The organism is Salipaludibacillus sp. CUR1, assembly GCF_021028955.1.
GTDB lineage: Bacteria > Bacillota > Bacilli > Bacillales > Salisediminibacteriaceae > Salipaludibacillus.
In genome coordinates this window covers 1-115,343 of record NZ_JAIWPE010000069.1, presented here as the reverse complement: position 1 = coordinate 115,343, position 115,343 = coordinate 1, and the positions used below count along the sequence as shown (strand labels likewise).

Annotated in this window: 105 protein-coding genes, 1 pseudogene and 2 riboswitches (1 of these 108 running past the window's edge); of the genes and pseudogenes, 42 read left to right on the top strand and 64 right to left on the bottom strand. The window is 41.8% G+C overall.

Features of this window, described 5'->3' with window-relative positions:
• Together K8O68_RS14785 and K8O68_RS14780 are read left to right on the top strand one after the other, a co-directional pair.
• Nucleotides 1–484, top strand: partial view of an IscS subfamily cysteine desulfurase gene (locus K8O68_RS14785; protein WP_230897629.1) — the 3' portion only. The gene continues 647 nt to the left of window position 1, outside the view; the window shows 484 of its 1,131 coding nt (coding positions 648–1,131); the start codon falls outside the window, past its left edge; the stop codon is at nucleotides 482–484.
• A 12-nt stretch (nucleotides 485–496) separates the two neighbouring features.
• Nucleotides 497–1,048: a transcription repressor NadR gene (locus tag K8O68_RS14780; protein WP_230897628.1), complete on the top strand. Its 552-nt coding sequence runs from the start codon at nucleotides 497–499 to the stop codon at nucleotides 1,046–1,048.
• A gap of 6 nt (nucleotides 1,049–1,054) precedes the next feature.
• On the opposite strand, the gene K8O68_RS14775 is transcribed toward K8O68_RS14780, so the two are convergent.
• Entirely contained in the window at nucleotides 1,055–1,783 is a 729-nt protein-coding gene (locus K8O68_RS14775; RefSeq protein ID WP_230897627.1) for an urease accessory protein UreH domain-containing protein, read from the bottom strand.
• A 183-nt stretch (nucleotides 1,784–1,966) separates the two neighbouring features.
• On the opposite strand from K8O68_RS14775, the gene K8O68_RS14770 reads away from it, so the two are divergent.
• Nucleotides 1,967–2,605, top strand: a complete 639-nt coding sequence (locus tag K8O68_RS14770) for an NAD(P)-dependent oxidoreductase (protein WP_230897626.1) — start codon at nucleotides 1,967–1,969, stop codon at nucleotides 2,603–2,605.
• Between the two features lie 235 nt (nucleotides 2,606–2,840).
• Here the strand turns inward: K8O68_RS14770 and K8O68_RS14765 are convergent, their stop codons facing one another.
• From K8O68_RS14765 to K8O68_RS14755, 3 genes are all read right to left on the bottom strand, one after another.
• Entirely contained in the window at nucleotides 2,841–4,856 is a 2,016-nt protein-coding gene (locus K8O68_RS14765; protein WP_230897625.1) for an ABC transporter ATP-binding protein, read from the bottom strand.
• Complete coding sequence (locus tag K8O68_RS14760) at nucleotides 4,853–6,619, bottom strand: ABC transporter ATP-binding protein (protein WP_230897624.1); 1,767 nt, start codon at nucleotides 6,617–6,619, stop codon at nucleotides 4,853–4,855. Before K8O68_RS14760 ends, K8O68_RS14765 begins: the two co-directional genes overlap by 4 nt.
• 580 nt (nucleotides 6,620–7,199) lie before the next feature.
• Nucleotides 7,200–7,811, bottom strand: coding sequence for a response regulator transcription factor (locus tag K8O68_RS14755; protein WP_230897623.1), 612 nt, complete (start codon nucleotides 7,809–7,811; stop codon nucleotides 7,200–7,202).
• Nucleotides 7,812–8,131: 320 nt separating this feature from the next.
• On the opposite strand from K8O68_RS14755, the gene K8O68_RS14750 reads away from it, so the two are divergent.
• Genes K8O68_RS14750 through cydS form a run of 3 tightly spaced genes read left to right on the top strand, consistent with a single transcriptional unit; the run spans nucleotide 8,132 to nucleotide 10,695 of the window.
• The gene (locus K8O68_RS14750; protein ID WP_230897622.1) at nucleotides 8,132–9,478 is read left to right on the top strand and encodes a cytochrome ubiquinol oxidase subunit I; all 1,347 of its coding nucleotides are present in this window, start codon (nucleotides 8,132–8,134) and stop codon (nucleotides 9,476–9,478) included.
• A gap of 22 nt (nucleotides 9,479–9,500) precedes the next feature.
• Nucleotides 9,501–10,514, top strand: a complete 1,014-nt coding sequence (locus tag K8O68_RS14745) for a cytochrome d ubiquinol oxidase subunit II (protein ID WP_230897621.1) — start codon at nucleotides 9,501–9,503, stop codon at nucleotides 10,512–10,514.
• A 22-nt stretch (nucleotides 10,515–10,536) separates the two neighbouring features.
• Nucleotides 10,537–10,695, top strand: a complete 159-nt coding sequence (gene cydS / locus K8O68_RS14740) for a cytochrome bd oxidase small subunit CydS family protein (RefSeq protein ID WP_230897620.1) — start codon at nucleotides 10,537–10,539, stop codon at nucleotides 10,693–10,695.
• A 492-nt stretch (nucleotides 10,696–11,187) separates the two neighbouring features.
• Here cydS and K8O68_RS14735 read toward each other — a convergent pair whose 3' ends face one another.
• The 3 genes from K8O68_RS14735 to K8O68_RS14725 form a co-directional block, all read right to left on the bottom strand.
• The gene (locus K8O68_RS14735) at nucleotides 11,188–12,141 is read right to left on the bottom strand and encodes an aldo/keto reductase family protein (RefSeq protein WP_230897619.1); all 954 of its coding nucleotides are present in this window, start codon (nucleotides 12,139–12,141) and stop codon (nucleotides 11,188–11,190) included.
• A gap of 33 nt (nucleotides 12,142–12,174) precedes the next feature.
• Nucleotides 12,175–13,872, bottom strand: coding sequence for a glycoside hydrolase family 13 protein (locus K8O68_RS14730; RefSeq protein WP_230897618.1), 1,698 nt, complete (start codon nucleotides 13,870–13,872; stop codon nucleotides 12,175–12,177).
• A gap of 212 nt (nucleotides 13,873–14,084) precedes the next feature.
• Nucleotides 14,085–14,975, bottom strand: coding sequence for an NAD-dependent epimerase/dehydratase family protein (locus K8O68_RS14725; RefSeq protein WP_230897617.1), 891 nt, complete (start codon nucleotides 14,973–14,975; stop codon nucleotides 14,085–14,087).
• Nucleotides 14,976–15,230: 255 nt separating this feature from the next.
• Here K8O68_RS14725 and K8O68_RS14720 point away from each other — a divergent pair, with 255 nt between their 5' ends.
• The 11 genes from K8O68_RS14720 to splB all read left to right on the top strand — a co-directional run bounded on the left by K8O68_RS14720 (nucleotide 15,231) and on the right by splB (nucleotide 25,235).
• Nucleotides 15,231–16,079: an ABC transporter substrate-binding protein gene (locus tag K8O68_RS14720; RefSeq protein ID WP_230897616.1), complete on the top strand. Its 849-nt coding sequence runs from the start codon at nucleotides 15,231–15,233 to the stop codon at nucleotides 16,077–16,079.
• A 21-nt stretch (nucleotides 16,080–16,100) separates the two neighbouring features.
• Entirely contained in the window at nucleotides 16,101–16,799 is a 699-nt protein-coding gene (locus K8O68_RS14715) for an ABC transporter permease (protein ID WP_230897615.1), read from the top strand.
• Complete coding sequence (locus K8O68_RS14710) at nucleotides 16,796–17,551, top strand: ATP-binding cassette domain-containing protein (protein ID WP_230897614.1); 756 nt, start codon at nucleotides 16,796–16,798, stop codon at nucleotides 17,549–17,551. Before K8O68_RS14715 ends, K8O68_RS14710 begins: the two co-directional genes overlap by 4 nt.
• Before the next feature lie 222 nt (nucleotides 17,552–17,773).
• Complete coding sequence (locus tag K8O68_RS14705) at nucleotides 17,774–18,169, top strand: GntR family transcriptional regulator (protein WP_230897613.1); 396 nt, start codon at nucleotides 17,774–17,776, stop codon at nucleotides 18,167–18,169.
• On the top strand, nucleotides 18,159–19,034 hold the full coding sequence (locus K8O68_RS14700) for an ABC transporter ATP-binding protein (protein WP_230897612.1): 876 nt from the start codon (nucleotides 18,159–18,161) through the stop codon (nucleotides 19,032–19,034). The genes K8O68_RS14705 and K8O68_RS14700 overlap by 11 nt, the downstream gene beginning before the upstream one ends.
• A complete protein-coding gene (locus tag K8O68_RS14695) occupies nucleotides 19,024–20,034 on the top strand; it encodes an ABC transporter permease subunit (protein WP_230897611.1) in 1,011 nt (336 codons plus the stop codon). Before K8O68_RS14700 ends, K8O68_RS14695 begins: the two co-directional genes overlap by 11 nt.
• Before the next feature lie 168 nt (nucleotides 20,035–20,202).
• Complete coding sequence (gene treP, locus K8O68_RS14690; RefSeq protein ID WP_230897610.1) at nucleotides 20,203–21,618, top strand: PTS system trehalose-specific EIIBC component; 1,416 nt, start codon at nucleotides 20,203–20,205, stop codon at nucleotides 21,616–21,618.
• Nucleotides 21,619–21,787: 169 nt separating this feature from the next.
• Entirely contained in the window at nucleotides 21,788–23,425 is a 1,638-nt protein-coding gene (locus K8O68_RS14685) for an ABC1 kinase family protein (RefSeq protein ID WP_230897609.1), read from the top strand.
• Nucleotides 23,426–23,455: 30 nt separating this feature from the next.
• Nucleotides 23,456–23,800, top strand: a complete 345-nt coding sequence (locus tag K8O68_RS14680) for a phasin family protein (protein WP_093048296.1) — start codon at nucleotides 23,456–23,458, stop codon at nucleotides 23,798–23,800.
• A 131-nt stretch (nucleotides 23,801–23,931) separates the two neighbouring features.
• Nucleotides 23,932–24,210, top strand: a complete 279-nt coding sequence (locus K8O68_RS14675) for a transcriptional regulator SplA domain-containing protein (protein WP_230897608.1) — start codon at nucleotides 23,932–23,934, stop codon at nucleotides 24,208–24,210.
• A complete protein-coding gene (splB, locus tag K8O68_RS14670) occupies nucleotides 24,207–25,235 on the top strand; it encodes a spore photoproduct lyase (protein WP_230897607.1) in 1,029 nt (342 codons plus the stop codon). The genes K8O68_RS14675 and splB overlap by 4 nt, the downstream gene beginning before the upstream one ends.
• Before the next feature lie 853 nt (nucleotides 25,236–26,088).
• On the opposite strand, the gene K8O68_RS14665 is transcribed toward splB, so the two are convergent.
• The 7 genes from K8O68_RS14665 to map all read right to left on the bottom strand — a co-directional run bounded on the left by K8O68_RS14665 (nucleotide 26,089) and on the right by map (nucleotide 31,628).
• Nucleotides 26,089–26,409: a hypothetical protein gene (locus K8O68_RS14665; RefSeq protein WP_230897606.1), complete on the bottom strand. Its 321-nt coding sequence runs from the start codon at nucleotides 26,407–26,409 to the stop codon at nucleotides 26,089–26,091.
• A gap of 165 nt (nucleotides 26,410–26,574) precedes the next feature.
• Nucleotides 26,575–27,432 carry a GNAT family N-acetyltransferase gene (locus K8O68_RS14660; RefSeq protein ID WP_230897605.1) on the bottom strand — a complete coding sequence of 286 codons (858 nt, stop codon included), beginning with the start codon at nucleotides 27,430–27,432 and terminating at the stop codon, nucleotides 26,575–26,577.
• Between the two features lie 83 nt (nucleotides 27,433–27,515).
• Complete coding sequence (locus tag K8O68_RS14655) at nucleotides 27,516–27,974, bottom strand: GNAT family N-acetyltransferase (RefSeq protein ID WP_230897604.1); 459 nt, start codon at nucleotides 27,972–27,974, stop codon at nucleotides 27,516–27,518.
• A 290-nt stretch (nucleotides 27,975–28,264) separates the two neighbouring features.
• Nucleotides 28,265–28,930, bottom strand: a complete 666-nt coding sequence (locus tag K8O68_RS14650; protein ID WP_230897603.1) for a CAP domain-containing protein — start codon at nucleotides 28,928–28,930, stop codon at nucleotides 28,265–28,267.
• A 107-nt stretch (nucleotides 28,931–29,037) separates the two neighbouring features.
• A complete protein-coding gene (locus K8O68_RS14645; RefSeq protein WP_230897602.1) occupies nucleotides 29,038–29,898 on the bottom strand; it encodes an STAS domain-containing protein in 861 nt (286 codons plus the stop codon).
• A 190-nt stretch (nucleotides 29,899–30,088) separates the two neighbouring features.
• Nucleotides 30,089–30,538: a hypothetical protein gene (locus K8O68_RS14640; RefSeq protein WP_230897601.1), complete on the bottom strand. Its 450-nt coding sequence runs from the start codon at nucleotides 30,536–30,538 to the stop codon at nucleotides 30,089–30,091.
• A gap of 319 nt (nucleotides 30,539–30,857) precedes the next feature.
• Nucleotides 30,858–31,628: a type I methionyl aminopeptidase gene (gene map, locus K8O68_RS14635; protein ID WP_230897600.1), complete on the bottom strand. Its 771-nt coding sequence runs from the start codon at nucleotides 31,626–31,628 to the stop codon at nucleotides 30,858–30,860.
• A 356-nt stretch (nucleotides 31,629–31,984) separates the two neighbouring features.
• On the opposite strand from map, the gene K8O68_RS14630 reads away from it, so the two are divergent.
• Both K8O68_RS14630 and K8O68_RS14625 read left to right on the top strand, forming a co-directional pair.
• Nucleotides 31,985–32,560: a GNAT family N-acetyltransferase gene (locus K8O68_RS14630; RefSeq protein ID WP_230897599.1), complete on the top strand. Its 576-nt coding sequence runs from the start codon at nucleotides 31,985–31,987 to the stop codon at nucleotides 32,558–32,560.
• A gap of 135 nt (nucleotides 32,561–32,695) precedes the next feature.
• Nucleotides 32,696–33,991: a peptidoglycan-binding protein gene (locus tag K8O68_RS14625; RefSeq protein WP_230897598.1), complete on the top strand. Its 1,296-nt coding sequence runs from the start codon at nucleotides 32,696–32,698 to the stop codon at nucleotides 33,989–33,991.
• Nucleotides 33,992–34,097: 106 nt separating this feature from the next.
• Here K8O68_RS14625 and K8O68_RS14620 read toward each other — a convergent pair whose 3' ends face one another.
• Together K8O68_RS14620 and K8O68_RS14615 are read right to left on the bottom strand one after the other, a co-directional pair.
• A complete protein-coding gene (locus K8O68_RS14620; protein WP_230897597.1) occupies nucleotides 34,098–35,012 on the bottom strand; it encodes a ketopantoate reductase family protein in 915 nt (304 codons plus the stop codon).
• 103 nt (nucleotides 35,013–35,115) lie between these two features.
• Complete coding sequence (locus tag K8O68_RS14615; RefSeq protein WP_230897596.1) at nucleotides 35,116–36,288, bottom strand: MFS transporter; 1,173 nt, start codon at nucleotides 36,286–36,288, stop codon at nucleotides 35,116–35,118.
• Between the two features lie 185 nt (nucleotides 36,289–36,473).
• Between K8O68_RS14615 and K8O68_RS14610 the strand changes: the two genes are divergently transcribed.
• On the top strand, nucleotides 36,474–38,168 hold the full coding sequence (locus K8O68_RS14610) for a M3 family oligoendopeptidase (RefSeq protein WP_230897595.1): 1,695 nt from the start codon (nucleotides 36,474–36,476) through the stop codon (nucleotides 38,166–38,168).
• A gap of 45 nt (nucleotides 38,169–38,213) precedes the next feature.
• On the opposite strand, the gene K8O68_RS14605 is transcribed toward K8O68_RS14610, so the two are convergent.
• Nucleotides 38,214–38,528 (bottom strand): hypothetical protein, encoded by a 315-nt coding sequence (locus K8O68_RS14605; protein ID WP_370640534.1) that lies wholly within the window; start codon nucleotides 38,526–38,528, stop codon nucleotides 38,214–38,216.
• Between the two features lie 688 nt (nucleotides 38,529–39,216).
• On the opposite strand from K8O68_RS14605, the gene K8O68_RS14600 reads away from it, so the two are divergent.
• From K8O68_RS14600 to tenA, 3 genes are all read left to right on the top strand, one after another.
• Nucleotides 39,217–39,402: a hypothetical protein gene (locus K8O68_RS14600; RefSeq protein WP_230897594.1), complete on the top strand. Its 186-nt coding sequence runs from the start codon at nucleotides 39,217–39,219 to the stop codon at nucleotides 39,400–39,402.
• A gap of 93 nt (nucleotides 39,403–39,495) precedes the next feature.
• A complete protein-coding gene (pgeF, locus tag K8O68_RS14595; RefSeq protein WP_230897593.1) occupies nucleotides 39,496–40,332 on the top strand; it encodes a peptidoglycan editing factor PgeF in 837 nt (278 codons plus the stop codon).
• Nucleotides 40,333–40,488: 156 nt separating this feature from the next.
• Nucleotides 40,489–40,593: riboswitch (TPP riboswitch) on the top strand.
• Nucleotides 40,594–40,737: 144 nt separating this feature from the next.
• On the top strand, nucleotides 40,738–41,403 hold the full coding sequence (tenA, locus tag K8O68_RS14590; protein ID WP_230897592.1) for a thiaminase II: 666 nt from the start codon (nucleotides 40,738–40,740) through the stop codon (nucleotides 41,401–41,403).
• A 57-nt stretch (nucleotides 41,404–41,460) separates the two neighbouring features.
• On the opposite strand, the gene K8O68_RS14585 is transcribed toward tenA, so the two are convergent.
• The 5 genes from K8O68_RS14585 to K8O68_RS14565 form a co-directional block, all read right to left on the bottom strand.
• Nucleotides 41,461–42,888: a dihydrolipoyl dehydrogenase family protein gene (locus tag K8O68_RS14585; RefSeq protein ID WP_230897591.1), complete on the bottom strand. Its 1,428-nt coding sequence runs from the start codon at nucleotides 42,886–42,888 to the stop codon at nucleotides 41,461–41,463.
• A gap of 117 nt (nucleotides 42,889–43,005) precedes the next feature.
• Nucleotides 43,006–43,650 (bottom strand): TVP38/TMEM64 family protein, encoded by a 645-nt coding sequence (locus K8O68_RS14580; protein ID WP_230897590.1) that lies wholly within the window; start codon nucleotides 43,648–43,650, stop codon nucleotides 43,006–43,008.
• 120 nt (nucleotides 43,651–43,770) lie between these two features.
• Complete coding sequence (locus K8O68_RS14575) at nucleotides 43,771–43,980, bottom strand: hypothetical protein (protein WP_230897589.1); 210 nt, start codon at nucleotides 43,978–43,980, stop codon at nucleotides 43,771–43,773.
• Nucleotides 43,981–44,237: 257 nt separating this feature from the next.
• The gene (locus K8O68_RS14570; protein WP_230897588.1) at nucleotides 44,238–45,662 is read right to left on the bottom strand and encodes a SpoVR family protein; all 1,425 of its coding nucleotides are present in this window, start codon (nucleotides 45,660–45,662) and stop codon (nucleotides 44,238–44,240) included.
• Between the two features lie 230 nt (nucleotides 45,663–45,892).
• Nucleotides 45,893–47,143, bottom strand: coding sequence for a two-component system sensor histidine kinase NtrB (locus K8O68_RS14565; protein WP_230897587.1), 1,251 nt, complete (start codon nucleotides 47,141–47,143; stop codon nucleotides 45,893–45,895).
• A 513-nt stretch (nucleotides 47,144–47,656) separates the two neighbouring features.
• Here K8O68_RS14565 and ilvE point away from each other — a divergent pair.
• The 8 genes from ilvE to leuD all read left to right on the top strand — a co-directional run bounded on the left by ilvE (nucleotide 47,657) and on the right by leuD (nucleotide 57,056).
• Nucleotides 47,657–48,568, top strand: a complete 912-nt coding sequence (gene ilvE / locus K8O68_RS14560; protein ID WP_230897586.1) for a branched-chain-amino-acid transaminase — start codon at nucleotides 47,657–47,659, stop codon at nucleotides 48,566–48,568.
• 413 nt (nucleotides 48,569–48,981) lie between these two features.
• Complete coding sequence (gene ilvB / locus K8O68_RS14555; RefSeq protein WP_230897585.1) at nucleotides 48,982–50,703, top strand: acetolactate synthase large subunit; 1,722 nt, start codon at nucleotides 48,982–48,984, stop codon at nucleotides 50,701–50,703.
• Nucleotides 50,700–51,221, top strand: a complete 522-nt coding sequence (ilvN, locus tag K8O68_RS14550; RefSeq protein WP_230897584.1) for an acetolactate synthase small subunit — start codon at nucleotides 50,700–50,702, stop codon at nucleotides 51,219–51,221. Before ilvB ends, ilvN begins: the two co-directional genes overlap by 4 nt.
• 87 nt (nucleotides 51,222–51,308) lie before the next feature.
• The gene (gene ilvC / locus K8O68_RS14545; protein WP_230897583.1) at nucleotides 51,309–52,340 is read left to right on the top strand and encodes a ketol-acid reductoisomerase; all 1,032 of its coding nucleotides are present in this window, start codon (nucleotides 51,309–51,311) and stop codon (nucleotides 52,338–52,340) included.
• Nucleotides 52,327–53,880, top strand: a complete 1,554-nt coding sequence (locus tag K8O68_RS14540; protein WP_230897582.1) for a 2-isopropylmalate synthase — start codon at nucleotides 52,327–52,329, stop codon at nucleotides 53,878–53,880. The genes ilvC and K8O68_RS14540 overlap by 14 nt, the downstream gene beginning before the upstream one ends.
• 12 nt (nucleotides 53,881–53,892) lie before the next feature.
• A complete protein-coding gene (gene leuB, locus K8O68_RS14535) occupies nucleotides 53,893–54,999 on the top strand; it encodes a 3-isopropylmalate dehydrogenase (protein ID WP_230897581.1) in 1,107 nt (368 codons plus the stop codon).
• A gap of 13 nt (nucleotides 55,000–55,012) precedes the next feature.
• Entirely contained in the window at nucleotides 55,013–56,428 is a 1,416-nt protein-coding gene (gene leuC, locus K8O68_RS14530) for a 3-isopropylmalate dehydratase large subunit (protein WP_230897580.1), read from the top strand.
• Nucleotides 56,429–56,456: 28 nt separating this feature from the next.
• A complete protein-coding gene (leuD, locus tag K8O68_RS14525) occupies nucleotides 56,457–57,056 on the top strand; it encodes a 3-isopropylmalate dehydratase small subunit (RefSeq protein WP_230897579.1) in 600 nt (199 codons plus the stop codon).
• Between the two features lie 20 nt (nucleotides 57,057–57,076).
• On the opposite strand, the gene K8O68_RS14520 is transcribed toward leuD, so the two are convergent.
• Nucleotides 57,077–57,181 (bottom strand): YjcZ family sporulation protein, encoded by a 105-nt coding sequence (locus K8O68_RS14520; protein WP_304619543.1) that lies wholly within the window; start codon nucleotides 57,179–57,181, stop codon nucleotides 57,077–57,079.
• A gap of 183 nt (nucleotides 57,182–57,364) precedes the next feature.
• Between K8O68_RS14520 and K8O68_RS14515 the strand changes: the two genes are divergently transcribed.
• The 5 genes from K8O68_RS14515 to K8O68_RS14495 all read left to right on the top strand — a co-directional run bounded on the left by K8O68_RS14515 (nucleotide 57,365) and on the right by K8O68_RS14495 (nucleotide 61,852).
• Complete coding sequence (locus K8O68_RS14515; protein ID WP_230897578.1) at nucleotides 57,365–58,909, top strand: peptide chain release factor 3; 1,545 nt, start codon at nucleotides 57,365–57,367, stop codon at nucleotides 58,907–58,909.
• A 353-nt stretch (nucleotides 58,910–59,262) separates the two neighbouring features.
• Entirely contained in the window at nucleotides 59,263–59,955 is a 693-nt protein-coding gene (locus tag K8O68_RS14510; protein WP_230897577.1) for a DUF1538 domain-containing protein, read from the top strand.
• A complete protein-coding gene (locus tag K8O68_RS14505) occupies nucleotides 59,952–60,683 on the top strand; it encodes a DUF1538 domain-containing protein (RefSeq protein WP_230897576.1) in 732 nt (243 codons plus the stop codon). The genes K8O68_RS14510 and K8O68_RS14505 overlap by 4 nt, the downstream gene beginning before the upstream one ends.
• A complete protein-coding gene (locus K8O68_RS14500) occupies nucleotides 60,680–61,381 on the top strand; it encodes a P-II family nitrogen regulator (RefSeq protein ID WP_230897575.1) in 702 nt (233 codons plus the stop codon). Before K8O68_RS14505 ends, K8O68_RS14500 begins: the two co-directional genes overlap by 4 nt.
• Nucleotides 61,382–61,414: 33 nt before the next feature.
• A complete protein-coding gene (locus K8O68_RS14495) occupies nucleotides 61,415–61,852 on the top strand; it encodes a CBS domain-containing protein (RefSeq protein WP_230897574.1) in 438 nt (145 codons plus the stop codon).
• A 35-nt stretch (nucleotides 61,853–61,887) separates the two neighbouring features.
• Here the strand turns inward: K8O68_RS14495 and K8O68_RS14490 are convergent, their stop codons facing one another.
• From K8O68_RS14490 to K8O68_RS14415, 16 genes are all read right to left on the bottom strand, one after another.
• Nucleotides 61,888–63,057, bottom strand: coding sequence for a cation:proton antiporter (locus K8O68_RS14490; protein WP_230897573.1), 1,170 nt, complete (start codon nucleotides 63,055–63,057; stop codon nucleotides 61,888–61,890).
• Nucleotides 63,058–63,552, bottom strand: a complete 495-nt coding sequence (locus tag K8O68_RS14485) for a cation:proton antiporter regulatory subunit (protein WP_230897572.1) — start codon at nucleotides 63,550–63,552, stop codon at nucleotides 63,058–63,060.
• A 494-nt stretch (nucleotides 63,553–64,046) separates the two neighbouring features.
• Nucleotides 64,047–64,232 (bottom strand): aspartyl-phosphate phosphatase Spo0E family protein, encoded by a 186-nt coding sequence (locus K8O68_RS14480; RefSeq protein WP_230897571.1) that lies wholly within the window; start codon nucleotides 64,230–64,232, stop codon nucleotides 64,047–64,049.
• Nucleotides 64,233–64,526: 294 nt separating this feature from the next.
• Nucleotides 64,527–66,260 carry a phospho-sugar mutase gene (locus K8O68_RS14475; RefSeq protein ID WP_230897570.1) on the bottom strand — a complete coding sequence of 578 codons (1,734 nt, stop codon included), beginning with the start codon at nucleotides 66,258–66,260 and terminating at the stop codon, nucleotides 64,527–64,529.
• An 83-nt stretch (nucleotides 66,261–66,343) separates the two neighbouring features.
• A complete protein-coding gene (locus K8O68_RS14470) occupies nucleotides 66,344–68,008 on the bottom strand; it encodes a glycerol-3-phosphate dehydrogenase/oxidase (RefSeq protein ID WP_230897569.1) in 1,665 nt (554 codons plus the stop codon).
• A 165-nt stretch (nucleotides 68,009–68,173) separates the two neighbouring features.
• The gene (gene glpK, locus K8O68_RS14465; protein ID WP_230897568.1) at nucleotides 68,174–69,688 is read right to left on the bottom strand and encodes a glycerol kinase GlpK; all 1,515 of its coding nucleotides are present in this window, start codon (nucleotides 69,686–69,688) and stop codon (nucleotides 68,174–68,176) included.
• Nucleotides 69,689–69,700: 12 nt separating this feature from the next.
• A complete protein-coding gene (locus tag K8O68_RS14460) occupies nucleotides 69,701–70,543 on the bottom strand; it encodes an MIP/aquaporin family protein (RefSeq protein WP_230897567.1) in 843 nt (280 codons plus the stop codon).
• Nucleotides 70,544–70,742: 199 nt separating this feature from the next.
• The gene (locus tag K8O68_RS14455) at nucleotides 70,743–71,303 is read right to left on the bottom strand and encodes a glycerol-3-phosphate responsive antiterminator (protein ID WP_230897566.1); all 561 of its coding nucleotides are present in this window, start codon (nucleotides 71,301–71,303) and stop codon (nucleotides 70,743–70,745) included.
• A gap of 67 nt (nucleotides 71,304–71,370) precedes the next feature.
• Complete coding sequence (locus K8O68_RS14450; RefSeq protein WP_230897565.1) at nucleotides 71,371–72,393, bottom strand: aldose epimerase family protein; 1,023 nt, start codon at nucleotides 72,391–72,393, stop codon at nucleotides 71,371–71,373.
• On the bottom strand, nucleotides 72,390–73,244 hold the full coding sequence (locus tag K8O68_RS14445) for an AraC family transcriptional regulator (RefSeq protein WP_230897564.1): 855 nt from the start codon (nucleotides 73,242–73,244) through the stop codon (nucleotides 72,390–72,392). The genes K8O68_RS14450 and K8O68_RS14445 overlap by 4 nt, the downstream gene beginning before the upstream one ends.
• 68 nt (nucleotides 73,245–73,312) lie before the next feature.
• On the bottom strand, nucleotides 73,313–75,391 hold the full coding sequence (locus K8O68_RS14440) for a beta-galactosidase (RefSeq protein ID WP_230897563.1): 2,079 nt from the start codon (nucleotides 75,389–75,391) through the stop codon (nucleotides 73,313–73,315).
• 284 nt (nucleotides 75,392–75,675) lie between these two features.
• Complete coding sequence (locus tag K8O68_RS14435; RefSeq protein WP_230897562.1) at nucleotides 75,676–77,211, bottom strand: GNAT family N-acetyltransferase; 1,536 nt, start codon at nucleotides 77,209–77,211, stop codon at nucleotides 75,676–75,678.
• Between the two features lie 151 nt (nucleotides 77,212–77,362).
• The gene (locus K8O68_RS14430) at nucleotides 77,363–78,328 is read right to left on the bottom strand and encodes an ABC transporter permease (protein WP_230897561.1); all 966 of its coding nucleotides are present in this window, start codon (nucleotides 78,326–78,328) and stop codon (nucleotides 77,363–77,365) included.
• On the bottom strand, nucleotides 78,329–79,393 hold the full coding sequence (locus K8O68_RS14425; protein ID WP_230897560.1) for an ABC transporter permease: 1,065 nt from the start codon (nucleotides 79,391–79,393) through the stop codon (nucleotides 78,329–78,331).
• Nucleotides 79,390–80,916, bottom strand: a complete 1,527-nt coding sequence (locus K8O68_RS14420) for an ABC transporter ATP-binding protein (RefSeq protein WP_230897559.1) — start codon at nucleotides 80,914–80,916, stop codon at nucleotides 79,390–79,392. Before K8O68_RS14420 ends, K8O68_RS14425 begins: the two co-directional genes overlap by 4 nt.
• 207 nt (nucleotides 80,917–81,123) lie before the next feature.
• On the bottom strand, nucleotides 81,124–82,260 hold the full coding sequence (locus tag K8O68_RS14415) for a BMP family lipoprotein (RefSeq protein ID WP_230897558.1): 1,137 nt from the start codon (nucleotides 82,258–82,260) through the stop codon (nucleotides 81,124–81,126).
• 379 nt (nucleotides 82,261–82,639) lie between these two features.
• Between K8O68_RS14415 and K8O68_RS14410 the strand changes: the two genes are divergently transcribed.
• Nucleotides 82,640–83,032: a response regulator gene (locus K8O68_RS14410; protein WP_370640533.1), complete on the top strand. Its 393-nt coding sequence runs from the start codon at nucleotides 82,640–82,642 to the stop codon at nucleotides 83,030–83,032.
• A gap of 44 nt (nucleotides 83,033–83,076) precedes the next feature.
• Here K8O68_RS14410 and K8O68_RS14405 read toward each other — a convergent pair whose 3' ends face one another.
• Nucleotides 83,077–84,792 carry a methyl-accepting chemotaxis protein gene (locus K8O68_RS14405; protein ID WP_230897556.1) on the bottom strand — a complete coding sequence of 572 codons (1,716 nt, stop codon included), beginning with the start codon at nucleotides 84,790–84,792 and terminating at the stop codon, nucleotides 83,077–83,079.
• A gap of 208 nt (nucleotides 84,793–85,000) precedes the next feature.
• Between K8O68_RS14405 and K8O68_RS14400 the strand changes: the two genes are divergently transcribed.
• Nucleotides 85,001–85,264, top strand: coding sequence for a hypothetical protein (locus K8O68_RS14400; protein WP_230897555.1), 264 nt, complete (start codon nucleotides 85,001–85,003; stop codon nucleotides 85,262–85,264).
• Here the strand turns inward: K8O68_RS14400 and K8O68_RS14395 are convergent.
• From K8O68_RS14395 to K8O68_RS14360, 8 genes are all read right to left on the bottom strand, one after another.
• Complete coding sequence (locus tag K8O68_RS14395) at nucleotides 85,253–86,332, bottom strand: ethanolamine utilization protein EutH (RefSeq protein ID WP_230897554.1); 1,080 nt, start codon at nucleotides 86,330–86,332, stop codon at nucleotides 85,253–85,255. The two genes, K8O68_RS14400 and K8O68_RS14395, sit on opposite strands and share 12 nt — an antisense overlap.
• A gap of 145 nt (nucleotides 86,333–86,477) precedes the next feature.
• Nucleotides 86,478–88,310: a PAS domain-containing protein gene (locus K8O68_RS14390; RefSeq protein WP_230897553.1), complete on the bottom strand. Its 1,833-nt coding sequence runs from the start codon at nucleotides 88,308–88,310 to the stop codon at nucleotides 86,478–86,480.
• Nucleotides 88,311–88,579: 269 nt separating this feature from the next.
• On the bottom strand, nucleotides 88,580–89,473 hold the full coding sequence (locus tag K8O68_RS14385) for a manganese catalase family protein (RefSeq protein WP_230897552.1): 894 nt from the start codon (nucleotides 89,471–89,473) through the stop codon (nucleotides 88,580–88,582).
• Nucleotides 89,474–89,578: 105 nt separating this feature from the next.
• Nucleotides 89,579–90,325, bottom strand: coding sequence for a DNA/RNA nuclease SfsA (gene sfsA / locus K8O68_RS14380; protein ID WP_230897551.1), 747 nt, complete (start codon nucleotides 90,323–90,325; stop codon nucleotides 89,579–89,581).
• 15 nt (nucleotides 90,326–90,340) lie between these two features.
• Nucleotides 90,341–90,973 carry a hypothetical protein gene (locus tag K8O68_RS14375; RefSeq protein ID WP_230897550.1) on the bottom strand — a complete coding sequence of 211 codons (633 nt, stop codon included), beginning with the start codon at nucleotides 90,971–90,973 and terminating at the stop codon, nucleotides 90,341–90,343.
• Between the two features lie 406 nt (nucleotides 90,974–91,379).
• The gene (locus K8O68_RS14370; RefSeq protein ID WP_230897549.1) at nucleotides 91,380–91,556 is read right to left on the bottom strand and encodes a hypothetical protein; all 177 of its coding nucleotides are present in this window, start codon (nucleotides 91,554–91,556) and stop codon (nucleotides 91,380–91,382) included.
• 67 nt (nucleotides 91,557–91,623) lie between these two features.
• On the bottom strand, nucleotides 91,624–91,941 hold the full coding sequence (locus tag K8O68_RS14365) for a YbjQ family protein (protein ID WP_230897548.1): 318 nt from the start codon (nucleotides 91,939–91,941) through the stop codon (nucleotides 91,624–91,626).
• Nucleotides 91,942–91,989: 48 nt separating this feature from the next.
• Entirely contained in the window at nucleotides 91,990–92,880 is an 891-nt protein-coding gene (locus K8O68_RS14360; RefSeq protein ID WP_230897547.1) for a DUF1028 domain-containing protein, read from the bottom strand.
• 134 nt (nucleotides 92,881–93,014) lie between these two features.
• Between K8O68_RS14360 and K8O68_RS14355 the strand changes: the two genes are divergently transcribed.
• Nucleotides 93,015–93,662, top strand: a complete 648-nt coding sequence (locus K8O68_RS14355) for an SDR family oxidoreductase (protein ID WP_230897546.1) — start codon at nucleotides 93,015–93,017, stop codon at nucleotides 93,660–93,662.
• A gap of 128 nt (nucleotides 93,663–93,790) precedes the next feature.
• Complete coding sequence (locus K8O68_RS14350) at nucleotides 93,791–94,036, top strand: hypothetical protein (protein WP_230897545.1); 246 nt, start codon at nucleotides 93,791–93,793, stop codon at nucleotides 94,034–94,036.
• A gap of 46 nt (nucleotides 94,037–94,082) precedes the next feature.
• Here K8O68_RS14350 and K8O68_RS14345 read toward each other — a convergent pair whose 3' ends face one another.
• The 5 genes from K8O68_RS14345 to K8O68_RS14325 all read right to left on the bottom strand — a co-directional run bounded on the left by K8O68_RS14345 (nucleotide 94,083) and on the right by K8O68_RS14325 (nucleotide 101,919).
• A complete protein-coding gene (locus tag K8O68_RS14345; RefSeq protein ID WP_230897544.1) occupies nucleotides 94,083–94,817 on the bottom strand; it encodes a peptidoglycan recognition protein family protein in 735 nt (244 codons plus the stop codon).
• 192 nt (nucleotides 94,818–95,009) lie between these two features.
• Nucleotides 95,010–96,623 (bottom strand): L-lactate permease, encoded by a 1,614-nt coding sequence (locus K8O68_RS14340; protein ID WP_230897543.1) that lies wholly within the window; start codon nucleotides 96,621–96,623, stop codon nucleotides 95,010–95,012.
• A 33-nt stretch (nucleotides 96,624–96,656) separates the two neighbouring features.
• A complete protein-coding gene (gene ggt / locus K8O68_RS14335) occupies nucleotides 96,657–98,306 on the bottom strand; it encodes a gamma-glutamyltransferase (protein WP_230897542.1) in 1,650 nt (549 codons plus the stop codon).
• A 561-nt stretch (nucleotides 98,307–98,867) separates the two neighbouring features.
• The gene (locus K8O68_RS14330; protein WP_230897541.1) at nucleotides 98,868–100,460 is read right to left on the bottom strand and encodes a PTS transporter subunit EIIC; all 1,593 of its coding nucleotides are present in this window, start codon (nucleotides 100,458–100,460) and stop codon (nucleotides 98,868–98,870) included.
• Nucleotides 100,461–100,572: 112 nt separating this feature from the next.
• Nucleotides 100,573–101,919 (bottom strand): 6-phospho-alpha-glucosidase, encoded by a 1,347-nt coding sequence (locus K8O68_RS14325; protein ID WP_230897540.1) that lies wholly within the window; start codon nucleotides 101,917–101,919, stop codon nucleotides 100,573–100,575.
• Nucleotides 101,920–102,177: 258 nt separating this feature from the next.
• On the opposite strand from K8O68_RS14325, the gene K8O68_RS14320 reads away from it, so the two are divergent.
• Complete coding sequence (locus K8O68_RS14320; protein ID WP_230897539.1) at nucleotides 102,178–102,897, top strand: GntR family transcriptional regulator; 720 nt, start codon at nucleotides 102,178–102,180, stop codon at nucleotides 102,895–102,897.
• A 158-nt stretch (nucleotides 102,898–103,055) separates the two neighbouring features.
• Here K8O68_RS14320 and sinI read toward each other — a convergent pair whose 3' ends face one another.
• The 4 genes from sinI to K8O68_RS14300 all read right to left on the bottom strand — a co-directional run bounded on the left by sinI (nucleotide 103,056) and on the right by K8O68_RS14300 (nucleotide 107,654).
• Nucleotides 103,056–103,178: a DNA-binding anti-repressor SinI gene (gene sinI / locus K8O68_RS14315; protein WP_230897538.1), complete on the bottom strand. Its 123-nt coding sequence runs from the start codon at nucleotides 103,176–103,178 to the stop codon at nucleotides 103,056–103,058.
• Between the two features lie 27 nt (nucleotides 103,179–103,205).
• Nucleotides 103,206–103,296, bottom strand: a riboswitch (cyclic di-GMP riboswitch).
• Between the two features lie 347 nt (nucleotides 103,297–103,643).
• Nucleotides 103,644–104,807, bottom strand: coding sequence for a sporulation protein YhbH (gene yhbH / locus K8O68_RS14310; RefSeq protein ID WP_093056171.1), 1,164 nt, complete (start codon nucleotides 104,805–104,807; stop codon nucleotides 103,644–103,646).
• A 169-nt stretch (nucleotides 104,808–104,976) separates the two neighbouring features.
• Entirely contained in the window at nucleotides 104,977–105,573 is a 597-nt protein-coding gene (gene lepB, locus K8O68_RS14305; RefSeq protein WP_304619530.1) for a signal peptidase I, read from the bottom strand.
• A 185-nt stretch (nucleotides 105,574–105,758) separates the two neighbouring features.
• Nucleotides 105,759–107,654: a PrkA family serine protein kinase gene (locus K8O68_RS14300; RefSeq protein WP_230897537.1), complete on the bottom strand. Its 1,896-nt coding sequence runs from the start codon at nucleotides 107,652–107,654 to the stop codon at nucleotides 105,759–105,761.
• Nucleotides 107,655–107,901: 247 nt separating this feature from the next.
• Between K8O68_RS14300 and K8O68_RS14295 the strand changes: the two genes are divergently transcribed.
• Nucleotides 107,902–109,770 (top strand): transglycosylase domain-containing protein, encoded by a 1,869-nt coding sequence (locus K8O68_RS14295; RefSeq protein ID WP_230897703.1) that lies wholly within the window; start codon nucleotides 107,902–107,904, stop codon nucleotides 109,768–109,770.
• Nucleotides 109,771–109,857: 87 nt separating this feature from the next.
• Here the strand turns inward: K8O68_RS14295 and K8O68_RS14290 are convergent, their stop codons facing one another.
• The 7 genes and pseudogenes from K8O68_RS14290 to queG form a co-directional block, all read right to left on the bottom strand.
• Entirely contained in the window at nucleotides 109,858–110,415 is a 558-nt protein-coding gene (locus tag K8O68_RS14290) for a DUF5366 family protein (protein WP_230897536.1), read from the bottom strand.
• Between the two features lie 91 nt (nucleotides 110,416–110,506).
• Complete coding sequence (locus K8O68_RS14285; RefSeq protein ID WP_230897535.1) at nucleotides 110,507–110,812, bottom strand: antibiotic biosynthesis monooxygenase family protein; 306 nt, start codon at nucleotides 110,810–110,812, stop codon at nucleotides 110,507–110,509.
• Nucleotides 110,813–111,149: 337 nt separating this feature from the next.
• A complete protein-coding gene (trmL, locus tag K8O68_RS14280) occupies nucleotides 111,150–111,623 on the bottom strand; it encodes a tRNA (uridine(34)/cytosine(34)/5-carboxymethylaminomethyluridine(34)-2'-O)-methyltransferase TrmL (protein ID WP_230897534.1) in 474 nt (157 codons plus the stop codon).
• A gap of 80 nt (nucleotides 111,624–111,703) precedes the next feature.
• The gene (locus K8O68_RS14275) at nucleotides 111,704–112,228 is read right to left on the bottom strand and encodes a hypothetical protein (protein WP_230897533.1); all 525 of its coding nucleotides are present in this window, start codon (nucleotides 112,226–112,228) and stop codon (nucleotides 111,704–111,706) included.
• A 174-nt stretch (nucleotides 112,229–112,402) separates the two neighbouring features.
• Nucleotides 112,403–112,879, bottom strand: a pseudogene (locus K8O68_RS21640) (amidase domain-containing protein); the annotation flags it as partial.
• 573 nt (nucleotides 112,880–113,452) lie between these two features.
• Nucleotides 113,453–113,986, bottom strand: coding sequence for a methylated-DNA--[protein]-cysteine S-methyltransferase (locus K8O68_RS14265; protein WP_230897531.1), 534 nt, complete (start codon nucleotides 113,984–113,986; stop codon nucleotides 113,453–113,455).
• Between the two features lie 31 nt (nucleotides 113,987–114,017).
• The gene (gene queG, locus K8O68_RS14260) at nucleotides 114,018–115,193 is read right to left on the bottom strand and encodes a tRNA epoxyqueuosine(34) reductase QueG (RefSeq protein ID WP_230897530.1); all 1,176 of its coding nucleotides are present in this window, start codon (nucleotides 115,191–115,193) and stop codon (nucleotides 114,018–114,020) included.
• Between the last annotated feature and the right edge of the window lie 150 nt (nucleotides 115,194–115,343).

Below are 115,343 nucleotides of genomic sequence, written 5' to 3'. Positions count from 1 at the left end.
TGAATGGGAATCCGTTTATCCCTTAACGACCCATCAGCATGGTTTTCGTCCTGGCACTCTGAATACTCCCGGAATAGCCGCTTTTACACATGCAGCAGCCGAACATTATGATCGTTTACAGGAAGAATGGGCTGCGGCTTGGCACAAGAGAGAACTATTTATTCAGGCGCTGTCTTCTTTAGGCGCCCGTTTAACCGTTGAAGGCTCTCCCAGTAAAGAAGAGCAGTCCCCGTGGATTGCCGGTTTAGCCATTCACGGGGTGCAGGGACAATACATGCTCCTTTCCCTGGACAGGTTTCAAATCTGTATTTCTACCGGAAGTGCCTGCCAGTCAGGAAAACTGGATTCATCTTCTGTCATGCAGGCCATTTATCAATCAGAACAGGAAAGACTGCGCTTTTTTCGTGTCTCTTTTGGGAAAAATACCACTATGGAAGAACTTCTGCTTGCTGCGGATAAAATTCTGCAGATTGCAGAGGAATAGGAGGGAATTGCTATGTTGAAAAATAGAAAATGGCTTGGAGATGAGCGCCGAAATGAAATACTTACACTCCTGAAAAATACAGGCACACCTATAACCGGAGGTGAACTCGCTGACCGCATGAATGTCAGCCGGCAAGTCATTGTCCAGGATATTTCATTATTAAAAGCCAAAAATTACCCTGTGATGGCAACAAGCCAAGGGTACATTCTTACCGAAAATAATGACACTGGAGAAGGAATAAAGCGGATTGTCGCTTGTTACCATGGCCCGGAACAAACAGAGGAAGAGCTGCTTCTGCTCGTGGATCAAGGTGTACGGGTAAATGACGTGAAAGTTGAACACCCGATTTACGGAGATATAACAGCCAGTATTATGGTAAGCAACCGGAAAGAAGTCTACCAATTTCTGAAAAAGATGGAACGAACAAAGGCCAGCTACTTATCTGAGCTGACCGGCGGGGTGCACTTGCATACAATTGAAGCAAATTCAGAAAAAGATTTAGATGATGCGGTGGATGCATTAAACGAAGCAGGCTTTTTATTAACGGGCGAACCCCGCCATTAGCCCAGCTTACCAGAAAGTAAGGATATCCAATATCCCAATCGCAATCATAAACGTGCCAGCTGTCCTTTGAACATAAAGGCCGATCCTACGGCCTTTTTTCATGACCTTACCGCTTAAACCCAAGTACCAGATGGCAAAAATAACAAACAGAAACGGGATGGAAGTTCCAATTGCAAATAGACTCGGCAGGACAGCGCCATACCCTGTTGCTAAAGTCAGGGGCATTAATAAGACGAAGAACAGGATAAACATCGTTGGACAAAAGCCCAGGGAAAAACTGAAACCAAGCATAAAAGCTCCCCATTTGCCTTTCCGTTTTTTATTGCCGGACGGTTTCCACAACTGCAGATTCCAGCGCATCGTAAAAACGCCAAGCATATAAATACCAATAAGGATAAGGACTGGTCCCAGTATTTTTCTCATCGGCTCAAAAAATAACGGCAATTGCTGCTGGAATTCCTGTCCAAGCAGAAAGACAATCAAACCTAACCCTGAAAAAGCAACGATTTTTCCAAAGACATAGAAAAAGGTGTCTGACCAGGAAATACCTTCTTTCAGTGAATTCGTACCGTATAAAGTAATGGCACTTATGTTCCCCGAAAACTGGCAGGGGGCTAAGGCACCGACTAATCCAAGCAGCAAAGCAAACAGCAGCGGTATGGACTCCATGCTGTTTGCAGCATTCATAAACGGCTCCCGCAGAAACTGGCTGATTCCTTCTATAAATTCAAACATGGAGGACACTCCTTCCGGGAGGTATCATTCAATGTGATTTTAGCATATTCCAATCTGTATGATAGGATATAAATGTGAACTTTTTGCAAGGTTTCTCAATAGCTATAAAATCCGTTGGAAACCGAAACAGGCAAGATAACGTCTTTAATAGTTTATCAGAATGGACTTAAAAGGAGAATTTATATGCGGCTCGTTTTATTTGGTGCAACTGGAAGAGTAGGAAAAGACGTTTTAAAATTGGCTTTGGCAGATGGACATGAGGTTACAGCTTTCGTCCGTTCAGCTGATCGGCTGCCACAAAGCCTTTCCGAAAACAGAATGTTAAAAATCCACCAAGGGGACGTATTAAACAAGTCAGATGTGGACGAGGTGATGGCGGGCGGCTATGATCTCGTGTTCAGTGCCTTATCTACTGATAAATCATCTACCCTTTCCAAGGGAGTCCCTCATATTATAAACGCCATGAATAAACACGGCGTTAACAGGTTCATATCCATTGGCACTGCAGGAATACTGCAAGCCCGTTCTGCTCCCGCCCTTTACCGCTTTCAATCAAGCGAATCCAAGCGGAAAAGCACAGCTGCGGCTGAAGAACACCTTGCTGTTTATAAGTCTTTGGAAAAAAGTACGCTGGACTGGATAATATTCTGCCCTACTTATTTGCCAGACGGTGAAGCCACTGGAAATGTAATATATGAATTGAATCGACTTCCGGAAAAGGTCAGAAAAATTTCGGTCGGAAATACGGCTAAGTTTTCTTATACTCAAATGTTTAATGACTCATTTACAGGGCATCGGATCGGTATTGGCGAGGCCGAATAGGGGGAAACCCTCAAGGCAGTTAACAGGCGTTTGAGGGTTGGATGAGCCTCATTGCGAGTATGGGTGCGGACTGGCCTCGTGGGCAGGATAGCGGGATTTGGTCTGTCTGGGCAAGCGTCCGACTGGCGGACTGAAATCACCTTTTTCTCAAAAAGAACAGCCGAACAAAATTCGAAAATTTTATTCGGCTTTCTTTATGATTACTATTCTTTTGTCCCAGCCTCTTCCCTCACTTTTAACCTGCCGATTCTCTTATGGCCCCTTTTTGGAGCTGGTACATGTTGTAATAACGCCCCTTCACGTCCATCAGTTCATCATGGCTTCCCCGCTCGACTATTTCCCCGCGGTTTAAGACCATAATCTGATTGGCCTGCCTGATTGTTGACAGACGGTGGGCAATCACAAACGTGGTTCGGCCTTCTTTTACCACTTCAAGTGCTTTTTGAATAACTTCTTCTGTTTCAGTGTCAATATTAGCTGTGGCTTCATCCAATATCAATATAGGCGGATTAAACACGAGTGCCCTCGCAAATGATATCAATTGGCGTTGGCCAGCGGATAACGTACTTCCTTTCTCTTTTACTTCTTCATCAATTCCACCAGGCAGCGAGTCAATCATATCTCCTGCCCCTACCTTGCGTAGAGCGTCTGTGATTTGCCCGCGTGAAATAGAAGTGTCGTTCATACTCACATTTGAGGCAATGGTGCCTGTAAACAGGAAAGGGTCCTGAAGCACAATAGCCATATGTTCCCTTAATTCCTGCTTTGTCATTGAATGAATGTCAACACCATCCACTGTAATTTTACCTGACTGGTGATCATAGAACCGGAAAAGAATATTCATAATTGAACTCTTACCGGAGCCCGTATGCCCCACAAAAGCCGTGGTCTCACCTTGACTGGCCGAAAAAGAAATATTTTTCAGGACATACTGATCTTTCTCATAAGCAAAAGAGACATCTTTAAACTCTACCCCTCCTTTAAAACGGGGCCGCCTTTCTTCTGTTAATGGTATTCCTGTTTCATCCATTAAATTAAATACCCGCTCTCCGGCAATTCTCGCTTCTTCCAGTTGGGCGAGCTGATTGACAATGCCGTTCAACGGTTCAAAAAGCCGGTTTATATAGTCTACAAAAGCGTAGACGACTCCAAGGCTGAAAACCATCCCCACACCTATAGAGCCACCGCCGAAATACCAGATTAATGCAACAAACCCCGCATTTCTAAAAAAATTCAATAAATTAAAAGACGTCATGGCATTTAACGTAAGAAGTTTATTGTTATATTTAAAGTGTTCCTGATTCAGTTTTTCAAACTCGCAGGTAATTTCTTTTTCCCGGCCAAATGCCTGAATGAGCGGCATGCCTTGAATGTTCTCGTTTATTTTTCCATTAATATCGCTTAGCTTTTCACGGATAACGCTATTATATTTTCCGGCATACTGGCGGTATAAAATCATCCAGACAATCAATACAGGAATGATCGTCAAAGTAGCCAAGGCCAGCCTGGAGTCGAGTATAAACAGGGCTGTAAAGATACCCGCCATATAAACCAGACTTGTAAAGAAGGTAGCTAATACACGGACATAAAGCTCTCTGATCGCCTCAGTGTCATTAGTAATTCTTGAAACAATCTTCCCTGTCGGCATACTGTCGAAGTACTGAACCGGCAGTTCATGGACTTTCGCAAAAACGTCTTCTCTCATTTTCTTGATAATCCTGTTGGCAGATGTCTGCAGCCAGAAACTTTGATAGTAATGGAACACTGAGGAAATTAAAATCAGAAGAAGGTAACCTCCCATTAACAGCAGCAAATACGGTATTTCCTGCTGGAAAAATGAATAAATTTCTGCCTGTGTCATAGGAACAGCCTCATAGACTGCCGAATCGTCCCCTCTTGTAATAGTCATTTCGCCATTTTCATAGTTTCGCTCTCCGGCAATTTCTACAGGACTGTCAATAAAATAATAGGTAAGGCCCACTTGAAGCAGGTTAACTTCCCGATCCGCCGGCCAGTCTGTTTCCATACGGTCGGACCGAACAAACTCCCTGCCATTATAGCTGACATCTCCTTCCTCCACTTCCACCCAAGGCTGTTCAATACCGATAATATGATTATCAATCATCGTTTTTGCAATGAACGGCCCCGTTAATTCCGCAGCAGCAGCAATCGCCAGAAAGAAGAGCGCCAGTAAAATCGTTCGTTTGAATTGAACGGCGTATTTTATGAGCCTTTTATCTGCATCTTTCATGAGGCAGGCACCTCCTCTTCTTCTGTCTCTGCATTGGCGGATTGCTGTTTTGCATATTGTTCAGCGTACCAGCCTTTTAATTCTATCAGGTCTTCGTGTGTTCCTGCTTCAGCGACTCTGCCGTGGTCCATAACAAGGATGAGATCGGCATGCCTGACAGCCGACATCCGGTGGGCAGCAATAAATGTCGTTTTACCAGCTCTTTCAGAACGAATATTTTTAACAATAACCGATTCGGTCTTAGCATCCACTGCAGATAAAGCATCATCAAGCAGCAGCAGTTCAGGATCTTTAATTAACGCCCGTGCAATCGCAATTCTCTGCTTTTGCCCTCCGGACAGTGAGACGCCTTTTTCACCAACCAGGGTCTCAAGGCCATGTGCAAACGTTTCTATATCTGCAGTAATGGATGCCTGGTCCATGACCCTCTGAAGGGCGTCCCCGTCAGCCTGCGGATTTCCGAAGAGGATGTTTTCCCTGATGGTCTTTGAAAACAAAAATTGGTCCTGCGGGACATATCCGATCCATTTTTTCAATTCCCTTAATGCAATTTTTTCTATAGGTACACCCGAAACGAATAACTGGTTTTTTTCAATCGGGTACTCCCTGAGCAACTGTTTAAATAAGGTTGTTTTTCCGCTCCCTGTCTTTCCTGTAATGCCTACATTATATCCTTTCGGAATGTGCACATTTATATTTTTAAGCACTTCCCCGCCGGACGAAGGATAGTGAAAGGAGAGATTCTTAATATCTATAGATTCAGGAACCAATTCTCTCAGTCCCTGCCCTTCGCTTATCACGTCTTCTGTATAGCTTAATGTCTCATTTAAACGATCCATTGATGCATTTCCGCGCTGCATCACATTCATTAATTCACCAAAAGCAAACATCGGCCAGATAAGCATTCCTAAATAAATGTTAAATGAGACAAGCTGGCCGAGAGTAATTTCATTTCTGAAAACGAGAAACGCCCCGTAACCGAGTCCAATCATATAGCTCATACCGACTAATATTTTTATCGTCGGTTCAAAAAGCGCGTCAATTTTTGCTACTTTAATATTTTTATCCAGCACATCCTGTGTCTTATTATTAAACCGGTTCTGATCATCTTTTTCCTTCACAAATGCTCTGATAACTCTTATCCCTGAGATGGATTCCAGCACTTGATCGTTAAGATCACCAAAGGCTTCCTGCGCTCCCATGAAGCGTTCATGGATTATTTTTCCGTATTTTTTCATAAGCCATGCCATAAGAGGCAAAGGTAAAAAGGCGGCAATAGTGAGCTTCCAGCTGACAAGGAAACCCATCATAAATAAGATAATAATCAAAAACACGGTGGCATCCACGAGCGTTAATACCCCAAACCCTGTCGTGAGGGAAATCGCTTTTAAGTCATTGGTAGCTTTAGCCATTAAGTCCCCTGTTTTATTTTTCTCGTAAAAGGTCGGTGTCATTTTCATTAAATGGTTCATATATCTTGATCTCATCGTTCTTTCAATAATGAAGGCCCCTCCAAAAAGCTGGCGCATCCACGTGAACGTAATGACATAGATTACCGCCATAAGAACCATAAACAGGAGAATGTAATTTCTCAGACTCTCTTCTGTCAACCTCCCCTGGTGTACGTCATCAATAACGAGACCAATCAGCCTCGGCGGGAGGACCTCTAAAAAACTTGCGAAAATTAACAACCCGATTGCTGTGATGTAGCGCTTTTTATGCTTTTTAAAAAACCAAGTCAATTTCTTTAATACTGAAAACATAGATTGTCACTTCCTATTCAATTTAACTCAGTAAACTAACCTCCGCCTGTCGTTTCCTCCTCTGTTTTTCTAATTCTTCTAACCATTCTCACTTGCAGCATGTTCATCCCTCCAAAATAAATTTTATGTGAACGGACAAAGCCGTTAACACCTGTGATAAATAGACGCGGTTAAAAAGAGGAGAGATGCCTGCGCTTAAATGTCAAGGAGTCTCCCGGATGGCAGGCAACTCAAAAAGTTCTATTTTAATAATTACGTCTACCAGGGTTTGATTAGTAATAAAAAAAGCATGAGATTAGTTAATCCCATGCATTAATTACATTTTTTTACAGTTTTAGGTCATAAAAAAACACATGGTTTTCCTATCCATGTGAACAGCTAAAAAACTTCTGTTAACAGATCTGCCGTTTTTTAAGAAGGAGACCGGTCAGCCGCAGCATGGACAAGCCATTCGTATTCAGTTAGATGAATGTCCATTACTCTCTTTTTCATGCTGCTCTCCTCCTTTCGAAATTTTTAGATAACTTTCATTTTTTATCTTACACCGGGGGAAAGCCCCCAGTCAATACAGTTTTCCAATTTATATGTTGCCTAATCTTTTTCCCCATTCATACCATTCATGGTTCTTTTTTATGTTTAATTTTTTCTTAATATTGCGGCGGTGGTTTTCTACTGTTTTTACAGAAATATTTAAAAGTTTAGCCGAGTCGAGGACAGAGTACCCGCGGACTTTCAGCGTAAATATTTCTTCTTCCCTGGGTGATAAATCACTTGGAATTTCTTCTCCGTGGATGTTTTCATCACCGAACACTTTCAGTATACTTTTTTCCCCGCTGATCACTTTTTCAAAAAAGACCATTAACTCATTTAAGGAGGATTGTTCATAAAAAAGACCATCCAGCTTATTTGTCTCTAACATGTCTTCCAGTTCCCTGACTGGTTCTGTATACATAAATACTTTTTTGCACCCGGGAGCCTGGGTTTCGAGAAGCGACACAATATTTCTTAACCCGCCTGGCCCTGCCAGACGGACATCAATGACAATTAAATCGAATGCATACTGTTTTAAAGCGTAGACAAGCTCTTCAGCAGATTCGCTCATCACCATTGATTCGATTGGATGAACATCTTTAATCAGCTGGATCAGTCCATACCGGAGAAGTTCATGCTTCATTGCTGTCAAAACCCTCATGTCTCATCCTCCTGTACATATAAGTATGTATTTATGCTGTTAACTTAGCATCTTCACGCGGCTTATTCAAGCTTGAACGGATTAAACACACACTTCACAATTAAATCACTCCCCGTTCAAAAAACGCTCACAAATTCACAATAATATAAGGGAAAACACCTATCAACGAAAGCTGTAATATTTATTACTATTTAAACAGTGTTAAACGACGAACAAAATAACACATAAAATTATCAATAAAGGGTAAAGAGTGGGCGTACTTATTTTAGCTTTAGATCCCTTTGCTCTCTCACACATATACAAAGAAAGGAATGTCATCTATGTTTTTTGAAAACGATCCGGTCTTATTAAGCCGAATTTTGACCTATGTTACCCTTGGTTTCCATGCTATCTTTGCCACCATAGGTGTCGGAATTCCGTTAATGATCGCCATTGCTGAATGGATTGGAATTAAACGGAATGACCCTCATTATACACTCCTTGCAAGACGGTGGGCCCGCGGCTTTGTTGTGACAGTGGCTGTAGGGGTGGTCACCGGTACAGCTATCGGTCTTCAGCTCAGTCTGCTGTGGCCTAATTTTATGCAGGCCGCCGGCCACACGATCGGCCTTCCTATGTTTATGGAAGTATTCGCTTTTTTCTTTGAAGCTATTTTCCTTGGAATATACTTATATACCTGGGACCGGTTTAAAAGCAAGATGAAACACTTTTTACTTATTATACCAGTAGCCCTCGGTGCTACCGCGAGTGCTTTCTTTATTACCACCGTAAATGCGTTTATGAATGTGCCGCAGGGATTTGAATTTGTAAACGGCGTATTAACAGATGTCAATCCGCTTGCAGCTATGTTTAACCCGGCTACACCGACAAAAGTATCCCATGTGATCCTGGCATCTTATTTAACATCTGCTTTTATTTTAGGGGCTATTGCAGCGATCCACCTCATCAGAGGAAACAAGCATGTGTATCACAAGAAAGCCCTTCATCTGACAATGGTTTCGGCAGCTATTTTTGCAATTGGGACAGCGTTAGTAGGAGATTTTTCAGGGAAGTATCTCCACGAATACCAGCCTGAAAAATTAGCAGCTGCTGAATGGCATTTTGAAACCGAATCAGAAGCGCCTCTCATTCTGGGCGGTATTTTAACTGAAGATAACGAGGTTAAGTATGCATTGGAAATTCCATATGCCCTTAGTATTCTCTCGGGGGGGACTCCCGACACTGAAGTGAAAGGTCTGAATGAGTTCGATCCCGAAGTGCTTCCGCCTTTATGGATTCATTATTTCTTTGACCTTATGGTCTTTATCGGCATGTTCCTGGCGGCAGTTTCAATTTTATTCGTAGTATTAAGCCGTAAGAAAGGCTGGAACCCGTTTAACAGACCTCTTGCGTGGATGATAGTAGCAGGCGGGCCTCTGTCGATGCTGGCAATCCAGTCCGGATGGGTCTTTACAGAAGTCGGCCGCCAGCCTTGGATATTAAGAGGTTTAATGACTACAGCGGAAGGAGCGACTACTTCTCCGCATGTCGGTTTAATGCTGATCCTGTTCTCGCTCTTATATTTGGTTCTTGGAGTAACGTGCGCCGTGGTGTTAAGGAAAATGTTTAAAGGAAACCCAGTGGAACACGAACTGGAAGAGCGCGGAATCAGCCAGCCTACAGCCTAATAAAGAGAGAAGGTGATTTAAATTGACTTATGAAGTAATTGGAATTACAGTACTGTGGATATTTCTTTACGGCTATTTAATAGTGGCGTCGGTTGATTTCGGCGCCGGATTCTATAGTTATTACACGAAACGCACCAATAAAAACCATATTATTCACGACATCATTCAGCGGTATTTATCGCCCGTATGGGAAGTTACAAACGTGTTTCTCGTATTCTTCTTTATAGGTATTGTAGGCTTCTTCCCTGCCACCGCCTTTTATTACGGGACGGCATTGTTAATCCCAGGGAGTGTGGCGATAATTTTGCTTGCGATTCGGGGCTCCTACTATGCCTTTGCCACGTATGGGGCACATGAAAGCAAAGTGTACACCTTTTTATACGGAGCGACGGGGCTTTTAATCCCTGCATCCTTAACGACTGTTTTAACTATCTCCGAAGGCGGGTACATTTCCTATGAAAACGGGAATGTTGAGCTTCTTTACGGAGAATTGTTTGGAAGCCTTTATTCCTGGGGCGTGGTTATTCTGGCGATTGTCAGTGTCTTGTTTATCTCAGCCTCTTTCTTAACTTATTACGCCTCAAGGGCAAAAGACAGCAACGCACTGGCCTTGCTTAGAAAGTACGCTCTTATTTGGTCATTTCCCTCTATAGGAATGGGGGTCGTTGTCTTTTTATTGTTAAGCCAAAGAAACGCCGAACATTTTCAGAACATGGTAGATATCTGGTGGGTTTTCGCCCTGTCACTAGCAGCGTTTGCCGCAGCCACTTATTTAATCTGGCAGAAAAGAGCATACGGGATAGCCTTTATTATGGTGATGCTTCAGTATTTCCTGGCTTTCTTCGGCTACGGTGCATCACACCTTCCTTACTTGCTGTATCCGTATTTAACCATTTATGACGGATTTACAAATGAAACGATGGCGATTGCTCTCATTGTGGCATTTATTGGCGGTCTTGCGATGCTCATCCCTTCATTATATTTATTGATGAAACTGTTCTTATTCGATGCCGATTATATTGAAGGTAAAAAATAACTGAAGTTAAGGAGGTAATCTTATGGATCTGAACTGGTTTTTGATTATGGTAGCCCCGCCGGCAATGGTTATTGTCACAATTATAGGTCTGTTCTGGTGGGGCGCTAAAGGAAACCCTCCTTCATTTATTGCTGAAGAGGAAAACAACACCCGAAAGGGAAACAGTCAGCGGGACAACTGACCTTTCCTTCACCCTTTTCAGAAAAGAAATAAGAGGCCGGGACAAAAGAATAGTAACCATAAAGAAAGCCGAACAAATCTTATGATTTTTGTTCGGCTTTTCGCTTTTACTGCAAAAGAAGAGGAACTAAGAATAAAGGCAGTGATTTCAGGCCGCCAGGCGGACGCTTGCCCAGGGGCTTGTCTTCAGCTAAATTCAACTCAGCCTAAAGCTTCGTTGAATTGGATCTTCAGACTGCGCTTAATCCCTGTGGCGTCGCCGCCTTCTGTCCTTCAATCAAAAAAAGTTAAAAAATGATGAGGTTCAAAAATCACGAGACGCCTGCAGGAAAAGCATCTTCTGAAGATCCCGCAGGCGCTTTTGCCGAGGAGCTGAAGAGATGCCTGCGGCAAGCGAGTGCATTTATGAACCTCATCTCAACTTATGGTCTATTGTGAATTCATTGTTCGGTTATACTGGATTTAATTTAGTTATGTCCCGGCCTCTTTTTGGTTAATCCTCTGACAAAATATTGCTGATATCTTCAAGTGTCTCATTTGTTAAATTAATATCAATCGCTCTTATGTTTTCTTCCACTTGTTCAGGCCGGCTTGCACCAATAAGGGCGCTTGCTATATTTTCCTGTCTGAGAATCCAGGCCAGAGCAAGCTGTGACAATTTAATATTATAATCAGCCGCTATCCCGCTCAGTTTCTCGACTTTATCCAGTTTTTCATCTGTCAGGAAGCGGTCAATAAACTTTTTTTGTTCCGGATTTGAAGCTCTGCTGCCTTCAGGTATTTTTCCGCCTTTTCTATATTTTCCAGTTAGTACCCCCTGGGCCAGAGGTGAAAAAACAACTTGTCCAATGCCGTGCTTCTCACCGACTGGTATGACCTCTTTTTCTATATACCTGTTCAGCATATTATAGACCGGCTGATTGACAATAATCCGGTCGAGAAGATTCCGGTCAGCAACTCTCACAGCCTCTTCGAGTTGTGCCGCTGACCATTCACTGACCCCGGCATAAAGTATTTTACCTTGGCGGATGAGGTCATCAATAGCTTTGAGCGTCTCTTCCACCGGCGTTTCAGGGTCATACCGGTGACAATAATAGATATCCACATAGTCGAGTCTTAACCTCTTCAAGCTCGCATGCAGCTGTTCAAATATATGTTTCCTGGACAGCCCTTTATCATTCGGCCCTTCTCCCATGGGCCCAAAAACCTTGGTGGCGAGCACATACGATTCTCTTGGATATTTTCTTAAAGCTTCACCAACTACTTTTTCTGCTTCTCCCCGGTTATAGACATTGGCTGTATCAAAAAAGTTCACTCCTGCTTCATAAGCAAAATCAATGGTTTTTACAGCCCCGTCCCTTTCAACGCTGTCTCCGTATGTCAGCCAGCTTCCCAGGCTGATTTCACTCACTTTTAAGCCTGACTTTCCCAATCGACGATAATTCATTTTAATCCTCCTTCACTTCAACAAGCATAATAGTTAGTTCAATTTGTAAACACGTGCTTCATATGGCCGAAGCGTGAAGCTGGAAATATTTTCACTATCTTTCACCTCATAGTTACTGATAAGCAATGTTTTATGGTTAAACACAATGTCTTCAGGTAACTGGAATGCCGGCTCCCCTGCAAAGAAATTTAAAATAACTAACAACTTTTCTCCGTTTACAGACCTCGTATAAACATAAAGTTCTTCGTGGTCTGCCATGTACAACTCATAAGAGCCATAAACGATCACATCTTCCTGCTTACGAAGTTCGATTAATCGTTTGTAATAGTTAAAGATAGAATCCGGATCGGACATTTGCTGTTTTGCATTAATTTCCCTGTAATTAGGATTCACTTTGATCCATGGTGTACCTGTCGTGAACCCTCCGTTTTCTGAATCATCCCATTGCACAGGAGTTCTCGCATTGTCACGACCGGTGGTCCATATTTTCTTCATTACTTCTTCATGTGAAAAGCCCCGCTCTTTCGTATATTCTTTATACATATTGTGAATCTCCACATCACGGTAATCCTCTATTGAAGGAAAGCGGACATTCGTCATTCCGAGTTCTTCTCCCTGGTAAATATACGGCGTCCCTCTCATCGTATGAAGGTAAGTCGCTAACAGCTTCGCAGAAGGTTTATGGTATTGCTTATCATCTCCAAACCTTGATACTTGGCGCGGCTGGTCATGATTATTAAAATACAGGCTGTTCCACCCTCCGCCTTCCATTTCTTTATCCCACTTTGTCATAATACGTTTCAATTCCGGCAGTTCCCACTGCCGCGTCTCCCATTTCCCTGCATGCGTGCCTGGCTGGGCATCCACTGCCATATGTTCGAACTGAAAGACCATATTTAAAAATCCATCGTTTTCATCTGTCATCTTTCGAGCAGAGTCGATAGGCAAAAATGCTGTTTCACCGACAGTCATAATATCATAATGTTTTAAAACACGCTCTTTCATTTCCCCTAAAAACTCCATCAGTCTCGGTCCATTTGCAAAATGTTCAGCAGCAAATTGATAGTCGGAGTCCGGGTCCTTGACTGAGGCATCCGGCAGCCCAGGAGACTTGGAAATATTATTTATGACATCCATCCGGAATCCGTCAACCCCCCTGTCAAGCCACCATGTCATCATTTTATATACATCGTTTCTCACTTCAGTGTTTTCCCAGTTCAGATCCGGCTGGCGTTTTGTAAACAAATGGAGAAAATACTGGTTTGTCCGGTCGTCGTATTCCCAGGCTGAGCCGCTGAAGAAAGACACCCAGTTATTTGGTTCACTTCCATCTGGTTTAGGATCTCTCCAAATGTAATAATCCCTGTATGGATTATCTTTCGATTGCCTTGATTCCACGAACCACGGATGTTCATCGGAAGTATGATTGACCACAAGATCCATAATCAGTTTGATTCCTCTGTCATGCAGAGCATCGAGCAGTTCATCCCAATCGTCCATTGTGCCGAATTCGTCCATAATTTGCTGATAATCGCTGATGTCATACCCATTATCATCGTTAGGAGACTTGTAAACTGGAGACAGCCATATCACATCCACACCTAACTCCTGTAAATAATCAGCTTTTTCAATGATTCCTTGCAGATCGCCAATACCGTCTCCGTTAGAGTCATTAAAGCTTCTCGGATAAACCTGGTAAACTACTGCCTCTTTCCACCATTGCCTTTTCATGAAAACGCCTCCATTTTAAGTTGTTAAGTAACGTCCTATGTATGCCTTTATAGCTCTTATTCTCCCATACCTGAACGCTTCCGTAAAGTAAACGTTTACGTAAAAAGTGTGAACATTTTGTACCTGTCATAGGAAATTAGCAGAACAATACTTCATAGAAAAAACGTATAAGAAAGAACCTCACCTACAAAGGCGAGGCCTATTATCTGAAACTAGTTTTTAGATTCTTCCTTTACAATCTGCCGGACAAGCGGCTCAAACCATTCAGAAAGGGGTTTAAAGCTGTAGCCATTTGCTTCGGCTATAGAGACATCCTGATAAACAGAAACCGGAAAATTTAAAGGTGAACTTTCTGCCCCGCTGCTGGTTGGCTCTATAACTGCTTTCTTTTCTGACGCTGTTTCGATTAATTCAATCATTTTGCCGAGTGTAATCTGATCCGGCGAAGACGAATTTACCGGTCCTGTAAATTCCTGAAAGCCCGTCCAGTAAAGAAATTCTGCTAAATCGTCTGAGTCTGCAAATGATACGGCTGCTTCCGGATGATCCATTCCGATTCTTTGCCCGGCTAATACTTTCCGCGCATGGTAATGAAGTCTTTCAGTATAATCATCCGCACCAAAGACTACTGGCGGGCGCGGTGATGCTACCGGAAACTTTGCTTTCTGGAAAAAAACTGCTTCAGCCTGGCGTTTCCCTTCACCGTAATCAAATTGCTCTTTTCTCCCTGAACGCCATTCATAGGAATAAGGGTCAAAATCTGTTTCACTTTTTTCTGGTTTTTCATTAAACTCATAAACAGATAAGGTTGAGGTTAATACATACCGGTCTGTTCTCCCTTCAAAAATTTCACAGGCATCCAGAGCATCATCCGGGGAAAAGCAGATTTGATCATAAATGACGTCCCATTCTCCATCCTGAAACGCTTTTTCCATTGACCCGCGGTCAAATCTGTCCACCTTGATATGATGAACCCGTTCCCCAAACGGGTGCGGTGTTTCTCCCCTTGTAGCTACAGCTACTTCATCTCCATTGTTTAATAGTTTATGAACCAGCCTTTTTCCAAAAAACTTTGTTCCGCCTAAAACAAGTATTTTTCTCATTTTATCACTCCGATCATTAGTAGTCAGACAATTCTTACTGGTCTATTTTAGTATAACAGGAGTGAAAATAACAGCGTTCCGTTAATTCGCTAACTTAAGTACAGATATTAGCTGAATTGTCAAAGATTTGATGGAAAGGCCGCTTTATTTATGAGAAAATTTAATAGATCTCACGCTTTACTCCTGGCCCGGACGTGGCCTTATTACGGCTGTGGAAGTGTGAAGTGTTAAATTTCGAAGAGCGGGGGACAACTGATGAAACAAGTTTCAAAGTGTATGATAGGCATGGTTGCCTTATCAGTTTTGGCAGGCTGTGCGAACAGTGAAGAAAATGCAAGCGGGGAATCTGATGACATTGGCGGTCAGATGATTTTAGCTACTACTACCAGTACATATGACAGTGGGTTGCTGGATGAACTTGTTCCTGTATTTGAAGAAGAAACGGGCACGGATGTTAAAATTATTTCAGTCGGCTCAGGCCAGGCGTTAGCGATGGGCGAAAATGGAGAAGCTGATGTACTGCTCGTTCATGCCCCTGCTCAGGAAGAAGTCCTGGAGGAGGAAGGAGCAGTAATTAACCGTCATAGAGTCATGCATAACGACTTTGTGATATTAGGACCTGAGGATGATCCGGCGAATATAAACAGTTTACCTGTTGATGAGGCCTTGTCATCTATTGCAGACAATAACCACTCTTTCTATTCCAGAGGTGACGATTCAGGAACGCATTTTAAAGAACTGGATTTATGGGAGAGTGCGCAGGTAGAACCTGATTTTGAGGCTTATGAGGAAACAGGACAAGGTATGGGAGATACACTCAGAATAACTGCGGAAAAAGATGGTTACACCCTGTCAGATCGCGGGACATTCCTTTATTTAAAAGATGTGCTGGATCCTCTTTCTTTTTTAGTGGAAGGCGACCAGTCACTGGAAAACATTTACCATGTGATGCAGGTAAACCCTGACTTGTCAGATCAGATTAATGCTCAGGCTGGCGAAGCATTTGTATCATTCTTTGTACGGGACGATACTCAGATGATAATAAAAAATTACGGAATAGACGAATGGGGAGAGCCTTTATTCTTCCCACATTTAATAGACTGACAGACGCAGGAGGTGCCGAGAGTGGAATTAATCTGGAGAGGTATTATTGAAGCTGTTCACATGATTTTATCAGCTGATCGTGAGGTGCTCCAGATAACCTGGCTCACGCTGCAAGTGTGCCTTTTTTCAACTCTGATCAGTACAATTCTAGGTGTACCTGTCGGCATGCTTTTAGCTTTTAAATCTTTTCCCGGGAAAAAAGCCGTTCTGCTGTTAAGCCATGCAGGCATGGGTCTTCCCCCTGTAGTGGCCGGATTATGGGTGACCATGTTTCTGTGGAGATCCGGCCCCCTCGGTGAATGGCAATGGCTGTTTACAACAAATGCCATCGTACTCGCTCAAATTGTCGTTTCACTCCCAATCCTAATTTCTTTATCTTACTCATCTTTTAAAAAAATTGACAAAGGGACAAGGCTGCAACTGAAAGCCCTGGCTCCTACGAAAATTCAAAGTTTACAGCTCTATTTGAAGCAGGCTCAATTCGGTTTATGGGCCGCAGTAATGGCTGGTCTTGGCAGAGTATTAGCTGAAGTAGGGGCGGCTATGATGGTCGGCGGCAATTTGCAGGGGCAGACAAGGATTCTTACCACTGCTATGGTGATGGAGGTATCGCGGGGCAACTTTGAGATTGCCCTTGCTCTTTCTTTCATTCTAATGACTATTGCGCTTGCCCTTACCTTTATATTGTTAAGACTTCAGCAAAAGGAGGCCTCTGTATGACCCCGCTAATGGAATTCAGAAATATTGTATGTAAGAAATCCGGTAAAACAATTATCTCTCTTGAAGCTCTTGATGTCCAAAAAGGCGAAGTTATTGGCATCATGGGTGAAAACGGAGCCGGAAAATCTACACTCTTAAACGCTCTCAGCCTGCTTGAACTTCCATCAGACGGCAGTATCACATACCAGGGAAATGAAATTAACCTGAAAAAACCGCAGCTTCATATAAGAAGGCAATGGGCGTGTGTGTTTCAGCACTCTTACCGGTTCGTCGGTACAGTTTATGATAACGTGGCAATCGGTTTGAAACTCCGGAAAGTTTCCCCAAAAGAACAACGCCTTCGGGTGATGGAGTGGCTTGCCCGGTTTAACCTTTCCCACCTTTCGCAGGAGAAAGCCCATAACCTTTCCGGAGGAGAAGCACAGAGGATGAACCTTGCCCGTGCTTTTGTACTGGAGCCAGAAGTATTATTTTTAGATGAACCATTCTCTGCCCTCGATGTGCCTGCAAAAATGCATATGCTGGACACCTTACGCGACGTATTAACCGAAACTAAGACTACGGCCTTTATGATTAGCCATGATTTAACCGAAATAGAATTTCTCGCCAGTTATTTTATGTTTATACATAAAGGAAAAGTAGCTGATCAAGGTCATGCAAAAACTGTATTCCAGAACCCTTCCTCTGACTTAAATAAATTCCTTTTTCCTTGGAAAAAAGCCCGTCAAAACCAGGCCTTTACTTTTTACTAATCCGTTTCCTGTCCCCTTCTACTGCTGCTTACAGGGCGGATAGGCCCCTATCCTTTCAAGCAACCCTCACATTATTATCGCCCTTCAGATACTCTCCTCCCCTCATTAAATTTTTCTTGACGCCGTTATTTGTCCCTCTTTAGACTGAAAGTGTACTAATCTCCATAATACACTTTCAGGTGTTTCTGTTAAGGCACCTGTTAATTAAAGGCGGTGACAGTAATGTTTTTTCATATAGACACAAAAAGTAATGCTCCTTTATATGAACAAATCATTCAACAAGTTAAAGAGATGTGCGCCAAAGGGTTGCTTATCCCTGATGAAAGGCTGCCCTCTGTAAGAGAACTATCTTCACATATGGTTATAAACCCGAATACGGTCAGTAAAGCTTACCAGGAACTGGAACGGCAAGGGATCATCGTTACCGTCCGCGGCCGTGGAACATTTATTTCCAAAGAAACAGACCGTACAATCGACCCGGGCAGATTAAAGGCGATCAGAGAGTTTTTAAAGGAAGCAGTCATTGAAAATTATTACGCAGGCTATTCCAAAAAAGAGCTTATTGAATTATTGGAAGAGGTATATGAAGAAATGGAGGGAAAAACAGATGAAAATTAGCCGCGTGTCGAAAACCATTCATGGCAAATACATTTTGTCAGATATTAATTTCTCAATTGAAACAGGAAGTATTATAGGCGTAATCGGAAGAAATGGGGCAGGAAAAACAACTCTTTTACGCACCATGACCGGAATCCTAGACCCAACTAAAGGCGATGTGACAATTGATGGTTACAGTATATTTAAAAAACCGCAAATAAAAGAACAAGTTATATTCGTGCCGGATTCTTCGGAAGCTTTTAAAAATTACAGCACAAAGGAAATTTTAACCCTTTACAAAAATATTTATCCAAAGTTTGATGAAGAGTATTTTTATGGATTAATGGAACGCTTTTCCCTTCCCTCTGTCAAAAAAACAGGTGCTTATTCTAAGGGTATGAAGGCACTTTTCTCCCTTATCATTGCTTTCTCGACAGGCGCCAGGTATATATTGCTTGATGAACCGACTGACGGGCTGGATGTCATTGTTAAAAAACAGGTGCTGCAAATTCTGATCGAAGAAGTAGCCGCAAAAGACGTGTCAATCATTATATCCTCACACAGACTGGATGAGTTGGAATTCATGGCAAATAAAATAATTATGATTAAAGACGGAAAAGTAGACAGCCTATATGAAATTGAAGAAATGAAAGAAATGTATAAAAAGGTTCAGCTTGTTTTCAAAGAAACGATGCCTCAAAACCTGAAAAAAGAGGTTACTATATTGGATCAGACAGGAAGAGTTTACACAGTAATAATGGATAGAAATGATCCAAAGATACAACATATGATTGAAGAAACAGAACCCCTTCTCTTTGAAGAGCTGCCATTATTACTTGAGGACATTTTTGTGGCTAAATTAGGCGGTGTCAGCCATGTTTCATAAAGCTCTCTGGTATCAGAATTATAAACAAACCAGGATGATTATATGGATTATTCTTACTTTATTCATTATTCATATGCCTTTTCAGTCAGTTCTTTCACTCGAAACGTGGAAAGAGAGAGAGGAACAAGCCAATCAAGCAGAAGGATATGTGTATGAAGTTCAAAAATGGGATGTATTGCAAATATTTTCCCAAGGCACTCTCCCTGTCTTTTTATCTTTTTCTATTATTGCTTTAGCATGTTTGCTCATTGGATTAGAAAGGAATACAAGAAGAAACGATTTCACTTTTTCACTGCCTTTTTCGAGAAAAGATTTATTTTTAGCTAAGTGGCTTTATGGGATTTCAGCCATTTTTTTCTTTCATGTTATTAATTTTTTTACAGCTTTTTTTATTATTTATCAGTCGGATTATTCGACTGCCCTTTATCTCGTTTCCTGGATTGAAATTTTCTGGGGCCCGCTTTTAGGATTTATAATGTTTTTTACTTTCGCTCTATTGATTGGAACCTTTACAGGGGAAATGATCTCCCAGGTCGGACTGACCTTCCTGTTGGGTTTCTTGCCTCAAGGGGTGTTTGCATTAATTCAATCTTTTACAGAAGTTCATTTCCGATATATTTTCAGCTTGCCGGACTGGATTAATTATTTAACCCCGTTCCACTATGTTTTTAATCAGTCAGGAGAGATACAGTCGGTCGTGCTTCCGTTAATTTTTACCGGGCTTTTTCTTTGGCTGAGTACTTACCTTTACGAAAAAAATAAAATTGAACATAATGGAGAATTTTTAATTTTTAAAGTGCTGAATCCTGTATTTCTTACAGGTATAACAATAGGTATTTCTTTGGCAGGCGGAATGATTGTCTCTGCGCTGGCCCCATGGAGCGCGGATGCTTTAAGGGTAATTGCGTATTGGATCGGGTTTACTACATTTTTATTGTTTGCTTTACTGATTGGAAGGCGGATTGTCACAATGAATATTCAATTTTATGGAAAACCTTAATTATTTCATCTCCAAGTGCCTGCGGCAGCCAGGGGTTTTTCCAGTAAATTTCATATAAATAAAACGGTTGCAAAACATGTATATACAAATTATAATGGAGATAGTTAAGATATTTGTATATACATGTTCTTGTTATTAATGTAAACGATTTATTTAGGAGGGTAATTTATGCAAAAATACGAACGGCAAGTTCGTGAACTCCTGGAAGCTATTGGAGGAGAAGAAAACGTTGATAAAGCCACTCATTGTGTGACAAGACTTCGATTTGCTTTAAAAGACGAATCTAAAGTTGATTCTGAAAAGCTCGAATCTATTGATATCGTTAAAGGGTCTTTTTCCACAAACGGACAGTTTCAGGTGATTATTGGACAAGGAACTGTTGATCAGGTTTACCGGGAACTGGTTGCAATGACTGATATCGGTGAATCTTCCAAAGATGATGTGAAGTCCGCAGGTTCCAAAAAAATGAATCCTTTTCAAAAAGCGGTCAAAACATTAGCTGATATTTTTATACCTATTTTACCTGCCATTGTAACTGCTGGTTTATTACTTGGTTTAAATAATATTTTAACCGGTGAAGGTATTTTCTTTGACGAAGCACTTATCGAAGTGTATCCGCAATGGGCGGATATGGCTGAAATTATTAATATCATTGCAAGCGCAGCCTTTGCTTTCCTCCCCGCTTTGATCGGCTGGTCAGCAGTGAGGCGTTTCGGGGGCAGCGACCTGCTCGGTATTGTTCTTGGTTTAATTATGGTTCACCCTGACTTGTTGAATGCCTGGGCTTATGCAGATGCGCAGGCTGCCGGCGACGTGCCAATGTGGAATCTGTTTGGCCTGGAAGTTGAAGCAATAGGCTATCAAGGACAAGTATTACCTGTTTTATTCGCTTCTTATATTTTATCTAAGATCGAACTTTTCCTTCGAAAACGGGTTCCTGATTCTATCCAGCTCCTTGTTGTAGCTCCAGTGGCACTTTTAGCTACCGGATTTATCACTTTTGTCGCTATTGGTCCACTGACATTTGCGTTAGGTAACGGGATTACCGGCGGATTTGTATGGTTGTTTGATGTTCTTCCTGCTTTAGGCGGTTTAGTTTACGGTATCATGTACGCACCTTTAGTTATCACTGGAATGCACCACGCCTTTCTTGCTGTCGACCTGCAGCTCACAGGAACTGGCGACGGAACGTTCTTATGGCCGATCCTTGCTTTATCCAATATCGCTCAGGGTTCTGCCGCATTAGCAATGATGTTTGTGTCTCGAAGTGAAAATCTCAAAGGGCTTTCAGGTACATCAGCTGTATCAGCTTATTTAGGTGTTACGGAACCTGCTATGTTCGGGGTTAATATCCGGTACAGGTATCCGTTCGTCTGTGCCATCATTGGTTCAGCAATTGCCGGAACGTTTATTTCAATCAGTGGGGTATTAGCCTCAGCCATTGGCGTTGGCGGAATCCCTGCCTTCTTATCTATCTTCCCTCAAGACTGGGTGCCATTTTTCATAGGTATGTTTATTGTGCTTATTGTGCCTTTCACTTTAACTTACCTCTATGGAAAATTTGTTTCTAAAGAAGAAGTTTAAGTCATTATGTGCGGCTCTGCTTTCAGGCAGAGCCGCTTTTTATTGGCCCTTTCCTGAAGGGCCTTTCTTTTTTTGACATACATTCTTTCTTAAAGGGGTATACAAAGTTTAAAAGAGAGCGTTATTATTTAGTTACAGATCCAGTTTATGTCTGACAGGGAGGATCATTGTGAAAAACTTCTCATTATATCGTATAATTGTTATTGTAGGAATGTTTATAAAATTTGTCGTTCAACTTTATTTTTTTAACAAAAGAAATAAAACATGGGATGCCCAAACTCAGGAAAAATGGGAAGAGCTTCTAAAAAAACAAGCTGAAGAATATAGGGAAAAAGCGATTAAACTGGAAGGCTTGATGATTAAAGTCGGGCAGTTTCTGAGTACAAGAGCGGATATTATGCCGGAAGTATTTTTAAAAGAGCTTTCCGGGCTCATCGACCAGGTCCCCCCTGTTCCTGCTGACATATCCAAAAAGATTCTGGAAGACGAATGGGGTCAGCCCATCGAAAATTATTTATCGGAGCTAAGCGATAAACCCGTAGCTTCCGCTTCAATTGGAGAAGTGTACAAAGGCAGATTGACTAACGGCCAGGAAGTAGCCATTAAAATTCAGCGCCATAATATTAAAAAAATTATTCATACGGATTTTAAGGCGTTACGCATTGTTTTATGGATAACAAGTACCTTTACAAAATTCGGAAAAGAGATAGATGGGAAAGCCCTCTATAAAGAAGTCGTTACCATTATCGGCAATGAGCTCAATTACGCTAAAGAATTAAAAAACGGCCAGTATTTCCAGAAAAGGTTTCATGACAGTAATGATTATTATATCCCCCAGTTTTATGAAGAATACTCTACACGTAAAGTGCTGGTCATGGAGTGGATGGAAGGAAGAAAAGTGACTGATATCTCCTTTTTAAAAGAGAATCAGCTTGACCGGAAAGAAGCTGCCCGCAGAGTATTTCAGTTTTTCGTCGACCAGCTGCTGGATTACGGAATGTTTCATGCAGATCCCCATCAGGGAAATATTCTTATAACAAAAGATGGTATGATTGTTATTATAGATTTTGGCATGGTGGGTGAAATTTCAAGGGAAGAAACACAGCAAATCAGAAAAATGATCCAAGGGTTTGTTCTTGATGACTATGAACTGGTAATAAGCCAGTTGCAGGAGCTTGGCTTCCTCCTTCCCCATGCAAATAAATACAAGCTTCAGTCATTACTGAGAACTTACGTGGATATGTATTTGGAACAGGATATTAAACAGCTCGATGAAGAAGTGGTTCAGGAAATTTTCAGGGACCTTCAGGAAATTGTCCACGAACAGCCTATCCAGCTTCCTGCCGAATTTGCTTTTCTCGGCCGGGCCGCTTCAATAGGACTGGGTGTCTTGACGATTATCGATCCTGACATAGATTTTATGGCTTTGGGAAAACCTGTTGTCACACAGTGGCTTGAAGAAAACAATGAAGATCCGGGAAGCCTTAAAATGCAGGTTATTAAGGATTCAGCGAAACCTTTACTATCGCTTCCCCGTAATATAAATGAGTGGCTTGAAGCTCCAACTTATCAGAGAAGATCGGAAGAACGCCGGCAATGGAGACAATTTGACCATCAGCGCCAGTTGATGATGGCCGGTATTTCAGCTTTAACTTTTCTGCTGTCTTTAGTATTTTTATTGGTTTCTATTATAATGGCGCATTCTTATCTTCTGCTCGTCACGTCAGTTCTGACAATTATTTCATTTACAATAAGTATCTTAACGTTTATCTTGCATAAACGCTGGGTGGATAAATTCCGAAGATAAGCGGGAAATTATTTTAAGGAGGGCTATCAAATGAGCAATTTACTGAAAACAGGTTTTTTATTAGGATTAGGTGCTGCCGTATCAAGCAAGGAAAAAGTGGAAAAGTATATTGACGATCTTTTATCGAAAGGGAAAGTGACTCCTAAAGAGGCAGATGAATTATATCAATCCCTCTTGAAAAAAGGAGAGGAAACGGAAGAACAATGGTCTACCCGCTCTAAAGAGAGAATGCGTTCAGTCATGGAAGATTTAAACATTGTCTCAAGAGACGAGCATTTACAGCTCAAACAAAAAGTAGAAGTACTTGAGCAGAAAATCATGCAGCTGGAACACGATAACAAACAAACGAATGATGACAATCAAAGCGAATTTTAATTAAGCAGCAGTCTCCCGGACTGCTGCTTTTTTTTATGATGACAAGAAGGTGAAATTTTTCCTTGAATATTCCCGTACCTTTGCTGTCAAGCTATATTTATAAAGACTGCTTAAAGTAAAGGAGGGTGAAAATGACTATTGAAAAACTCCACGCCGGAGACACGGTTTATATTATTCAACGTAACCCCCATACACAATCTGTTGCTCATATCCAGGAAGCTTATATTGTAGATAATCCTTTCCAACCGGGGGAGCTTTCACTTTTTTTTAGAGATGAATATTATCCTCTGACTGACGATTTCGCAATGTTCACAAGTTATGAAGAAGCTGAAGAAGTCTACAGGGATATTTTTAATCCAAATGATGAGGAGCTGGATTTCCACCCTATTCATGAGGTATACAGATTATGATAAAACCTTTCGTCCCTCAGCTTGTTTATATAGAGCCTGGCGCACTTGAATATCCAGCCGGGGTTCAACTGAAGAAAAAATTTACTGAGATGGGAATTGAAATAAGAAAAACCACTTCCCATAATCAGGTAAGAGATATCCCGGGCAAAAATGATTTACAAAAATACAGGAATGCAAAGTCCACACTGGTTGTCGGTGTGAGAAAAACACTTAAATTTGACACATCCAAGCCGTCAGCCGAATATGCTATTCCTCTGGCAACCGGGTGTATGGGCCACTGTCAGTATTGTTATCTTCAAACGACTATGGGAAGCAAGCCTTATATAAGGACATATGTAAATACAGACGAAATTTTTGAGGCGGCTGAACAATATATGAAAGAGCGTGCGCCGGAAGAAACCCGTTTCGAAGCAGCATGTACGTCTGATATCGTAGGAATTGACCATTTAACACACTCTTTAAAACATGCCATCGAATACTTTGGTAAGTCCAAATATGGAAAACTGCGGTTTGTGACAAAGTATCATCATATTGATCACTTACTGGACGCGGACCATCAAGGAAAAACGCGTTTTCGTTTCAGCATCAATGCAGATTATGTCATAAAAAGCTTTGAACAAGGAACCTCTCCTCTTAATGAAAGAATTGGCGCAGCAGCTAAAGCAGCCAAAGCCGGCTATCCTCTTGGTTTTATCATTGCACCTATTTATTTGCACGAAGGGTGGAAAAAAGGGTATAAGGAGATGTTTGAAAAGCTTTATGACGAGCTCCCTGCTTATGCCCTGGATGATCTGACATTCGAACTGATCCAGCACCGTTTTACAAAGCCGGCCAAGCGGGTCATTCAAAAAAATTACCCTATGACAAAACTGGAGCTTGACGAGGAAAAAAGAAAGTACAAGTGGGGAAAGTACGGAATTGGAAAGTACGTATACCAAAATGACGAGCAGGAAGATATTCAAAAAACACTGTATGAGTATCAACAGCAATTTTTCCCTGAAGCCACCATTGAATATTTTACCTAATAGATGCTTTAACACAGGAAACCGTGAAGCAAAGGCAGGCTGTCTCACGGTTTCCTGTTTTTTTTGTTGGTGCCTCTGCGCCGCTTCGCTTGCTCGTCGCAGGTGATAGGTGCTACACCGGTAGCACCTACTTCTCTGTTACTCTTTTATTACTTGCTTATACGGCCGTTTTCTCCTGATTTCTCCCTGATACATTTGTAGGTGCTACACCAGTAGCACCTACCTCCCTGTTACTCTTTTTGCGCTTGCTTATGCTTCCGTTTCCTCCTGATTTCTTCCTGCTACGTTTGTAGGTGCTACACCAGTAGCACCTACCTCCCTGTTACTCTTTTTGCGCTTGCTTATGCTTCCGTTTCCTTCTGATTTCTTCCTGATACGTTTGTAGGTGCTCCTGCGCCGCTTTCACTTGCTCGTCGCAGGTGATAAGTGCTACACCAGTAGCACCTACTTCTCTGTTACTCTTTTGTTACTTGCTTATGCTTCCGTTTCCTCCTGATTCCTCCCTGATACGTTTGTAGGTGCTCCTGCGCCGCTTCGCTTGCTCGTCGCAGGTGATAGGTGCTACACCGGTAGCACCTACTTCTCTGTTACTCTTTTTTAGCTTGCTTATGCTTCCGTTTCCTCCTGATTTCTCCCTGCTACGTTTGTTGGTGCTCCTGCGCCGCTTTCGCTTACTCGTCGCAGGTGATAGGTGCTACGCCGGTAGCACCTACCTCCCTGTTACTCTTTTTTTAGCCCTTCTCTGCTCCCCTTTGAAAAAATAAACTGCTTTAGCCTCAAGAGCTAAAGCAGTTTAACAGAGCTTTACAAGTTTTCCTGTCTCTTTGACAGGAACGGTCTAAGAGAGAGTCGTTCAGTTGCTTTTTCTTTTTTTCTTGCCTGTTTTTTCTTTTTTAAGCTCTTCTTCTCTCTTTTGTTCAGATGTATGTACTTGAAACCAGATGAATCCCCAATAAGCTCCAATAGCGAGAAAAACAAGGAGGTATATTGTGCTTCTTATCAGCTCGGGAGTTGAAAGCATGACAGAAAAATCAAACTGATAAGATATGATCAAACTTACAAGCATATACAATAACCACAATTTTATTCCGAAGTGGTAAAGACCTTCTTTCACAATAAAAGATGTTCTTCCTTCTTTAATTCTTTCTCTCATTCGGTTCTTTCGTTTACTCAAAGATTTATTCCTCCTGATGCTGCAGAAACTGTAATTCCATTCACAGTATACTTTATAAACAGCCAGTTTGCCACTTTGCATCCAGCTTGTGCTATAAAGGAAATTACTGGGGGGACAGACCCCCCAGTAATTTACAAATAAGTAACTTCACTGGCGTGAAGTTACCTAATTATAAACAAATTTGTATTCAGCAGCATCGCCTACTGATTCATAGCCTATTTTCATATATATGGAATTAGAAGCAGGATTTTCAGCGTCTGTGTTTAAACTGCAGAAGCGGAAGCCTTCATTTAATAAACGCTCACTCAGGGCACCTACGCAACTGGTCGCATAACCTTTCCGCTGGTATTCCTCAGGAGTGTAAACGAAATTAACAACCACTCCGTTTTTTAATTCTCTGCCTTTTTTAGCCATTGAAACGGGCGTGCAGTGTTCATCTCTCCAGAAATAAACCTGATTGTTCCTTATTTCCCTCCGAACCGTTTCTTCAAGGTTAGGGTGCTCTGTTATCCCTAATGCTTCTTCTTCAAATTCTTTTGTCCATGCCAAAACTAATGCGATATCATCTTCAGTTGCGTAAGTTAACCTCCCGGGATTTCTTTGGAAACTTTTAAGTTCCTGGAGCTGGTAAATCTTTTGTTTCATAGCCTGCTCCACTCGGCAGGATGTTAATTTAGCCCATGCCTCAGAGAAAGCTTTAGCTGTATTTGAGCAGCCTACCACTCCTGGCAGCTCCGTTCCTTCCTCAGCTAACCAGCGGGCTGCCTTTTCCACTCCTGAGCCCGTTCCACAAATAATCAGGTTTCTCGGAGGAGTTCTTACCATCACCACTTCCACTTCTCCTTTATCATTTTCCCCTGCTGCCATGAAAATGCCTTTGGAATAGTCCGGTGATCTCTCTTCTTCTTTAGAAAATTGCCGGAGTATACCGAGAGGAAGATTATGGGTCACTTCTTTTTTCAAAAGGAAATCCTCAGCTCTATTTAAAATATGAGAGGCAGAATTATACCGGGTGAATTTCATAATTAGCCCTCCTTCCAGCTTAATTTACCTGTTAAATACTTCAAGAACAACAAAAGAATATCCTTCTAATCTTCCATGTCGTTTTATAAAACCTTTTTTTCCATACGTACAAACGGGACATCTTCTCCGTTTGTATGCTGCATAAAGTGGTCAGTCTTTTGAAAGCCTGCCTTCTCATAGACTGCCATGGCTCTCTTATTAAATTTTGCCACCTTTACTACCAGTTTTTTAGGCTCGTACCATTTTACTGCCACCGTAAGGGCATAATCCACAAACGGCCCTCCCTTTCCCTTCCCTGTTAAATCCGGGCGTAATCCTAAGCCAATCTCAACTTCTTCAAGGTTTAGAGGGTTAAATGTATAGAAACCAACCAGCTCATTTTTTTCATAAATTGCAGCATAATGGTTCCACCTGAACGGATTTAAAAACTCATCTAAATCATCTACATCATTTTGCAGATTATAAAATGAATACGGTTCTTCGTATTCCCACTCTGCTATCTCCAAAGCTGCATCATTCGTCATCCATTTCCATTCGTACATGGATTCTTCCACCCTTTCTATCACGACAGTTTCTCTTATTCTATTATACCTTTTTCCACTTCTTCCTCCATTATTTTTAAATTTTTTAGGTAAATCCAGCAAATATTCAATCCTGTATGTATGTGAAAACAGATATTTTTTGAAAAAATGTTCGGCCGGGACACTGGAGAGGTTTATTAAAGAACTTTCGAAACGACAGGAGATTGTACTTACTTTTTCTGTAAAACTTGCAAGCGCCAAACATGCAAAAAACCGGCTCATACATTATAAGCCGGTTCTTTAAAAGTTATTTATTTACTTATAAACATTTGCGTCCAGTAATGACCGTATGGGCCGCCTTGGACATGGCCCACACCTATGTGTGTATAATTGCTGTTCAATATGTTTTGTCTGTGGCCCTGGGAGTTCATCCAGGCTTGAACCACTTGCTGAGGTGTTCTTTGGCCTGCTGCAATATTTTCTCCAGCCGCCCTGTAAGACACTCCGTAGTTCCTTAACATATCAAACGGGCTTCCGTATGTCGGGCTCTGGTGGGAAAAATATCCCCGGTCCCTCATATCCTGAGACTTTATTCTGGCAACCTTTGAAACTTCCTCGTCAATTTGCAAAGGAGCTAATCCTCTATTTTGTCTTTCTGCATTTGTTAAACGGATCACTTCCCTTTCAAACTGAGAAAGTTGACTGGACACTTGCTCTGCAGAAGTTTGCTGTGGTGCAGCCTGGCTGTTATTATTTGTTGGAATGGCCACCTGCTGTCCTGGGTAAATCACATTTGGATTGGAAATTTGACGATTAGCCGACAACAGATCTGAGAATGAAAGATCATATTGAAGGGAAATCAGCCATAAAGTATCTCCAGATCTGACTTGATGAGTTGTGTTTGCTTCAGCATTTGAAACAAACAGAGGAAACACTAAACCTAAAACCAAAAATGATGTCATGATTTTTTTTAACATCTGTGAAACACCTCCATGGCGATTATTATTACATAAAAAAAACCCCTTTTGGCAAAGGGGAAAAAATTTCCATAAAGCAAATTATGGGGGCTGCAGATATACTTTCTTTAAATAGTTAAATTTGGATTGTTTTCTTTAATTTTAAGCCCAGTTACTGTTAAAGCTTGTTCAAGGTCACTGACCACTCTCATATTCTCAAATGAAATACCTAAATTAACGATCGTTTGAGCAAGCTCCGGTCTCAACCCTGAGAAAATAGCTGTCACACCAATTACACGCAAGGCGTCATTTAACTGAAATAAATTATGAGCAATAGCTGTATCAATAATATCAACCCCGGATAAATCAACAATTAAATACGCCAACTCCAGTTCGCGTCCCCGGTTAAGTGATTTATCCAGTAATTCTTTAGACCGGTGAGTATCAATCGTCCCAATAATCGGTAAAATGGCAACTTCTTTAGTTAAAGGAACAACCGGAACAGATAATTCCGTTAATTCTTCCTTAGCCTTCTTAAAAGTATCTTCATTATATTCAACATATGCGTGGCTAAAAGAATAAATTGTCCGGTCCACTATGGGATTTATATAATCTACCGCTTGAAAATAATCCTCCACCGGTCTGTCAGTTTTTTTAAATTCTGAACGAATTAATTCTTCCATAACTTTCCTGAAAAATGGGAGCCCCAGCATCGCTTTATCAATTGCTACACCTGATTGCACCGCTGTTTTTCCAAATTTTGCTCCCCATTCTTCAATGGAAGTATTTGTCTCCTGTTCATTGTGCTCTGATAGAGCTTTCCCTATCCTATGTAATAATCCCACCATATAGTCCTGAGACTCTTTTTCGTTTAAATCTCTGGCGTCTTTCTCATATTCTTCATAATAAAGGTCCCTAATGCGGTAGGCCAGGTTTTCCTCATTTTCTAGAATTTTGTGACCAAGTGTTGCAATAAAATCCCCCGCCATTTTGAATGCCTCCCATTTTGTTGAATTCTCTATCATATTAATTTACCACAGCTGACTCACTTTAAAACCTGTTTTTTAAAAAGAAAACATTGTAATGTTTTCTTTTACTGTAAGTTAACATCCTGTCTTACAATTCTAAAGAATATTTCCCAAAAAATGGGGGGACAGTCCCCCCATTTTTTGGATCGTCCTACGTACATTGAAAGGATCTGATCTGGTTTGCATCAATGCCAAAATACACCCATCTGAATTGCCTTGGTCTCCAGCGGTAGCCTGCCACAGAAGTGCGGCCTATAAAGGTAGGCCAGAACCAGAAACGCCGGCCGTCAACTAAGACGACGTAGGTGTACCGGTACAAACACCTTCGAAAAGCTCCCGGGTCTACTGCGAACACTCCTATTCCCTCTGGGCCTGTCGGTGGCGGTGTCGCAGGTGGCGGGCCTGGAGGCGGTCCCGGCGGTGGACCTCCTGGCGGGCCAAATCCCGGTCCCGGCGGAGGGCCTCCCGGAGGGCCAAACCCCGGCCCTGGCGGCGGGCCCGGAGGCCCAAATCCAAATAAAGAACCTAAACCTCCAAATCCCGTACCAAATTGGCCTGGTTGAGAGGGGAATAGCCAGTTGAAAATTTGTCGATTGTACACAATAGCCTCTCCTTTCCTATCTTTCAATACAGACTATGAAAGACTGAAAACCATGGTGCTTGCCTATATAGCAAAAACCTTAAGTAAAGATAAGAAATGGAGTATAATAATAATCGCTCGCTCCTTTTTTAAAACAACACAAAAGAAGACACTCATTTAAAAGGAGTGACTTCTTTATTCTTTTGTGTGGTTCAAAGTGTGAAAAGGATCATAAAGTACAAGAACCCGCCCCTGGCTAATAAAATCTTCTGTATTCCCGGCAAGTAATAAAGAAGCTTATCTGTGAACTGGCCGGCCAAGCCGCTTTATATCTTCTTTTTTACAAATCAAACAGACCCGGCTGACTTTGGTCTGTAGTAATGATCGGTTTGTCATTCGTTATAACCAGCGTGTGTTCATATTGGGTGGATATCGAACCGTCCTGAGTTCTGGCTGTCCAACCGTTATCATCCATTTTTGATTGCCATACTCCCATGTTAATCATCGGTTCAATCGTAATAGCCATTCCTTCTTTCAGTCTTTTCCCCCTCCCAGGCTGTCCGAAATGCGGAATATTTGGTTCTTCATGAATGGTCGGCCCGATCCCGTGGCCTGCAAAATCCCTGACAATTCCATAGCCATAAGGTTCCACATATGACTGGATAGCAGCTCCAATATCCCCAACCCGGTTTCCTGACTTGGCCGCTTCAATTCCTTTATACAGCGCTTCTTTGGTCACGCGGTTTAATTGTTTAATATCTTCAGATACTTCCCCAACAGGATAGGTCCAGGCTGAATCAGCTAACCCCCCATTCAAGTCAACTACAAAATCCATCGTGAGAAGATCCCCTTCTTTTAGCGGCTTTTTACGGGGAAAGCCGTGGCATATTTCATCATTAACAGAGGCGCATGTGGCGTATTCATAACCATGATAACCCTTCTGTGCAGCTGTTGCCCCGAATTTTTTTAAAGTCTTCTCCACAAACTCATCCAGTTCCATGGTGGTTATTCCAGGCTGAACCATGGTCGCCAGCTTCCGATGCAGGCTCGCCACAAGTTTGCCAGCTTCTTTCATTAGTTCAATTTCACGTTCGGATTTACGTTGAATCATTACAAGGTCTCCTTTTTATAAAGTTATGTTTTTACTGTTTATTCCTAATAAGCATCCTAATTTCTCACAGAATAAACTATTCTTGAACAGACCGTCCTGTGAACCTCAGTCAGTTGATAAACTGCTTTACCAAGACTTATCATACCAATATCGGCTTACCCACTTCAACACTTAGATGTACACTTAAAAAATGCTGACATTCACCCAGTTGATAACATTTGGGAATTAATGGGGGGACAGACCCCCCATTATTTGGTTTATAATTAATTGGACACGCTTCGGTTTTGAAAATTAAGTTTACCGGAAAATTATATGTTGTTATTGTTATATTACTTTTACTTAAAACAGGGGGACCTATGATCAAGCTTATACCATTTACTGAAAATCATTTTCCTTTACTAAAAAATTGGCTCAACTGTACATCGCCCGAGTTTCTTCTGAAATGGGGAGGGGTGACTTTTGAGTTTCCTATAACGGATGAACAATTAAAGCAATATATACAAAAAGCTAACTTCCCGGGGAGCCCAGACTTTATTTTTACGGTAGAAGATCTGAACTCCGGACGGGCTATTGGCCACATTGCGTTAAGAAAAACAGATTATTATCACAGGTCTGCCCGTCTGGGAAAAGTCCTCATTGGAGAAACGGCCTCCCGTAATAAAGGCTTTACACCTTATATCCTTCACGAGCTGCTCCGGTTTGCTTTTGAAGAGCTTCTATTACACCGTGTGTCATTAGGTGTCTTTGACAATAACCTTCATGCTAAAAAAATTTATTCAAAATACGGATTTAAAACAGAAGGATACTTTAGAGATTACAGAAGAATAGGGGATAATTACTGGGGTATGTACGAAATGAGCATACTCGACAAGGAGTGGCATCAGATTAACGAAGAATTGTTGGTGAATAATGAGAAATTCTCTAATAAATGACAGAGAGATTGCAGACATTGACAAGTGTTTTGCAAAAGATTAAATAACATGGAAAACCCTTGAACCTTCATGTGCGTGTTGATACGATAGGCATCGTTGAAGAAGAAAGAATCACATGAAGGAGGTTTTCTTTCGATGAAAACGAATAAGACAATCCGGTCTTTTCAAAGACTGGGAATTTCTGCAGTAGCAGCAGGCGCCGTTTTATTTTCAGGTGCCCAGGTTGATGCCGCTGGAGGAGATGGGAAAGAGTTTGGCGAAAAGTTACTATATACTGGTCAATCCAACGAGCATGTTCTGGAACTTAAAGATTTACTCTCTGAGAATGGCATATTTGGAGAACCGGAAACAGGCGCATGGAGCAGCGTTTATACTTCCGCTACAGAAAATGCCGTTAGACAATTCCAGCAAAAATACGGCCTGTTAGTCGATGGAGTTGCTGGTAATCAGACAGTTGGAGCGCTTTCCGGTCTTGAAAAAGGAGATGAAGGTGAACTTGTTACAAACCTTCAGGAAGACCTTGAAGCACTTGGGTATTATAACTTTGGTGTAGACGGAATTTTTGGTCCGGTAACTGAACAAGCAGTTATTGACTTGCAGAACGATGAAGGTGTTCAAGACGAAGAAGGTGTAGCAGGACCTTATACTTACGCTGCTTTATATGAACAACTTGGAAAATATGGCTCTGCCAGTCAAGGAACTGATTCTGCAGAAGCCACAGAATCTACAGAAGAAGCAACTGAAGAGGCTACTGAAGAAGTAACTGAAGAAGCAACAGAAGAGGCTACTGAAGAAGTAACTGAAGAAGCAACAGAAGAAGCTACTGAAGAAACAACTGAAGAAGCTACTGAAGAAGCTACTGAAGAAACAACTGAGGAAGCTACTGAAGAAGCAACAGAAGAAACAACTGAGGAAGCTACAGAGGAATCTGCAGAAGAAGCAACTGAAGAATCTTCTGATGTAACTGAAACTGAAGCTGCTGAAGAGGCTGCTGAAGAATCCGCCGAAGCATCAACTGAAACAGCTGATGCAGGATCAACTGAAGAAGCCACAGAAGAGACTTCTGAAGAAGCAATTGAAGAAGCTGAACAGACTGAACAGTCCACAGAAGAAACTGCTTCTGAAGGAGCTGACGGAGAAACACTAACAATGGAAGCAACTGCTTACACTGCTTTCTGTGAAGGCTGCACAGGCATCACTTATACAGGCCAGGACTTAAGAAATAATCCTGATAAAAAAGTAGTAGCAGTAGACCCTAATGTTATTCCTTTAGGATCTATCGTAGAAGTTGAAGGATATGGACAGGCTGTAGCCGGCGACATTGGAGGAGCTATCCAGGGTAACCGTATTGACCTCCACGTGGCTACTAAAGAAGAAGCACTTGAATTTGGCCGTCGTGACGTAGAAGTAACTGTTGTAGAAACACCATAAATCTAACATTAAACAAAAAGAGTATCCCGTTGTTTGACGGGATACTCTTTTTTATATCTGCACTTCCAATTTTCAAGGTCTCTCTTTATAATAGCCCGCTTGTTTATTAAAGGTTTTTTTCATATACTTTTAAATGCTGATAGATTAAACGCAACAAAGGCGTTTCCACTCCCGTCCGTTCGGCCAGCAACAATAAATAACCTTGTAAATGGTCAGCTTCAATATGTAAGCCTTTTTCAATATCTCTCAGCATAGAAGATTTCATATTGTAACCTAACTTTTCTGTTAATGCCATTTGTTTTTCAACAATTCCTTCCGCTAAAGGAGCCCCGTTTTCAGCCATAGTCAGACGTACTTCTTCAAACAGCTGCTGAAAATACGTTCTTCCCTCCAAAGTATCCAGGACAGGGCCAATTGAAGAGCGCATAAGTGAAGTCATTCCGGAAAGAGTGGTGATAAATAAATATTTTTGCCACATATCCTGTTCAATAGTGTCACTAAGCCGGAAAGACGCTTTCGTGCCTGAAAAAGTCTCAGATAATTTTTTAACCCGATCCGTTTCCCTGCCGGACCATTCTCCATAAGCAAGTTCGTGCGTCTCACTCGTCTGTATAATATGGCCTTTCTCGTTTAAAGTTGATTCTATAAAACATAATCCCCCTATTACCTGATCCTTTGAAAAGAATCGCCTCATTTCATCTAAGTGTTCAATCCCATTTAATAAAGGAATGACCGTAGTATATTCCCTTACAAAAGGTTCCACTGCTTCTAATGCTTCTTTTAAATGGTAGGCTTTTGTGGCAATGAATACAACATCAAATGGGTCATCTCCGCTTCCTGCTCTAATTGTGCGGGGCCTTAACTGGGCATCTCCGTGTTTACTCTTTATTACAAGACCTTCTTCTTTCAGCTGCTGCTCTCTTTTTTCTCTTACCAGAAAAGTAACGTCTTCTCCTTTTTCAAGAAGCCTTCCTCCAAAATAGCCTCCTGTAGCACCTGCACCTAATACTAAAACTCTCATTCTACTCCTCCTCATCAATTCTGTTTTACACTCATTCCACAAAGAAAGAGAAAACTCCTTTTTTGAGTTTCCTCTTCTTCAACTCCTCTTTTAAACATAGGATCTAGTCCTTTAAGACAGCAGAGGCTACTTTGAGCCGCTCTCTTTTCAACACAATAAACAAGACAACCATAAATGAAAAACCGGCGGCTATGTAAAACAGGCTGCCGCCCTGCAAATCGTAAAGGAAGGCAAACAGGAGAGGTCCAAGTATTCTTCCCATGCTGTCTGCTGAAAACTGAAGACCGGACGCATAGCCTGACCGCTCGCCGCTCGCCCTTGTGATTAAGGACAGAGACAAGGTTCTGATTACGGCATTTCCTACTACAAATAAAATTAAATAAACCGCTGCGAGCACAAGGTTAAAGACAAGAGCCATAAGGAGGAAAGCTAAGCCTGAAGCCGCCTGCCCCAGAATAATCCATCTGTATTCTGTACCTGTCTTTACTTTCCGCAATAAACCTCCCTGAACCCCTGCCAGAATAATTCCGCTGATAAGAAAGAGCATTCCCATTTCTGCAGGAGTCATGTTGATCATATCAATCCCATAAATCTGAAAGACACTTTCCAGTCCGGCCAATAAAAAGGAAGCACTAAAACTCATGAGCAGTAAAAGTTTAAGCAGATTGGCGGAAGGCAGTTTTAGAGAAGGAAGCCATTTCTGCTCCGGCTCTGCTTCAACCTTCACCCAGCTGGCATCATCTAAATTTGTCCAGGCCACCGGTATTAGAACAAGCAGGATCCCCCCTGCTAAAAAGAAAGGCACTCCATACCCGAATACACTGAGAAGCCCCCCTGAGGCAGGTCCGATAATAAACCCCACTCCAATAGCCATTCCTACTAAACCGAGATTACGGTTTCTGGTTTTATCATCAGATATATCTGAAATAGTCGACATAGCTGCTGCATAAAGAGCTCCGGCAAACACCCCGCTCAGGACACGCGAAAGATACATCATCAGCAGAGAATCGAGGTATAAGCCAAACAGAAAAAAACCGGCTGAATAACCTGCCAGACCTGTGATGAGAATCCGCCGCCTGCCATGGCGGTCAGCCAAATGGCCCCATGCTGGGGATGTTAAAAATGAAGCCAGGGAATACACAGCCAGCACTCCCCCAATATGTCCGGCCCTCCCGCTCACCCCGGCAACCACTTCAGGCAAAACCGGAATGACCATTCCGAAGCCGGCATATACTAGAAATTGAATAATCAGGACCATTACTAATGTTTTCTTCATCTTCTTCCCTGTCTCCCCCTAAAATAATAAAAGTTATTACTATTACCACAGTTGAATCATATCATACTCTGTTTTTTTAACGTACGATGAATTATCTTTAAGTGATTGTGTAATTTATTTAGACCTTTCAAAAAATATATATTATCCTTAAAGATATGGATATTTATTTTCTAAGGAGGAGAAATATGACAAAATTCTATGAAGAGAAGCTGGATTTTCAGGACGTTGAATCTATCGAATCCTCTTTTCAGCAGCTGTTGAATGAGAAGGCAGACTCAGCGGAAGCAATGGAAGATTGGCTTAAAAGACAGTCTTTTTTATTTGATGCTCTGGAGGAAGGTTTGACAGGCCATTACATAGACTTCCAATGCCACAGTAACTCTGAGAAAGCTAAACAGGCATTTGAACATGACCAGCAAGTAATTGAACCTTTAGTCAAGCGGTATGAAGCCCTTCTTGATGAAAAAATTCTCTCACAACCAACATTAGAAGCTCTTGACAAGCGCTATTACGAACAGTTTATTAAGAGTAAGAAGAACGCTAAGGAATTATTCCGGGAAGAAAATATTAAACTGGAAGTGGAAGAGGACCGCCTTGCTACCAGTTATTTTGAACATACCGGAAACCTGACGGTAAACTGGGACGGCGAAGAAAAAACGCTGAGCGAAATTTCACCTTTCACCCAGGTTTCTGACAGACCGACGAGAAAAAAAGCAGTTAAAAAGGCTGCTGAAGCATTTATTTCCATCGAACCGGAATTACAAAAAATAATGGATGAGTTAGTTCAACTCCGTCAGAAAAAAGCGGAAAACGCAAACCTTGAAAATTATAGAGATTACATGTTTAAGAAATATGAGCGCTTCGATTATACGCCTGACGACTGCAAAAAGTTGGCTGAAGCAGTGAGAAAACATGTCACTCCTCTGAAAGAAAAAATTCAGAAAGACCACCAGCAGGAATTAGGCACAGACATATACAGACCATGGGATACGAAAGGCGTTCCTGAAGGACTCGATCCGCTGAAGCCATTTGAGAAAAGAGATGAACTGGTGAAAAAAACCGCTTCTATCTTTTCCAATATGGATAAACGGTTTGAGGAGCTGCTGACTGAAATGGATAGCCGGGGCATGCTTGATTTAACGACACGTAAAGGAAAATCACCAGGTGGTTTTTGCGCTCCTTTACCAGTTTCAGAACTCTCTTTTATCTTTATGAATGCGTCGCGGACCCACGATGATATGATTACTCTTCTTCATGAGATGGGACATTGCATCCATAACGATTTTAAGAAAGACATTCCACTTAGCAAATACAGGGACACCCCTATGGAATCATCAGAGCTGGCAAGTATGACGATGGAACTTTTAACGATGGATCAGTGGGACGTGTTTTATAATAATAAAGAAGACCTCATAAGGGCGAAAGAGGAACAATTGAAAGGAATAATTGAATTTTTGCCTATGGGAATGGTAGTCGACCAGTTCCAGCACTGGATGTACGAAAACCCTTCCCACACAGCAGAAGAACGCAACAAAAAATTCTTTGAACTCCAGCAGAGCCTGAATTCATCTGTCGTTGACTGGAGCGGTTATGAAAAGTGGGCGGAAACTTCCTGGCTTCGTATTCTTCATATCTTTGAAGTGCCTTTTTACTTCATTGAATATGTGATCGCCCAGCTCGGAGCAGTCCAGATGTATAAACAATATCGTGAAAACCCTGAACAGACTCTGAACAATTATAAGAATGCTTTATCTCTTGGGGCTTCAAAATCTTTAATTGATGTTTATAAAGAAGCAGGCATCCGCTTCGATTTTTCGGAAGAAATGATTAAAGAACTAATGGGTTTTGTCGAAAAAGAATTACATGACCTGCGTCCATAAATTAAATAAACCGGTCAGCCTGCTTTGGCGACCGGTTTAACTTTGTCAGTTTTCCTCTCTTTTTTTCTTTAAAATTTCCTTCTCAAGCGATTTAAAAGCTTGAATAAACTCCTCCGGATCTTTTTTTACCGTATAAGAAAACACACCCTGGCTCGTATGAATAAATAATATTCCTTCCCCTTTCGGAAGTTTACGGAAAGACATATCAAATATTTTATCCGCAGGAAATTCACGGTGCTTTGTCATTAATTTATCTTCATACAAATATAATGTCCGGTCATCTTCTACATTCTTTTGTTCTATACTGTTTACTTCTCTTTGAACCTTAAAATAAGGCTGAGTCGCGATCAATTTCATCATTAACCTCCTTTTTAGCTTGATCTGTTAATCAATATACGAACAGGTATAAGTTGAGTTTCAAATTTGTGTGTGAGGGAAAACTAATAGTGCGAAAATAATCGAAATTTTTTCTATAAAAAAATGTTAAAAACCTCTTCACAAATCTCGTTATATATATTAAAATTCCGATATATTGAGATATACAACGATATAACAGTTTAATCTTACTAAACGCAATTATACGAGGTTTATTCCTGCTTTTCGGCTGTTTATCGCATTACACCCATTCCCTAAGGAGGTCTTCAAAATGAGACAGACATTTTTTGGCATGAGCGTCGTCTTTTTCTTCGCAGTGGTGGGCCATTTCTTCAGTTAATTTGCCCTCCCTCCCCTTTCAGCACCCTTAATCGGGTGCTTTTTTTTGGTTTGTTGGCAGTTTATTGTAATGCCGGGATAATAAACAGCAGACATAAGTCACCTACCCGGCAATCGGGAAAATGACACTTAAAAGGAGCAGAATTTATGCACCGTGTGAGATGAGTGTCTCCTTTACAGGTCGTGATTAATAATATTTTCCCGGCAACCAAAAGTCTTGCCAGTCTCCTAAGCCTGTAAAACTTGAAATTTGAGCGTAAGTAGAGAAAACCTCCCGTAAACTTGTTATAATATTTGTGTACAGCAAGACTCTTAGGAAAGGCTGTGATTCTGTATGGATATATTTACAGTGCCTGATCCATCAGACAGCGGAATGGGCTATGCCTATATTATTATGATCTTTGTCTTTCTCGCTGCATCTTTTACAGTATATAAATTAAAAAAATCTGCACAAAAAAATAAAAAGCAGGAAGTGCCAAAAATATACGAAATGTATGAATCGGAAGACAAAAAACAGTAACTCCGAATATAGCTGAAGCACGGGGAGTTTATTTAAACCCGTGCTTATTTTTTTATGCGTGCAGAGTTTTAATATGAAAGGAGCAGGACAGTGATGAACGAACCTTTTAAACACCACAGCGATTCCCGCTTAATTTTAAAAGAATGGGCAGAACTTTCGCCAGGTCTGATAGCAGGATTCACGACAAAGAACGGAGGGATAAGCAACGGCCCCTTCCGTACTAACAATTTAGGTTTACATGTAAGTGATAATACTGAAGACGTGGCAGCTAACCGGATGCAGTTAGCTGAAGAATTAGGATTCCCCCTTTCTAAATGGGCCTGTGCTGACCAGGTGCACCAGGACCAGATCGTTAAAATTACAGAAAAACTTACAGGATTCGGTACGACAAATTATGATGAGAGCATAAAAGGAACGGACGCCTTTTATACGAATAAAAAAAATATATTACTGACGTTGTGTTACGCTGACTGTGTGCCTGTATATTTTTATGCTCCCGAGCAGGGTTTTGCAGGGATTGCCCATGCCGGATGGAAAGGGACAGTCAAAAATATTTCAGGTAAAATGGTGCAGCTATGGGAAATGACTGAGAATATCCCTGCCTCTTCCATTCACGCAGCAATCGGCCCTTCCATTGACAGCTGCTGCTACATCGTTGATGACCGGGTGGTCACTCAAGTTGATGAAGCGCTTGAAAACTGTCCAGCCAAAAGTACGGCTCCATACGAAAAAGTCAGTGAAGGGCAGTACCGCCTTGATTTAAAAACTGTAAACAAGTTGCTCCTTCTTCAGGCCGGGGTACGTGAAGAAAATATTCATGTATCAACTTACTGCACCAGCTGCCAGGATGATCTTTTCTTTTCACACCGGAGAGACAAAGGAAAGACAGGCAGAATGCTTAGTTTTATTGGTGTAAAAGATGAGCAGTAGTGCCCGGTACTCCCGTCTGCTTGATGAGGATTAGCCTGTAACCTTACGACCGCCAGTCAGGGCGGTCACTTTACAGCAATGTTACTTTACTCTTAACTATTAAGAAGCTAGTTGATTTTCTTCCTGACCAATGGTAATCTGAAAATAATTCCATATAAGATCCACTAGGGGTGCCTGTAAAGGCTGAGACAAGAAAGGAATCTTGATCCCTTCGAACCTGATCTAGTTTATACTAGCGTAGGGAAGTGGTGCAGCAGCTCGTGATGTTTTTTTATCATATCCAGCAATCAATTCATCCGTGTCCGTTACGCCATTCCTTTCCGGGAATGGCTTATTTGTTTATAAGGGCACGTCTCTTTCCCCCGTTTTCCTGTGGATCTTGGAAATAAAAAGGAGGATATTTTTATGACTTTTAGTGAAGACTTGCGTCATGAAACAGAGGAATTGTTTAAAGCCTGCTATTATCATCCGTTTGTTCAAGGTATTGGGAAAGGGGAGCTCCGGAAAGAGCAGCTGCTTCATTATGTGAGACAGGACTATGAATATTTAAATGCGATGATCCAGACACGGGCTTTAACTATGGCTAAATGCACGACACGTGAAGATATGGCTCTATTAAACGAAGGGATTTCTTTTATCTTAAATGACGAAACCCATCCCCATAATAATTTTTGCGAACAGGCAGGGGTAAAATATGAAGACCTTCAAGGAGAATCCCTTGCCCCCGCAGCGCATCATTACAGTCAGTTTATGCTCCAGATAGCATCAAACGGGACTTTAGGTGAAGCCTTGGCAGTTGCTTTGCCTTGCCCTTGGATCTATCTGTATATTGGAGAGAAACTTATGGAAGACTTTCAGCCGGATGAAAACCACCCGTTCTATCCATGGATTTCTTTCTACGGCGCTCAGAAGATGCCCCGCATCCAAAAGACAATCGACCGCTTAGATGAACTTGCCGTAAATGCTTCCGAAAAGGAAACAGCGGATATGAAAAAACACTTTTATACAGCTTGCCGAATGGAATACATGTTTTTTGATATGGCTTATACTTTACAGAAATGGCCGGTATAGGGCCTGTAAAGAAGATGTCCCGAAAGCCTGACTTTCGGGACATCTTCTGTTCAATCCTTACCGGAACAGCGAGACATATTTAGCCATAACTTTTGACATGCCGCTCTCAAACAGTTTTTCACGCCAGTATAAATCCCCTGCATTTTTAACGATTTCCCCTCTTGATGGATAAGGATAGACGCTGTTTGAAACCTTACTGAAAGAATCGTTATTAGTTTTCATATAGATCAGCTGCTGCATCCAGTCACTTGCATGTCCTCCTGCAGCGTGCGCCCCCAGGATTTTTCCTTTCTTATCAGTGATTACTTTTACGACTGACAGCTTGTCCTGTTCGGCAATCATCCGGTCAACACGGCTGCTGTCCATTGAATAGACATAATAGTCACGGCCTTTTTCTTTACGAACTTCCTTTTCTGTTTTACCAAGATGAAAGATTTCAGGATCAGTATAAAAAGCCCAGGGAACATTCTCGTAGGACACTTTTCTTTTCAGTCCGAACACCGCATTTGCCACAATGGTTTTTCCTTCATGGCCGGCAGCGTGTGTAAATGGAAAAGCTCCGTTGACGTCACCCGCTGCATAAATATTGGGCTGGGACGTCTGTAACGTCTCTTTTACTATTATTTCACCTTTATTATTCACATCCACTCCGGCTTTCTCCAATGCCAGGCCTTCTGTGTTGGGCTTTCTGCCTGCAGCTATAAAAAGCGTATCGGCTTCTAATTCCTGCGAGTGTTCCCCTTTAATAACAACGAACGTTTGCCCTTCTTTTTTTATAACTTTTTCAACTGTTGAGGAATTAAGAACAGTCATTTCTAATTTTAATTGTTCTATTACAAGCTTAGAAATGTCCTCATCCTCTTTCTGCAGAATTTCGGAGGCTGAATCCACAATTGTAACGTGTACCCCAAGTCTGCTGAGCGCCTGTGAAAGTTCCAGTCCTACCGGTCCTCCGCCAACCATAACCATTCGGTCAGGCAGATTTTCCATATCGAATACCGTTTCATTTGTTACTGTCTGGAGATACTCTATCCCTTCAATAGGAGGAATGACAGGACTGGAACCAGTGGCAATAACTATTCGCTTTCCTTTAATAATTGAACCTGAAGATAATTGAATATGATGGTTGTCTCTAAAGCGCGCTCCCGCAAAAATCACCTCGATACCGAGATCACGAAACCTCTCTTCGCTGTCATGCTCCTGAATAAATGCCACAGCTTCCTTTACTTTTTCTTTAGCTGTCTGCCATCCAGGTTTACCATCTACAGTTAAACCAAATGTCTCCGCTGATTTATAAAGCTGATGGACCTCTTTTGCTGCTGCAATAAGAGCTTTAGAAGGAACACAGCCGTAATGGAGGCAATCTCCGCCCAATGTGTTCTTTTTTTCTATTAAAGCGACTTCAGCACCAAACTGGGCGGCTCCTGCTGCCACAGTTAATCCTGCTGAACCGCCTCCTATAACTACTATATCGTAGGCTTTCATAGTCTTCCTCCTTTGCGGCCGCCTCTATTGCAGGCTCTGTCAAATAGTTTCGCTAATACGGTATTCCCCAAATCCCCGGAAAGTAGTCGGAAAGCGGTTCAGTCTTAACAACGCTACTTACAAATGGTTCAACCTTTTTTTTAATAATAAAGGAACTAAGCTTACGACAAGAAATAAGGACAATGCAAAAATAATGACTGACATGTCTCCCGACGCAAAACTGGAACCAAGAAAACTGTAAGCAAAAGTAGCAGGTACTATTCCAATAACCGTTCCAATCAGAAAATGCCGGAATGAGATTTTAGAAATACCTGAAAGATAACTGATAAGATCAAAATTTAAAACAGGTATCAGACGCAGGCTTAAAATATATATAAACCCGTTTCTTTCAAGCTGCTTTTGTATTTTTTCAGCTTTGCCTGTCCAATTTTTTGCTGCAATATTTTTTCCGAGTTTTCTTGCAATCCAGAAAGAAAGGGTCGCTCCTCCGGCTGCACCTGTAATAATTAGAGCCATTCCAAGAAACGGACCAAATATCAGGCCTCCTGCCAGAGATAAAATTGAAGCGGGAAACAGGACGAGAGGGCGAAAAATATAAACCGTAACAAATACTATTGGCCCGGCCCAACCGAAACCGTGAAAGACCGTTTTTATATCTTCAGGCCCCAGATTCACATAGCGCCAGTTAAACCAAAAAAGAAAACCTGTAATGAGAAGAACACTGGTTATTTTTATTATCGTAACAGGTTTTATATTATGCATAAACTTTATAAGCCCCCTCTCGTATCTGGAATATAGTAAACATACCATATCCCCTCATACTAATCATTTATAATTATTCAAAATTAAACAAGGAAATTTTCCCTCTTTTTCCCCATACCGTCATACATTAGCTGAAAGAGGCTGAGACAAAACTAAATTAAATCCAGGATAACCGAAGAATAAATTCACAATAGACCATAAGATGAGATGAGGTTCACAAACGCACTCGCTTGCCGCAGGCATCTCTTCAGCTCCTCGGCAAAGATCGCCTGCGGGATCTTCAGAAGATGCTTTTCCTGCAGGCGTCTCGTGATTTTTGACCCTCATCATTTTTTAGCTTTTTTTGATTGAAGGACAGAAGGCGGCGACGCCCGAGGGATTAAGCGCAGTCTGAAGATCCAATTCAACGAAGCTCCAGGCTGAGTTGAATTTAGCTGAAGACAAGCCCCTGGGCAAGCGTTCGCCTGGCGGACTGAAATCACTGCCATTACTATTTATAGAGTTAAGTACAAAAGCGAAAAACCGAACAAAAATCATAAGATTTGTTCGGTTTTCTTTACTATTCTTTTGTCCCAGCCTCTTAAGTCCTACACATACCTTTTGGATATCTTTTTTCCGTCATAGCAGAAAACGATTTTCCTGTCTGCAAGTACCGTTTCCATATGAACCGGCCTTCCCCAAAGCTGGTGTAAATATGGAAGTGTTTTTTCGAGATATTTCGTATCAAGTTCTACCCCTTCAAATTCATGAGTTAAATATAACTCTCCGGCTTTTAAATAATCCCCGTTTTTTACAGTTATAAATGGGAAACCTCCATTCACCCTGCTTGTAATAAGCTGCTCCCGAACTTCTTCCCAGTCTTTATCCACAATTTTATAATCTCTTCCATGTTTTTGAAATAAATACATATCTTCCTGAGCTGCTAAATCTTTTGTTAAATAGTTTCTAATAAAAGAGATATCAGATTCTATTTCTCTGACTTCAAAGATTTTTTCTCTCCCGCTGCCAGGTTTGACCCCTTGCCGCTCCTTCATCTCTTCAGTCGGATTGTCATATCTTTTTTCTATGTCTTCAAAAATCTTCAATCCAAGGTAATAAGGATTAATTTGGGTTTGGGAAGGCTGGACCACCCCCGCATTGAGCTTTGCGAACTCAATCGATTCATCTGATGTGAGATCCATCTCTCTGATAATCCTCTGATGCCAGTAGCTGGCCCACCCTTCATTCATAATCTTCGTTTCAAGCTGAGGCCAAAAGTAGAGCATTTCTTCGCGCATCATAGTTAATATATCTCTTTGCCAGCCTTCAAGCTCGTTACTGTAATGCTCAATAAATAATAAAAGGTCTTTTTCCGGTTCAGGCGGAAACGCCTTTTTCTTCCTTGCAGGCAACGGCCTGTTTGCCTTACCTTTCTCATCTAAATTCCATAAATCATCGTAAGGGCTTTCTTTCTTCTGGTCTTCTTCTTCTTCAACATCCACCCAGACATCCTCCATAGACCAACTTAACTTGGAGCGCTGAAGCCCTGGATCAATATGTTCCTGAATAGCCAGGACCGCATCAAGAAATTTTTCTACTTCTTCTTTGCCGTGTACAGTCTCATAATGGTGGACTCTTTCCGCTGTAGCTGTCATGCTTTCAACCATATCTCTTCGGGTATTTGAAAACCGGGCGTTATTCTTAAAGAAATCACAGTGGGCGAGTACGTGAGCTATTATCAGCTTGTTTTGTATTAATGAGTTCGTGTCAAGTAAAAAAGCATAACAAGGATCAGAGTTAATGACTAATTCATAAATTTTACTTAAACCTAAGTCATATTGAAGTTTCATTTTATGAAATTGTTTTCCAAAGCTCCAGTGATTAAAACGTGTCGGCATACCATAGGCACCAAACGTATAAATAATATCCGCGGGACACACTTCATATCTCATCGGGTAAAAATCAAGCCCGAAACTTTCCGCAATTTCAGTAATTTCTTCAATGGCACGGCCCAGTTCCAGTTGTCCGCTCATTTAGCTTCCTCCTTGTTTTCCGGTTATTACAATTTATGTGTGAGTCAGCTAAATGATGAGAGATTTGCTTAATCAATCACCCATTAGAAAAACTTATTGTCTCTTAAACCTCACGCGAAAACCACGCTGAAGGGTTTAAAACGTTCACCTGGCTGACTGACATCCGTTCTTATATAAAAAACATCCGAATCACATTCATTTAAAGTTTGGTTCGGATGTCTATAAGGTTGCTATTCTGTTGTCTCAGCCTCTAAATCTTCTTCTTTTTTAATAAAAACCGGGAATTTAACAAAAAATACTGTCCCTGATGGGCCAGTTTCAAAGTCTATATCAGCATTGTTCCGTCTTGCAATACTGTAACAAACAGAAAGCCCCATCCCCTGATGGCCGGGTTTTGTAGATAAAAAAGGCCTCCCTAATTCTTCAATTATACTGTCTGAAATGCCAGGTCCTTCATCTTTGACTGACAACACAACATGGTCATTTTCAACCTCAGTTTTTATAGTAAGAGACTTATCGCTTTCCATTGATTCCAATGCATTCGTTGCCAAATTGAGAATGAGCTGCTGGATTTCTATTTCATCTATCAGAGTATCAGGAAGTTCAGATGCCATTTCTATTATAAGTTTTTTTTCATCTACTGCCGACTGAGCCATAATTACCGGTTTTATTTTTTGAATACAATCATTTAAATTGTATCTATTGATTTCATTTCTTTTATTATCAGCTAAAGTTAAAAAATCTTTTATAATTTCATCCGTATAATCCAACTCTGACAGCATAAGCTCAATGCTGTCCAGATGCCCCTTAAATTCATCTCTCATTTTAAAAACTTGTAAAAATCCTTTTACCGTTGTCAGCGGATTTCGGATTTCATGTGCAAATCCGACAGCTATATCTCCAACCAGCTTAAGTTTGTCTATTCTGTCTTTCTGCTTCAGCATCCGTTTATGTTCTGATATTTCTTCCTGAAGTTTCCGGTTTTGAGCCTGAATCTCACTTGTTTTCTCCTCGACAAGATTATGCAGATAACGTTTATGTATGTCGAGTTCCCATTCTATTTTATTTTCATCAGTAATATCAGATATAGTAAGAATTGCCCCTTTGACGTTTCCTGTATCGTCAAACAACGGAATGGCAGAATTAAGGATTGTGGCTTTCTTTCCGTCCAGCCTGATAATATCAATGACTTCACCGAAGGTTGACTCTGCTTTTTCTACAGCTTTCACTACCGCCCATTCTCCAACAGCTATTTTTTTGCCGGTGTTTTTGTAGTATCCTTCATAATTGTCATAAATTGAATGGCGGGTTCGTTTAGAAGGGTCTCCCCCCCATATTTCACTAATTTTTGTGTTCATATGCTTAAACTCGCCCTTAACATTTGCAACTAATACACCAAAAGGCAGGGCATTAATAATCATGTCAACATTTAAGTCTAAGTCGTTGTTATCATCCAAAAAATTACCAAACTTTCCATCCATTATTAATCCTTCCTTTACATTAACTGTCTAAGTCTATTTAAACAGTAAGCTGTTCTTTGAAGCAATACATTTTCTAATAAATTATTAAACTGTTCTTTAGGATATAATTACCAGACACCCCTTTTTCTTAAACTCCTACTGTTCTGCTTGACTGAGACCCTCTATTGTAAGCGCTTTAAAAAAATTTACAATTTATCAGAAAATTTAATTTATTCGGCTCAACTGCAATAATGTAAGCGGTTACTATATAACTGATAGTTTTGAAATGTTAGAATTTTTAACAAATAGCTGTTGACCTTCACTGTTTTTGGCTGTATTATTGGCGTCAATATCATATTTGTTGGCCAGACGTTACACATTTTAAAGACTTGAATTTTCCCGCAGCGGCCTTTTTTCATTTTTAAAATTTGGAGAGTAAAAACTCTGAAATTAGAATGAACGGAAGGCTAATATTAGTCCTTATAATTTTAACACGTTACAGCGTCTAAACTTTAAAGAAAGGAGTGGATCGGTATGAGCAGCCAGTGGATTTTTCTTGGAGGCAAATTTGTTAAAAAGGAAGAAGCCGTCGTTTCTGTTTATGATCATGGATTTCTATATGGTGACGGGGTGTTTGAAGGCATTAGGGTTTACAGCGGAAATGTTTTTAAACTGGATGAACACCTTCAGCGCCTCTATGAATCTGCACAATCAATAATGCTAAGCATTCCATACGAGAAGGAGGAATTGGAGCAGATTATTGTGGACACGGTCAGAAAAAACAAACTGGATAGTGCTTATATCCGAGTAGTCATCTCCAGAGGACGGGGAAACTTAGGACTCGATCCTTCCTCCTGTTCTGAGCCCCAGGTTATTGTGATTGCTGAGGCGCTCGCGCTTTTCCCTAAAGAATTATATCAGCGCGGCCTGCGAGTCGGCTCAGTAGCCAGCCGGAGAAACAGACCGGATGTACTCAGTCCTCAAGTTAAGTCGCTGAACTATTTAAATAATATACTTGTAAAACTGGAAGCTAACCAGGCCGGTGTAGATGAAGCCCTGATGCTGAATGATCAAGGGTATGTCACCGAAGGTTCTGCTGATAATATCTTTTTAGTAAAAAACAATACCATTTATACACCTCCTGTTTATCTCGGAGCGCTTGAAGGAATCACCCGGAATGTCATTATTGATCTTGCTGAAAAGCATGGGTACGAAATGAAGGAAACACCGTTTACACGGCATGATGTTTATGTTGCCGATGAAGTTTTCCTTACAGGCACGGCTGTCGAAGTCATTGCTGTCGTTGAAGTAGATGGGCGAAAGATTCAGGACGGCAAACCTGGTAAAGTAACAAATCATCTGTTATCGGAATTCAGAAAAGTCGTCAGAACGGACGGCGTTGCTTGCTACGACTCTTCCTCAACAGGTAAGGCAATCGTCAGTTAGTCTGAATTAAAAATTTTATATTTCAAAATCGATGATGGGAAAAAAGGTTTAAGGGCCTGTATTCACAGAGAACCGGGGTTGCTGGAAGCCCGGTAATACAGCTTAATCCGACATCCTCCCCGAGTGTTATGCTGAACAAGTCATTTTAGTAGGCATAATCAGGTGTATGAACGCACCTGTTATCAAAAGAAGCAGCAGATGATCTGTCCTGCTTCATGAGACAATATTCGCGAGAGTATTGTAAAAACGGGTGGTACCGAGAAAAGTAAAGGCCTTTTCTCCCCGCTGAACATTTAAACCTGCAGAGCAGGCCCTGAATGTCACGGGAGAAACAGGCCTTTTTATATTGGACATATATTGGACGCCTAGTCCAACTTACACTATAAGCCTATATTTTCAGGAGGGAAGATAAAGTGAAGGTAGATACTAAGCTAAACACAAAGCCCGAAGCCGCAGTGAAAACAGGTGCAGATATTCTCGTAGAGTCATTGCTTGAACAGAAAGTGGAAACAATTTTCGGTTACCCTGGTGGCGCCGTCCTCCCTATTTATGACGCTTTATACCGGTCAGACGGGGATTTTGAGCATATCCTTACCCGCCATGAACAGGGAGCGATCCATGCCGCGGAAGGTTATGCAAGGGTAGCGGGAAAACCGGGGGTCGTTATTGCTACCTCAGGGCCGGGAGCTACTAACCTGGTTACAGGAATAGCAGATGCCATGATGGACTCTCTCCCACTCGTTGTCATTACAGGACAGGTTGCCACCTCTGTCACAGGGACAGATGCTTTTCAGGAAGCCGATGTGATGGGAATCACGACACCTATTACAAAACACAATTATCAGGTGCAATCCAGTTATGAACTTCCAAAAGTGATAAAAGAAGCATTTCATATTGCTTCCACTGGCAGACCAGGACCTGTAGTGGTTGATATTCCTAAAGATATTTCAGCAAACTTGTGTACAGAAACAGACCAGTCAGCCTTTCACCTGCCTGGGTATCAGCCGACTATAAAGCCTAATCCGCTTCAGATAAAAAAACTGACAGAAGCAATTAAAAAATCGAAGAAACCATTAATTTTAACCGGTGCAGGCGTTATTCACGGGCACGCCTCCGATATTTTACTGGAAATTGCTGAAGAATACAGCATGCCTGTAACGTCCACCCTGCTGGGCCTCGGGGCGTTTCCGGGTCAGCACGACTTGTTCCTCGGTATGGCCGGCATGCATGGAACGTATACAGCAAACATGGCGATCGCCGAATGTGATTTACTCATCAATATCGGTGCAAGGTTTGATGACCGTTTAACAGGAAACCTTAATTACTTTGCCAAAAATGCAACTGTCGCTCATGTAGATATTGATCCTGCAGAAATCGGCAAAAACGTACCGACTGATATTCCGATCGTCTCTGATTCAAAAGCTGCGTTAGCAGAGCTTAAGAAACAGTTAAAAGAAGGGCCGGACCATTCGGAATGGATGGATCAGCTTAACCAGAATAAAATGGCTTATCCGCTTTGGTATAACAACCCTCCTGAAGAAATGGTTCCTCAGTGGCTTATGAAATCCCTCTACCATGCTACAAGAGGCGAAGCGATTGTGACCACAGATGTGGGGCAGCATCAAATGTGGGCGGCACAGTATTATTCATTCGGACGCCCTAACCGCTGGGTCACATCAGGAGGACTTGGCACCATGGGGTTCGGCTTCCCTGCAGCTATCGGTGCCCAGCTTGCAAAACCAGAAGATCCTGTTGTTGCTGTTGTAGGCGACGGTGGATTCCAAATGACTTTACAGGAATTATCGGTCCTTCAGGAAAGAGGCCTTCCTGTTAAAATCATTATCGTAAATAACGGCGCACTAGGGATGGTAAGGCAGTGGCAGGAAGCGTTCTATGATAAACGCTATTCTGAATCGATTGTCGGAGTCCAGCCGGATTTCGTAAAGCTGGCTGAAAGCTATAACATCCGCGGCATGAAAATAGAGACACAGCAGGAATTTACAGATATTATTCATGAGGTAATGGCTTACGACGGCCCTGTACTCATGGACTGCCGGGTATTGCAGCAGGAAAATGTCTATCCAATGATTGCACCCGGTAAAGGAATTCATGAAATGGTAGGTGTGAAACCATGAAACGTATCATCACAGCAGTCGTCCAAAATAGAAGCGGAGTGCTAAACCGTGTCACAGGCCTCATGCATAAACGGCAATTTAATATTGAAAGCATCTCTGTAGGCCGAACAGAAACTGAAGGAATTTCGAAAATGACCTTTGTGGTTCATGTGGAAGACCACCAAAAGCTTGAACAGCTGACAAAACAATTAAACAAGCAGATTGACGTCCTGAAGGTCACCGACCTGTCAGATAAAGCTATTGTAGCGAGGGAACTTGCCCTGATTAAAGTAGTCAGCAACGCCCACCATCGAAGTGAGATCCAAGGCATGATTGAACCATTCCGGGCATCCATTATTGACGTGAGTAAAGACAGCCTGTCTATTCAGGTAACCGGGAAACCGGATAAGATCGAGGCGCTCATTGATTTGCTCCGGCCATATGGCATTAAAGACATTGCCCGTACCGGCCTTACAGCATTCGCCCGCGGGCACCAGCCGCAAGTGGCAGAAATGACGACCTACTCTCTTCTTAAATAAGACATTTTTACAAGGACAGTAAAAATTCTTAGAAATATATTTATAAATTTAAAAATTAAAATTTAAAATTCGAAAGGATGTATTCAAATGACAAAAGTACTTTACAATCACAATATTCAGGACGAGGTTTTAAAAGCTAAAAAAATCGCCATTATCGGTTACGGCTCCCAAGGCCATGCTCATGCTTTAAATCTTAAAGAAAGCGGATTTGATGTCGTAGTAGGTCTCCGAAAAGGGAAGTCATGGGATAAAGCTGTTGAAGACGGAGTTCAGGTAGAAACTGTTCCGGATGCCGTCAAACAAGCCGACGTCGTAATGGTTCTCCTTCCTGATGAACGCCAGCCGAAAATCTATGAGGAACAAATTAAACCGAACCTTGAAGCAGGAAATGCGCTTGCTTTTGCCCACGGGTTTAATATCCATTTCAGCCAGGTTGAGCCTCCGGAAGACGTCGACGTTTTTCTTGTCGCTCCTAAAGGACCAGGCCACCTTGTCCGCAGAACGTTTGAGGACGGTGCAGGCGTACCGGCCCTCTACGGTGTTTACCAGGATGCAACCGGCCAGGCTGCAGAAGTAGCTCTCGCTTATGCAAAAGGTGTCGGAGCCGGTCGTGCCGGAATTCTTGAAACGTCATTCCAGGAAGAGACAGAAACAGACTTGTTCGGTGAGCAGGCAGTTCTCTGCGGCGGAATTACAAGCCTGATTAAAGCAGGCTTTGAAACTTTAACTGAAGCAGGCTATCAGCCTGAAGTCGCTTACTTCGAGTGTCTGCACGAAACAAAGCTGATCGTTGACCTTCTCTATGAAGGAGGACTTGCCGGCATGCGTTACTCTATTTCTGACACTGCCCAGTGGGGAGATTTCGTATCAGGGCCGCGTGTCGTTAATGAAGACACAAAAGCGCGTATGAAAGATGTGCTGACAGATATTCAGACAGGTAAATTTGCAAAAGACTGGATTCTTGAAAACCAGGCCAACCGGCCTCAGTTTAAAGCAATTAATGCAAAAGAAAATCAGCACCAAATCGAAAAAGTTGGACGTGAGCTTCGCGAACTGATGCCATTTGTCAAGCAGCAGTCTAAAAAGAAAAAGGATGTGGTCACCCATGGCTCACGTTAACGTCTTCGATACAACTCTTCGGGACGGTGAACAATCGCCAGGCGTTAACCTTAATCAATTAGAAAAACTTGAAATTGCAAAACAATTGGAAAGGTTCGGCGTCGACGTGATGGAGGCAGGCTTCCCTGCTTCCTCACAAGGCGATTTTGAGGGCGTCCGTGAGATTGCACGCCATATACGCGGCGTTTCAGTGGCCGGATTGGCAAGGGCCAAAAAATCAGACATTGATACAGCCTGGGAGGCTCTAAAGGAAGGTTCGGATCCACGATTGCATATTTTCCTTGCCACCTCCCCTATTCACATGACCTACAAGCTGAAAAAAACGCCTGAGGAAGTCATGGAAACAGCTGAAGAAATGGTACGATATGCCCGCCGGAAATTTCCTAAAGTGGAATGGTCAGCGGAGGATGCTTCCCGTTCCGATCCTGAATTCCTTGTAAAAATAATCGAAAAAGTGATAAATGCCGGGGCAACTGTCATTAACTTGCCTGACACTGTCGGTTACACTACGCCATATGAGTACGGAAAACTGTTCAAATATGTAAAGGAAAACGTCCCGAATATTGACCAGGCCATCCTTTCGGCACACTGCCACGATGATTTAGGAATGGCAGTTGCCAATTCTATCGCCGCCATTGAAAATGGCGCTACCCAAATTGAAGGAACTATTAACGGAATTGGCGAACGCGCCGGCAATGCGGCATTAGAAGAGCTGGCGGTCGCCCTTAATATCCGTAAAGACTTCTATCCTTTTGAAACAAATCTGGTTTTAAAAGAAATTAAGCGGACGAGTGATCTGGTCAGTAAACTGACAGGGATGGCGGTTCCCCGAAATAAAGCTGTTGTCGGGCAAAATGCGTTCGCACACGAATCCGGAATCCATCAGGACGGCGTACTTAAAAACGCCTCTACCTATGAAATTATCACCCCTGAGCTTGTAGGAGTACAATCTAACAATCTCGTAATGGGAAAGCATTCTGGAAAACATGCGTTTAACGACAAAGTAAAACAGTTAGGCTACGAGCTTTCGGAAGAAAAACTCGCTGAAGCCTTTAAAACGTTCAAGCAGCTGACAGACCGTAAAAAAGAAGTTACCGATGAAGATCTATTTACCATTTTAACCGAAATTCAAACCTATTCAGACGATGTTAAAAAATATCAGCTTCAAGCTTTCCAAGTCCAGTATGGTTCTTCAAACCTTCCGACTGCCACAGTAGCGCTTATTGCTCCAGATGGATCAAAACTCGAGACAGCTTCAACCGGCCAAGGAAGTGTAGAAGCTTTATATAACACTCTGGATTCTATGATTGAAGAGAAAATTCACCTGACAGACTTTCATTTAAGTTCGATCGGTAGAGGCCGGGACGCTCTCGCGCAGGCCCACGTTAAAATGGTCGTCAATGACGTGCCTGTAAGCGGCAGAGGCTCTTCACAAGATGTATTGGAAGCTTCGGCTAAAGCTTTCTTAAATGCTGTAAACCGGGCTTTTTACCAGCCGGCACCTGTTAAAGACAAAATGGTTCAAGCTCATACAAATTAAAGGAGGTCCACCATGAATAAAAAGATCGTTCTTCTCCCCGGAGACGGGATCGGTGTTGAAGTTATTGAATCCGCAAAACAAGTGCTTGAAGCCATTTCAGATGAATTTAACCATACTTTTTCCTTTGAAACCCATGCCATAGGAGGAGCTGCTATTGATGAATATGGCACTCCCCTTCCTGACGAAACAGACCAGGCCTGTCAGAAGGCTGACGCTGTGCTGTTAGGTGCCGTCGGCGGTCCAAAATGGGATCAGAACCCTTCACACTTAAGACCGGAAAAAGGGTTGCTCGGTATTCGGAAGTCTCTCGGTCTTTTCGCAAACCTTCGTCCGATTCAGGGTTTTGAGAACTTGCTGCATGCCTCTCCATTAAAGCATGAGGTAGTCAAAGACAGCGATTTGCTGATTGTCCGTGAATTAACCGGTGGACTCTACTTTGGAACCCCGAGTGAACGAAGAAACAACGGCCAATCGGTTGTAGATACGCTTGCCTACGACCGGGAAGAAATTGAGCGGATCGTTGAAAAAGCTTTTCAGGCAGCAAGTATCCGCAGAAAACAGTTGACATCTGTAGATAAAGCCAACGTCCTGGAATCAAGTAAACTCTGGCGTGAGATCGTTGAAGAGAAAAAAGCGGATTATCCCGATGTACAGGTCGAGCATATGCTTGTGGATGCTGCAGCTATGAAACTAATCACAAACCCTGCCTACTTTGATGTCATTGTTACGGAAAACATGTTCGGTGATATTTTAAGTGATGAAGCATCCGTATTGACTGGCTCATTGGGCATGCTTCCTTCAGCAAGTTTGAGGGAAGACGGTTTCGGCTTATACGAGCCGGTGCATGGCTCAGCCCCGGATATTGCCGGCCAGGGTCTTGCTAATCCTTTAGCAATGATTTTGTCCACAGCGCTGATGCTCCGTCATTCCCTGCATCTCGAACATGAAGCAAATGTCATAGAAGCGGCAGTGCAGGAAGTACTGGATAACAAATATCATACAGGTGACTTAAACATTAAAGGCGGCCATAAAGTAGGCACAGAAAAAATGACTCAACTGGTCGTCGACTGTATTAAATCAAATAATACCACTAAAAGCATTATGAGCTGTTATGCCTAAAGGAGTGACACACATGGCAACACCGAAAACAATTATTGATAAAATTTGGGAACAGCACGTCGTACACCAGGAAGAAAACAAACCGGACTTATTATATATTGATTTACAACTTGTCCATGAAGTGACTTCTCCCCAGGCGTTTGAAGGACTGAGGATGAAAGGCCGCAGTGTCCGCCGCCCTGATCGGACTTTTGCCACAATGGACCATAATGTACCGACTGTTGCCCGGCATATTATTAATGATCCTGTTTCAAAAAAACAAATGGAAACTTTGCAGAAAAACTGCGAGGAATTCAATGTTCCTCTTGCGGATATTGACCACCCCGATCAGGGAATCGTCCATGTGATCGGGCCGGAACTCGGCTTGACTCAGCCTGGAAAAACAATTGTATGCGGCGACAGCCATACATCGACCCACGGAGCTTTCGGAGCGCTCGCATTCGGGATCGGAACAAGTGAAGTAGAGCATGTGCTTGCTACCCAGACACTCTGGCAAGCCCGTCCGAAATCAATGAATGTAAAGGTAAATGGACAACTTAACCCTGCTGTAACAGCAAAAGACTTAATTTTGGCTATTATTGCTAAATTCGGAGTTAAATTCGGCACAGGGTATGTCGTTGAATACACCGGAGAAGCGATTCGGAACCTGACGATGGAAGAAAGAATGACAGTGTGCAACATGTCCATTGAAGCAGGTGCAAGAGCAGGCTTAATTAGTCCTGACGCCACAACTTTCGACTACTTGAAAGGGCGCCGCCATGTTCCTGAAGGAGAGGCATTTGAAAAAGCCGTCGATTACTGGTCCTCCCTCGCTTCTGATGAAGGGGCAGCCTACGATGCTACTGTAGAAATTGCAGCGGATGAGGTGGAGCCTCAAGTCACATGGGGAACCAACCCAAGTATGTGTATTCCGGTTAGCGGACATGTGCCGGCACCTGAAGATGGACATTCTGCTGCAGATAAAGAAGAAATTGAACGCGCTTTGGAATATATGGGGCTTGAAGCAAATCAGCCTATCTCTTCAGTTACGGTCGACCACGTTTTCATTGGCTCCTGTACTAATTCGCGTCTAAGTGATTTACGCCGGGCAGCTAAAGTAGTCGAAGGTAAGAAAGTCCACCCTTCTGTTAAAGCTATGGTGGTTCCTGGTTCGCAAACAGTCAAAAAGGCAGCTGAAGCTGAAGGCCTTGATAAGACTTTTACGGATGCGGGCTTTGAATGGAGAGAAGCAGGCTGCAGTATGTGCCTCGCTATGAACGATGACATCGTTCCGCCAGGAGAAAGATGCGCCTCCACATCGAACAGGAATTTCGAAGGCCGCCAGGGTAACGAAGCAAGAACTCACCTGGTAGCTCCTGAAATGGCAGCAGCCGCTGCTGTAGAAGGCCGCTTTGTAGATGTGCGCAGCTATTTAACCGCTCCGGTATAAATCCGAAACAGTCAGGAGGTAGTATTTAATGGAACCTGTAAAACATCATACTGGCCTTGTCTATCCATTAAACCGTTCTAATATTGACACCGACCAGATTATCCCTAAACAATTTTTAAAACGTATTGAACGCCAGGGTTTCGGCCAGTTTTTATTCTATAACTGGCGTTATGATAATGAAGGAAATCCCAAACAGAATTTCTCCTTAAACGATCCTGCTTATGAAGGAGCATCTATTTTAGTTGCCGGTGAAAATTTCGGCTGCGGCTCCTCGCGGGAACATGCGCCTTGGGCTCTTCAGGACTTCGGTTTCAAAGTGATTATAGCACCGAGTTTCGCCGATATATTCTATAATAACTGTGTGAAAAATGGTATTCTGCCAGTTCAGCTGCCGGAAGAACAAACTTCAGAGCTTGTTAAAAAAGCTGAGTCAGGCAACTACAATTTATCCGCAGACCTGAAAAATCAAGTCGTTTACGACGATACCGGTTTTGAAGCTTCATTTGAAATAGTAAACTATTTAAAAGAAATGCTTTTAAACGGATGGGATGAAATTGCCGTGACTCTCACCCATCAGGATAAAATTGATGCTTTTGAACAAGCGCAAGAGAAAACCACCAGCATATAAAGCTGGTGGTTTTTCCGCCTTTAATACATATAAGCCGACCCGATAATGACGAGCAGAATAAACAGGACTAATATAAGCAGAAAGCTGTCTCCATAACCCATTCCGTGATGCGGCGTATAACTCATGGCATACTTCCCCCTTTCTTAGGTCCTATCAGCTTATGCCATAACTATTCACACGGTATGGGCTAAAAATAATTAACTGATGTTCAGCTCTTCGCTTTTTCCTGTTTATTAGTTATAATGGAGTATTGGAATAACATTAACTTGCTGTTCATTAATAACTTTATTATAGAGAGGAATTTGTTTATGTCAGTTGACACACCGAGACGCACGTTTGCAATTATTTCCCACCCTGACGCAGGTAAAACAACGTTAACTGAGAAAGTGCTTCTCCTGGGCGGCGGGATTCGCAGTGCCGGAACTGTAAAAGGAAAAAAATCAGGAAAGTTTGCCACATCAGACTGGATGGAAATCGAGAAGCAGAGAGGAATTTCTGTTACTTCCAGTGTCATGCAGCTTTTATACAATGATGTACAAATTAATATTCTGGATACTCCCGGGCACCAGGATTTCAGTGAGGACACCTACCGTACACTTACAGCTGTCGATACGGCAGTTATGGTTATCGACAGTGTTAAAGGAATCGAAGCCCAGACCTTAAAACTTTTTAAAGTCTGCCGGATGAGAGGTATTCCGATTTTAACATTTATAAATAAACTTGACCGAGAAGGCAAGGAGCCATTAGACCTTCTTTCTGAGATTGAAGAGACGCTGGAAATGGACACTTATCCTATGAACTGGCCGGTCGGCATGGGAAAACGGCTCAAAGGAATTTACAGCATTCCCGATGACACCGTCGAAATTTATAATGATTCACACGAGAGAGAGATCATCCCTTACAAAGAGGAATCAGTGCTTCAGGACTACGAACGTAACGCTCTGGAAGAAGAAATCATGCTTCTTGAGGAAGCTGGAAATGAATATTCCCATGAAAAAGTTCAGAACGGAACCTTAACTCCTGTCTTTTTTGGCAGTGCGCTGTCTAATTTCGGAGTGCAGTCTTTTCTTGATCAATTTGTTAAACTGGCCGCTCCTCCCCAGCCGCGTAAAGCTTCAGGGGAGTCCGTGCCTCCGGAAAGTCCGCAGTTTTCCGGATTCATCTTTAAAATCCAGGCAAATATGAACCCGAATCACCGTGACCGGATTGCGTTTTTAAGAGTCTGTTCCGGGCAGTTTGACAGAGGAATGGAAGTGACATTGTCACGGACAGGGAAGAAAATGAAACTAAACCAGTCACACTCCTTTTTTGCTTCCGACAGGGAAACAGTAGAAAGTGCCAAACCTGGAGATATTGTCGGCTTATATGATTCCGGAAACTTTCAGGTCGGCGACACGATTGTCGGCGGCGGAGAGCGCCTGCAATATGAAGAAATGCCGCAGTTCCCGCCTGAAAAGTTCGCTAAAGTCACTGCCAAGAATGCTCTAAAACATAAGCAGTATCATAAAGGAATCGAACAGCTCGTCCAGGAAGGAACGATTCAGTTATATAAAACGCCGTACTTTGAAGATTATATTATCGGAGCTGTCGGTGAACTTCAGTTCCAGGTATTCGAGTACCGGATGAAAAATGAATATAAAGTCGATATAGAGTTCCAGCATATGACCCACGAACTAGCCAGATGGGTAACAAAAGGAAAAGTCTCTGATGATATGACAGACAGCCGTAAAATGCTTGTTAACGACCAGCAGGGGCGTGCCGTCCTCTTATTTGAAAATGACTTTGCCCTCAGGTGGTTCAGCGACAAGCATCCTGACGTTGAGTTATCTACAGGCTGGGATATTCTGGAATAGTTTTTTAACAGAATAAAGCCTGCAGCTTTAAAACTGCAGGCTTCTTAATTTATTACTTTTCTTTTGGAGGATTTTCTCTTTCCTTCTCCTTCACACGAGCGGCACGATAATGATGCAGTGACAAACCAAAGTTTTCTTTCCACACGACCCGACCCGTTACACTGCTTGCAAATATAGATGATGGCCATGTCTTTTCACCGCTTTCTTCAATTTATGAAGACGTGTTAGTATATTTATTATATCTCCTATTTTCAAACTATTCAATTAATTTTAAAGCGTGCGTGAACTAACTGTTTTTTGGGTAAAGAACTAACAATCGACCTATTAATAAATGACCTGATTGGAGGGAAAACATGAGAGACATATATGAACAGCTGAAAGAAGTCATTATGGCAATCCTGCCTATGGCTGTATTAATAATTATTTTACAATTTACAGTAATCGGTCTCCCTTTTGATATTTTTTTCCGTTTTATAGCGGGTGTTATCATGGTGGGGCTTGGTTTATTTTTGTTTCTGGTAGGTGTACATATCGGTTTGTTACCTATTGGGGATATGATCGGGTCTGCCTTACCTAAAACAAAAAAACCCTGGTTAATTATCGTAATTGGATTTATCCTTGGTGCGGTAGTAACGATAGCAGAGCCAGACGTCAGAGTACTTGCTTCACAGGTGGACCAAGTCTCCGATGGAGCAATTTCCAATCTAGTTCTTGTATATGCCGTAGCTATGGGAGTTGGATTCTTTGTTGCTGTAGCTATGGCCAGAACCATTTTCAACATCCCATTAAAATATATACTAATGGTTGGATATGCAGCTGTTTTTATTTTAGCTTCTTTCACGCCGGAAGCATTTATACCTATCTCATTTGATGCAGGGGGAGTAACAACCGGACCTATGACCGTTCCTTTTATACTCGCTTTGGGAGTTGGGGTAGCCTCAGTTTTGCGGGGAAAGCAATCCACTAGTGACGGGTTTGGCCTAGTTGCATTAGCTTCTATAGGTCCCATTATTTCGGTGATGATTTTGGGAGTGATTTACGGATGATTACTGCATTGTTTGAAGACATAGACCATGTTTTAATTGAAGTAACTATGGCGGTTATTCCTTTGCTGATTTTCTTTTTCGTCTTTCAGTTTTTCTTTCTCAAACTGGAAAAAGAAAAGATAAAAAATATAGTGATAGGGATTATTTTTACTTTTGCAGGGCTTGTTTTATTTTTGCAAGGTGTAGAAGTTGGGTTCTTCCCTGCAGGCGAAGCAATTGGAGAATCCTTAGGTGCCCGGGAAAACACGATGTTACTTCTCCCTGTATTAGGATTTTTATTCGGCCTTGTCGCCACATTCGCTGAACCGGCTATAAGAATCTTAAATTATGAAGTAGAAAAAGTTACAGCCGGTTCCATATCTAAAAACGTTATGTTGATTACACTATCTCTAGGCGTTGGTGTATCTATCGCATTATCGATGTTCAGAATATTAGCAGGTATTCCACTATGGTGGTTTATTATACCCGGGTACGCCCTTGCTATTATCCTGATATTCTTTTCTAAAGACCGCTTTATTTCTATAGCATTTGATGCGGGTGGAGTAGCAACGGGACCTATGACGGTGACATTTATAATGGCTATTGCCGTAGGGGTCGCCACTGTTACAGAAGGAAGGGACCCATTAGTAGACGGATTTGGCATGATTGCTTTAGTAGCCTTGACTCCTATCATTTCAGTACTCATTCTCGGCCTGATTTACAAACAAAAGGAGCGGATGGAACAATGAGTAAACTTCGCAGAGATCACAAACTTTTAATCACTATTATAAAAAAGGGCAAAGCTAAAAAAGTTATGAAGGCGGCCAAAACTGCAGGCTCTGAAGGTGGAACAATATTATTCGGCGCTGGAAGAGGTATTCACGAAAAAAAGAAAGTATTTGGAATTGATGCACTATATGAGAAAGAACTGGTTCTTAATCTAATCCCTGAAGACATTCTCCCTAATGTGCTGAATGCCGTATTAACAGAAGCCAAGCTTTATGAAAAAGGAAAAGGATTAGGGTTCATTATTGACATAAAAAAAACAATTGGAATAGCCCATATGGATTACGAGGAAGTAGTAAAGGAGGATATTGAGGAAATGACTGATGATATTAAACATAAAGGATTCGACCTAATAATCACCATTGTAAATAAAGGGGACGCAGGTAAAGTCATTGATGCTTCAAACCGGGGAGGGGCTGAAGGCGGAACAGTTATTAACGGACGCGGAAGCGGCATTCATGAAAAAGCTAAACTTTTTTCTATTGCTATCGAACCGGAAAAAGACGTTGTGCTTACACTGATAAAGAAAAGTTTTACAAAGGAAGTTTTAAAAGCTATTGAGGAAGACGTACAAATAAATCAACCAGGTAAAGGAATTTCATTTGTTCTCCCGGTGGAACAAACCATTGGTATTCACCACCTTATGAAGGAAGCCCCTTAATAAGGGGCCTTCCAGAACAAAAGGAGTGATCACATGCTTAAAGTAAAGGACGTATTCACCACAATTACAAGTGACTTTCCAACGGTTTCACCCACAGCGGACTTTGAGGAAATATTCACTTCGTTTAAAAATATGAATCCTCTCTTCCGCTCGCTATTTGTAGTGGAAGATGACAGCATGCTTAAAGGAATTATACCAGTCAGCAAAGTGATAAAAGGTTTCTCTCTGAAAAAAGGAATCCGTACGCATCATTCTTATTCTGTAAAAAGTTTATTCCAGTTGACATCTTCTCACATGACTGCTGAAGATTTAATGATCAAATGTCCTGTCATATATGTTAATGATTCCTTGGAAGAAGCTCTTCAGTTTATGGTCGAAAAAAATGTTGATGAGCTGCCTGTAGTAGATGAGAACAAGAAAATTGCAGGCCATTTAAATATTTTTGAGCTGCTCCAAAATTTTGATCACTGAAAGGGTGGTAACCATTAAGTATTAGCTCCTTCATTTTATCCAGGCAATTTAACTTTAGATGGCTTTTTATTGGGATAGAACGCTCTTGAAATCTTTGGAGCAAACTGGAAAAGAATGATGCCTATGATTGCAGTGGATAAAATGATTACACTGCTAAAAACCATAACCTCTGCAGAAGCCAAAGCGGCAATTATAATGGAAAACTCCCCCCGCTGAACGAGAGAGAATGCTGCTCTGAGTGAAACTTTTTTAGACAGGCCATATATTCTTCCTCCAACTACTCCAACTATTAGCTTTGCTGCTATTCCCCAAACTACAAGAGTAATAAGAAGACCGATCATAGGAATTCCTTCACCAAATTCAATTGTTGTCCCAAACCAGATAAAGAATATAGGCAGAGTCAAATCCCTTACAGGAACTATAAGATGTTCCAGCTGCTCCGTTTTCCTTACTTCAGCAATCATAATACCAGCAAGAAAAGCCCCCAAAACTTCGGATAAGTTCAAATATAAAGCGATGCCCCCATAAGCTAAAGCTGTCCCTGCCACAAAAAGTATAAAAGCATCATAATTCAAATACTTATCGAAAAATTTCTCCAGCTTTTTAAATAAAACCTGACCAAGAATGACAGCTCCTGCTATCAGCAAAATAACTTTAAATGCGATAACACTGAAAGCACCGGCAGTTAAGGCTGTGCCTGCTGTCAAGCCGACTAAAATGGCCACTAACACAGGAGCCACAAGATCCTCAAAAATTAATAATCCTAAAATAAACTCAGATTCGGGGTTAGCCATACGTTTAGATGTTTCAAGCATTTTAGCGGTAATTGAAGAACTGGTAGCGTAAACTACTCCTCCTATTAATAATGCTTCTATGACACCTAAACCAAATAATAAAACAATCCCCATTGTTACTCCGATATTTAAAATAACATCCAAGGTACCGGCGGGTGTGACCTTTTTTGCTACATTCATTAGCTGTTTAAGGGGAAATTCCATCCCCAGCATAAAAAACAATAAAATTATGCCAATTTCCCCCACTAAATAAAGCAATTCTGACTCACTTATAAATGAAGCTAAAACCATTCCTAATAATATATATACGATCACTTCAGGTATTTTAAAGCGACTTCCAAAAACACCTATAAAAAACATCAGAAGGAATAACAAGCCGGCCGTAAGGATCACTGGCAACTGAAAATCCAATTATATAACCGCCTCTCCTGCGCATAGTTCTTCAAATAAACTGATTTCCTCCTGTTTCCCAATAGCCATCAGTGTGTCGCCAGCCAAGAGTACCTGATCTACATCAGGACTGGCAATCACTCCATCTGACCTGAAAATTCCCACTACCGAAACCCCAGTTTTTTTTCTTATCTCCGAAGCTCCTATTGACTTGTTTACTAAGGGCGATTCTTTTTCAAGTTTAATCCATTCAGTTACAATTTGACTTCTAAGAAGTTTCATTTTTTCTGAATCGACAGGCTGGAAAACAGCCCCCAAAAGCTGGGCCCCTAACTCACGCGTTTCATCGGCGGTTAAATCTATACTAAAGTCTGCCTCATCATTATCTTTATCATAGAAGAAATACATTTCTCTCTTCCCTGTATGGTGGACTACCAGCACAATCATGCTGTCTTCACCAGTTATAAATGATATTTTCTTACCTATTCCCGGCAAATCAGTCATTTTAACTTTCATAATTACCCTTCCTTTCGACACTAAATAAGTCTCCACAGTGTATTATATCCTATTCTATTATCAGATCCTATACTTCCTTTAGAACGCTTCTACTACCAGTCCATAGTCGAATGGGTGAGAGGCTGCAACCATCATCCAGGTGGCAGTACCAGCTGCAGATATTTTAATTTAGAGAATTATATTTCTGCTAATGCTGTGCTGGTTAACTTTATAGAAAAAAATAATTATTTTCCTTCCTAATAATGTATAGGGCCACACAGAAACCGTACCGGCTTCCATCTCTATTGTTTGTAAGTTCTTCTCCCTGTTTTAAAACCTTAATAGCTGAAGGGTGCTTGTGAACTGTTTGCTCATCATAATAATCTGTCAGCCTCCATTCAGAGGCCCCCTCCATAAATGATTAAACATAAAAAGTATCGTAACGGCCCTGCCATTACGATACTTTTTATTCTGTAAAAACACTCTGTTTGTATGTTTAATCATGAAGTAACGTTTCATTTTACAAATGTCGTTTTTTCTTCTCCTGCTGTTTCGAATTTCCTGTAAAGATTCATAAGATGATCAAGTTCCTGGCTGTAACGAATGGTTTCTGAGGAAGTAAAACCGTGTTTGTTAGCTGAGTATATCATTAATTTCCGTTTAGCTTCCATTTGGACTTTTAGAGAATTTTTAAAACCCATTGTTTACAATCGCCTCACCTTGAATTACATTCGATTTAAATACTTATCATACAATGTTTCAGAAAATTTACAGTTAATGTGAACTTACGATATTTGTAATTTTACCACACTCTTATTCATTATTTCCATTATTAAACGCCAAAAAACGAAATTTTTATTAAAATTACACAAAAGTTTACGCAAAATTAGTGTTTTATTTTAATATAAACTATAAAAGTTTTGCGATAATTCCCCTTTTTTCCCAAAACTGTATTAAAAAATTTCCAGAAGCCTGCAGGCCTCTGGAAATTTTCTTTAAATGTTATTAACTTTTTCTAAAACATTCTGTTTAATCTCGTCAATCCGTTTATGAGCAAGGTCAGAAGAGTCTTCTTTCACCCCGAAATAACATTTTATTTTCGGCTCTGTCCCTGATGGTCTGAGACAGTACCAGGAGCCATCCTCAAGCAATATTTTAAGTACATTGGACTGCGGGAGATCAATTGTCTCTGTGTCGCCGTTGCTTATTAAGTGCCGCACACTGGTTTTATAATCCTCAACTGCATATACGCCTTCTGACAGGTTTCCATTAGAAATGTCATTGCGGAATTCACTCATAATTCGTTGGATCTTCTCTGCTCCTTCTTTCCCTTTAAATACGAAAGAAGCCAAATCTTCATAGTAATAACCATAAGTGTCGAAAAGGCTGAGCAGCCCTTCATATAAGGTCATTCCCTCCTGCTTGTAATACGCGCACATCTCTGCGGCTAACAGGCCTGCTTGAATGGCGTCTTTATCTCTTGCGAAAGGCTCAATTAAATATCCGAAGCTTTCTTCGTAGCCATACAGGAAGGTGTATTCTCCGCTCTCTTCGAACTGGCGGATTTTTTCCCCGATAAATTTAAACCCGGTAAGTACATCCAGCGTTTTAACACCGAAAGATTCGGCGATTGTACGGCCTATTTCAGAGGTCACCACTGTTTTAATAACTACCCCGTTTGATGGAATAAGCCCTTTTTCTTTTTTCTTTTTCAGCAAGTAATCAAGCATCAGGGCTCCTGTCTGGTTGCCTGATAATACCTGGTACTTGCCTTCGTTATTTTTCACGGCCAGCCCGACGCGGTCTGCATCGGGATCCATAGCAATTAATACATCAGCTCCGGTTTCTTCTCCAAGATTAATTGCCAATTCAAATGCTTCACGCTCTTCAGGATTAGGCGATTTAACCGTTGAAAATTCTGTATCCGGTGTTGCCTGCTGTTCCACTACATTCACATTTGTAAATCCTGCCTTCTCAAAAGCTCTCGTCATAGGCTCTTGAGCTGTTCCGTGAAGTGGGGTGAAAACGATCGACAGGTCATCTCCTGTTTGGCGGATCAATTCCTTGTCAATTAGCACCGTTTCCAACTGTTCCTGATAGCGGGCGTCGATATCTTCAAGGACCCATTCCAGAAGGCCTTCCTGCTCAAGTTTTTCAGCATCTTCTGTCTTTACGTCAAGCTCATCTTCAACCGCATTAACCATTGCTATAAGACGGTCTGCCTCTTCCGGGACTAGCTGTCCGCCATCTTCGCCGTATACTTTAAAACCATTGTATTCCGGAGGATTATGGCTCGCTGTAATCATGGCCCCTGAATGCGTATTTAATTCACGGACTGCAAAAGAAAGTTCGGGAGTAGGCCGCAATTCCTTAAAGAGATACGTTTTAACGCCGTTCGCCCCGAACGTGTAGGCTGCTTCAAGAGCAAATTCTTTAGACATCCTCCGGTTATCGTGGGCGATTACTATCCCTTTATCAGCGGCTTCCTGTCCGGCTTTTTTTATAAACTGGGCCAGGCCCTGGGCTGCTTTCCTGATTGTGTAAATGTTCATCCTGTTCGTGCCTGGCCCGATCTCTCCGCGCATGCCTCCGGTGCCAAACTCCAGGTTTTTATAGAAACAGTCCTCTAGAGACTTTTCGTCATCTTCAAACTGAAGGAGTTCTTCTTTAATATTTTTATCCAGCCCTATCTTTGATTTCCATTTCTCATACTGCTGTTTCCAATCCATTTAGTTTCCTCCTCTTTATATATAGGCAAAGTTCTTAAGTTTAGTTATACGCAATTTCCTGCCTATAGTAAAGAGGTTTCACATTAATTTTTATCTTTTGCTGCCACAGGATTTACAGCGTAGAAAATTTCTTCTTCAAGAAGTTTAATGTGCCGGTCACGTTCTTCCTCACTCCAGTGAAAACGGTCATTCATATATTTTAAGACTCCTATTTTATGTTGTTTAACAAAATCTATATCAAAGAATAAGGCGCTCGTGCGGCGGTTAAAGAAATCAATCGGTGAAACAACCATTTCCTCTTCGATTCCATAAACGAGAGAAGCGTAGACACTTGCAGGCAGATCGTATAGTTTGCCCTCATCCCCGGAAGTTTCTAATATCTCATAAACTCTCGCTACATTAGAACCGTAAAGACGGGTAAGTTTCCTGGCCTCTTTCTCGCTCAGGCCAATCTCTTTTCCTTTTTTCGTCCAGTTCTCTATAAACGTTTCCAGCTGGTCGGAGCCTCCGACATCACCGCCCGACAGAACGATTTTTTCTGTGGTGCACTTTTCAGAAACTCCCAGTTCCTTCGCAGTCAAATCGACAATCCGTTCAGCCATTTTCCGGTAACCTGTCAGCTTTCCTCCGGCAATGGATAAAAGGCCGGACTCTGATTCAAAAATCTCATCCTTACGTGAAATTTCTGAAGCATCCTTTCCTTCTTCATGAATAAGCGGACGCAGCCCTGCCCAGCTCGATTCCACATCTTCCCTATTAAGCTTCACTGAAGGGAACATATAATTGGTCGCATCAATAAGATAGGTAAGATCATCTTCCGTCATTCGAGGAGACGCAATATCTTCTGCATAATGAGTGTCCGTTGTTCCAACATAAGTTTTCCCGTCTCTTGGGATCGCGAAGACCATTCTGCCGTCTCCCTCTGTGTCGAAATAAACAGCCTGTTTTAAAGGAAAACGGGACTGGTCGATGACAATATGGACACCTTTCGTTAAATAAAGGAATTTCCCTTTCTTAGAGCGGTCTTTTTCCCTTAACTCGTCCACCCATGGCCCTGCAGCGTTAACGACTTTTTTAGCCCGGATATGGTAGGTTTCTCCGCTGGCCAGGTCTTTTACTTTAGCGCCAGTTACTTTGCCATTTTCATATAAGAGCGACTCGGCTTTCGTATAGTTGACTGCTTTTGTCCCTCTGTGAACAGCTTCTTTTAAAATTTCGAGAGTTAATCTTGCATCATCCGTCTTATACTCGACGTATACACCGCTTCCTTTCAATGTATCCTGTCGAAGGAGAGGTTCCTTTTTCATAGTTTCTTTCTTGCTTAACATGTTTCGTCTTTCTTTACGTTTTACGCCTGCTAGAAAATCATAGACTTTTAATCCCATCGACGTCGCAAGCTTTCCGAAAGTTCCCCCCTGGATAATCGGAAGCAGCATCCATTCAGGGTTAGTCACGTGAGGGGCATTGTCGTAAACGATCGCTCTTTCTTTTCCTACTTCTGCAACGATTTTAAATTCAAACTGTTTTAAATATCTCAATCCGCCGTGTACGAGCTTTGTCGAGCGGCTTGACGTTCCTGCTGCATAATCCTGCATTTCAACAAGCCCGGTCGTCATGCCTCTGGAAGTCGCATCCAATGCGATCCCGGCCCCTGTGATCCCTCCTCCGATTACTAGAAGGTCAAGTTCAGTTTCACTCATTTGGTTTAAGTATGATTGCCGTTGAACTGCTGAAAAAGGTTTTACCATCTGAGACATCCTTTCCTGGTGGGAAGGTGGATATACAGAAAAAGACCACAACATCCTAAGCATGAAAGGTAATCCTTTTATGCTTAAGTGCTGTGGTCTCTCCATATCTCCAGACCTTCATAATTAATTTAAGGTCATTATATCATAGTTTTTAATTTAATTGTATTAAATAGTCTGTTTTTTCTTTTTCTTAAATTTCATCGTTGCGTCGACCGCCGTTTTCCAGCCGTCATATAATTCTTCACGTGTGTCATTATCCATTTCGGTGTTAAACGTTTTATCGATATGCCACTGCTGGGCGATTTCCTCTTTATTTTGCCAGAATCCCACAGCTAGTCCTGCCAAATAAGCTGCCCCCAGAGCGGTAGTTTCCTGGATCTCCGGACGGTCAACAGGCACGTCAAGAATATCACTCTGAAATTGCATTAAGAAGTTGTTGGCCACTGCCCCGCCGTCAACTCTTAACGTTTTGACATCGATACCTGAATCAGCAACCATGGCTTCCAGTACATCGCGCGTCTGGTAAGCAAGGGATTCAAGTGTCGCACGGATAAAGTGTTCTTTCTCCGTTCCTCTCGTAAGACCGAATATAGCACCGCGAACTTCACTGTCCCAGTACGGTGTTCCCAATCCGACAAACGCAGGCACCATATAGACCCCGTCAGTTGATTCCACCCGCGCCGCATATCCTTCACTTTCCGGTGCGGATTTAACCATTCTTAATCCGTCCCTCAGCCATTGGATCGCTGAACCCGCTACAAAAATACTTCCCTCGAGCGCATATTCCACTTTTCCGTCAATTCCCCAGGCGATGGTAGTCAACAGCCCATGATTGGACTTAACCGCCTCTTCTCCTGTATTCATAAGCATAAAGCAGCCTGTCCCGTAAGTATTTTTAGCCATCCCTTTCTCAAAGCATGCCTGTCCGAATAAAGCTGCCTGCTGGTCCCCCGCAGCCCCGGCGATTGGCACTTCTTCTCCAAAGAAATGGTAACTGATCGTTTTAGCGTATTCTTCAGAAGATGGCCTTACTTCAGGAAGCATCGATTGTGGAACACCGAGAATATCAAGAAGTTCCTCATCCCATTTTAATTCATGAATGTTATACATAAGCGTACGGGAAGCATTTGTATAATCTGTGACGTGGGCTGTACCTCCGGAAAGTTTCCAAATAAGCCACGTATCAATGGTTCCGAATAAAAGTTTGCCCTGTTCTGCTTTTTCTCTCGCCCCTTCAACATTATCGAGAAGCCATTTCACTTTAGTCCCGGAAAAGTAAGCATCGATTAATAAGCCCGTTTTATCCCTGAAAAGATCGTTGTGGCCTTGTTCTTTCAGTTCCTTACAAATATCATCAGTCTGGCGAGACTGCCATACAAGCGCGTTGTATATCGGCCGGCCTGTATCTTTTTCCCATACCACCGTTGTTTCACGCTGATTTGTAATCCCGATTGAGGCAATCTCTTTAGGTGATACATCCTGATTACTGAGTACTTCTGCGATAACCCCTAAGATTGAAGACCAGATTTCATTAGCATTGTGCTCTACCCAGCCCGGATTAGGAAAAATCTGCCTGAACTCTTTCTGGGCAACGTCTACGATTTTTCCGTCTTTGTTAAATAAAATAGCTCTTGAACTAGTAGTCCCCTGGTCTAATGCTAATACATATTTCTTTTCCATGTTAAATTCCCCCTATGCTTGTTGTTCTTTTGGATTATGGTAAGTGTCTTCCAAACTCTTAGGCTGTACTTCTTTTTGATCCATTTTAAATGAGATAAACAAAACAATGAAAAATAATACTATGAAAATCCATAGAGACGGATTGACAACGCCTTCAAATAAAGCTATATAACTTAATGTTCCTAACCCTCCACCAATAATCGGTCCTGCAATAGGTATCCACGCATATGACCAGCCGGAATCCCCTTTGTTATGGATGGGCAAAATTGCATGAGCAATTCTTGGTCCTAAATCACGTGCAGGGTTAATTGCATACCCTGTCGTCCCACCTAAAGACATACCAATGACGACGATTAAAAATCCAACCAGAAGAGGATCAAGCCCACCTGCATCATTGGCACCTAATGCAAGGATACCAAATAATAACACAAATGTGCCTATAACTTCACTAAAATAGTTTGACGGTGTATGTTTAATTGCCGGAGCTGTAGCAAAAACCCCATGTTTTGCCCCTTGATCTTCTGTATTTTTGAAATGCGGATAATACACACAGAAAACCAGTGCGGCACCGATAAAGGCTCCGGCTAACTGTGCCCCAATATAAGCCGGCACACTCGACCATGCAAAATCCCCAATTAACGCTAACCCTACTGTTACTGCAGGGTTAATATGGCCTCCGCTGATTTCTCCAATCATATAAACCGACATGGCCACACCAAGACCCCAGGCAAAAGTTATTAAAACCCATCCTGTGCCTTCTGACTTTGTCCCTTTAAGGACTACCCCTGCTACGACCCCTCCCCCGAAGACAATAAGCATCATCGTACCTAAAAACTCAGCTAATACAGGCGACATTCCATTTCCCCCTTTTGAAAAATTGGAAGACAAAAAAGACCAGCAGAATTCCCCTGGCGTTAAATTACTCCAGGTGAATTTCCGTTGGTCTCCATAGTCTCCACGAAAAAATTATTAACTTCTCCATAATTAAACCAAATAATGTAAGCGCTGTCAACAAGGCTAAGATAATTAAAATAATTAATTATCTGATATTCTATTAAAGTCCGTGATCCCGGTTCCAAAGCTCTTTATTGGACGTGGTGACAGCAGTTGCCCCGGCATCAATCGCAGCCTGGACTTCTTTTTCCGTGCGGATGAGTCCCCCGGCTATTATTGGCGTATTTGTTTTTTCATAAATTTCCTCAATAATATGCGGAATAATGCCAGGGAGCACTTCTATGCAGTCAGGCTGTATTGTTTCGAGCATATTATAGCTCGATTCCAAAGCGATCGAATCGAGAAGAAACAACCGTTGGACAGTTATTAACTTAGCTTTTTTGGCAGTTAACAAAACATTCTTTCTCGTTGATATTAACCCTGTCGGCCTGATGTCCCTGCATAGAAACTGGGCACCGTACTCATCACTTTTCAGCCCCTGAACCAAATCTGCGTGCAGCAATACTTTCTTATCGTGGTCGCGAAGCATCTTAACGAGGCTTTTCAGCTGGCCGATATGAGTATTTAATAGAACGATGTATTCGTAATCTGTTTGTGCTACTTTATCCAGATCCTTCAAGTCCCTTATGGCTGGAAGTATCATTGAGTTTGAGAAATGCATGGTTACCTCCTTTTTCTTCTGTGAACTCATGTAAAAGATATTATAGCAGAACACAGAAGAAAAAAGGTCACATTTCTGTGTCAGTTGTACCTAATGAGAAAACTGTCTTTTTTTCGTAGATGTCTCCTTTATCAACCAGATAGGTTTCGGTCTCGTTTGGAGGCATTTGAGTTTCAAGGCATATTCCGTCATACTTTGTCCCATCACTTCCGTTTAAACCAGGCTTTTGTTCAATTTGATTGCCTGAATAAACAACTATGGCAGGGTCCTCTGTTTCAACAGCCAGCGTTCTTCCGGATTGGGGATCACTCAGCCGTGCTTTTACTTTTGGCTGTTCATCTAATAAAAAGGGATGGTCAAGACCTCCTTTAACAATTTCCAACTGCTTATCTTCCTGTTCAATTGCTTCCCTGATCGGCTTTCCTGCCCGGAAATCAAATGCCGGGTGCCTGTCCACCTCCGTTATTCCAATCGGAATTGAGTCTGGAGCTAATTCGTAAAATTTACTGCTGGACAACTGTAAAATGTGGTCTAATACAGTAGTTTTCTTATCCCCGCTTAAGTTAAAATACGTATGATTAGTTAAATTAATTGGTGTCTTCTCATCCGGCTCAGCCCAGTATGAAATAACCAGCTTGTTCTCTTCGGTTAACTCATAAATAACTTTAAAAGATACCTCACCCGGATAACCATCCTCACCGTCCGGGCTGACACACTCAAATGTCAGTCTCGCTTGATCCTGAGTCACATTCCATATTTTTCTGGACAGTCCTTTAAAACCTCCATGCAGGTGATTATTCCCGTCATTTTTGTCCAGTTGAAGAGAATGCCCGTCAAAGTTGAGTATCCCTTCCGCCGTCCTTCCGGCTGTACGGCCTGCCACTACCCCTAAATAATGCGGATTATTTTCATAATCAGCGATGTCACTGTAATTAATTACTATATTTTCTTTTCTCCCATCTTGGTCAGGGACTAGCAGATCTATAATCGCTGCTCCGTAATTTATTGCAGTTAGAGATACTCCCCGGCTGTTTTCAATGGTGTAAGAAAAAATTTCCTGGCCATTAAAGCTGGCAACTTTTTTCTTCATTCTAACTCCCTCGTTTCTGTATGTAATTTCCGGTAATGTCCCGGTGTTAATCCTTCTTTTTTGCGAAAAGTAGCTATAAAATGGCTGACATCTTCAAAGCCTGCCATCCGGCTGATTTCTTTCAAAGGCCGTTCAGGCTCATTGATCAGAAATTCTTTCGCTTTCCTGATCCGGACCTGAACTAAATAGGAATAAGGGCTTGTCCCCATTGTTTCTTTAAATAGTTTGGATAAATACTGGCTGCTTATGCTTGCTTTTCGTTCCATGTCCAACAGACCGATATTTTGGCCGTAACAAGCATTCATCCAGTCAATCAATGGTTCGAGACGGGTCATTTTACTCGTGAGAGAAGGTTGAAAATTAAACTCCCCATACTTTCTTAATAAAATTAAAAAATTATATAAGGGACTTGAAACTTCAAGAGGCAAAACTCTTGGCTGTTTACTAATACCTTCCATAAGGTCCATGAGCGTCTCTTGGAGTTTATTGTCTTTGGTATCTTTTAAAACTACAGCCTGATTTAATTTCAAACCGAGCAAAATCGATTCCGCTGCTCCCCCGCCAAACGTCAAATAAACAGTGGCCCATTGTTTTCCAGCCGGCTCATATTGGTGGGGAATGTTAGCCGGCAAAAATATCCCCTCCCCTTCATTAAGCGTAAATATTTCAGACCCTGTCCGGAAGTTCCCTTCCCCGCTAACCGTTTGCAGCCAATGAATATACGGATAACCCGCAGGCCTGGAAATAGTACTTTCCTGTGAGTTGTAACCGATGGTTTCAATAAACAGAGGGAGGGACTTGTCATGTGCAGAAAAAGAATATCTTCGGCTGCTGAATAAATTTTCCGGCACCTGTTCTCCCTCCCTGAAAGTTATAATAGGTCTATTTTACACAAAAACAGTCCCGGTGGGAAGCGCCCCTATGAAAGCCCCTTTCTAAAAACCTTAAAGCCATAAGGCTCAAGAAGGATTCTTTCCTGACTCTTTTTACCGTAAAGCATGTCTGTTAATCCGTTAGCTTCACCACATAGTTGAATGTAAACTTCGGTCTCATTGAAATTCATTAAAAAGATAAATTCTTCTTGTCCGTTTGTCCGCTTCTGAGCACTCACTCCTGCAGGGAGATCAGCTTTAAGCACCGGTTTAAGACCGGTTTCTGATATGACGGCAGACAGAAAATCAAGCTGAAACGGGCTGCTGTTACGGGAAGCAACGTAGTAAGCTTTCCCTTTGCCAAACTGGTTTACCGTCAGCGCAGGGGCTCCCGCATAAAAATCATTCGAATAAGCTCCCAGTGCTTCTGCTGTCTCCAGATGAATGAGGTCACAGAGCTCTTTTGCAGTATAGCTCCCTGTAAGCCCTAAATGGTTTGGTGTCTTAAATTGTACGGCATTCGTTTCCCCGTCTACGAGACTGTCAATTTCTTCAGAGTAAATCCCCAGTACATTTTTCAAGGGACCAGGAAATCCTCCTAAGAAGCAGAGGTCTGATTCATTAACAATTCCTGACCAATAAGTGGTCACAAGGGTGCCCCCATCTTTTACAAACTTTTCTAATTTGTCCGAAGCACCGGCCCTAATCATATAAAGCATTGGAGCAATCACTAATTTATACCGGGAAAAATCTGCTTCCATATCAACAATATCAACGGGAATTCCTTTTTCCCAGAAGGGTCTGTAATGTTCTTCTATTGTTTCTTCATAATGCATGCCGATATTTCTCGGCCCCTGGGCATCTTTTAACGCCCACCTGTTTTCCCAGTCATAAATAATCGCTGCTTCAGGCTGCACACTTGTCCCGCTTATTTCAGAAAGTTTCTCCAGAGTCTCCCCTGTCTTCTGTACTTCTTTAAACACTCTTGTTTTATCGGTTCCATCGTGACCCACGACTGCTCCATGGAATTTTTCGCTGGAGCCCCTGCTTTTCCGCCACTGGAAATACTGGACAGTATCAGAACCATGAGCTATTGCCTGAATAGAGGAAAGAAGATGCATTCCAGGACGTTTAAGCTTACTGTAACTTTGCCAGTTAGTCATGCTTGGCGTGCTCTCCATAAGCATGAATGGCCGGCCGCCTTTAAAGGAGCGGTTTAAATCGTGCAAGAGGCCAACTCTTGCTGCCAGTTTGCTTCCATCCCGCGGGACATGCCAGTCCGGATAAGCATCCCACGAAATAATGTCGAGGATATCTTTGAATTTCCAATAATTTAATCCTTCATAATCTCCCATAAAATTGGTTGTCACTGGAATCTTCGGGTTCTTTTCTCTGAGCGGTTTCACTTCATGCTTCAAAAAGTCAACTGTCTGGTCGGTTACAAACCTTTTCCAATCAAGGTTCAGCCCGTGAACCATACTTTCACCCAGAGGCGATGGTGACTCAATTTGAGACCAGTCAGTATATGTATGGCTCCAAAATGCCGTCCACCAATCATGGTTTAACTTATCAAGCGACTTGTATTTGTTTTTCAGCCATGCTCTGAAAGCATCCTGGCAATAATCACAGTGGCATTCACCCCCATACTCATTAGAAATATGCCATCCAATTACCGCGGGATGCCAGCTATATCTTTCTGCCAGCTCAGTATTAATAATTGATACTTTTTCGCGGTATTTTGGCGAGGTGTAACAGTGGTTATGCCTTAAGCCATGCAGATTACGCACCCTCCTCTCTGTGACTCGCAGAACTTCGGGATATTTTTGGGAAAGCCATGCAGGCCTTGCACCGCTCGGAGTAGCCAGGAATACGAATACGCCATTCTTATAGAGCCGGTCAAGTACCTCATCCATCCACTCAAATGTAAAACGGCCTTCTTCCGGTTCGAGTGATACCCATGAGAAAATACCTACAGACATCACATTGCATTTTGCTTTTTTCATCAGTTTCAAGTCTTCTTCGAAAATATGAGGGTAATCCTTCCATTGCTCAGGGTTGTAATCGGCACCATGAAGCAGACCGGGTACTTTCTCGTTCAAAGGCGGGAAAACTACAGGTTCAGTCATTAGGCATGCCCCTTTCAATAAATATAACTATACTCTTATTGTATAAAGGGAGGATCGGTAAGTATATATTGAGCTTCACTTCTAAAGTATAAGAATCTGAAAGTCTTCAGGAAGGCAAAGAAAGCCGAACAAAATTTTGGAAGAATTTTGTCGGCTTTCTTTTTGAGAAAAGGTGTGATGTCAGTCCGCCAGGCGGACGCTTGCGCAGGGGCTTGTCTTCAGCTAAATTCAACAAGTTGTATCATTCTTATTCACCGGTTTTGTCCCAGTCTGATCATCTATAATCAACAGTCAAAATAAACTTCATACAAGTCTTTTCTTCTGTCACGCAATTGTGTGACATTGCCTGATTTACGATGGCGCCTTAACAGTTCAAGGTCCACATCTCCCACGACCACGGTTTCTATATTCGGATGGCATTCCCCAACAATTCCGTCTCTCGGAAAAGCAAAATCAGAAGGGGTGAATATTCCTGACTGGGCATACTGGATGTCCATATTTTCCACATGGGTCAAGTTCCCCACAGTACCTGCAATCATTGTGTAGACTTGGTTTTCCACAGCTCTCGCCTGTGCACAATAACGGACTCGCAGATATCCTTGCCGCTCATCTGTACAGAAAGGCGTAAAGATAATATTAGCACCTTTCTCTGTAGCAATTCGGCCAAGCTCTGGAAATTCAATATCATAACAAATCTGAATGGCAATTTTCCCGCAGTCAGTATCAAAGACTTCCACTTTGTCACCGCCATGTATCCCCCAGAACTTCCTTTCATTAGGCGTAATATGAATCTTATATTGCTTCTCAATGGTACCGTCACGCCGGAACAAATAGGCGATGTTATAAATCTTTCCGCCCTCTTCTACAAAGTGAGAGCCTCCGATAATATTAACATTATATTTTATTGCCAGGTCAGTAAATAAATTAATGTAGTCCTCTGTGAAATCTGTTAAGCGGCGAATCGCCCGGCTGGGGCTCTTTTCCTCAATAAATGAGAGCAGCTGGGTCGTAAAAATTTCCGGAAAAACAACAAAATCAGACGCATAACTCGCTCCCACATCTGCGTAATATTCACACTGCTGGGCAAATTCCTCAAAAGAATTAATTTTTTTCATCATATATTGAATCGCGCATATTCTTACCGGAAACGCTGTTTTAAAATGGCGTTTTGTCGTCGGTCTGTAATCTACGTTATTCCATTCCATTAAAGTAGCATACTTCATGGATGCTTCATCATCTACTAAATAGTTCTGGTTAATTCTTTTTAAAGTAAAACCATTCATCACTTGAAAAGTTAGGACAGGGTCAAATATATTATGATGAATCACTTCTTCGACATATTGGCGAGGCGTTAATTCAGATGAATGTTTTCTGTAGTTGGGAATTCTTCCCCCAATAATAATACTTTTAAGGTTTTTTTCTCTTGCCAGCTCTTTTCGTGCTTCATAAAGGCGGCGGCCGATTTTCATACGGCGGTAGTCGGGGTGGACCGCTACCTCAATGCCATATAAATTGTACCCTTCATCATCATGATTCGTAATATAACCTTCATCTGTAATCTCATCCCAGGTATGCTGGTCATCATACTCATCGAAGTTAATAATTAAACTCGAGCACGAGCCGATAATTTCCCCTTCCAGCTCCACGCAAAACTGGCCTTCAGGGAACATCTCCAAATGGCTCATAAGATGGGACCTTTTCCAGGGCTCCATGTTTGGAAAGCATATTTTAGAAAGCTTAACAATATCATCTATATCCTCGTGCCTTATATTTCGTATAATCACTTTTTTTTCAAATTTGGACATATCCAGCGGACTCATAGCGTTCATCCTTTCCCGGTAGCAATCGTGATGAATATCTTTACTTAATCTAATGGATTTAGTGCTAAAAAGCAAACGATTTTACCTGTGTAAAAAAACGTACCAGCATGATGCTGGTACGTTTCTTTCAGAAAGGAACTGATGGTGTTTGTTACCGGCTGCCTTTTTCGTAAGGCTGGTTTAGAGCCTTTGGAGGTTCAGCCTTACCAACAAATCCGGCAAGAGCCAGAATGGTTAAAACATAAGGTAATATAAGCATATATACTTGAGGGACATTTGCTAAACCAGGAATCTGCTGGGCTGAGATACTTAAGGCCTGGGCAAACCCGAAGAATACAGCCGCACCCATAGCTCCAAAAGGATGCCACTTTCCGAATATGAGGGCGGCTAACGCCATAAAACCTTGTCCAACAATCGTTCCCCCGGCAAAGTTACCAGCAGTGGTAATAGCATATACGGCTCCACCCATACCGCCGAACGCTCCACTCAGCATAACTCCGATATAACGCATACGGTTAACTTTAATACCCATCGTGTCTGCTGCCATTGGATGTTCACCTACTGAACGCAGTCGTAGACCGAATGGCGTTTTAAAAACGACATACCATACGAGTATGGCCAGCGCGAAAGCGATATACGTCGTTACATAAATCCTTGAAAAGAACATTGGTCCTATTACAGGAATATCGCTTAAGAAAGGGACATTAATTCTGAAAATCCTTGCTGAAATGGTATCTGTCTGCCCGCGTTCAAACACTTCTCTTACAATAAAGACCGTCAGCCCTACGGCAAGGAAGTTAAGGGCAACACCACTTACAATCTGGTCTGCCCTCAGGGAAATTGAGGCAACAGCGTGAAACAGCGAGAAAATAGAACCGAGTACAATGGCAACCAGGATGCCCATCCACGGAGAGGCGGCGCCAAAACCAAGCGATTCAAAAAATAACGTTCCTACAATCCCTGCGAAAGCTCCCATAACCATAAGCCCTTCAAGACCAATGTTTACTACTCCGGAACGTTCACTGAACAAACCACCCATAGCTGTCAGAAGCAGAGGGGTAGCTGCAATCAGAGCAGCGGGTACAATGGTATAAAGGATTGGTAAAATCATATCCATTTATTTCCCCTCCTTATTGCTTTGCACACGGCTATAGATCCAGCGAATCAAATAGCTTGAAGCTACAAAGAAAATAATTAATGCAATAATAATTTCTACCAGCTCCGGAGCAACTCCAGCTTGGCCCTGCATGTTATTAGCACCTTCTTTAAGTCCGCCAAATAAGAATGCAGACAGGAAAATACCAATTGACGTACTTGATCCTAAAAGAGCAACAGCGATTCCATCAAACCCTAAATTCGTAAAAGATGGGAGGATATTCGCATAATTATATGTTCCAAGACCGACCATAGCCCCTCCAGCTCCTGCAAAAGCGCCCGAGACAGACATGGATAAAATAATATTCATATTCACACTCATCCCGGCATATGAGGAAGCATGCTTGTTATAGCCGACAGATCTGAGTTCGAATCCTTTTTTTGTTTTCCATAAAATAAACCACATGACGACACAGGCGGCAATTGCTATAAGAAATCCCCAGTGAAGCCGTGAAAAATTCGTCAAAGTAGACAAATAGTCAGAAGAAAGTGACGCCGTATCGTTTATGAAGGCCGTTCTTTGACCCGATTCCAACATATAGTTTCGGATAAAATGGTTAACTACATGCATCGCAATATAGTTCATCATAATAGTCACGATTACTTCGTGTACCTGGAAGCGTGCTTTTAAAACACCCGGAACAAACCCCCATAATGCACCAGCCAGTGCACCAGCCAAAATAGCCAGGGGAAGGTGGATAATCATCGGTGCTTCTATAGTAATACCAACCAATACAGATACAAACCACCCGACAATTAACTGTCCTTCAACCCCGATATTCAAAAGGCCTGTCCTGAACGCAAAAGCTACTGCCAAACCTGAAAAAATTAGCGGTGTCATTCGCTGCAGTGTTTCTCCAAAATAATACGTATCCCCAAAGACCCCTTGCACCAGTGCGACATAACCATTTATAGGGTTATTTCCGCTGATCAGCATAATGACCGCTCCAGCAAGGAACCCAAAGCCGATAGCAATTAGAGGGACCACTAATCCGAATAGTTTCCCTTTAAATATGTTGTTCATCATATCGGCTCACCTTCTTCCCGTTTACCTCCGGCCATAAGCAGCCCAAGCTCTTTTTCATCCGTCTTATCTGCATCAACAATAGCTACAATTTCACCTTCATAGATGACGGCAATTCTGTCGCTTACGTTTAATACCTCGTCCAATTCAAGTGAGACGAGCATCACAGCACGGCCTTTATCTCTTTCTTCAATAAGCTTTTTGTGAATGAATTCAATTGCGCCAACATCCAGGCCCCTTGTAGGCTGCGCCGCGATCAGAAGATCCGGTGAACGGTCCACTTCCCTGGCAATAATAGCTTTTTGCTGGTTACCGCCTGATAAAGACCGGGCCAAGGTTTTTTCATTAGGTGTGCGCACATCATATTCCTCAATTAATTTGCGGGCTTTTTCATACATTTTAGGATAATTAAGTACCCCGTTTTTGGTAAATGGCTGCTGATAATAGGTTTGCAGAAGAATGTTTTCACCTACTGTAAACTCCAGAACTAAGCCATGCTTGTGTCTGTCCTGAGGAATGTGCCCTACGCCGGCCTCTGTTACTTTTCGCGGTTTGAATGACGTCACATCCTGCCCTGAAACGTTTATTGTTCCGCTTTTAGCCTGCCTTAAACCTGTTACAGCTTCAATTAATTCTGTCTGTCCATTGCCGTCGACACCGGCCACGCCGACTATCTCACCAGCCCGGATATCGAGGTTCAGGCCGTTAACCACACTTACTCCCCTTGCATCTTCTACGTGGAGGTCTTTTATTGAAAGGACATTATCTTTCGGTTTGGCGGCTCCTTTTTCCACTTCGAAGCTTACCTCGCGTCCTACCATCATTTCAGCCAGGCTGTTTTCAGTGGAGTCTGCTACATTTACCGTCCCTATCCCTTTACCGCGGCGGATAACCGTACACCTGTCACACACTTGCATAATTTCTTTTAATTTGTGTGTGATTAAAATAATAGATTTTCCTTCTTTAATTAAATTTTTCATAATTTGAATAAGTTCTTTTATCTCTTGCGGTGTAAGAGCCGCTGTCGGTTCGTCAAAAATAAGAATATCTGCGCCCCGGTATAATGTTTTAAGAATTTCCACCCGCTGCTGCATTCCGACAGAAATCTCTTCTATCTTTGCCTTTGGGTCCACCCTTAGACCATACTGGTCTGAAATATCAGCTACGTCTTTGGCCGCTTTACGGTGATCGATTGTCCCCTTATTCGTAGGTTCACTGCCAAGTATAATATTTTCAGTAACGGTAAAGTTCTGTACGAGCATAAAATGCTGGTGTACCATACCGATCCCCAAGTTATTCGCAACGTTAGGATCTGTCACGTCCACCTTTTTCCCCCGAACCTTAATTTCGCCTTTTTCAGGCTGATACAAACCGAACAAGACGTTCATCAAGGTTGATTTACCGGCTCCGTTTTCACCTAAAAGAGCATGAATTTCGCCTTGTTTAACTTGCAGTGTAATATTGTCATTGGCAACAATACCCGGGAATTCTTTCCTTATGTTGTTCATTTCAATTACATATTCCAATGTAAACACTCCTATCGGACTTATAAGAAAAGCAGTCTTACCTGTCTTATCAGCAAGCTTCCGCTGTTCAAATATTCTCAACCTTAACTTGAGAGTGTATGAACAAAGGCTAGTACTAGACTAGCCTTCGGTCATTACTTATTTAACTTGTTTTGTTGAAGAGGATTGCTGTTACGGCATCCAATCCAATTTTAATTATTCTTTAAATTAAAGCTCGCCTTCAAACTCCTCGTATTCCTCATCTGTCTGAGGCACTTCAATTTCTCCATCAATGATCATCTGCTGATATTCTTCGACGGCTTCAATTGCTTCATCAGAAACGTTATCGCGGGTTTCAGCGATTCCTACACCTTCATCTTCAAGACCGAATTCAATGATTTCTCCGCCTGGGAAATTGCCGTTCATCGTATCTTCAGATACCTGATACACAGCCTGGTCCACACGCTTAACCATAGAAGTTAAAATAACATTTCCTTCTTCCCATTCACCTTCTGTCAATGCCTGGTCCTGGTCCACTCCAATTGCCCATACGTTTTCTCCACCCTGGGCACGGTCAACTGCTTCTGTGAAAAGGCCATTACCTGTACCGCCGGCCGCATGATAAATAATATCTGCTCCATTGCCGTACATCGTGTCAGCAATTTGCTGTCCGCGGGAGGCATCGTTAAAGTCCTGGGCATACTGGACAGCGATATCAATATCAGAGTCCACATATTTAACACCAGCTTTAAAGCCGTTTTCAAACTTTTTAATTAACGGGCTTTCTACCCCGCCGATAAATCCAACCTGGTTTGTTTCAGTATGCATTGCAGCTACAACCCCTACAAGGAAAGACCCTTCATGCTCTGCGAAAGTCAGGTTAGCAATATTATCAATTGGCTCATCATCTTCGCCGGTTGCCACATCGTCTACAAGAGCGAAGTTTTGATCCGGGCTTTGTTCTGCCACAGTCTTAATATCATCGAGCATGAGAAAACCTATAGCAAATGTAAGGTCAGTTCCTTCACGCGCAAGCCTGTTTAAGTTAGGAGCATAGTCAGAAGCGTCATTCGACTGAATGTAATCCACCTCTACATCAGGATAATCTTCGCCGAATTCAGTCAAACCTGCCCACGCCGATTCATTAAATGAACGGTCATCTACACCGCCGACATCAGTAACCATTTTCGATGAGAAACCTTCTCCGTCTTCCGCAGCTTCATTGTTGCCTTCTGCAGCTTCGTTTTCATTATTGTTTCCCCCGTCATTGACAGGAGTTGTGTCCTCATCGCCTTCTCCGCACGCAGCAAGAAGTGTCCCGGCTGCCAGAACAGAAGACATGAGCATCATGAAACGTTTTTTCATCTGTAAATCCCCCTTGAAATTGTATTTTTTGTCCGCCACCAAATATGTATGTTAGATGATGACAGTTCAACCACTATTATGACATAAAATGAAGAAAAATATAATCTTAAAAACGTTTTCAAAAAGGGATTATATGGTTATTCATTGGTACGATGTCTGACAACTTTAATTGTCAAACTTATCCTTTTATCAACGTTTTTTGATTCGTCATAAATATATCATTATTTTTAGAGATAATAAATAGTTTTTTTGAAGAAATTTATATTTTGTTTTACAATTTAATGAACCGCTTTCATAAATGATTTTTTAACCCTCTTCTTGTCCAAATTATGTTAAGATTACATACAAAGACTTTATCACCAAAATGGGAGGGATGATTTTGAAAGAACTTAGTGTCCTGGTTTGTGATGATACGGAACTTGTGAGGACACAGCTGAGAGAAACACTGGCTTCTATAGGCGTCCAGACCATAATTGAAGCAAAAGACGGATCAGAAGCTGTTTCACTTTGCAGAGAATTAAACCCCGACCTTGTGTTTATGGATATTATTATGCCGAATAAAGATGGTATCGCAGCCTTAAAAGAGATCGTCCAAATCAATCCCGGGATAAAAGTGATTATGACGTCTTCCTGCTCGCAGCAGTCTCATTTACGCAAGGCATTATACCTTGGAGCTTATACGTTTATTCAGAAACCTATAAGTGAAATTGTGATTCGGGATATACTATATAAATATTTAGACGAAAACACTAAAACAACTACAAAAGTTTGATACGGCGTGTCTCACATTACCTGAATGGCTGTGAGACACTTTTTTTAACTGACTTTATGATATTGGCTGATCAAACCGTTCAGCTGCAAAGTGGTAGCCTGCAGATCTTCCGAATTTGCGGCAACTTCTTCCACCTGCTGCTGCTGCTGGTCAATAGTATGTGTAACCTGTTCAATCTTTTCCGTAGCTTCCAAAGCTGTTTGTGTCGTCCTTTCTATAACCTGGCTAATTTCTCCGCTTTGCCTGTTTACTTTAAAAACTGAATCAGTATTATCAGAAACAAGCTTTTCCATTTCTCCTATACGGTCAAATATTTGCTTGAAATAGCTGCCTGTTTCATGTATTTGATTAACTCCCTGTCCTGCCTGAATAGCCCCGTTTGACAAAGCTTTCCCCACTTCTCCAGTATCATGCTGTATTTTATTCACAATGCTTGTGATTTCTCTTACTGCAACAGCTACTTCTTCTGACAATTTACGTATTTCACCGGCAACGACCGAAAATCCTCTCCCATGCTGACCGGCACGCGCTGCTTCAATTGAAGCATTCAACGCCAGTAAGTTAGTCTGCTCGGCAATATCTTTAATGCTCTTCACAAATCTTGAAATTTCCTGAGAGCGTTCACCCAGCACTTTCACCTGATAATTCGACTCATCCACCACATCACGGACGCTTTCTATCTGGTTCACTGAAGCTTCCATTTTTCTGTTGCCTTCCGTAGTTAATTCAGCAATTTCTTTCGCAGACTGATTCATTTTTTCGCTGCTTGCCAGCAGCTGATTGATTTCGTCGGAATTAATATTTACTGATTTAGATATATCTACGAAAGACTGGCTTTGTTCTTCTATGCCGGCGAGTAATGTTTGCATACTTGATTGGACATTCAAACTGTTATCTTTGAGGTGATCAGTAAATTCAGTAAGAAAATCAGTTTTATTTTTAACGTTTGAGGAAGTTTCACTAATATGCCCCATCATTAAAGCAAGACGTTCCCTTAATTCATCCATCGCATGTGAAATCTGCCCTAACTCATCCCTGCTTTCATCATGAAGGTTTTGGATATCCAATTCTCCGGAGGTTATTTTTCTGCTGTAACCGATCATTACGGATAGCCGTTTTTTAATATTCCTGCTTATAAGCAGCAATAACAATACAGCAAGTATTAAAGAAATTAAAAATGAAAACAGCAATAAGCTGGAAGACCAGTAAAGACTCTGGTGTGTTGACTCTGCTGCCTGGGCTCTTTCTTCATCGACCATTTGCCTTAACTGCTGCAAAGAATAAACATTTCTATTTTTAATCGTTTCTCCTCTGTCTTTAATAACGTTAATAAAAACCAGATTGTCTGTATCTCCCGCCACTTCATAAGCTTGACTGAAAAACAGTTCATTAATGTCATCCGCATTTCCTCTCACAAGGTTGATAAGGCTCTGCATTTCCTCTGTATCCAGGTAGGGCTCAATTTCATGCAAAAGCTCTGAAAAAGCTTCACCATTTTCAGCAAACGCTTCTTCTACCCCGGGTTCAGGTATAAAAAGATACTCCAGCAGCAAGGCATACCGCTCTTCAAATAATTGGGCCATATCCGTTAAAATCACTGCGCGTTCACCGCTTCTTTCCATCTCCTCTACATCCTGCTGTACATTATTCAATGCGTAAGCAACGAAAAGAGCAGAAGCTAAAAATAAACCTGCTGTAAAAACAAAAACAATTCCATACTTTCGTGTCAGAGAAAAATGTTTCATCTTTAATTTTCTCATAAGGTCCCCTCTTCTCCCAGATATTGAAATCGTTTTCATTATATCATGGTTCTTTTTGCATGTGTACATTATCCTAATTAACACCATAAAAAAGGAGCATATAAAAGCAGGACTTTTATATACTCTGGCATAATTTGTTTTTATTTTTTTATATCGGGAATGCATATGATAAAAGCAAGATATATATCAACAGAGGAGGGTTCTTCATATGGAGATGAAATTCAGTAAAGATTATTACAAATATAAATGGCACTGTTTTTGGGCCATGTGGTATGAAGCGAAAGGGTATTATTACGGTACCGAAAAATATACCAGTAAGATAACCAGGCATGAGGAAAAAGCCTCGAAGGCTTTAATGGCACACCAAAACCACATTCCAGTTCAAGAGCCGGTTAATAATGAAGAAATTCCGTTTAATTCTGATTCGGCCAATAAAAATAAATCTTTAGAAACAGCAGCTTCATCTGACTGAGTTATCCGATATATATACAGCAATCATAATTGATAATATCCCTGCAGACAGCTTACCTGCTGCCATCGGCACTACCATATGCGGTTCGAGGGCAGCAGTAAAACCTAAATGACCGCCCAATACAAACGCCCCGCTGACAGAAAAAGCAACATTTATTAATTTTCCTTTATTATCTAATTCATGTAACTTTTTATACATAGGAATACTGTGTGCCAATGAAGCAGTGAGCCCTACCCAGGCCATGTCACCTATTCCGCTTCTCTGAATCAGCGGTTTAAAAAACGGAATGGCTTTCTCTTTAAGAAAATGTACGAGTGGAAAAGCACCTGCTAAAGCTAATACAATCAGCCCGATGATTTCCATCGATTCTTTAAAAGGAGTCAGCCCGTTGATCAGCACGCTCCCTGTTAACTCCTGTACTGCTACAACTCCGAGCACAACAGCCGAAAAACCAATAATGCCTTTCCCCAAAAAAATAAAACACTGAATCATTAATTTATCTGCCCATAAAAGTCCGGCAATAATCATTCCTGTAAAGAGGATAATTGGAATTAACTGCTGGAGAATAAACAAAGGAGAAAAACCTGCTATAACCCCAGCTATAAAAGCCCCTGCAGGGACTGGTATAAGCCCTATCATAACCCCTTTTGCCAGAAAAGGGTATTCTTTTTTGCCTACAAGTCCTAAGGCCACGGGTATCGTAAATACAAATGTAGGACCAAGCATTGTAGAAAGAATGATACCGGAGAACAGACCCGCTTCCTCGCTGCCGGCCAGCTCCAAAGCTAAAGGATAGCCTCCCATATCTATGGCCAGCAGCATCCCGGGAAAAACTGCGGGGTCAGCACCCATGAACGAAAAAACCGGTGTAATAACCGGTCTGACTATTTCTGCTATAACCGGGGCCGAGGAAATCATGCCTACCATCACCAGAGCAAGAGGACCCATCGCATGAAACCCTTCATCAAACGCCTTTCCGTATCCTTTTTTGTAACCCGTTGTTTTATCTGCAATTCCAACAAACATAAAAAAGATCAGGGTCCAGATAATTATTGAATTGATCCACATTGTTTTCCCCCGGATATTTAAGTATTAAAAATAAACCACTTATCCGTTTGGAAAAGTGGTCATTTATCAAGTAACAGATTAACGGCCAGCTTTAGAAAAACCGAATACATGTACACCTCTTCCGCCCCTGTCCACCGGATTAATTTCAGCCGTCTTCAAGGTAAAGGGGGAGACGAATTGTAAATTTTGTCCCCAGGCCTTCTGTACTTTCAACTTCTATGTCGCCATCATGATCTTCTATGATCTGGTAAGAAACCATTAGCCCCAGTCCGGTCCCTTTTTCCTTAGTCGTAAAAAAAGGCTCACCAACACGGGACAGCATAGATTCAGGAATCCCGCATCCTTCGTCAATAATCTCTACCACCGCGAATGCCTTCTCTTTTTTCAGGCAGACCGTTATTTTACCACTGTCCATTGCCTCAATAGCATTTTTAATAAAATTCATAAAAACCTGCTTAATCTGGTTACTGATACAGCGGATTCTCAGATCTTCCGTCTCTTCTTCTATATAAATATAAATATTTTTAATAATCGCCTGAGTATTCAGCAGTGTAACAATATGGTCAAGCAGCGAGTTTAATGAGCAGACTGCTTTGGCTGAAATCTGGGGTTTAGATAAGATAAGAAGCTCATTCAAAATTTGTTCTATACGGGCAAATTCGGAATTCATAATATCGAAATACTCCTGTTTGCCCTCCCCGCTCATCTGGATTAATTGTAGAAACCCTTTCAGTGATGTCAGCGGGTTGCGTATTTCATGGGCAATTCCTGCAGCCAGCTGGCCAACGGCAGATAATTTTTCTGACTGGTAAAGCAGTTCTTCCGATTTCTTCTTTTCTGTCACATCCCTGAATGTAAACACTGTCCCGACCACTTTTTCGCCCATCACCATAGGCGTCATCACGTATTCTATAATTAAAGGCTTTCCGTCTTTCCTGAAAATAGATACATCGTTTTTACGGACTACCGTCTCTGTAGACAAATCGCTGACATCCGGGCATATATCTCTTAACATCACATTTTTTTCTTTGTTAAAAAGCCGGCCAAGCGTATATTCATCCAACTCTTCCTTTGAATAACCTGTCATTTCAGCTGCTGCCTGATTCCACATAATGACGTTAAACTCATTATCAAAGCTTGCGATCCCTTCTTTAACCGATTCCAGTATCAATTCATTTGTTTTGAAAACTTCCCGGTATTTCTCCAAGCTTTCCCGTTCTGACGTTATATTTTTAATAATGCCGTAGACACCGATAATATTTGACTGAACAATAATTGGCAAAGCTGTAATTAAAAGATGGAATGGTTTAGTAACATTCCCCGAAAAATTGACTTCCGCCGCTTGAGGTTTCCCGTTAATTGCATAGTTAAACAGGCTTTTTAGAATATGTTTCTTACTTTGCGGAACAAACTCTAAATAATTGCTTCCAAGCAATAGTTTCTCATTTATTGGAAATAATTTTTGAAACGCAGAATTCACCGCAAGCATATTACCATCCATATCAACTGAGCATACAGCGTCAGGGTGCTTTTGAAAGAGGGTCCGATAGCTTTCTTCCACCACTTCCATCGCTAAATGTTTTTGAGTAATATCCTGAAAGACAATTAACAGCCCTCCTTGTTTCGGATAGGCCTTAACATGGAACCACGTATCATTAGCTGAGTAGTACTCATCAAACTCTACCGGCGTCTCGTTCATAAGGGAATGGTAAAAAGCTTCATAAAAGAACGTACGGACGAGTCCTGGAAACTCCTCCCATATATTTTTTCCAAGCAGATAATTTCTGTCTTTTCCAAGGTACTTTTTTGCTGATTTGTTTATGTATTGAATTTCCCAGCGGGAATTAATATACATAACTCCATCAGACAGAAGATCCATCGTACTTGCAAAAGAAGATACGACCCCTTCCCGGTCTTCTTCTTGTCCTATAAGCGAGAGAATATCATTTTGCAATATATGATGTTTATCAGCTTTCATGCTTGTCACCCCTATGGTCCATATGAAAAACGTGACTTATCTTAAAGTTTATTGCCGAAAAATTTTGCTGAGCGCACATAAATTTTGAATGAATGGAAAATTATACTTTCCGATAAGTACAAAAAGAGTCAATGTAATCCTATCTTACCAAAAAATTATAATTAATTTTGAATTTTTTTAAATTTTTACAGATTATTTCTCGGTTTATCTCCGCAAAATCCGAGAAAAAACACGGTTTTTCGATAAAAACCGTGTCAAAATTTGCTAATCTATATTCCAGCTGATCGTTGAAGGCGTTTAGCAATTTCCTGAAACATATCTTCCGTAATTCCAGGCGCAAATTCCTCAGGTATCTCTTCAAGGTCAGGGACAGGGCCTCCTTGAGGGGTTCCCTGTATCACTTCCAGCTGACCGCCGTCTGGATGTACGCCTTTCCATATTTGGCCTATCTGCTTATAATCTTCCGCACTGAATGTATATAATTTTCTCTGTGAACCTTCCGCCTCAAACTTCCTCGCAGTTTCAAACTTACTGTTATCCAAATTGGGAATCGGCAGCATTTTTTTAACATCCACCCCTGTTATTACTTCGAGCGCCTTTGCATAAGCCAGAATATGGACGCCGCCCCTTACAAGCAGGTATCCGACCATCTCACGGGCGACAGGATTATCCGTCATGGAATAAACTCTCATTTTATGAGTACGAGCTCCGCATTCGAGAAAGAAATTGTGAAGTAAATCGAGGACGAGGTTACCACTGCTGAAGACGTTATCTCCCGTCCATGGCCTTCCCATTGAGTCGCCGGGCAGGGATGTTTGGGCAGTTTGAATAAAGTGGTAAGAATTCCGTTTGTCTTTAGCATTTTGCATCGGGGTAATATCAGGGTCTCCTGGAAAAGTAGTTCCGCTAATCATAAGATTGATTGTATTAGACACTAACTCCACGTGGCCCAATTCTTCAGCTGTAATACTGGCAATCAATTCATAAAACGGCCGGAATTTCTTCTTTTGCCTGAAATTAAATGATTGGAACATATAGTTGTTTAACGTAGACATTTCGCCATATTTTCCACCAAGCAATTCCTGTACAGCCGCTGCTCCATTTGCATCCGGGCTTTTAGGCATAGGCAGTTCAATTTGAAGCTTGTTAATACGCGTAAACATGTAACCCCTCCTGCCAGTTTAAGTGTGGGTCTGATTTCACTGCATATAATTTATATGCTCATCTGACTTGGCCCATAACAAAAACGTGGCGCAGGGAAAACAGAATTAAAGCTTATCAGCGGGCTTATCCAGGACAACAGGAATTTCATCAGTCAGACGCATGCCTCGCGGAGATACGTCACAGCGGCAGGCAGCTGTCAGTACTCCTGCACTGTCGGCTTTTCTCATAGCCCGGGAAAAAGCCGGGTCGATCCAGTCAGCCGGTTTTAATTCCTTTATATCACTTCGTTGTGCCACAAAAAGTAATGCTGCATGCCAGCCTTTTTCCTCGTTTATATCAATTAATTCAAGCACGTGTTTTGTCCCCCTGGCAGTAACTGCATCAGGAAAATAGCCCGTTTGATTGTTATCTGTCAAGGTGACGCCTTTTACTTCCACCACCATTTTTTCCCCGCTGTCGGTTTCAAGCAAATGATCCCACCTTGATTTCCCTTTTGTAAATTCTGATCGTACATAATTCCACTTCTCGAAACTCGGGAGGAGATTATTTTTCAGCGCAAGACCCGAAAGCCTGTTAGGAACAGTGGAATTAAGAGATACCCACCCTTTTCCATCAGGCCTTTTAACACAGACAGCTGAATACGCCGTTTTTCTTTCAGGGTTGTTATTTGGCAATAAATAAATTTCTGCTCCCGGCTTAAGTAGTTCGGTCAACCTTCCTGAATCAGGCAGATGCGCTTCTATTTCGGTGCCTTTACTGGCAAGTATGCACTTAATTATAAAACGGTTCGGCCGCTCCGCAAAATATGAAAGTGTCATTGAAGGTGAAAAATCGAACGAGGCAAGTGACATGATCATCCTCCTTCTCTACTCTCTGACTTCAATCACAATAGAAGTGGTATAAGTATGGTTCTCCGGCACTTCCTCTACCGTAACAGCAAAGTCCGTTCTTAGTTCTATTTCGTACTCTCCCGGCGGGAAACCGGTCTCATTCATAAATGCCTGATAAAAATCGGCATGTTCATCGTCCAGGCTGTAAGCGATCCGTTTAATATACTCTTCTTCATACCACTGCTTCTGCTCCAGAGTACTCGTTTGCTCAATCTCTTTTAATGGATAAGGAAGTTCGGCCCCCCTGTTTATTTCAATCATTTCAAAATTAAACGGGCTTTCCTGATGGATGATTTCCAATTCTTCAGCTTCTCCGATATACTTCAGTTTACCTTTTAGTTGAACTTCTTCTTCCGGATCATAAATTGCCTTTTCTGACACAAGCCTAAGCATAAAATCTCCTGCATCGGTTTCAGAAACAACCGGCTGATTTCCTTCTTCTTCACCTTCGTTTTCCTCTGGTTCATTGTTTTCGGGCACGCTGTTTTCTTCTTCAGCCACATTATCATCAGTTATATCCTGTTCTGTTTCGGTTGGCTCATTACCGCCATTGCAAGCGGCAGCGATCACCATTCCAAGTATGACTAGCCACAATAGCTGCTTTTTCATATCCCGTCTCCTTTCATACATTCAAGCTGCCTTTAAGTTCCATTGTACTCAAACCCCATTTTTAATGTCTATATGCCTATTATCTTTTTCTTTCTTTTCCCTAATTATCAGCATTCCAGTCCCGCTAACAGAGGGTATAGAGGTGGAAGTCTGCCGTATAAATATGGAACTCTACCGTATAATCGGGCAACTATACCGTATAATCGGGGAACTCTACCGTATAAGCGGGCTACTCTACCGTATAAACGCAGAACTCTACCGTATAATCGGGCAACTATACCGTATAAACCATCCACTCTACCGTATAACAAATCCCGACGTTATCCGACAAAAAATCCGGGGTCAGACCCCCCAGAAATTACCACTAAAAAAACCTTTACCCGTACACTTCACGGGCAGAGGTTTTTTAATTCAGGACGGGGATAAGGCCTGCTATTATTATGAGGACTGTCAAAGTTAACACGATGCCTGCCAGATAATAAGCAGGTTTTTTTAATGAGCTGTTGTCAGGTATTTTGCTTATGAAAACAAAAATCAACAGGAAAGTCATTATTATAAAGATAAGCGGCTGTATAACATCCATGTGTATTCTCTCCTTATGTTAACGTGCTTATCTCTATTTTCCCGCTTTATATACCTTGCAAAACACTTTACTCTTTTAACTTAACAGCCGTGCCATAGACCATCACTTCAGAGGATCCGGACATGATGGAAGAAGACGTATACCGGACATTTACGATAGCGTCTGCACCAAGATTCTCTGCCTGTGAAATCATCTCTTTTTCAGCAATATCCCTTGCTTCATTAAACATTTCTTCATACTCTTTCATCTTTCCGCCAACCAGCCCTCTCAGGCCGCCTACGATGTCTTTTCCAATATGCTTAGCTTGAACGGTGTTGCCTGATACGATTCCCAGATGCTTTTCAATTTCCATACCCGCTAAATTTTCAGTATTTACCACTATCATATCCATTCCTCCCCGGAACATTTGATACTTCTAATACGCGGGACACACTTATAAGGTTTCTTTTTGGTCAGCGGTTTCTTTCATATAAGTAATAATTTGCGGATCGATCAAATGGTCATCTCTCCAGCGCTCTTCGAAATTTTCCTGCATGTAATAGGTTTTCAGCTGTTTTTTTACATGGTCAGTATAAGTGTCCTCGACACTTTCCAGTAAACCGTTGCTGACAAGCAGCTGCTGGACTTCTTTAAGCACGTTGCCTTCAAGCGGAAGGAGATCTTCTTCCGCCGGCTGTGAAAAATACAGCTTATGAAGCTCATAAAGCCTTCTCAGCTCTTTAATAGGTTCTTTATGATCATCTACTCTTAAATCGTACTTACGGTCATTATAGCCGCCGTATCCGCCTTTATCCTGGACGATGAACAGGGCAGCAGATTGTTTTCCTCTTGAATCACCGCCTGCAGCCTGCGCTTTATCCAATGCTTCTACAAGCCGTTCAGCAAGGGTGCCTGGAGCACTTTCAAACGTTTCAACCAATTGCTGGACAGTATCTTCACTAACTAGTATATTCCCTTGTGCTGTACAGTATGTACCTGCCTGATGGCCGGCCCAGTGGTAGCAGTTTTCTCCTGTAAAAGCGGCTGTCTCACCTTTACTGTTCATAACTGCGAACTGTCTCAATTCGCGGTCAGGATCTCCTTTAATAAGTTCTTCTATTATTTCTTCGGGCGCAAGGTCTTTTTTCAGCAAAGCCAGTCCTTCAGGTCCAAAAGCCGTATTTGCAAAAGACTGAGTAGCCACTGCCCCGACACCTGCCTCTGCCCATGGAACAACTGCTCCCACACCAAGAAATTTGGACTGGACTGCTACCCCCCATTCTTTTGTCTCTGGATCGAACCCTATAATTGAAAAAGTCGCTACTTTCGGCCAGTTTTTTATCATATCTCTTCCACCTGCTTTCTCTTTTTTTCTATCATAATCTTCAGAAAATGAAAACGTCAATTAAAAGTATTATTTAATCAGGTTTAACGCCCATTACGGTTGGGAATTAGTGGATAGTGAAAGGAGAGATTCGGATGAAAGTATTAATTATTGGAGCAAATGGACAAGTAGGCAGACATGCCGTTAGAATGGTAGGATTAAGCACGATTCATGAAGCAAGAGCGATGATTCGTGATGAGGATCAGCGCCAGGCTATGGAAGAATTGGGAGCTGAGGAAATTGTCATCGGGAACCTGGAAGAAGATTTCAGCCACGCATTTGAGAATACAGATGCGGTTATCTTCGCTGCCGGCTCCGGCCCTCACACGGGTAAGGACAAAACAGTAGATGTAGATAAACTGGGAGCTATCAAGTCGATTGAAGAGGCCGAAAAAGCTGGTGTCCAAAGGTATATTATGATCAGCGCACTTGGTGCGGATCACCCTGAAGAAGGACCGGAAGAACTTGAGCATTATATGCAAGCGAAAAAAGATGCCGATGACAAACTGCGAAACAGTTCTCTGAACTACACTATTTTGCGCCCGGGGAAACTGGTGAACGAACCGGCCCGCGGTAAAATAACTGCAAAAACATCTCTTGATAACACAGATTCAGATATTCCAAGAGAAGATGTGGCAGCTGTAGCTTCCGCCTCTCTTACCATTGAAGAAACAAACCACAGCGTCATCGAGATACTCAGCGGTGATGAAGCCATTGGAACAGCACTTAAATCATTCAAATAAAAGATAAAGGGAACGCCTCAACCGGCGTTCCCTTTACTTCTCTCCAACATTCCTCTTTTTTCCAAATTGCACCCTTAAAGGATTGCTATTATAATAAATTTACAAGTAAGATTCAGAGGGGGATTTTGATGGTAGCATTAAAGCTTAAAGAAATGTCTAAACAGGAACGAATAAATATAATTATAGTTTTCGCTCTCCTAGGTGCAGCCGTTGCAGTTGGCATTTTTGTCGGCACAAACGAAGAATGGATTGCATCAAGGAATTTTACAGCAGGCTACATGGCAGGCTCTCTGCTCGCCGCGGTGGTGCTGTTCAGCATTTACCGCTCAATTGCTTTTATCTTTGAAAAAATGGGCGGCGGCCACAAGGAATAATAAATGATTTTCAAATAGGACTTTTTCAAGTCCTTTTTTTTATTTCTCAGCGCGGCTTAACACTTAGTAATTCACTCCAAGTCACAGGGCCGGCAATGCCGTCCTGCAGGATTTTCCTGCTTTTTTGAAAGTTCCGGACGGCCTGTTCTGTCTCATTTCCAAAGATCCCGTCAATCCCGTAACCCGGTAATGGAAAGCCTGCGTGTATCAGTTTTTTCTGAAGCAAAGTGACGGCAGGCCCTCTCATTCCCTTTCGTAAAACAGGCGGTAATGCACCCTGCTCTCCTTTTTGTAAAACAGCCTTTGAAAGTTCCATTCGAAACTCTTTCATATTAATTGAAGGACAAACAGTTTGCTGTTGTGGATGCTCGCGGTGGCCAAGGACCGCTGAAGAAGGAATCCGGTAATAACTGCAGAGCGCAGCCGATAAATCTAATAAACTTTTCCTCTGAGGGTCTGTGAAATCCCCTTCTCCTACTAAACAAATCCCTATATTCCCTCTGTTTCGCCCTTTCGTGTGGTAACTTATAACATTCAGGTTATGACACCACTGGATGACACCTTTCCCTGTGAGAACAAAATGGTAGCCTGCTCCCGGCCAGCCATGATGGTTCACATGGTATTTTGCAAATGAAAAAGCATCTCCCGTTTTTGTCCCGCTATGATGAATGGTTAAGTATTGCGGAACTGCCTCTTTGCTTTTTAAATATGTTTTATTCCGGTGGACCGGCAGTTTGCTGCGCAGGTCCTCTAAACGGCTGGTCAGTCCGTTCATCCACATACTGATCAACTCCTTGTCCTTTACTTAATAAGTACATTTCATTCATTAAGTAAGAGGATGCCGCCGGAGACTTTTGCTTGGAAATTATCCTTAGGTTAGTAAAAGAGCTCTTTGTTAGAGGCGCCAACGTTGCAGGAACAGCACCAAAGAAAAAACGCAGGGCCGGAAAGCCCTGCGTGGCATCTTTTCAAATTAACCTATAAAATGAAGCAGAATAGCTGCCGCTGCAACGAGTACACCGGAGATGATGGAGAAGACAAGCGTTGGTTTAAACACTTCTGAATCTTTCCCTTTCAGTCCGGCGGTACTTGTCCCTAAAATAACGTTAGCAGGTGAAATAGCATTACCAATTGCACCCCCGGCAGACTGGGCAGCAATAACGTGAGGTAAACTCAATCCATCCATCGACTGTACGACTGACCCGTGCAATGGGGAAAACAGCACATTTGATGATGTGTTGGATGACGTCATAAATGACCCGATCACCCCTATGATTGTAGCGAGTCCAACATATACAGGCGGCGGTGAGACTTCTGCTATCCCCAGCGCTAAAACGGTTGTCTGTCCGGAACTTTCCATAATCTCTGTCATAGTCAAGAAACCGGAAATAGCCAGGGAGGCCCCGACAGCATTATCTTTTAAACCTTTAAAAATTGTTTTCTTTGAATCACTTTCGTATAAATTTAACTTGCGGTACCATATATACGCAAAAGCTGCTGAGATAAGCAAATATAAGCCAGGGTGGGTCAGCGGAGCAATTGGTGAATAAGATTCCTCTGCTTCAACCTCATGGCCGTACCCTGTTTCTACTGCAGGGAATGACGGGCCGACTTCCAGCTGTTCAAGTGTATCATGTATAAATGGTATGCCCAGCATAACGATTGAGAGGACGGTAAGAACATAGTATGGCATAAATGCCTTATGCAAGGAGATATTGGGAGTTTCCACTCCTTCTTCCTTATCTTCGCTGTCCTCAAGAATGTCCGTTTCATCTTCAAGCTCTGTTTTCTCTTTGTATGCTTTTCTTCGTGCAAGAAGATATAACGCTCCTAAAGCTAAAGTGGCAGGGATAAAATTACTAAGTGTCGCATTCACCTGTGTTAAAGCTAACTGGCCTCCCCCGTGAATAAGGGAAATAATGATAACTGCAACAAATCCTTGTTTTACACCTTTCCAGCGGGCGAACAGCCAGCAGATCATTAAGCCTCCCACTATATTTGGAATCCACAGGAGAATACCTGTATACAGCAATGTCAGTGCCTGCTCCTGTATTTCAACAGCATTCACTGTGGCAATCCATCCTACTGCCAGTGTACCGAACATGTTTGCCCAGGCGTGGCCAATTAACGGTATGACAACTGCGGTCACCGGTTTAACCCCGATCCCAATAAGCAGCGGGGCGACTACCGCAATCGGGGCTCCAAAGCCTGCGATGCCTTGTAAAAACGAGGCGAAAACCCACCCAAAAGCGAGTATTAAAAACAGGTAATTTTGGCTGTGTTCCTGAATACCTTCCCGTATCGCTTCAAAAGCTCCCGACTCTTTCGTAGTCTGATAGAGAAGCAGAGCCGGCCATACGACCAGCAGGATAAAAAAGGCTTCCCACAATCCTTTTCCAAAGCCGACTGCTATATTATCAATCGGGGCCTGGAAGAGTATAAAAGCTATGACGGTAGCCGTAGCCATGGCAATCCAGCCGGAAACCGGGCCTGACCACTTTACTACGACAAGCAAGATAAGTAAGAGGGCCAATGGCAAAATTGCCACTGACCAGTGCAATAAATCAACTGGTAAGTTACTATCCATTGAAACTGTCTCCTTCCTTTAAATATCAACTGTCTACCAGCTGAGGGCGATTCCGTCCCCCCGAGGGTCGGCTCCGGCATAATAGACGTTTGTCTCCGGATCTATGACGATCCCCTGGGCATGCCCCATTTGCTGGGAATAGTTTTCTGCATATTCAACTTCATGTCCTCTGTCTTTTAATGTCTGAATGATACTGTCTGATATACGAGCTTCAAGTTTTAAAGAGGAGCTGGCTTCCCCCCATGTTCTTCCAAACAGCCACCTTGGCGCTTCAATTGCCTGTTGAATGTTATAGCCAAAATCAACTACTCTCGTAAATAATGCACACTGGGTTTGCGGCTGTCCTTCGCCTCCCATAGATCCAAACAGCATAAACGGTTTCCCGTCTTTTGTTGCCATCGCCGGAATAATCGTATGGAATGTCCTTTTACCCGGTTCAAGAGTATTTGGATGGTCTTTATCAAGGCTGAAAAATGAGCCCCGGTTCTGAAGTAAAAACCCGCAGCCTTCTGGTATAAAACCTGAGCCGAATTCGTGGAAAATACTTTGAATAAGAGAAACAGCATTTCCCTCACCGTCTACTACACTCATAAAAGTTGTGTCTCTGTTCGTTTTCATTTCGGGCAGTTCTTCCAGGTCTTCAACCGGGAATGCTTTATCCATTGTTATTTGCTCATTCATCGTTTGCGTCTGCCGGGCAGATAACATATCTTCCATTGGAACAGATAGAAATTCTGGATCGGTGACCCACTGGTCTCTGTAAGTGAAAGCAATTTTGGCTGCTTCAGCCATCAAGTGATAATACCCAGGAGTCTGGTCACCAATCTTCTGCAGGTCATACTCTTCCAGGATATTCAGCATCATTAACGTGCCAATTCCCTGAGTATTCGGCTTAAGCTGATGAACCGTATAACCTCTGTATTCTGAAGACAAAGGTTTTTCAACCGTAGTCTGATGGGCTTTAAAATCTTCCTCATTAAGAAGGCCGTCATTTTTCCGGAGTGAGTCAATTACTTTCTTTGCGACCTCCCCTTCATAAAAGGCTTCTCGTCCATTCTGCGCAATTTGATTAAAAGCCCAGGCTAAATCAGGCTGCTTTAATATATCTCCTGTTTTTAAAGGGGTGTTGTCCGGGAGGAAAACCTTCGCAGTTTCAGGATATTGTTTAAGTAAATCCTGCTTTTCATGGACAAACCTGCTGAACTTTTCACTGACCGGAAAGCCTTCTTCTGCATACTGAATGGCTTGTTCAAACAGTGTGTCCCAAGATAGTCTCCCGTATTGCTGATGAAGTTCCCACCAGGCGTCTACTGTGCCAGGCACAGTATTAGCAGCGAGCGTCCCGCGGTCGGGAATGCTGTCTAAACCGCGTTCTGCAAAAATATCTCTTGTCACCTCTGAGCCGGATCTTCCGCTTCCGTTAAAAGCCTTAACGCCGTGCCCGCTTTTGTCTGACACAAGAGCAAACAAATCTCCGCCTAACCCCGCCATATGAGGATAAACGACGCATAATACACTGTTAATGGCTATGGCACCTTCTACCGCATGTCCACCCTTCTTCAACACATCTTTACCAGCTTGAGTCGCCAGATAATGAGGAGATGTAACCGCTCCGTTAGTCCCCTGCATGACCGGTCTGCCGGTTTCCAGAAAGTCATAGCAAATACCATTTTGCTCCTTCATTGTTAATACCTCCTTTAAGTAGTAAATGCACCCTTTTATCTACCGTCTTCTCTTCCCTTACAGAAATCGACTAAAACGTACGTTTTTCTCGCTTCTTTTTTCCTATAATTACAGTAATTAACTTATATTTTAAAAAAATCCATGGTTTTTGAATTGCTGTTCCAAGACTGGAGTACGGCATTTTGCGTTAATAAAGGCTCAGTTTTAAAAGTCTAATAGTCGAAAAATTCTTATTATCTTGCAAAAATTGCCGTTCTTTAACATTAATGGATAACTCCTTTTTGAAGCCCCAAGCTGAAAAGGTTTATTCGAGATAGAACAACAAGTGAGCGGATCATTCTTGAATATAAAAAAACACTCAGAGGGCAAACCGCCCCTGAGTGGGTATTAAACAGATGATAAAGCGTGCTTAGTAAGTCATGTGACAACCGGATAGGCTTATATTAAATTTAACCAAAAAAATAATCCCCTCCCAATTTAGAAATATAATCAGGAGGGGCCATACAGTTTCTGCATGCCTCAGTAAGATTTGGATTCTTAAAGGCAAAAAATACACGTTAATTAAGCAGTCTTTTTCAAAATATCGTTAATTTCATTCTTATATAAATCCGATTTTCCGCCGAAAACGGCTTGAATATTTTTATTGTATTTCATTACCCCGGCTGCTCCCAGAGCTTTCAGTTGAACTTCATCTATTTTCCCGGGATCATTCACGGTCACACGGAGTCTTGTGAAACAGGCATCCACATAATCGATGTTCTCTTCACCTCCCAAAGCCTCAAGAATCTCTTTTGCAGTATCGCGATAGGCATCTTTTGACTTCTTTTTTGAATGGGAGGCGACGGCTGTTTTGCTGTCTGCTTCTTCATTTTCTTTTTTAGCATTGTAATCTTTACGTGTGTAAAGTTTTGCTTCCTGTCCGGCTCGGCCAGGAGTAGCCAGATCCCATTTTTTAATAGCAAAGGAGAAGACATAGTAATAGATTATAAAGAATCCTGCACCCATAACGAGATTCATCCACCAGTTATTAGTCCCTGGAAGGGCATTAACGAGCACAAAGTCGATTAATCCTGAGCCCCCGGCCCACCCAAGCTGGACGTTCATCATAAAGGCAAGTGCGAAGCTGATCCCTGCTAAAATGGCGTGTATCACAAACAAAACAGGGGCTACAAATAAGAAAGTAAATTCAATTGGTTCAGTAATACCCGTTAAGAAAGCGGTCCCTGCCGCTGCTACAAGCATCCCTTTAACAACAGGCCTGTTCTTCTTGTCAGCCTGACGGTACATCGCAAGTGCCGCTCCGAGAAGGCCAAACATAATCACAGGGAATTTCCCTGCCATAAATCGTCCTGCAGTCACTTCCACTCCTTCCGCGATTTGGGCAAGGAAAATATACTGGTCACCAGAAACAAGCTGTCCCCCTACTTCTGCTGTTCCGCCCAGGGATGTCCACAGAAATGGCGCATACCAGATATGATGCAGCCCTGTAGGAATAAGAACACGTTCTAAAAATCCATATAAACCAATGTAGGCAGGATTAGTTGCGTCAGAAGCTATGACATTAGCAACAGTGTCAATTCCTGTCTGAATTGGCGGCCAGACAATCATAACTGCAAAAGCAAGAATAATAGATGAAAATACCATCACAATACCGACAGAACGGTCACCTGCAAAAAAACCTAAAACTTCAGGCGGTTGAAATCGTTTAAAGCGGTTGTACACCCAGACAGCCAGAAGGCCGACGACAATCCCGCCCAGAACCCCTGTTTCAAGTGTAGGAATCCCAAGTGCCATACCGTACTCGCCTGCTTCCTGAGCCATTTCCGGCGTAATTCCCATGGCAAGGGAAATCGTGGTGTTCATAATAATATATCCAAGTAAAGCTGCTAACGCTGCAATACCAGACCCACCACTTAAACCGATAGCGACCCCCAAAGCAAAAATAATCGGCAAGTTTTGAAAAATACTAAGACCGATGGTAGTCATACCTGAACTGAACGCTTCCACCGAGTCGTTCTGCAATACGGTGACATAATCTGCAAGAGGTCCGGTTAGTGCTGCGCCAATACCGAGTAAAATACCTGCAGCAGGCAATAAGGCTACCGGGACCATCAGAGATTTCCCAAACTTTTGTAAGCTTGCAAAATTAAACATTCTTCTTTCCTCCTGTTCCATATAGGAAATAAACTAGTTATAAAAGCGTTATCATTTTTATTGGAAAGAAAGGGAGGCGGGAAATATGTTCCTGCGCCCCCTCATTTATTACTTACACTTTCACCGTTTCCAACTGTTTCAGTTCAGGCCAATACTCTTTATTTTCAGCGATAAGATCGTCAAGAATTTTTCTCGCTTTTGGTGCATCTACAACCGTCCTGTTTAATGTTAACGCCTGCAGCAATTTGTTGTAATCTTTTTCATACCAGGCGTCGACCACAAGTTTTTCAAATGCAAGCTGTCCTTCTATTAATCCTTTCTGGAAGGTCGGGATTTCTCCCACTGCGAATGGCTTTGGACCTCTGCTCGTTAGCGCTGCGGGAACTTCGACCATCGCATCTTCCTGTAAGTTGGAAATAATTCCGTTATTCTTAACTATAACAATGAAAGTATCCCCATTATTATAGGCGAGTGATGCCGCGACGCGAATCATATAACAGCCGTGGATATCCACTTCCAGATCAACATTTTCAGTAGACTGGTCTTTTATAATCTGGTCGCTCATCGTATGAACACGTTTTTCCCGTCCATTAATAACCTGGCGTGCACGTGTATTCTCCATATCCTCTTTTTCTACCATGTCTGACGGGTAAAGATAATATTGAAGATACGTATTTGGCAAATAGTCAGGGAAGTCATTCAGCATCGTTTCCACCTGTTTAAAAGTTTTAATCCAGGAAGGATCGTTTACAATCTCTGAATCTTCAGGGATAAAACCGTCCTCAGTGATGGCTCTTTTAATATCATCAGTAAGCTTGTTTCCTTCTTTATCATAAATATTAGTGAACCACCCGAAATGGTTTAAACCGAAGTATTCAGGAACCAGATCCCAAATTTCTTTTCCAAGGATTTTCGCGTAACTGACCATAATCGCCGCAGGCATATCGCAAATGTTCAGTATTTTGTTATCATCCGGGAACTCTCTTCTGAGTGCTTCTGCTACGATTGCTGCCGGATTTGTATAATTTAAAATCCACGCATCCGGTGCGTAGGTGCGGATATCGTTTACAACGTCAATCATTTCTCCAATAGAACGAAGTCCGTAAGCCATTCCTCCCGGTCCGCATGTTTCCTGGCCAACAGCTTCATATTTAAGCGGGATCTGCTCATCTTTTTCGCGCATTTGAAGGCCGCCTGTTCTAATTTGTACAAAAGCAAAATCAGCGTTTGTATAAGCTTCCTCTTTATCTGTTGTGTAGTGGAAAGATTCCAGTTCCGGATACTTCTCCCTTAGAATTACTTCAGTCGCTTTCGCAATTTTCTCCTGCCGCTCGGCATTTGTGTCATAAAAAGTAATGGATTTAAGGGGAAAGTTTTCTTTCTCCTCTATCAAGCTCATAATCATCCCAAGAGTATAAGTGCTTCCTCCACCGACAACTACTAAGTTCTGACGCTTCATTTGTCATTCCTCCATTTATTTGTATTACATTTGTATGTTTAATTTGTTAATACAAATATAATACTTATTTATGAAAGCGTCAACACATTTTTCGTAAAAAAATGATTGATTTTCTCTTGAACATCATGTAAACCGCTATTAACAAGGAGTTACAACTGAATATAACATTTAAAATTAATTGAATTGAATCTGACAAACATCTGCTATATGCTTGAATTAATAATAAACAATACAAATATAGACAGCGGGGTGTTCATAATGAAAAGCGGCTCTCCTTTATATAGACAAATCGCCAATCAAATGAAAGAGGAAATAACAAAAGAAACGTGGTTAAAAGGGGAAGCGATCCCTACGGAAGCTAAACTTTCTAAAACATACGGAGTCAGCCGGGTCACCATTCGCCAGGCTATTAAATTACTTGTACAGGAAGGCTTATTATATAAAATCCAAGGCAGCGGAACGTATGTAAGTGATAATAAATTTGAACATAATATATATTCTCTTAGAGGATTTACTGAAGAAATGCATGCTCTAAACAAGCCGACCAGAAATAAAGTCCTGACATTTTCGTTAACTAAGCCTGATGCGCGTATACAGCAGATCCTCGGACTGGAGGATGGAGAGGAAGTATTTTTTGTCAGGAGGCAGCGGTATGTGGAAGAGACCCCGCTCGTGGTCGAGAATACATATTTGCCTGTGAAGCTGTTCCCCGATTTATCATATGAGTTAATGGAAGGGTCCAAATACGAGTATATTGAGAAAGTAAAACAGATGAAAATAAAGGAAAGCTTTCAAGAAGTACTGCCGCTGATGCCTGACGAGGAAATTAAGAGCCTGCTTCACTTAAAAGAATCGATACCTATTATTAAAGTGCAGCTTTTTTCAACTCTTACGGATGAAACGACCTTCGAATATACAGATATTTATTTTAAAAGTGATGAATATAAATTTACTATTGTGGCAAACAGACAACTATAAACTAAAGAGTAGCCAGGGCAGGAAATCAAAAAAACCTTCTTATAACCGGATAAGAAGGTTTTTGAAAATTTTAATAATATATCTTAAAATTAAAGGCGCTTTACTTAGGAGCCTGTATACCTCAGCCGTTTTTACTTCCCCCAAAAAAATACTGCCGCTTATAAGCTTCTTTTGTTTAAGAAAAATCTTATATCTGCTGGAGTCAGTCCTAATTTGCGTGCAGCTTCAATAAGGGCTACCCATTCTTTATCCATCTTTTCATCTTTTGGCATACTCAGCATAAGGTTGTCCTCCTTATACTGCGTCAATGAGGCGGCTATGCAGTCATAGGAAAACGCCCGCTCCCTTAGACCCACAGCTTTGCGTCCCTACCTTTCAATAGGTTTGCCCTTTCTGAATGAGCAGTTTTAATTTCATCTTACCTACTCCTCAGATCCGTTCAACATAATGAACAAAAAGTTATAATTTAAGAGGATCTCCTGTATAAAAGTCGAAATTTGTAAGTTACTACCTCCTTCCTCTCTCAAAAATGTTCTTTATTAAGAATTATTTAACTAAATATTATGTTTATTTCTAGTATTTGTAAATGAGTATTTAGCCCTAAAAAACTGAATAGAATTAATATTTATATTATTTATTCAATGAATTTTAGGTTTGGGAAAATCTTAGACAATTCAACCGGTGTAAATGGCAGCAATACTATAAACAGATGCGGCCACGCTCTTCGGCAGCCGCATCTGAAATGATTAATTTACCAGGGCATCTTCTTTTTGAAAAAACCACTTAAGTGATCTGTAAACGTCTGATTTCTCGCGAAGGACATAATGGCGGAACCTTGGGTCCTGAATGTTTTTATAGACGCTCATCAGGGTGGACGGACGATTATACTGATTAACTTCTCCATACCCGAAGAGACTGGCCATTTCCATCAATTCGTGAACATATTTCAGGCACCGCTGATTGTCTGAGGTAAGATTGTCACCATCGGAGAAATGGAACGGATAAATATTGTACAGTGAAGGCGGATAATCTTTATCGATAACTTCCAGTGCTTTTCTGTAGGCTGAAGAACAAATGGTGCCTCCGCTTTCCCCTTTCATAAAGAAGTCGTCCTCTGACACTCTCTTAGCCTCAGTGTGATGGGCAATAAATACAATGTCCACTGTTTCATACTTTGTACGTAAAAATCTGGTCATCCAGAAGAAAAAGCTTCTAGCCATATACTTTTCAAAACGTCCCATACTTCCTGAAGTATCCATCATCGCCAATACAACTGCTTTTGACTCTGGCTTTATTTTCTCTTCCCACGTTTTAAAGCGTAAATCGTCATTTAATATTGGGCTCACGTTTGGGATTCCGCTCATCGCATTTCTTTTGAGTGCCTCAAGAATTGTCCTTCTCTTATCCACATTCCCCATTAATCCTTTTTTCCTGATATCATTAAATTCAATTTCTTCTATTACGATGTTGTCTTCTTCTTTCTGTTGCAAATTTGGCAGTTCCAGCTCTTTAAACAGCATTGTTTCCAATTCAGAAATAGACACTTCAGCTTCGTAATAATCTTCGCCTGCCTGATCTCCGGCCCCTTCTCCTTTTCCAGGTGCTTTCTGACCACCCGGCTCCCGGGCCACAACATCACCGACTTTGCTTTTTCCGTTCCCCTGGCCTACATGTTTATTTTTATCATAATTATAGCGAATCTTATATTCATCTAAGGAACGGATGGGAACTTTAATCACATCACGACCGTTTGACATAACAATGCTTTCCTCACTGACCAAGTCAGGCAGATTCTTCTGAATCGCATCCTGGACTTTCTCCTGATGGCGCTGCTGATCCTGGTAGCCTTTCCGATGGAGGGACCAATTTTCCTGAGAGACAACGAAATTTTTCCCTGAATAGTTTGTCATCCGCATTCCCTCCTTCTTTTTTGTTACTCTAAGCCTTTTCCAACATTTAAAGCTTACTTTATACTATGCAGGATGGACAGCGAGTTGACTAAAATTCTGAAAATTGGACAGGCAATTTGGCAGGATGAAGAAAAAGCCTCAGCGCTTTTTAGGCGCTGAGGCTTTTCAACTAGGAAAGGAAGCGGATATTTTTAGGCGGCCAGAAAGCAGCGTTTGCCTTTCCTACGATTTTCTCTGCTTCCACAAAACCTATGTGGCGGCTGTCAATACTGTTTTGCCGGTTATCTCCAAGTACAAACACGTGGCCTTCAGGTACTTCTGTTTTTCCTGTCATCTCTTCCAAAGTGAAATCTTCGGTAAATAAACCGTTATCGTGATCTTCTTTATAAGAGTCCAGGAAATCTTCTTCCTGTGCCTCCCCGTTAATGTAGAGGATATCATCCTCATAATAAAGTTCATCTCCAGGTAAACCAATAACACGTTTAATATAATCTGAGTCTTCAGTCGCATGAAAAATTATAAGGTCAAACCGTCCGGGCTGGTCCATCTCATAGCCAATCTTGTTCACTATAATCCTCTCACCGTCATTAATAGTAGGCATCATCGATTGACCATAGACAACATAGTTTGTAAAGAGAAAGCCTCGGATAGCAAATGAAAAAATCAGTACTACCGTTATGAGCTTTGTAAGGGCCCACACATGCTTTTTCCATTGGGACTTTTTCTTTTCCGGCATATCTGCTGCAGACCTTTCTTCCATATTCATTTTTCATCCTCCAGTTACTTTATTCAATAATAAATCTCTATTCCTTTTAAAATATAACCAGAAGTCTCTTATTTTAAACAATTATAAAGAAAGAATTAAATTTGTTAAGGAACTGTAATAAACGTGGCAAGAGCTGGAGGTGTATATGTAAAAAGCTGGGGGGTCAGACCCCCCAGCTTTTACCATTACCTGTTCAGCAGGCTGCCGACATACTTGATAAGGTCGTTTGCCGACGTACTGTTATAGCCGTACTCATCTATTAATCTGGCTATGACTTCATTTACTTTCTTCAATTGGTTCTCATCAGGAGTTTTTGTTGAGGTCGTAATTTTAACAACATCTTTAAGGTCAGCAAACAGTTTTTTCTGAATGGCTTCCCGCAGACGGTCATGTGAATGATAGTCAAATTTCTTTCCTTTGCGCGCGTAGGCAGAAATCCTGATTAAAATCTCTTCCCGGAAAGCTTTCTTAGCATTTTCAGATATTCCTATTTGTTCTTCAATTGAACGCATCAGTTTTTCATCCGGGTTCATTTCTTCCCCTGTCAGTGGATCCCGAAGTTTGTTTTTATTGCAGTAAGCTTCAACATTATCAAGATAGTTATCCATCAATGTTTTTGCCGATTCTTCATATGAATAGACAAATGCTTTCTGGACTTCTTTCTTAGCCATCTCATCGTATTCCTTGCGGGCAATGGAAATATAGTTCAAGTAGCGTTCCCGATCCTCTTTTGATATGGAAGCATGCTGATCCAGGCCGTCTTTAATAGATCTCAGAACATCCAGCGCGTTAATCGATGTCATTTCTTTACGTATAATAGCTGAAGAAATCCGGTTTATAACATATCTCGGATCAATCCCGTTCATACCCTCATCGGAAAACTCTTTTTTCAGCTCTATGACATCCTGGGAGTTAAAGCCTTCGACATTCTGTCCATCATACAGCTTCAACTTTTTCAGCACATCCACATCGCTTTTCTGGGATTCTTTTAAACGTGTCAAAATGGTAAAGGTCGCTGCTATTTTAAGGGCGTGAGGAGCAATATGAACATGGGAAATATCAGACTCCTCAATCATTTTTTTATAAATCCGTTCTTCTTCACTTACTTTAAGATTATAAGGAATCGGCATAACGATGATACGTGAGTGAAGGGCTTCATTTTTCTTATTGGATATAAATGATTTGTACTCCGCTTCGTTCGTGTGAGCTACAATCATTTCATCAGCAGAAATAAGCGCAAAACGGCCGGCCTTAAAATTTCCTTCCTGAGTTAAAGATAAGAGGTGCCATAAGAATTTCTCATCACACTTTAACATCTCCTGAAACTCCATTAATCCCCGGTTCGCTTTGTTCAATTCACCATCGAACCGGTAGGCGCGCGGATCCGATTCCGATCCGAATTCCGCTATGGTTGAAAAATCTATGCTTCCTGTTAAATCAGCAATATCCTGAGATTTAGGGTCTGAAGGACTGAAAGTACCGACACCCACCCGGCGGTCTTCTGATAAGAAAATCCTTTCTACCATTACATCTTCAATTCTTCCATCATAATCCTGTTCCAGACGCATCATATTAAGTGGTGAAAGGTTGCCCTCAACTCTGATCCCATACTCCTTATGAAAGTCTTTTCTCATATGGTGGGGAACAAGGTGTAATGGATCTTCGTGCATCGGACAGCCTTTAATTGCATAAACAGCTCCACGATCCGTCCTGGTGTATTTCTCAAGTCCTCTTTTCAGCATAGTTACAATAGTCGATTTACCACCACTGACCGGCCCCATTAAAAGCAAAATACGCTTCTTAACATCAAGACGTTTAGCAGCTGAATGAAAATACTCCTCCACCAGTCTCTCAACCGCTTCTTCCAAACCAAAAATCTGGTCTTCAAAAAACAGATACCGTTTCTTTCCGTCTTCTTCAACGACTCCCGCATCTTTAATCATGTTATAAATACGGGAGTGGGCTGTCTGAGCCACTTCCGGTCTGTCACGCAAAATTTCCAGGTAATCAGCGAACGTCCCTTCCCATTTGAGACGCTCTTCTTCTTCCCGGTGCATCTGTATTCTGTCTATAATATTCATAATCTCCTCCTCTTAACATCAAGGATCATTTTCCAATGGGCCATAGTTCATCTTATGCGTCCAACCCGAATTCCATGTTCAAAAGTACAAGAAAATATTTACTCCGGCTTTTTCCAAGTCCCTGTAGAGAGCTTTAAAAGACTCTCATATCCATTACAGTAAATAATCTGCCCTGTTCTCTTCCACGTCTATCCAATTCAGAGTAAAATAGAATGTATTAAGCTTATTAGAGAGTGTTGTGACCATTATGCGTATCTTTATCGGAAACCTGTTTATTTTAATTTTTATCAGTGTCTTCTCCTTACTGTTTATGGAGATGGCCAAAGAATTATCTTCCACCCAGTCCGTTCACCGCGTCCTTGAAGAGTCAGTAGAACTTGAAGATGTCCGCCTCTCCAGTAACAGTCTGATTCTTGACAGACATGGCAATGTCATCTCTGATGTTTTTACAAGCGAGAACAGAATTTCCCTTCCTTTTAAAGAAATCCCCACTCCAGTGGTAAATGCTTTTGTTGCTGCTGAAGACCAGTCTTTCTATGACCATCCAGGGTTTGATTTGTCAGGGATTGCCAGAGCTTTCATGGTTAATGTACAAAGCGGGTCTATTGAACAAGGAGGAAGCACAATTACTCAGCAGTTAGCAAGAAACCTCTATTTATCCCATTCTCAAAATTATGAACGCAAGCTGTCAGAATTGCTATATTCTTATCAGATCGAACGTGAGTTTTCCAAGGAAGAAATTATGGAGCTATACATAAACTCTGTCTATTTCTCAAATGGAGTATACGGCATAGAAGCCGCAGCTGACTATTACTTCGGCCTCTCTGCACAGGACCTTTCGTTAGCTCAAACCGCCTTTTTATGCGCGGTGCCAAACAACCCTTCTCATTACAATCCTTTAACAGGCAAAGAGGCTGTTCACGAGCGGAAAGCGTGGATCCTTCAAAAAATGTACGAACAGGGCTTTCTCGAAAATGAAGAATTAGAGACGGCTTTAGAGGAAGAAATTGTGCTCCATCCTTTTGAAAAGAAAGATCAGTATCCTGATTATGTGACCTATGTTTTATATGAACTTGAACAGCTCATTTCAAACGAGGAAGGGTACGCTCAGCGTCTGCGGACGTCAAGCAATAACGAGGAACGTGCAGACATAACTGCCTCATTAAAAGCACGCGTTCAGGAAGTGCTGGCGAGTGGCATTACTATTGAAACAGCTCTCGCTCCCGACATACAGGCTCATACAGTCTCAACAGTCAACGATCATTTGTCTCAAACGGATATTCAAGGGGCAGTATCAGTTATAGACCATCACTCTTCTGAGATTGTCGCGCTCACAGGTGGTACCTCCTACAATAAATTTGATTTTCACAGGGGGTTTCAGGCCTTTCGCCAGCCGGGATCAGCTATTAAACCTCTTCTCGTATTTGCCCCGTTTCTGGAAGAAACTAATGCGGGGATCAACTCAATTATTGACGCCAGCCCCATCAAAAGAGGGGCTTACGAACCGCAAAACTTCGGAGGCGCTGTCTACGGAAAAGTCCCTCTTGAAACGGCTTTTAAGCATTCATATAACACAGCGGCTGTAAGGATCTTAGATATGGTTGGTGTTGAGGAGAGCTTTTCATATTTAAATAAATTTGATTTCAGCAGAGTCACGTCAGATGATCAGCGGCTGCCTGCAGCTTTAGGCGGGTTTTCAACGGGCATGTCAGTAAATGAATTGACACAGGCCTATACTGTTTTTGCAGCAAAGGGTATATACACTTCTCCTAAAGCGATTCAAACAGTAAAAAATGCCGAGGGCGATATACTATTTGAATGGGCTGAAACGGGTAAAGAAGTATGGAATGAAGAGACGATAAACAAAATGAAGAAAATGATGGAAAAGGTTACGTCTGAGGGGACCGGAAGAACTGCCCGTTTTAACACTCAAGGTTATATTGGAGGAAAAACAGGGACAACCAACGATTTTCAGGATTTATGGTTTATCGGTTCTTCCAGCCAATATACAGCTGGGGTTTGGATAGGAAAAGATGAGCCCGCCTCCCTTTACAGGGAAAGCCAGAACAACTTGCACACAAGCTTATGGCGGGAAATAATGAAGGGGTTTCATTAAGAATGGTCTCAAGAACTGCGGAGAAGTGTTAAGGGCAGGACGCAGGAGCCTCTATCAGAATGGAGCCGGTACACACGGCGAAGAGGCTTAAACTGGAAGGCTTGCAATTAAACTATTGTAAAGTTTCACAACAGCGTAAATGACTGCAATACCGAATGCGAACCAGAAAAACAAATGGAAAAATACGAGACTTATTATAGCGGAAGAAGATATTGAGGCGCTAACTTTATAAATAAAATAAATGAAGTAAATAAAACTTGAGAGAGAGAATACACCAAGCAGAGCAAGAATGTTCAGTGAAGCGGCTAAGGAAATAACTCCTCCGGCTAAATAGATCCACGTCCCTGCACGGACTTTTTTCAAATCAGCTCCCTCTTCATCTTTCGAAAAAAACAAAAGAGAGAGTTCATTAACAGTATTAGCAATAAGTTTGAGGGCTGAAAAAAGCATAAAGAAAAACAGCCATAAAACAAATAACAAGGTTAAATGAATCCCTCTTTCAGAAAAAAATTCAATCATCCCGCTGTACAATCCTATGTTCTCTAAATAAGAAACAATAAGCCTCTCACTATAAACAGAAAAAGAAAGACTGAATAAAATAATAGAAAATAACGGAAAATGGCTCGTTAAATACGCATTTCTCATGTCATATACTCCTGCTCATCATAGTCTTACAGAATAGTGAAATAATAAAACCGAGTGCGCGCACTCGGTTTTTCATTTACGGTACAGGCTCTTATAAATGGTGAACGGCTTCATAAGCATAAATCTTATTTCCGGAGGTCGGACTCTTATCAAGATTTTCTCTTCTTTTCTTATGTGCTTGTTTAAAAGCGTCACTATTAACCCAATTTTCATAGTCTGTTTTTGATGCCCACTTTGTCATGACGATCTGGAAGTTCTCATCTTCTTCCGGGTTAAGAAACATAAAGTCAAGACAACCTGGTACTTGCTTCATTTTTTCAGCGCTTTCAGCAAAACGGGCCGCAACATTCCCGCGCCCTTCTGCAGGCACATGCAGTTCATTCATAACAACGTACATAGTATCGAATCCTCCTTTAACTATCTCATATTATACGACATAAGAGAGGGTTTTCAAAGATTTTCCTTAACCCGGCGAATTTTGCATTGTTCCTTTCATTCTTGCGAAAAAAATGGTATATTGAAAAACAGATACTGTAAAAGGGGGCTTATTAATATGGGACTTATCCTGATTTTAGGCGTGTGCCTGGCATTCCTTGTCGCCATATTTACCGCTGGCTATAATTCTAATCCTCATAAAAACTAATCAAGTACTTAAAACGGCAAAAAACCTGTTGTGAAACCACAACAGGTTTTTAGTTTAATCTTGTGTATCTTGTGTCTTTGAGGCTTGCGTACTAATCCAGAAACGGAAATGCCTGCTGCCTTAATGCTTCATAAACGACAATAGCTGCCGTATTAGATAAGTTCAGTGATCTGATTTTATCTGTTTGAGGAAGACGGAAACAGCGCTCTTCATTTGATTCTGTCAACTCTCCTGGGAGCCCCTTTGTTTCTTTTCCAAACACAAAAAAATAGTCTTTTCCGGTGTCACTGTAATCAAATTCGTAATAATTTTTTTTACCGATAGTTTCGATATAAAAAAATTCACCTTCGCTGTACTTTTCAATTAATTCTTCCATAGAGTCATAGTGGTGAACTTCCACATTGGGCCAGTAGTCGCACCCGGCTCTTTTCAGCATCCGGTCATCCGTGGAAAACCCTAGCGGGTGAATTAAATGTAAAGCTGTATTTGTGCCGGCACACGTCCGGGCAATATTCCCTGTATTTGCCGGTATTTCCGGCTCATGTAAAACAACGTGCAGTCCCACCTGTATTCACCTCTGTCTTTTCTTCAAACTTCCAAAAGCTATCTTACCATGTCCTTAAACGAAAAGAAAGAAGCTTCATGTTAAGTTGAAGCTTCCAGCGTACTGATGAACCGCTTTAATTCTTCTTGTGAGATATCTGTTCCGATCACTTGATAATAAGGGACACTCCCATTTACTTCACTGAACAGATCTTTTTTTTGAACAAAGGTATATTGGACCGTTGGAGTCGGTTCCATGAAAAAAGCCATCTCTCCAACAAAGTCTTCTACTTCAATTACTTTATTACTCTCAAGAACCTGATCTGTGAAAGACCTGTTTGACAGGACATAGTTTCTGAGTTCTTCTAAATCAAGGCCTTGTATGTTCTGGTCCTGGATCAGTTCGACACGTCCTTCTTCATTATTATGAAAGGTAGTTACAAGAAGGCGGTCCTCATAAACCGTTTCTTCTATGTCCCAGTCTTCAAGCATCTCTTCAGGAAATAAAACGGGAAAAGGGAGATCCCGCTTCGCCTGGGAAAGTGTGTTTTCTGCCTGTGTACAAGCAGCCATAATAAACAATAGGACAGCTATCAGACTTGTTTTTACTAAGTTTATTTTTATCATAAATTTCACACCGCAGCTTTTTAGAGTTCTATTATTCTTACAAAATTAATTTAAATGAACTTTTACCTGGGATTAATAGCCATAATAAGATGCCAATATCCATTATTACTATACCATACTGGCGTCGCTGAATGTGAGTGTCTAAAGAATGAGCTCTCATTCACAGCCAGTAAATTAACCCGTAATATGAAAAAACTTGTATTTGATTTCAGGGGTCCAGGCAGTAGAGTCTTCGTAAGCCCAATACCTCATTCTGCTGTTCGTCGTATGGGCATTGACGAGCGGCATATAGTCCGCATCTTTATCAACGACAATTGTCGTGTGCTGCCACCTGTCATCACCGGTAAAATCATAACAGATGACATCTCCCTTCATCAGTTCTTCCGGGGAGTTGACTTCCACTGCTCTTAATCCTTTATTTGAACCGCTTAAATACCAGCGTAAAGAATGGGCAACTGACCAGCTGAAGCTCCACTGGGGCTCCTGATACCACCAGCCCTGGTTCCTTACAGGCACGCCCCGCATAGGAGCTCCTCCCGCCTTTAAACATTGGGAAATATAATTGGTACAGTCATTTTCAAATTGCCTGTAGGCAGGGTTATAGTCATTCCACCATCTTTCTGCGTATCTTACGGCTGCCAGCCGGTCATAACTGAACCTGATTTCCGTATCAGAGTTATCTCTGGACTGGGTCTGATTAAGTGCTTCATTTTCAAAATACTCTTTTTCACACGTGCCAAAAAAGCCGTCCGGCTCCAGAACATAATCATCTATTAATTCTCCGTTGTCAATGACAGCTCTTCTCGTCTGTATTTGAGTTTCAAGATAAGGCTTATTTTTTTGGTAAATAAAATGTTCGAGCGTCACAAGGTAATCAAGTAATGTTCTGTAAGAGGACTGCTGGTGGTTAATAATATATCCGTCAACCATATTTTTTACAATTTTTGCTTCGCGCCGTTTTAAATTAGCCAGTTTTCTCTCAGCTGCCTCAGCCTCATCTTCCCTTACAAAAGGTAATGTTATCTCCGCTTTTTCTCCGCCGGATATATAAGGATAGCAGCTGTTTTCCCAATATTTTTTCATAACATCCATAATATCTTTCATTGCACAATCCCTCCCCGTAGCCATTCATACTATACTTATTCGGCTGAGGGGGAGGTTCATTCATATAAACGGCAAAAACCCCTCACTGCCTTGCAGCAATGAGGGATTAAGAGAAGTTTATCAAGAAGTCAGTTTTTCAAATGCTCCTTCAAGTCTCAATAATATTTCCTTTTTATCCAAACCGCCTCCATATCCAACCATTGCCCCGTTAGAACCAATAACACGGTGACATGGAATAATGATTGGCACTGGGTTTTTGTTATTTGCTCCGCCAATCGCTCTTACAGCTTTTGGAGCTCCTATTTCACTCGCAATTTGCTTGTATGATTTAGTGGTCCCGTAAGGAATGTCTTTTACTTTTTCCCAAACAAGTTTCTGGAACGTCGAGCCGATCAAATCGAGCGGTAAATCAAAGGTCTTTCTCTCTCCTGAAAAGTATTCGGCAAGCTGGTGTGTCTCTTCATCCAGGGCAGCCGGGTCTTCAGCCAATTCCCCATTTATATGCATCTTTCTCAATTTTGCTTTTATGGACGCATATGCGCTGCTAACTGAACCGAATTCAATAAAACATATACCTTTTTCAGACTTTGCCAAAGTAAGCGTACCAATCGGACTATCCATTTCACTGTAATAAATAAGTGGCCGAAGTGTCATTAAAGCCCCTCCTTCAGTTCAGCTGAAAATATCATACTGAACTTTTCTCATGCTTTCCAAGTCGATTTGAATTCATTTTAAGCTTTTTTAGCGCGTTATCTATCTCAAACTCAGCCTCAGAGTCGTTTTCTCTTTCTTTCGCTCTTTTAAGCTCGCTGAGTGTCTCATTATCCTGAGATATTTCAGCTGCTGCCCAGGCCGCCGTTCCCCGTATGACCGGACGCGGATCCTCCCTTATCAATTTATACAAAAGGGGCAGAGCTGAGTGTTCTCTATAGTGGGCGAGGGCTATAATGGCATTTCTCTGAATAGGTTTTTTTCCCCTCCAGGCTCCTGATATATTGCCAAATGTTTTTTTGAATTCCCTGTTACTCATAGTCAGTAAAGGTTCAAGTTTCGGTTTAACTACTTCAGGATCAGGCTCCATTTCCGGATGGTTGTGAGTATCTTTGCCTTTATTCTCCGGGCAGACAACCTGGCAAGTATCGCATCCGTACAATCTGTTTCCGATTTTTTTCCGGTACTGTTCCGGCAGAAAATCTTTCGTCTGAGTTAAAAAGGCAATGCATTTATTAGAATCCAGCTGCCCCCCCTGAACTAAGGCCCCTGTCGGGCAGGCGTCTACACACTTATTGCATGTGCCACACTGATCCGTTAAAGGCTGGTCGTCCGGAATGTCAACTGTTGTAATTAATTCTCCTAAATAAACGTAAGAACCAAATTCAGGGGTGATGATCGCGCAATTTTTGCCGCTCCATCCGATTCCCGCTCTTTCAGCAACTGCCCGGTCTGAAAGTTCTCCTGTATCCACCATAGACACATTCTTCGAAGAAGGTACTCGTTTTTGAATGAACTCTTCCACGAGTTTAAGCTTGCGTCGCAAAATATGGTGGTAATCTTCCCCCCAGGAAGCCCGGCAAAAAATCCCCCGGCGCTCCCCTTTTTTGGATTTCGGAGCCTCCTTCATTTTAGACGGATAAGCAAGTGCTATAGCAATAATTGTTTTTGCTTCCGGAAGCAGCTGCTCCGGTTCAGTCCGTTCTTTAATAGTCCCTTTTTCAAACCCTGACTCAAACCCTGACTTTTGCTGAGCTTCCAGCCTTGATTTTAAAGTAACAAAAGGATCAGCCGAAGCAAAGCCAATTTTATCAATACCTATAAGCTTACTGTATGCAATTAACTCTTCTTTTAATTGGGTATTTGCCACGGCTTTCCCTTCTTTCTGTTAAAAATAAAAGGTTCTCTGTCAATTGTTGTGGTGTAGAATTTTCCAATTCTACTCTCTTTAGAACCCATGCGGGTTAACCCGCATGGGTTCTAACCACTTGCCTCCACAGTATTTTCTTACGTAGTCTCG

Bases quoted from the DNA above. Each gene is read 5' to 3' on its own strand.
- tenA (WP_230897592.1), top strand. From the start codon at position 40,738: ATGACTTTTAGTGAAGACTTGCGTCATGAAACAGAGGAATTGTTTAAA.
- K8O68_RS14365 (WP_230897548.1), bottom strand. From the start codon at position 91,941: ATGATAGTGGTAAATACTGAAAATTTAGCGGGTATGGAAATTGAAAAG.
- K8O68_RS14660 (WP_230897605.1), bottom strand. From the start codon at position 27,432: ATGAAATTCACCCGGTATAATTCTGCCTCTCATATTTTAAATAGAGCT.
- K8O68_RS14650 (WP_230897603.1), bottom strand. From the start codon at position 28,930: ATGTTAAAAAAAATCATGACATCATTTTTGGTTTTAGGTTTAGTGTTT.
- K8O68_RS14770 (WP_230897626.1), top strand. From the start codon at position 1,967: ATGCGGCTCGTTTTATTTGGTGCAACTGGAAGAGTAGGAAAAGACGTT.
- K8O68_RS14285 (WP_230897535.1), bottom strand. From the start codon at position 110,812: ATGTACGTTGTTATGAATGAACTGCATGTGCCTGCAGAAGGGCGCGGG.
- cydS (WP_230897620.1), top strand. From the start codon at position 10,537: ATGGATCTGAACTGGTTTTTGATTATGGTAGCCCCGCCGGCAATGGTT.
- glpK (WP_230897568.1), bottom strand. From the start codon at position 69,688: ATGGAAAAGAAATATGTATTAGCATTAGACCAGGGGACTACTAGTTCA.
- sinI (WP_230897538.1), bottom strand. From the start codon at position 103,178: ATGCTGAGTATGCCAAAAGATGAAAAGATGGATAAAGAATGGGTAGCC.
- map (WP_230897600.1), bottom strand. From the start codon at position 31,628: ATGATTCAACGTAAATCCGAACGTGAAATTGAACTAATGAAAGAAGCT.
- K8O68_RS14730 (WP_230897618.1), bottom strand. From the start codon at position 13,872: ATGAAAAGGCAATGGTGGAAAGAGGCAGTAGTTTACCAGGTTTATCCG.
- K8O68_RS14295 (WP_230897703.1), top strand. From the start codon at position 107,902: ATGCGTATCTTTATCGGAAACCTGTTTATTTTAATTTTTATCAGTGTC.
- K8O68_RS14450 (WP_230897565.1), bottom strand. From the start codon at position 72,393: ATGAAGAAAAAAGTTGCCAGCTTTAATGGCCAGGAAATTTTTTCTTAC.
- ilvC (WP_230897583.1), top strand. From the start codon at position 51,309: ATGACAAAAGTACTTTACAATCACAATATTCAGGACGAGGTTTTAAAA.
- K8O68_RS14680 (WP_093048296.1), top strand. From the start codon at position 23,456: ATGAGCAATTTACTGAAAACAGGTTTTTTATTAGGATTAGGTGCTGCC.
- K8O68_RS14375 (WP_230897550.1), bottom strand. From the start codon at position 90,973: ATGAAAAAGCAGCTATTGTGGCTAGTCATACTTGGAATGGTGATCGCT.
- ilvN (WP_230897584.1), top strand. From the start codon at position 50,700: ATGAAACGTATCATCACAGCAGTCGTCCAAAATAGAAGCGGAGTGCTA.
- K8O68_RS14575 (WP_230897589.1), bottom strand. From the start codon at position 43,980: ATGATGAGGGTCAAAAATCACGAGACGCCTGCAGGAAAAGCATCTTCT.
- K8O68_RS14405 (WP_230897556.1), bottom strand. From the start codon at position 84,792: ATGAGAAAATTAAAGATGAAACATTTTTCTCTGACACGAAAGTATGGA.
- K8O68_RS14475 (WP_230897570.1), bottom strand. From the start codon at position 66,260: ATGGATTGGAAACAGCAGTATGAGAAATGGAAATCAAAGATAGGGCTG.
- K8O68_RS14570 (WP_230897588.1), bottom strand. From the start codon at position 45,662: ATGAGCGGACAACTGGAACTGGGCCGTGCCATTGAAGAAATTACTGAA.
- K8O68_RS14510 (WP_230897577.1), top strand. From the start codon at position 59,263: ATGAGAGACATATATGAACAGCTGAAAGAAGTCATTATGGCAATCCTG.
- lepB (WP_304619530.1), bottom strand. From the start codon at position 105,573: ATGAATATGGAAGAAAGGTCTGCAGCAGATATGCCGGAAAAGAAAAAG.
- K8O68_RS14645 (WP_230897602.1), bottom strand. From the start codon at position 29,898: ATGGCGGGGGATTTTATTGCAACACTTGGTCACAAAATTCTAGAAAAT.
- K8O68_RS14780 (WP_230897628.1), top strand. From the start codon at position 497: ATGTTGAAAAATAGAAAATGGCTTGGAGATGAGCGCCGAAATGAAATA.
- K8O68_RS14720 (WP_230897616.1), top strand. From the start codon at position 15,231: ATGAAACAAGTTTCAAAGTGTATGATAGGCATGGTTGCCTTATCAGTT.
- K8O68_RS14460 (WP_230897567.1), bottom strand. From the start codon at position 70,543: ATGTCGCCTGTATTAGCTGAGTTTTTAGGTACGATGATGCTTATTGTC.
- K8O68_RS14520 (WP_304619543.1), bottom strand. From the start codon at position 57,181: ATGAGTTATACGCCGCATCACGGAATGGGTTATGGAGACAGCTTTCTG.
- K8O68_RS14330 (WP_230897541.1), bottom strand. From the start codon at position 100,460: ATGTTTAATTTTGCAAGCTTACAAAAGTTTGGGAAATCTCTGATGGTC.
- K8O68_RS14700 (WP_230897612.1), top strand. From the start codon at position 18,159: ATGAAAATTAGCCGCGTGTCGAAAACCATTCATGGCAAATACATTTTG.
- K8O68_RS14630 (WP_230897599.1), top strand. From the start codon at position 31,985: ATGATCAAGCTTATACCATTTACTGAAAATCATTTTCCTTTACTAAAA.
- K8O68_RS14480 (WP_230897571.1), bottom strand. From the start codon at position 64,232: ATGGGTTTTAAAAATTCTCTAAAAGTCCAAATGGAAGCTAAACGGAAA.
- K8O68_RS14565 (WP_230897587.1), bottom strand. From the start codon at position 47,143: ATGGATGGAAAGTTTGGTAATTTTTTGGATGATAACAACGACTTAGAC.
- K8O68_RS14425 (WP_230897560.1), bottom strand. From the start codon at position 79,393: ATGATGAACAACATATTTAAAGGGAAACTATTCGGATTAGTGGTCCCT.
- K8O68_RS14585 (WP_230897591.1), bottom strand. From the start codon at position 42,888: ATGAAAGCCTACGATATAGTAGTTATAGGAGGCGGTTCAGCAGGATTA.
- K8O68_RS14500 (WP_230897575.1), top strand. From the start codon at position 60,680: ATGAGTAAACTTCGCAGAGATCACAAACTTTTAATCACTATTATAAAA.
- sfsA (WP_230897551.1), bottom strand. From the start codon at position 90,325: ATGTCACTTGCCTCGTTCGATTTTTCACCTTCAATGACACTTTCATAT.
- treP (WP_230897610.1), top strand. From the start codon at position 20,203: ATGCAAAAATACGAACGGCAAGTTCGTGAACTCCTGGAAGCTATTGGA.
- K8O68_RS14615 (WP_230897596.1), bottom strand. From the start codon at position 36,288: ATGAAGAAAACATTAGTAATGGTCCTGATTATTCAATTTCTAGTATAT.
- K8O68_RS14600 (WP_230897594.1), top strand. From the start codon at position 39,217: ATGGATATATTTACAGTGCCTGATCCATCAGACAGCGGAATGGGCTAT.
- K8O68_RS14705 (WP_230897613.1), top strand. From the start codon at position 17,774: ATGTTTTTTCATATAGACACAAAAAGTAATGCTCCTTTATATGAACAA.
- ggt (WP_230897542.1), bottom strand. From the start codon at position 98,306: ATGAAGGAGCAAAATGGTATTTGCTATGACTTTCTGGAAACCGGCAGA.
- ilvE (WP_230897586.1), top strand. From the start codon at position 47,657: ATGAGCAGCCAGTGGATTTTTCTTGGAGGCAAATTTGTTAAAAAGGAA.
- K8O68_RS14655 (WP_230897604.1), bottom strand. From the start codon at position 27,974: ATGTACGAATGGAAATGGATGACGAATGATGCAGCTTTGGAGATAGCA.
- yhbH (WP_093056171.1), bottom strand. From the start codon at position 104,807: ATGACAAACTATTCAGGGAAAAATTTCGTTGTCTCTCAGGAAAATTGG.
- K8O68_RS14275 (WP_230897533.1), bottom strand. From the start codon at position 112,228: ATGATAAAAATAAACTTAGTAAAAACAAGTCTGATAGCTGTCCTATTG.
- K8O68_RS14610 (WP_230897595.1), top strand. From the start codon at position 36,474: ATGACAAAATTCTATGAAGAGAAGCTGGATTTTCAGGACGTTGAATCT.
- K8O68_RS14775 (WP_230897627.1), bottom strand. From the start codon at position 1,783: ATGTTTGAATTTATAGAAGGAATCAGCCAGTTTCTGCGGGAGCCGTTT.
- K8O68_RS14340 (WP_230897543.1), bottom strand. From the start codon at position 96,623: ATGGATAGTAACTTACCAGTTGATTTATTGCACTGGTCAGTGGCAATT.
- leuB (WP_230897581.1), top strand. From the start codon at position 53,893: ATGAATAAAAAGATCGTTCTTCTCCCCGGAGACGGGATCGGTGTTGAA.
- K8O68_RS14760 (WP_230897624.1), bottom strand. From the start codon at position 6,619: ATGTTTTCAGTATTAAAGAAATTGACTTGGTTTTTTAAAAAGCATAAA.
- K8O68_RS14265 (WP_230897531.1), bottom strand. From the start codon at position 113,986: ATGACACTTCGGCCACTTATTTATTACAGTGAAATGGATAGTCCGATT.
- K8O68_RS14675 (WP_230897608.1), top strand. From the start codon at position 23,932: ATGACTATTGAAAAACTCCACGCCGGAGACACGGTTTATATTATTCAA.
- K8O68_RS14440 (WP_230897563.1), bottom strand. From the start codon at position 75,391: ATGACTGAACCTGTAGTTTTCCCGCCTTTGAACGAGAAAGTACCCGGT.
- K8O68_RS14755 (WP_230897623.1), bottom strand. From the start codon at position 7,811: ATGAGGGTTTTGACAGCAATGAAGCATGAACTTCTCCGGTATGGACTG.
- splB (WP_230897607.1), top strand. From the start codon at position 24,207: ATGATAAAACCTTTCGTCCCTCAGCTTGTTTATATAGAGCCTGGCGCA.
- K8O68_RS14350 (WP_230897545.1), top strand. From the start codon at position 93,791: ATGGTAGCATTAAAGCTTAAAGAAATGTCTAAACAGGAACGAATAAAT.
- K8O68_RS14620 (WP_230897597.1), bottom strand. From the start codon at position 35,012: ATGAGAGTTTTAGTATTAGGTGCAGGTGCTACAGGAGGCTATTTTGGA.
- K8O68_RS14415 (WP_230897558.1), bottom strand. From the start codon at position 82,260: ATGAAAAAACGTTTCATGATGCTCATGTCTTCTGTTCTGGCAGCCGGG.
- K8O68_RS14435 (WP_230897562.1), bottom strand. From the start codon at position 77,211: ATGAGTCCGCTGGATATGTCCAAATTTGAAAAAAAAGTGATTATACGA.
- K8O68_RS14470 (WP_230897569.1), bottom strand. From the start codon at position 68,008: ATGGTAAAACCTTTTTCAGCAGTTCAACGGCAATCATACTTAAACCAA.
- K8O68_RS14750 (WP_230897622.1), top strand. From the start codon at position 8,132: ATGTTTTTTGAAAACGATCCGGTCTTATTAAGCCGAATTTTGACCTAT.
- K8O68_RS14765 (WP_230897625.1), bottom strand. From the start codon at position 4,856: ATGAAAGATGCAGATAAAAGGCTCATAAAATACGCCGTTCAATTCAAA.
- K8O68_RS14385 (WP_230897552.1), bottom strand. From the start codon at position 89,473: ATGTTTACGCGTATTAACAAGCTTCAAATTGAACTGCCTATGCCTAAA.
- K8O68_RS14290 (WP_230897536.1), bottom strand. From the start codon at position 110,415: ATGAGAAATGCGTATTTAACGAGCCATTTTCCGTTATTTTCTATTATT.
- K8O68_RS14320 (WP_230897539.1), top strand. From the start codon at position 102,178: ATGAAAAGCGGCTCTCCTTTATATAGACAAATCGCCAATCAAATGAAA.
- K8O68_RS14725 (WP_230897617.1), bottom strand. From the start codon at position 14,975: ATGAGAAAAATACTTGTTTTAGGCGGAACAAAGTTTTTTGGAAAAAGG.
- K8O68_RS14580 (WP_230897590.1), bottom strand. From the start codon at position 43,650: ATGCATAATATAAAACCTGTTACGATAATAAAAATAACCAGTGTTCTT.
- K8O68_RS14300 (WP_230897537.1), bottom strand. From the start codon at position 107,654: ATGAATATTATAGACAGAATACAGATGCACCGGGAAGAAGAAGAGCGT.
- K8O68_RS14735 (WP_230897619.1), bottom strand. From the start codon at position 12,141: ATGAATTATCGTCGATTGGGAAAGTCAGGCTTAAAAGTGAGTGAAATC.
- K8O68_RS14370 (WP_230897549.1), bottom strand. From the start codon at position 91,556: ATGGATGTTATACAGCCGCTTATCTTTATAATAATGACTTTCCTGTTG.
- K8O68_RS14395 (WP_230897554.1), bottom strand. From the start codon at position 86,332: ATGTGGATCAATTCAATAATTATCTGGACCCTGATCTTTTTTATGTTT.
- K8O68_RS14605 (WP_370640534.1), bottom strand. From the start codon at position 38,528: ATGATGAAATTGATCGCGACTCAGCCTTATTTTAAGGTTCAAAGAGAA.
- K8O68_RS14505 (WP_230897576.1), top strand. From the start codon at position 59,952: ATGATTACTGCATTGTTTGAAGACATAGACCATGTTTTAATTGAAGTA.
- K8O68_RS14485 (WP_230897572.1), bottom strand. From the start codon at position 63,552: ATGAAAGTTAAAATGACTGATTTGCCGGGAATAGGTAAGAAAATATCA.
- K8O68_RS14455 (WP_230897566.1), bottom strand. From the start codon at position 71,303: ATGCATTTCTCAAACTCAATGATACTTCCAGCCATAAGGGACTTGAAG.
- K8O68_RS14540 (WP_230897582.1), top strand. From the start codon at position 52,327: ATGGCTCACGTTAACGTCTTCGATACAACTCTTCGGGACGGTGAACAA.
- K8O68_RS14360 (WP_230897547.1), bottom strand. From the start codon at position 92,880: ATGATAAAAAACTGGCCGAAAGTAGCGACTTTTTCAATTATAGGGTTC.
- K8O68_RS14400 (WP_230897555.1), top strand. From the start codon at position 85,001: ATGGAGATGAAATTCAGTAAAGATTATTACAAATATAAATGGCACTGT.
- K8O68_RS14430 (WP_230897561.1), bottom strand. From the start codon at position 78,328: ATGGATATGATTTTACCAATCCTTTATACCATTGTACCCGCTGCTCTG.
- K8O68_RS14325 (WP_230897540.1), bottom strand. From the start codon at position 101,919: ATGAAGCGTCAGAACTTAGTAGTTGTCGGTGGAGGAAGCACTTATACT.
- K8O68_RS14390 (WP_230897553.1), bottom strand. From the start codon at position 88,310: ATGAAAGCTGATAAACATCATATATTGCAAAATGATATTCTCTCGCTT.
- K8O68_RS14355 (WP_230897546.1), top strand. From the start codon at position 93,015: ATGAAAGTATTAATTATTGGAGCAAATGGACAAGTAGGCAGACATGCC.
- K8O68_RS14495 (WP_230897574.1), top strand. From the start codon at position 61,415: ATGCTTAAAGTAAAGGACGTATTCACCACAATTACAAGTGACTTTCCA.
- leuC (WP_230897580.1), top strand. From the start codon at position 55,013: ATGGCAACACCGAAAACAATTATTGATAAAATTTGGGAACAGCACGTC.
- pgeF (WP_230897593.1), top strand. From the start codon at position 39,496: ATGAACGAACCTTTTAAACACCACAGCGATTCCCGCTTAATTTTAAAA.
- leuD (WP_230897579.1), top strand. From the start codon at position 56,457: ATGGAACCTGTAAAACATCATACTGGCCTTGTCTATCCATTAAACCGT.
- K8O68_RS14515 (WP_230897578.1), top strand. From the start codon at position 57,365: ATGTCAGTTGACACACCGAGACGCACGTTTGCAATTATTTCCCACCCT.
- K8O68_RS14710 (WP_230897614.1), top strand. From the start codon at position 16,796: ATGACCCCGCTAATGGAATTCAGAAATATTGTATGTAAGAAATCCGGT.
- K8O68_RS14695 (WP_230897611.1), top strand. From the start codon at position 19,024: ATGTTTCATAAAGCTCTCTGGTATCAGAATTATAAACAAACCAGGATG.
- K8O68_RS14345 (WP_230897544.1), bottom strand. From the start codon at position 94,817: ATGTGGATGAACGGACTGACCAGCCGTTTAGAGGACCTGCGCAGCAAA.
- K8O68_RS14625 (WP_230897598.1), top strand. From the start codon at position 32,696: ATGAAAACGAATAAGACAATCCGGTCTTTTCAAAGACTGGGAATTTCT.